Source organism: Microtetraspora glauca, assembly GCF_040656155.1.
In the GTDB taxonomy this organism is placed as follows: Bacteria; Actinomycetota; Actinomycetes; order Streptosporangiales; family Streptosporangiaceae; genus Microtetraspora; species Microtetraspora glauca.
Genome location: NZ_JBFALK010000023.1, coordinates 57,672 through 152,851 on the forward strand (window position 1 = coordinate 57,672; position 95,180 = coordinate 152,851).

Annotated in this window: 88 protein-coding genes (1 of these 88 only partly in view); 23 read left to right on the plus strand and 65 right to left on the minus strand. The window is 70.3% G+C overall.

The features are described 5' to 3' along the window. From AB0I59_RS33845 to pgsA, 11 genes are all read right to left on the minus strand, one after another. Positions 1-541: the 5' portion of a GNAT family N-acetyltransferase gene (locus AB0I59_RS33845; protein WP_061257214.1), read on the minus strand. The gene continues 617 nt to the left of window position 1, outside the view; 541 of the gene's 1,158 nt are visible here — the first part of the coding sequence; the start codon lies at positions 539-541; its stop codon lies off the left edge, out of view. Between the two features lie 125 nt (positions 542-666). Further along, positions 667-1,422: a YebC/PmpR family DNA-binding transcriptional regulator gene (locus tag AB0I59_RS33850; RefSeq protein WP_061257213.1), complete on the minus strand. Its 756-nt coding sequence runs from the start codon at positions 1,420-1,422 to the stop codon at positions 667-669. 3 nt (positions 1,423-1,425) lie between these two features. Then, the gene (gene pdxT / locus AB0I59_RS33855) at positions 1,426-2,016 is read right to left on the minus strand and encodes a pyridoxal 5'-phosphate synthase glutaminase subunit PdxT (RefSeq protein WP_082777025.1); all 591 of its coding nucleotides are present in this window, start codon (positions 2,014-2,016) and stop codon (positions 1,426-1,428) included. Positions 2,017-2,083: 67 nt separating this feature from the next. Then, positions 2,084-3,292, minus strand: a complete 1,209-nt coding sequence (locus AB0I59_RS33860; RefSeq protein WP_061257211.1) for an MFS transporter — start codon at positions 3,290-3,292, stop codon at positions 2,084-2,086. A gap of 11 nt (positions 3,293-3,303) precedes the next feature. After that, positions 3,304-3,729 carry a MarR family winged helix-turn-helix transcriptional regulator gene (locus tag AB0I59_RS33865; protein ID WP_061257210.1) on the minus strand — a complete coding sequence of 142 codons (426 nt, stop codon included), beginning with the start codon at positions 3,727-3,729 and terminating at the stop codon, positions 3,304-3,306. Positions 3,730-3,865: 136 nt separating this feature from the next. Next, on the minus strand, positions 3,866-4,780 hold the full coding sequence (pdxS, locus tag AB0I59_RS33870; RefSeq protein WP_082777009.1) for a pyridoxal 5'-phosphate synthase lyase subunit PdxS: 915 nt from the start codon (positions 4,778-4,780) through the stop codon (positions 3,866-3,868). 150 nt (positions 4,781-4,930) lie between these two features. Next, positions 4,931-5,938, minus strand: a complete 1,008-nt coding sequence (locus AB0I59_RS33875; RefSeq protein ID WP_061257209.1) for a DUF3048 domain-containing protein — start codon at positions 5,936-5,938, stop codon at positions 4,931-4,933. 130 nt (positions 5,939-6,068) lie between these two features. Beyond that, positions 6,069-6,611: a hypothetical protein gene (locus AB0I59_RS33880; RefSeq protein WP_061257208.1), complete on the minus strand. Its 543-nt coding sequence runs from the start codon at positions 6,609-6,611 to the stop codon at positions 6,069-6,071. Continuing rightward, positions 6,608-7,741: a glycosyltransferase family 4 protein gene (locus AB0I59_RS33885; RefSeq protein WP_228645312.1), complete on the minus strand. Its 1,134-nt coding sequence runs from the start codon at positions 7,739-7,741 to the stop codon at positions 6,608-6,610. The genes AB0I59_RS33880 and AB0I59_RS33885 overlap by 4 nt, the downstream gene beginning before the upstream one ends. Before the next feature lie 53 nt (positions 7,742-7,794). Beyond that, positions 7,795-8,739: a phosphatidylinositol mannoside acyltransferase gene (locus AB0I59_RS33890; RefSeq protein ID WP_082777008.1), complete on the minus strand. Its 945-nt coding sequence runs from the start codon at positions 8,737-8,739 to the stop codon at positions 7,795-7,797. Then, a complete protein-coding gene (gene pgsA / locus AB0I59_RS33895) occupies positions 8,736-9,344 on the minus strand; it encodes a phosphatidylinositol phosphate synthase (protein ID WP_061257291.1) in 609 nt (202 codons plus the stop codon). The genes AB0I59_RS33890 and pgsA overlap by 4 nt, the downstream gene beginning before the upstream one ends. Before the next feature lie 237 nt (positions 9,345-9,581). Here pgsA and AB0I59_RS33900 point away from each other — a divergent pair, with 237 nt between their 5' ends. Together AB0I59_RS33900 and AB0I59_RS33905 are read left to right on the plus strand one after the other, a co-directional pair. Further along, positions 9,582-11,714, plus strand: a complete 2,133-nt coding sequence (locus tag AB0I59_RS33900) for an elongation factor G-like protein EF-G2 (protein ID WP_358139388.1) — start codon at positions 9,582-9,584, stop codon at positions 11,712-11,714. Positions 11,715-11,834: 120 nt separating this feature from the next. Next, a complete protein-coding gene (locus AB0I59_RS33905; protein WP_358139391.1) occupies positions 11,835-13,475 on the plus strand; it encodes a glycoside hydrolase family 10-like protein in 1,641 nt (546 codons plus the stop codon). Positions 13,476-13,493: 18 nt separating this feature from the next. Here the strand turns inward: AB0I59_RS33905 and AB0I59_RS33910 are convergent, their stop codons facing one another. After that, positions 13,494-14,042, minus strand: a complete 549-nt coding sequence (locus AB0I59_RS33910) for an HIT family protein (protein ID WP_228645316.1) — start codon at positions 14,040-14,042, stop codon at positions 13,494-13,496. 142 nt (positions 14,043-14,184) lie between these two features. On the opposite strand from AB0I59_RS33910, the gene AB0I59_RS33915 reads away from it, so the two are divergent. Beyond that, the gene (locus tag AB0I59_RS33915) at positions 14,185-14,766 is read left to right on the plus strand and encodes an Asp23/Gls24 family envelope stress response protein (protein ID WP_061257204.1); all 582 of its coding nucleotides are present in this window, start codon (positions 14,185-14,187) and stop codon (positions 14,764-14,766) included. A 122-nt stretch (positions 14,767-14,888) separates the two neighbouring features. On the opposite strand, the gene thrS is transcribed toward AB0I59_RS33915, so the two are convergent. From thrS to AB0I59_RS33935, 4 genes are all read right to left on the minus strand, one after another. Next, positions 14,889-16,868: a threonine--tRNA ligase gene (thrS, locus tag AB0I59_RS33920; RefSeq protein WP_358139395.1), complete on the minus strand. Its 1,980-nt coding sequence runs from the start codon at positions 16,866-16,868 to the stop codon at positions 14,889-14,891. Between the two features lie 136 nt (positions 16,869-17,004). Beyond that, complete coding sequence (locus tag AB0I59_RS33925; RefSeq protein ID WP_061257202.1) at positions 17,005-18,159, minus strand: glycosyltransferase family 4 protein; 1,155 nt, start codon at positions 18,157-18,159, stop codon at positions 17,005-17,007. After that, entirely contained in the window at positions 18,156-18,590 is a 435-nt protein-coding gene (locus AB0I59_RS33930; RefSeq protein WP_061257201.1) for a hypothetical protein, read from the minus strand. Before AB0I59_RS33930 ends, AB0I59_RS33925 begins: the two co-directional genes overlap by 4 nt. Next, positions 18,587-19,477, minus strand: coding sequence for a sulfotransferase family protein (locus tag AB0I59_RS33935; RefSeq protein ID WP_061257199.1), 891 nt, complete (start codon positions 19,475-19,477; stop codon positions 18,587-18,589). Before AB0I59_RS33935 ends, AB0I59_RS33930 begins: the two co-directional genes overlap by 4 nt. Positions 19,478-19,706: 229 nt before the next feature. Here AB0I59_RS33935 and AB0I59_RS33940 point away from each other — a divergent pair, with 229 nt between their 5' ends. Next, positions 19,707-20,318 carry an ATP-binding protein gene (locus tag AB0I59_RS33940; RefSeq protein ID WP_358139399.1) on the plus strand — a complete coding sequence of 204 codons (612 nt, stop codon included), beginning with the start codon at positions 19,707-19,709 and terminating at the stop codon, positions 20,316-20,318. A 9-nt stretch (positions 20,319-20,327) separates the two neighbouring features. On the opposite strand, the gene AB0I59_RS33945 is transcribed toward AB0I59_RS33940, so the two are convergent. The 5 genes from AB0I59_RS33945 to AB0I59_RS33965 all read right to left on the minus strand — a co-directional run bounded on the left by AB0I59_RS33945 (position 20,328) and on the right by AB0I59_RS33965 (position 25,795). After that, positions 20,328-22,679: an ATP-binding protein gene (locus AB0I59_RS33945; RefSeq protein WP_358139402.1), complete on the minus strand. Its 2,352-nt coding sequence runs from the start codon at positions 22,677-22,679 to the stop codon at positions 20,328-20,330. A gap of 128 nt (positions 22,680-22,807) precedes the next feature. Then, positions 22,808-23,782, minus strand: coding sequence for a non-homologous end-joining DNA ligase (ligD, locus tag AB0I59_RS33950; protein ID WP_061257193.1), 975 nt, complete (start codon positions 23,780-23,782; stop codon positions 22,808-22,810). A 33-nt stretch (positions 23,783-23,815) separates the two neighbouring features. Then, on the minus strand, positions 23,816-24,301 hold the full coding sequence (locus tag AB0I59_RS33955; RefSeq protein ID WP_061257288.1) for a flavodoxin domain-containing protein: 486 nt from the start codon (positions 24,299-24,301) through the stop codon (positions 23,816-23,818). Between the two features lie 151 nt (positions 24,302-24,452). After that, positions 24,453-24,929, minus strand: a complete 477-nt coding sequence (locus AB0I59_RS33960) for a CBS domain-containing protein (protein ID WP_061257191.1) — start codon at positions 24,927-24,929, stop codon at positions 24,453-24,455. After that, complete coding sequence (locus AB0I59_RS33965) at positions 24,926-25,795, minus strand: universal stress protein (RefSeq protein ID WP_061257189.1); 870 nt, start codon at positions 25,793-25,795, stop codon at positions 24,926-24,928. Before AB0I59_RS33965 ends, AB0I59_RS33960 begins: the two co-directional genes overlap by 4 nt. A 174-nt stretch (positions 25,796-25,969) precedes the next feature. Here AB0I59_RS33965 and AB0I59_RS33970 point away from each other — a divergent pair, with 174 nt between their 5' ends. Then, on the plus strand, positions 25,970-26,611 hold the full coding sequence (locus AB0I59_RS33970; RefSeq protein WP_061257287.1) for a response regulator: 642 nt from the start codon (positions 25,970-25,972) through the stop codon (positions 26,609-26,611). 101 nt (positions 26,612-26,712) lie between these two features. On the opposite strand, the gene AB0I59_RS33975 is transcribed toward AB0I59_RS33970, so the two are convergent. Further along, the gene (locus tag AB0I59_RS33975; protein ID WP_061257187.1) at positions 26,713-27,372 is read right to left on the minus strand and encodes a CBS domain-containing protein; all 660 of its coding nucleotides are present in this window, start codon (positions 27,370-27,372) and stop codon (positions 26,713-26,715) included. A 229-nt stretch (positions 27,373-27,601) separates the two neighbouring features. Between AB0I59_RS33975 and AB0I59_RS33980 the strand changes: the two genes are divergently transcribed. Both AB0I59_RS33980 and AB0I59_RS33985 read left to right on the plus strand, forming a co-directional pair. Beyond that, a complete protein-coding gene (locus AB0I59_RS33980; RefSeq protein WP_061257286.1) occupies positions 27,602-28,270 on the plus strand; it encodes a helix-turn-helix domain-containing protein in 669 nt (222 codons plus the stop codon). Between the two features lie 110 nt (positions 28,271-28,380). Next, positions 28,381-28,647 (plus strand): DUF1876 domain-containing protein, encoded by a 267-nt coding sequence (locus AB0I59_RS33985; RefSeq protein ID WP_061257285.1) that lies wholly within the window; start codon positions 28,381-28,383, stop codon positions 28,645-28,647. A 194-nt stretch (positions 28,648-28,841) separates the two neighbouring features. Here the strand turns inward: AB0I59_RS33985 and AB0I59_RS33990 are convergent, their stop codons facing one another. Further along, on the minus strand, positions 28,842-29,687 hold the full coding sequence (locus AB0I59_RS33990) for a universal stress protein (protein ID WP_061257185.1): 846 nt from the start codon (positions 29,685-29,687) through the stop codon (positions 28,842-28,844). 127 nt (positions 29,688-29,814) lie between these two features. Between AB0I59_RS33990 and AB0I59_RS33995 the strand changes: the two genes are divergently transcribed. From AB0I59_RS33995 to AB0I59_RS34005, 3 genes are all read left to right on the plus strand, one after another. Beyond that, on the plus strand, positions 29,815-30,165 hold the full coding sequence (locus AB0I59_RS33995) for a spore germination protein GerW family protein (RefSeq protein ID WP_358139409.1): 351 nt from the start codon (positions 29,815-29,817) through the stop codon (positions 30,163-30,165). Positions 30,166-30,169: 4 nt separating this feature from the next. After that, positions 30,170-31,168 (plus strand): zinc-binding alcohol dehydrogenase family protein, encoded by a 999-nt coding sequence (locus AB0I59_RS34000; protein WP_061257183.1) that lies wholly within the window; start codon positions 30,170-30,172, stop codon positions 31,166-31,168. Positions 31,169-31,312: 144 nt separating this feature from the next. Next, positions 31,313-32,014 (plus strand): CBS domain-containing protein, encoded by a 702-nt coding sequence (locus AB0I59_RS34005; protein WP_061257181.1) that lies wholly within the window; start codon positions 31,313-31,315, stop codon positions 32,012-32,014. A 280-nt stretch (positions 32,015-32,294) separates the two neighbouring features. Here the strand turns inward: AB0I59_RS34005 and AB0I59_RS34010 are convergent, their stop codons facing one another. From AB0I59_RS34010 to AB0I59_RS34025, 4 genes are all read right to left on the minus strand, one after another. Next, a complete protein-coding gene (locus AB0I59_RS34010) occupies positions 32,295-32,753 on the minus strand; it encodes an Hsp20/alpha crystallin family protein (protein ID WP_358139413.1) in 459 nt (152 codons plus the stop codon). Positions 32,754-32,794: 41 nt separating this feature from the next. Then, complete coding sequence (locus AB0I59_RS34015; RefSeq protein WP_358139416.1) at positions 32,795-33,490, minus strand: MFS transporter; 696 nt, start codon at positions 33,488-33,490, stop codon at positions 32,795-32,797. Beyond that, on the minus strand, positions 33,445-33,903 hold the full coding sequence (locus tag AB0I59_RS34020) for an MFS transporter (protein WP_358139542.1): 459 nt from the start codon (positions 33,901-33,903) through the stop codon (positions 33,445-33,447). The genes AB0I59_RS34015 and AB0I59_RS34020 overlap by 46 nt, the downstream gene beginning before the upstream one ends. Before the next feature lie 76 nt (positions 33,904-33,979). Next, positions 33,980-37,378: a phosphodiester glycosidase family protein gene (locus tag AB0I59_RS34025; protein WP_358139419.1), complete on the minus strand. Its 3,399-nt coding sequence runs from the start codon at positions 37,376-37,378 to the stop codon at positions 33,980-33,982. A 611-nt stretch (positions 37,379-37,989) separates the two neighbouring features. Here AB0I59_RS34025 and AB0I59_RS34030 point away from each other — a divergent pair. Next, entirely contained in the window at positions 37,990-38,571 is a 582-nt protein-coding gene (locus tag AB0I59_RS34030; RefSeq protein ID WP_061257172.1) for an Rv1733c family protein, read from the plus strand. 66 nt (positions 38,572-38,637) lie between these two features. Here the strand turns inward: AB0I59_RS34030 and AB0I59_RS34035 are convergent, their stop codons facing one another. The 9 genes from AB0I59_RS34035 to AB0I59_RS34075 form a co-directional block, all read right to left on the minus strand. Further along, positions 38,638-39,948 (minus strand): hypothetical protein, encoded by a 1,311-nt coding sequence (locus AB0I59_RS34035; RefSeq protein WP_358139422.1) that lies wholly within the window; start codon positions 39,946-39,948, stop codon positions 38,638-38,640. Positions 39,949-40,231: 283 nt separating this feature from the next. Next, positions 40,232-40,885, minus strand: a complete 654-nt coding sequence (locus AB0I59_RS34040; protein WP_358139425.1) for a TetR/AcrR family transcriptional regulator — start codon at positions 40,883-40,885, stop codon at positions 40,232-40,234. Between the two features lie 79 nt (positions 40,886-40,964). Further along, the gene (locus AB0I59_RS34045; RefSeq protein WP_358139428.1) at positions 40,965-42,812 is read right to left on the minus strand and encodes an MFS transporter; all 1,848 of its coding nucleotides are present in this window, start codon (positions 42,810-42,812) and stop codon (positions 40,965-40,967) included. Further along, positions 42,809-43,255 carry a hypothetical protein gene (locus AB0I59_RS34050; RefSeq protein WP_061257164.1) on the minus strand — a complete coding sequence of 149 codons (447 nt, stop codon included), beginning with the start codon at positions 43,253-43,255 and terminating at the stop codon, positions 42,809-42,811. Before AB0I59_RS34050 ends, AB0I59_RS34045 begins: the two co-directional genes overlap by 4 nt. Positions 43,256-43,476: 221 nt before the next feature. Then, positions 43,477-43,644 carry a DUF3073 family protein gene (locus AB0I59_RS34055; protein WP_082777003.1) on the minus strand — a complete coding sequence of 56 codons (168 nt, stop codon included), beginning with the start codon at positions 43,642-43,644 and terminating at the stop codon, positions 43,477-43,479. A gap of 234 nt (positions 43,645-43,878) precedes the next feature. Next, positions 43,879-44,223 carry an ArsR/SmtB family transcription factor gene (locus tag AB0I59_RS34060; RefSeq protein WP_061257161.1) on the minus strand — a complete coding sequence of 115 codons (345 nt, stop codon included), beginning with the start codon at positions 44,221-44,223 and terminating at the stop codon, positions 43,879-43,881. Positions 44,224-44,910: 687 nt separating this feature from the next. After that, complete coding sequence (locus AB0I59_RS34065) at positions 44,911-46,674, minus strand: acetyl/propionyl/methylcrotonyl-CoA carboxylase subunit alpha (RefSeq protein WP_358139545.1); 1,764 nt, start codon at positions 46,672-46,674, stop codon at positions 44,911-44,913. A gap of 14 nt (positions 46,675-46,688) precedes the next feature. Then, on the minus strand, positions 46,689-46,901 hold the full coding sequence (locus tag AB0I59_RS34070) for an acyl-CoA carboxylase epsilon subunit (RefSeq protein WP_061257159.1): 213 nt from the start codon (positions 46,899-46,901) through the stop codon (positions 46,689-46,691). Further along, positions 46,898-48,466, minus strand: coding sequence for an acyl-CoA carboxylase subunit beta (locus AB0I59_RS34075; RefSeq protein WP_061257157.1), 1,569 nt, complete (start codon positions 48,464-48,466; stop codon positions 46,898-46,900). Before AB0I59_RS34075 ends, AB0I59_RS34070 begins: the two co-directional genes overlap by 4 nt. Before the next feature lie 92 nt (positions 48,467-48,558). Between AB0I59_RS34075 and AB0I59_RS34080 the strand changes: the two genes are divergently transcribed. Continuing rightward, the gene (locus AB0I59_RS34080; protein WP_358139433.1) at positions 48,559-49,245 is read left to right on the plus strand and encodes a TetR family transcriptional regulator; all 687 of its coding nucleotides are present in this window, start codon (positions 48,559-48,561) and stop codon (positions 49,243-49,245) included. 88 nt (positions 49,246-49,333) lie between these two features. Here the strand turns inward: AB0I59_RS34080 and aceE are convergent, their stop codons facing one another. Next, entirely contained in the window at positions 49,334-51,862 is a 2,529-nt protein-coding gene (aceE, locus tag AB0I59_RS34085; RefSeq protein WP_358139436.1) for a pyruvate dehydrogenase (acetyl-transferring), homodimeric type, read from the minus strand. Positions 51,863-52,136: 274 nt separating this feature from the next. Between aceE and AB0I59_RS34090 the strand changes: the two genes are divergently transcribed. From AB0I59_RS34090 to AB0I59_RS34100, 3 genes are read left to right on the plus strand one after another with little or no spacing between them, the layout of a single operon-like run. Beyond that, complete coding sequence (locus AB0I59_RS34090) at positions 52,137-52,601, plus strand: MarR family winged helix-turn-helix transcriptional regulator (RefSeq protein WP_358139439.1); 465 nt, start codon at positions 52,137-52,139, stop codon at positions 52,599-52,601. Then, on the plus strand, positions 52,598-53,641 hold the full coding sequence (locus AB0I59_RS34095) for an ABC transporter ATP-binding protein (protein ID WP_358139442.1): 1,044 nt from the start codon (positions 52,598-52,600) through the stop codon (positions 53,639-53,641). The genes AB0I59_RS34090 and AB0I59_RS34095 overlap by 4 nt, the downstream gene beginning before the upstream one ends. Then, a complete protein-coding gene (locus tag AB0I59_RS34100) occupies positions 53,601-54,458 on the plus strand; it encodes an ABC transporter permease (protein WP_358139445.1) in 858 nt (285 codons plus the stop codon). The genes AB0I59_RS34095 and AB0I59_RS34100 overlap by 41 nt, the downstream gene beginning before the upstream one ends. 46 nt (positions 54,459-54,504) lie before the next feature. Here AB0I59_RS34100 and AB0I59_RS34105 read toward each other — a convergent pair whose 3' ends face one another. Then, a complete protein-coding gene (locus tag AB0I59_RS34105) occupies positions 54,505-55,107 on the minus strand; it encodes a TetR/AcrR family transcriptional regulator (protein WP_061257145.1) in 603 nt (200 codons plus the stop codon). Positions 55,108-55,245: 138 nt separating this feature from the next. Between AB0I59_RS34105 and AB0I59_RS34110 the strand changes: the two genes are divergently transcribed. Then, positions 55,246-55,911, plus strand: coding sequence for a biliverdin-producing heme oxygenase (locus AB0I59_RS34110; protein WP_358139448.1), 666 nt, complete (start codon positions 55,246-55,248; stop codon positions 55,909-55,911). 162 nt (positions 55,912-56,073) lie between these two features. On the opposite strand, the gene AB0I59_RS34115 is transcribed toward AB0I59_RS34110, so the two are convergent. The 8 genes from AB0I59_RS34115 to AB0I59_RS34150 all read right to left on the minus strand — a co-directional run bounded on the left by AB0I59_RS34115 (position 56,074) and on the right by AB0I59_RS34150 (position 64,450). Then, a complete protein-coding gene (locus AB0I59_RS34115) occupies positions 56,074-56,262 on the minus strand; it encodes a ferredoxin (RefSeq protein WP_061257140.1) in 189 nt (62 codons plus the stop codon). Beyond that, entirely contained in the window at positions 56,259-57,506 is a 1,248-nt protein-coding gene (locus AB0I59_RS34120) for an NADH-ubiquinone oxidoreductase-F iron-sulfur binding region domain-containing protein (RefSeq protein ID WP_358139451.1), read from the minus strand. Before AB0I59_RS34120 ends, AB0I59_RS34115 begins: the two co-directional genes overlap by 4 nt. After that, positions 57,503-58,159, minus strand: coding sequence for a biliverdin-producing heme oxygenase (locus AB0I59_RS34125; protein ID WP_061257137.1), 657 nt, complete (start codon positions 58,157-58,159; stop codon positions 57,503-57,505). The genes AB0I59_RS34120 and AB0I59_RS34125 overlap by 4 nt, the downstream gene beginning before the upstream one ends. Positions 58,160-58,564: 405 nt before the next feature. Next, positions 58,565-59,365 carry an IclR family transcriptional regulator gene (locus AB0I59_RS34130; RefSeq protein WP_061257135.1) on the minus strand — a complete coding sequence of 267 codons (801 nt, stop codon included), beginning with the start codon at positions 59,363-59,365 and terminating at the stop codon, positions 58,565-58,567. A 521-nt stretch (positions 59,366-59,886) separates the two neighbouring features. Next, positions 59,887-60,183 carry a hypothetical protein gene (locus AB0I59_RS34135; RefSeq protein WP_061257132.1) on the minus strand — a complete coding sequence of 99 codons (297 nt, stop codon included), beginning with the start codon at positions 60,181-60,183 and terminating at the stop codon, positions 59,887-59,889. A 171-nt stretch (positions 60,184-60,354) separates the two neighbouring features. Then, positions 60,355-61,935 carry a DUF3427 domain-containing protein gene (locus AB0I59_RS34140; protein WP_358139455.1) on the minus strand — a complete coding sequence of 527 codons (1,581 nt, stop codon included), beginning with the start codon at positions 61,933-61,935 and terminating at the stop codon, positions 60,355-60,357. Between the two features lie 98 nt (positions 61,936-62,033). Beyond that, the gene (locus AB0I59_RS34145; protein WP_358139458.1) at positions 62,034-63,062 is read right to left on the minus strand and encodes a phospholipase D-like domain-containing protein; all 1,029 of its coding nucleotides are present in this window, start codon (positions 63,060-63,062) and stop codon (positions 62,034-62,036) included. Positions 63,063-63,226: 164 nt separating this feature from the next. Then, positions 63,227-64,450 carry a saccharopine dehydrogenase family protein gene (locus AB0I59_RS34150; protein ID WP_358139461.1) on the minus strand — a complete coding sequence of 408 codons (1,224 nt, stop codon included), beginning with the start codon at positions 64,448-64,450 and terminating at the stop codon, positions 63,227-63,229. Between the two features lie 194 nt (positions 64,451-64,644). On the opposite strand from AB0I59_RS34150, the gene AB0I59_RS34155 reads away from it, so the two are divergent. Beyond that, positions 64,645-65,298 carry a TetR/AcrR family transcriptional regulator gene (locus AB0I59_RS34155; RefSeq protein ID WP_358139464.1) on the plus strand — a complete coding sequence of 218 codons (654 nt, stop codon included), beginning with the start codon at positions 64,645-64,647 and terminating at the stop codon, positions 65,296-65,298. Between the two features lie 41 nt (positions 65,299-65,339). On the opposite strand, the gene AB0I59_RS34160 is transcribed toward AB0I59_RS34155, so the two are convergent. The 16 genes from AB0I59_RS34160 to AB0I59_RS34235 form a co-directional block, all read right to left on the minus strand. Continuing rightward, positions 65,340-66,164 (minus strand): glutamate ABC transporter substrate-binding protein, encoded by an 825-nt coding sequence (locus AB0I59_RS34160; RefSeq protein ID WP_228644990.1) that lies wholly within the window; start codon positions 66,162-66,164, stop codon positions 65,340-65,342. A 13-nt stretch (positions 66,165-66,177) separates the two neighbouring features. Beyond that, positions 66,178-67,614 (minus strand): GlnX family signal transduction membrane protein, encoded by a 1,437-nt coding sequence (locus AB0I59_RS34165; RefSeq protein ID WP_358139467.1) that lies wholly within the window; start codon positions 67,612-67,614, stop codon positions 66,178-66,180. Position 67,615: 1 nt separating this feature from the next. After that, positions 67,616-68,284, minus strand: a complete 669-nt coding sequence (locus tag AB0I59_RS34170; protein WP_358139470.1) for an FHA domain-containing protein — start codon at positions 68,282-68,284, stop codon at positions 67,616-67,618. Between the two features lie 2 nt (positions 68,285-68,286). Beyond that, positions 68,287-69,579 (minus strand): VWA domain-containing protein, encoded by a 1,293-nt coding sequence (locus AB0I59_RS34175; protein ID WP_082777001.1) that lies wholly within the window; start codon positions 69,577-69,579, stop codon positions 68,287-68,289. Continuing rightward, the gene (locus AB0I59_RS34180) at positions 69,576-70,493 is read right to left on the minus strand and encodes a PP2C family protein-serine/threonine phosphatase (RefSeq protein ID WP_358139473.1); all 918 of its coding nucleotides are present in this window, start codon (positions 70,491-70,493) and stop codon (positions 69,576-69,578) included. Before AB0I59_RS34180 ends, AB0I59_RS34175 begins: the two co-directional genes overlap by 4 nt. Continuing rightward, entirely contained in the window at positions 70,490-72,571 is a 2,082-nt protein-coding gene (locus tag AB0I59_RS34185) for a serine/threonine-protein kinase (protein WP_358139476.1), read from the minus strand. Before AB0I59_RS34185 ends, AB0I59_RS34180 begins: the two co-directional genes overlap by 4 nt. Before the next feature lie 146 nt (positions 72,572-72,717). Then, positions 72,718-73,893: a serine/threonine-protein kinase gene (locus AB0I59_RS34190; protein ID WP_358139479.1), complete on the minus strand. Its 1,176-nt coding sequence runs from the start codon at positions 73,891-73,893 to the stop codon at positions 72,718-72,720. A gap of 259 nt (positions 73,894-74,152) precedes the next feature. Next, complete coding sequence (locus AB0I59_RS34195) at positions 74,153-75,406, minus strand: glycosyltransferase family 4 protein (RefSeq protein WP_358139482.1); 1,254 nt, start codon at positions 75,404-75,406, stop codon at positions 74,153-74,155. Then, positions 75,403-76,710 carry a lipopolysaccharide biosynthesis protein gene (locus tag AB0I59_RS34200; RefSeq protein ID WP_358139485.1) on the minus strand — a complete coding sequence of 436 codons (1,308 nt, stop codon included), beginning with the start codon at positions 76,708-76,710 and terminating at the stop codon, positions 75,403-75,405. Before AB0I59_RS34200 ends, AB0I59_RS34195 begins: the two co-directional genes overlap by 4 nt. Next, on the minus strand, positions 76,707-78,041 hold the full coding sequence (locus AB0I59_RS34205; RefSeq protein WP_358139488.1) for a glycosyltransferase family 4 protein: 1,335 nt from the start codon (positions 78,039-78,041) through the stop codon (positions 76,707-76,709). The genes AB0I59_RS34200 and AB0I59_RS34205 overlap by 4 nt, the downstream gene beginning before the upstream one ends. Continuing rightward, a complete protein-coding gene (locus tag AB0I59_RS34210) occupies positions 78,029-78,823 on the minus strand; it encodes an NTP transferase domain-containing protein (RefSeq protein WP_358139491.1) in 795 nt (264 codons plus the stop codon). Before AB0I59_RS34210 ends, AB0I59_RS34205 begins: the two co-directional genes overlap by 13 nt. Beyond that, a complete protein-coding gene (locus tag AB0I59_RS34215) occupies positions 78,816-79,517 on the minus strand; it encodes an HAD family hydrolase (protein ID WP_358139494.1) in 702 nt (233 codons plus the stop codon). The genes AB0I59_RS34210 and AB0I59_RS34215 overlap by 8 nt, the downstream gene beginning before the upstream one ends. Next, entirely contained in the window at positions 79,514-80,776 is a 1,263-nt protein-coding gene (locus AB0I59_RS34220) for a 2-phospho-L-lactate transferase CofD family protein (RefSeq protein ID WP_358139497.1), read from the minus strand. Before AB0I59_RS34220 ends, AB0I59_RS34215 begins: the two co-directional genes overlap by 4 nt. Then, entirely contained in the window at positions 80,773-81,663 is an 891-nt protein-coding gene (locus AB0I59_RS34225; RefSeq protein WP_358139499.1) for a glycosyltransferase family 2 protein, read from the minus strand. The genes AB0I59_RS34220 and AB0I59_RS34225 overlap by 4 nt, the downstream gene beginning before the upstream one ends. A 68-nt stretch (positions 81,664-81,731) precedes the next feature. Beyond that, positions 81,732-82,469 (minus strand): hypothetical protein, encoded by a 738-nt coding sequence (locus AB0I59_RS34230; protein WP_358139502.1) that lies wholly within the window; start codon positions 82,467-82,469, stop codon positions 81,732-81,734. A gap of 279 nt (positions 82,470-82,748) precedes the next feature. After that, positions 82,749-83,141 (minus strand): hypothetical protein, encoded by a 393-nt coding sequence (locus AB0I59_RS34235; protein ID WP_358139505.1) that lies wholly within the window; start codon positions 83,139-83,141, stop codon positions 82,749-82,751. A 260-nt stretch (positions 83,142-83,401) separates the two neighbouring features. Between AB0I59_RS34235 and AB0I59_RS42240 the strand changes: the two genes are divergently transcribed. After that, positions 83,402-83,593, plus strand: a complete 192-nt coding sequence (locus AB0I59_RS42240) for a ScoMcrA-related endonuclease (RefSeq protein WP_494410555.1) — start codon at positions 83,402-83,404, stop codon at positions 83,591-83,593. A 4-nt stretch (positions 83,594-83,597) separates the two neighbouring features. After that, the gene (locus AB0I59_RS34240) at positions 83,598-84,431 is read left to right on the plus strand and encodes a class I SAM-dependent methyltransferase (RefSeq protein ID WP_358139508.1); all 834 of its coding nucleotides are present in this window, start codon (positions 83,598-83,600) and stop codon (positions 84,429-84,431) included. Positions 84,432-84,613: 182 nt separating this feature from the next. Here the strand turns inward: AB0I59_RS34240 and AB0I59_RS34245 are convergent, their stop codons facing one another. After that, positions 84,614-84,913 (minus strand): hypothetical protein, encoded by a 300-nt coding sequence (locus AB0I59_RS34245; RefSeq protein WP_358139511.1) that lies wholly within the window; start codon positions 84,911-84,913, stop codon positions 84,614-84,616. Positions 84,914-85,346: 433 nt separating this feature from the next. Between AB0I59_RS34245 and AB0I59_RS34250 the strand changes: the two genes are divergently transcribed. After that, positions 85,347-86,591 (plus strand): hypothetical protein, encoded by a 1,245-nt coding sequence (locus tag AB0I59_RS34250; RefSeq protein ID WP_358139514.1) that lies wholly within the window; start codon positions 85,347-85,349, stop codon positions 86,589-86,591. 541 nt (positions 86,592-87,132) lie between these two features. Here the strand turns inward: AB0I59_RS34250 and AB0I59_RS34255 are convergent. Together AB0I59_RS34255 and AB0I59_RS34260 are read right to left on the minus strand one after the other, a co-directional pair. Then, entirely contained in the window at positions 87,133-88,476 is a 1,344-nt protein-coding gene (locus tag AB0I59_RS34255; protein ID WP_358139517.1) for an McrC family protein, read from the minus strand. After that, complete coding sequence (locus tag AB0I59_RS34260) at positions 88,473-90,926, minus strand: McrB family protein (protein ID WP_358139519.1); 2,454 nt, start codon at positions 90,924-90,926, stop codon at positions 88,473-88,475. Before AB0I59_RS34260 ends, AB0I59_RS34255 begins: the two co-directional genes overlap by 4 nt. Before the next feature lie 897 nt (positions 90,927-91,823). On the opposite strand from AB0I59_RS34260, the gene AB0I59_RS34265 reads away from it, so the two are divergent. The 3 genes from AB0I59_RS34265 (at position 91,824) to AB0I59_RS34275 (ending at position 95,089) form a co-directional block, all read left to right on the plus strand. Next, positions 91,824-92,171 (plus strand): site-specific integrase, encoded by a 348-nt coding sequence (locus tag AB0I59_RS34265; RefSeq protein ID WP_358139522.1) that lies wholly within the window; start codon positions 91,824-91,826, stop codon positions 92,169-92,171. Between the two features lie 210 nt (positions 92,172-92,381). After that, entirely contained in the window at positions 92,382-94,745 is a 2,364-nt protein-coding gene (locus AB0I59_RS34270) for an AAA family ATPase (protein WP_358139525.1), read from the plus strand. Then, positions 94,745-95,089: a hypothetical protein gene (locus tag AB0I59_RS34275; protein ID WP_358139528.1), complete on the plus strand. Its 345-nt coding sequence runs from the start codon at positions 94,745-94,747 to the stop codon at positions 95,087-95,089. The genes AB0I59_RS34270 and AB0I59_RS34275 overlap by 1 nt, the downstream gene beginning before the upstream one ends. Positions 95,090-95,180: the final 91 nt, after the last annotated feature.

Below are 95,180 nucleotides of genomic sequence, written 5' to 3' on the forward strand. Positions count from 1 at the left end.
CGGACGCGCGGGTGGAGGCGTAGACCCGCCCCATCGTCGCGATGAGCTCGGGCGCGTCGTCCGGGCCCATCCGGCGCAGCTTGACGTCGGCGCCGCCCGCGCCCAGCGCGCGCAGCGTCTCGGTGGGGAGGGTCGTCCGGCTCAGGCCGCCCGCGTGCTCCCAGCCCATGCCGCGATAGAGCGGCGTGGTGGCCGGATAGAGGGCGGAGACGACGTGACCGAGCTCGGCCGCCCGGTCGATGGTCGCCCGCATGATGAGGCGGCCCACACCGCGGCCCCGGTCCTCCGGAGCGACCGTGACGCCCGCGACGCCGCCCATCGACATCGGCCGGCCGTGCCACCACTGGGTGTAGGCGTTGATCCGCGCGGTGGCGACCAGCCGGGAGCCGTCGAAAGCGCCGATGTAGCGCCCCTCCGGCAGGAACGGCGCCACCATCTTGCGCCAGGTCTCGGCGTCTCCGCCGGAAAGAGGGCCGAAGGCGCGCTTGCGGTTGTCGAGTACCGCGTCGAGATCGTCGGCGGTCAGGTCACGGATGTCCACGATCGGCCAAACTATGCCGGTGGGCGGCCCGCCGCCAACCGGTTTTCCGTGCCGCCCGTGCCGTACCCGTCGTGGTCACGCGATGACCGGGACGACGGCGCGGGCGGCGGACCGGCGGGAGGCGCCTACGCCTCCAGCCTCTCCATGATCTCGTCGGAGACGTCGAAGTTCGCCCAGACGTTCTGCACGTCGTCGCTGTCCTCGAGCGCGTCGATGAGGCGGAAGACCTTGCGCGCGCCCTCCTCGTCGAGCGGGATGTTCATGCTGGGCAGGAAGCTCGCCTCGGCGGACTCGTAGTCGATCCCCGCGTCCTGGAGCGCCGTGCGCACCGGGATCAGGTTCGTCGCCTCGGACACGACCTCGAACGCCTCGCCGAGGTCGTTGACCTCCTCGGCGCCCGCGTCGAGGACGGCCATCAGCACGTCGTCCTCGGAGAGGTCGCCGGCCCTCGGCACCAGGACGACGCCCTTGCGGTTGAACATGTACGACACCGAGCCGGGGTCGGCCAGCGAGCCGCCGTTGCGGGTCAGCGCGACGCGGACCTCGGACGCCGCCCGGTTGCGGTTGTCGGTGAGGCACTCGATCAGCACGGCCACGCCGCCGGGGGCGTAGCCCTCGTACATGATGGTCTGCCAGTCGGCGCCGCCGGCCTCCAGGCCGCCGCCGCGCTTGCGCGCCCGCTCGATGTTGTCGATGGGCACGGAGTTCTTCCGCGCCTTGGTGATCGCGTCGTACAGCGTCGGGTTACCGTCCGGGTCGGGGCCGCCGGTCCGGGCCGCGACCTCGATGTTCTTGATGAGCTTGGCGAACAGCTTTCCGCGCTTGGAGTCGAGCGCGGCCTTCTTGTGCTTCGTCGTCGCCCATTTGGAGTGGCCGGACATCGCCTAGAACTCCCTCACCATTTCGACAAAATACGAGTGCACTCGCGCGTCACCCGTCAGCTCCGGGTGGAAGGACGTCGCGAGCAGAGGTCCCTGTCGGACCGCGACGATCCTACCCCCGGGCTCCGCCCGGCCCAGCACCTCCACGTCGGGTCCGATCGACTCGACCCACGGCGCGCGGATGAAGACGGCCCGGACGCGGCCCTTGGCCGCGAAGTCGAGATCGGCCTCGAAGGAGTCGACCTGGCGGCCGAAGGCGTTGCGGCGCACGACCATGTCGATGCCGCCCAGCGTCTCCTGGCCGTCGACGCCGCCCTCGATCCGGTCGGCCAGCATGATCATCCCCGCGCAGGAGCCGTACGTGGGCAGGCCGTCCTTGATCCGTAGCCGGAGCGGTTCGAGCAGGTCGAACGCGGTCGCGAGCTTCCACATCGTGGTCGACTCGCCGCCGGGGAGCACCAGCGCGTCGACCGCGTCCAGTTCGCTCCTGCGGCGTACGGCCATCGCCCTGGCACCCGCGGCCTCGATGGCGCGGGCGTGCTCGCGCACGTCGCCCTGGAGGGCGAGCACGCCGATCAGCGGCGCAGTCGTCACGATCATCCTTTCGTCAGCGGTGGTCCCAGCGTAGAACCAAGGCGCAGAACGCCCCAAACCGCACGTTTTATGCCTGTGCGGGCGACGCGTCCTGGAAGGTGTGATCGACGTCGACGTGGTCCAGGGTGGCCAGGTGGTGCCGCCGGGCGTACAGGATCGCGATGCCGACGAGGCAGCAGGCCGCGCCCACGTAGTACGGCACGGCGTCCCCGAACTCCTCGCCCAGCTTGGTCACGATGTACGGCGCGAGCGCGCCGCCCATCCAGCGGACGAAGTTGTATCCGGCCGAGGCGACGGGACGCGGCGCGTCGGACACCTCCATCGCGGCCTCGGTGAAGATCGTGTTGTTGAACCCGATGGGAATGCCGCACAGGATGACGAAGACGACCGTCCCGGCCTGCCCGGAGAGCGCGATGCCCACCTGGAGGACGGCCAGCAGCCCGAGGGAGAGGAAGAGCACCCGGACCGACCCGAGGCGGCGCTGCAGCCAGGGAGCCCCGAAGACGGAGGCCAGCGCGACGCACACGCCCCAGCCGAAGAACACCGCGCCGATGCCGTACGCCGACATGCCGAGGATGAACGGCGTGAACGCCAGCACGGTGAAGAACGCGAAGTTGTAGAAGAGCGCGGTGAAGGCGGTGGTGGACAGGCCGCCGTGGGCGAGGGCGCGGATCGGATCGCCCAGCCGGGTCCGTGCGGCGGGCTTCGGCGTCGCCGCGAGCATGGTCACGATCAGGACGAAGCCGACGGCCATCAGCGTCGCGGTGCCGAAGAAGGGCGCCCGCCAGTTCCAGTCGCCCAGGAGCGCCCCGACCAGCGGGCCGAGGGAGATGCCGAGGCCGAGGGCCGCCTCGTACAGGATGATGGCCTTCTCGGCGCCGCCGCTGGCCGCGCCGACGATCACCGCCAGCGCCGTGGCCACGAACAGCGCGTTGCCCAGGCCCCAGCCGGCGCGGAAGCCGACGAGCTGCCCGACCGTTCCGGACGTCCCGGCCAGTGCGGCGAAGACGATGACGAGCGCGAGACCGAGCAACAGGGTCCGCTTGCCGCCGATCCTGCTGGAGACCCAGCCGGTGACCAGCATCGCGACCGCGGTGACCAGGAAGTAGCTGGTGAACAGCAGCGACACCTGGCTCGGCGTGGCGTGCAGGCCCTGCGCGATCGAGGGGAGGATGGGATCGACGAGCCCGATCCCCATGAAGGCCACCACCGCGGCGAACGCCGTGGCCCAGACCGATACGGGCTGACGGAGGATCCCGCCGTTCTGCTGTGACACCGTGGGCTCCTTCAGCTCCGGCCGAGCTTGGCGAGGGCGGGCAGTGCGACGTCGATGGCGGCGCGCTCCTCCGGGGTGAGCGTGCTCAGCTGACGGGTGAGGTAGGCGATCCTGGACTGCCGGACGGCGTACAGGCGGGTGCGCCCCTCGTCGGTGAGTTCGACGGTGCGGACCCGCGCGTCGGCGGGATCGGCCGCGCGCGCCACCAGTCCGGCCTCCTCCAGCCGGTTGATCTGCACCGTCATCGTGGGGAGTTGCACCGCGTGCTCCTCGGCCAGCTCGGTCATCCGCCGGCCGCCGCCCTCCAGGGAGCCGAGCACGGAGTACTGCTGGGTGGTGATCGGCTGGCCCGCCGTCGTGCGGCGCAGTAGGAGCACCAGGTGGCGCAGCTCCCGGGACAGGCTCTCCGCCAGCCCTCGCGTGTCATCCGTCGTCATACTTAGCCATACTAACTTAGTCTGTCTAAGTATTCGCCCGGCGGGGTCCCCGGAAGAGGCGGAAGGACCCCACAGACGCGGAGACGGCGGCCCCGTGGTCGGGACCGCCGTCGCGCTCAGCCGTGTGGTGGCGTGATCACCAGCCGCGCTCGGCCAGCCGGTGCGGGACCGGGATGTCGTCGACGTTGATGCCGACCATCGCCTCGCCGAGACCGCGCGAGACCTTGGCGACCACGTCGGGGTCGTCGTAGAAGGTGGTGGCCTTGACGATGGCGGCGGCGCGCTTGGCCGGGTCACCGGACTTGAAGATGCCGGAGCCGACGAAGACGCCCTCGGCGCCGAGCTGCATCATCATCGCGGCGTCGGCCGGGGTGGCGATGCCGCCCGCGGTGAACAGCACGACCGGCAGCTTTCCGGCCTTCGCGACCTCGGCGACCAGCTCGTACGGTGCCTGCAGTTCCTTGGCGGCGACGTACAGCTCGTCCTCGGGGAGCGAGGTGAGCCGCCGGATCTCGGCGCGGATGGTGCGCATGTGGGTGACGGCGTTGGAGACGTCGCCGGTGCCGGCCTCACCCTTGGAGCGGATCATCGCGGCGCCCTCGGTGATGCGGCGCAGCGCCTCGCCCAGGTTGGTGGCACCGCAGACGTAGGGAACGGTGAAGCGCCACTTGTCGATGTGGTTGGCGTAGTCGGCCGGGGTCAGCACCTCGGACTCGTCGATGTAGTCGACGCCAAGCGCCTGCAGCACCTGGGCCTCGACGAAGTGGCCGATGCGGGCCTTGGCCATGACCGGAATGGAGACGGCGCCGATGATGCCCTCGATCATGTCGGGGTCGCTCATCCGGGAAACCCCGCCCTGGGCGCGGATGTCGGCGGGCACCCGCTCCAGCGCCATGACCGCGACCGCACCCGCGTCCTCGGCGATCTTGGCCTGCTCGGGCGTGACGACGTCCATGATGACGCCGCCCTTGAGCATCTCGGCCATGCCGCGCTTCACACGGGCGGTGCCGACGGCGGCGGTCTCGTTGACTTCGGGCGTGCTGCTGGACACGTTGCTACCTCACGACGGCGGACCAATGGATTCCACTCCATGTTAGGTCCTGACCGAAGCTTGGCCCGACGCGCCATCCTGTAAGGGTTCGGCCCGCTTTTTGTACGCCCCGCCCATCAGGAGCCCCAGGGGCTCCTCCGGTCACTCTGGTCAGGGTGCGACGGGCTTGCGCGAGGCGAGGACGACCCAGACCTGGCCGCGCGCGAACGGCATCGGCGTGCCGTCGGCCATGGTGTAGGTGGTGCCCTCCTCCTCCGAGGGGCGTTCCCACTTGACCTTGTAGGCCATGCCGTCCCGCAGCACGACGCCGGTGCCCTTGCCCACGGTGTGGACCATGGGTGTGTAGCTGCCGGTGAAGTCGTGGAACTCCGACCTGTCGGTCTTGACCCACTGGACCACGATCGTGGGCGCGCCCTGCTGGCCGCCCTCGGCGGCCATGTCCTTCTTGCCGTCCTGGCTGACCAGCCAGCGCTTCTGGGCCTCCGCCCAGGTGAACTCGAAGCGCGCCGCCGGGTAGCGCACGCGCACGCTCTTCTGCGGGACGCCACCGGCCGGGGGCTCGTCGGAGAACACGAATCCGATGTCGTCCGCCTTGGCCGCCTGGGACGCCTTGGCGAGCAGCTTCCTCGGGGTCCCGAAGAGGTTGTACGGCGCGTACCTGCCCGGCGCCCGGAAGTACGCGCCGGGCGCGCTGCTGTCGGACACGTCGAACAGCGACGCCTTCTGCACGTACGGGATCATCTTGGTCTGCACGCCGGAGTACGACAGGGCGGGCTTGCCGAACTGCGGCAGGATGTGCAGGTCGGAGATCCGGGCGCTGCGGACGGGGCCGACCTGGGCGGGCAGTTTGGAGGAGAAGATCGCCATGAGACGGGTGAGCCCGCCCTCGACCTGCTCGACGTAGACGATGTCGGCGCTGCGCACGCCCATCTGCGGCTTGCCCGCCGAGGTGTTCTCGATCTTCACGGCGAGCACCGGCCGGCGCTGGGCGACCGGCCGCCCGGTGAAGGGGTGTTCGGGTGGCGGGGTGGGAGACGGCGAGGCGGCCGCGGCCTGAGGCTGCGCGGCTGGCGCGGCGTCGCCGTCGGAGGAGCACGCCGCCCCGGCGAGAACCGCCCCCAGGCCGAGCGTGACACCGATCAACCGTTGCGCCCGCACTAGTCCTCAGCTCCTCCCTGGAGAGCCGGCCGGAGCGGCGACAGCCACGTCCGAACCGGCTCACGCCGCGAAACGGCAACGAGCTTACCGGCGCTAGATAGCAGATCCCTCTTGGAACGGTCAAAAGCCACTATTCCGCGGCGAGAGCCACCGGTGGAGCATCGTCGATCTCGAAGAACCGAGGATATTCGGTGTGCCCCGCCAGCCTCAGCGTCCGCGCCAGCCAGCGGCGTTGCGCCGTACGGGTGACGCCGACGGCGTTGTTGAAGAAGCGCCGGGAGTAGACGACCTTGGCGACCGCGGTGTCGATCTCCTCCAGCAGCGCGGGCCCCGCCGGATGCTCGGCCAGCTTCTCCCGGAACCGCTCCTGGTCCACGACCGCGCGCAGCGTCCGTGAAAGGTCGCTCTCGGCGTGCTCGCGCTCGTCCGGCCCCGCCGTACGGGCCTCGTGGGCGGAGGCCGCGAGCACGAGCGAGGTCGCGGGATCGAGGATGCGCGAACCGGCGAGTTCCAGGCAGACGGCGGCCCGCCGCAGGAGGGCGGCGTCGAGAGCGGCCTGCGCGGTCTCCAGCCGGATGTGCAGCCGGTCGAGCCGCCCGGCCCGCCAGGAGATGTAGACGGCGGTGAGCACGACGAGCACACCGACGACCAGGATCAGAACGGTGGTGGTCACGGTACGTCGTCCTCCACGACACCCGCGGCCGCGTCCGTCACGGTCTCGTAGACGCGCGACACGTCGCGGGCGACGGTCGACCAGTCGTACTTGCGTACCGCGTGACGCGCCTCGTCCGACAGCTTGGCCCGCCGCTCGGGATCGTCGAGCAGCCGGGCGGCCTCCTTGGCCAGCGCCTCGGGGTCGCCCGTCTCGAACAGCGCGCCGGCCTGCCCCTCCCCGAGCACCCGCCGGAACGCCGGGATGTCGCTGGCCAGGATGGGCGCCCCCGCGGACATGGCCTCGGTGAGCACGATGCCGAAGCTCTCGCCGCCGAGGTTGGGCGCGCAGAAGACGTCGACCGAGTGGTAGGCGCGGACCTTGTCGCCCTCGCTGACCATGCCGAGCAGCCCCACCCGGTCGTGGAACCTCTTCGGCACGCGTTCCAGCACGTCGGCCGCGTCACCGGGTCCGGCGATCAGCAGCCGGAGGTTCGGCCGGTCCTCGGCGAGGATCTCGAAGGCGGACAGCAGGACGGGCAGGCCCTTGCGCGGCTCGTCCATCCGGCCGAGGAAGCCGATGACGTCGCCGTCCGGCCCCCAGCCGGGCAGCGGCTCGGCCTCGGCGTACCGGCTGACGGTGACGCCGTTGGGGATCAGCACGGCGTCGCCGCCGAGGTGCTCGACCAGGGTCTTGCGCGCCGCGTCGGAGACCGCGATCCTCCCGGTGATCTTCTCCAGGGCGCTCTGCAGCATCGGCGCGGCCACCGACATGGCGCGGGACCGCTCGTAGGACGCGTGGAAGGTCGCGACGATCGGGCCGCGCGCGACCCAGCAGGCGAGCAGGCCGAGGGACGGCACCGCGGGCTCGTGCACGTGCAGCACGTCGAACCTGCCCTCGCGGATCCACTTGCGCACCCGCCCCGCCGACAGGAAGCCGAACGCCAGGCGGGCGACCGACCCGTTGTACGGCACGGGCACCGCGCGGCCCGCCGACACGACGTACGGCTCCAGCGGGGCGTCGTCACCCGCGGGAGCGATCACCGAGACGAAGTGGCCGTCGGCGATGAGCGCCTCGGCGAGGTCGCGGACGTGGGCCTGCACGCCTCCGGGGACCTCCCAGGTGTATGGGCAGACGATGCCGATCCTCATGCCCGTCCCCGCCTCCCCCCCGTCCCGTGCCGCGCCGCTCTCACGACGCGCCCTCACGACGCGCTCGCAGGTCGCGGCTCCAGGTCGTCGAGCCACAGCCGCTGGAGCATGTGCCAGTCCTCCGGGTGCTCCGCGATGCCCTTCTCGAAGACGTCCGCCATGCTCTGCGTCATCGCGGCGACCTTCTCCCGGCGGGTGCCCTCCTCCGGGACCGGGATCTCCTCGTGGATCCGCAGCCCCCAGTCGCGCCCCTCGAACCACAGGATGGCGGGCAGCAGCGCCGCGCCCGTCTGGATCGCGAGCAGCGCGGGCCCGGCCACCATGCGGGTCCGGGCGCCGAAGAACTCGACCTCCACCCCGGAGGCGGTCAGGTCGCGGTCGGCGGGCAGGCAGACCGGGCGGCCGGCGCGCAGCCGCTGGGCGAGCGTGCCGAACGCCATGCCGCTGCCGCCGTTCTTGCCGGTCAGCGGCAGGACCTCCATGCCGAGGGCCTCCCGGTAGGCCAGGAAGCGCTCGAACAGCGACTCCGGCTTGAGCCGCTCGGCCACGGTCGTGAACGGGTGTCCCTTGTGCACGAGCCAGGCGCCGGCGACGTCCCAGTTGCCCATGTGCGGCAGGGCGAGCACCACGCCGCGGCCCCTGCCGAGATTGTCGAAGATCACTTGCTCGCCGGTGGAGCGCATGCCGCCGAGGATGCGCTCGCGGCTCATCGCGGGGAGGCGGAACGCCTCGACCCAGTAGCGGAAGTAGGAGCGCAGGCCCGCCCGGCTGACCTCGCGTACGGAGGAGGCCGAGGCGTCGGCTCCGATCACCCTCGCCAGGTTGGACTCCAGCCGGCGTACGGACTTCCCCCGCCTGCGCCACATGACGTCGGCGATGACCTGGAAGATCCACCCGGCCACGCGCTCCGGCAGGTGGCGCGTCACCGCCCAGCCCGCGGAGTATCCCGCGGCGACGATCCGATCAGCAACGGATAGACGCCCTTGGGGGCGCTTCACCTCACCACCGCCTGTCGGTAGACGTGGACCATCCGCTGGACGACCGTGACCGCGCTCGCCGCTGCCAGCAGCCACAGCCCGATCGCCAGGATGTACGGCACGCCCAGGCCGGAGAGCCCCGAAGCCACGAGGATGACGGCGATCCGCTCCCCCCGCTCGGCTATGCCGACGTTCGCGGTCATCCCGAGCCCTTCCGCCCGAGCCTTGGCGTACGACACCAATGCTCCCGCGACAAGGCAGAAGAGCGCTACGCCCGCGAGGACGATCTCCCGCTCGTCCTCAAGGATGAAATGAAGGATGAGCCCGGAGAAGACGGCGGCGTCGCCGAGCCGGTCGAGTGTCGAGTCGAGGAAGGCACCCCACTTGCTGCCCGTGCCGCCGCTCATCCGGGCGAGCACGCCGTCGAGCAGGTCGGCGAGGACGAAGACGGTGATCGCGAGCGCCCCCCAGAAGAGGTGGCCCATGGGAAAGAGGATCAGCGCCGAGGCCACCACTCCCAGCGTGCCGACGGCGGTGACGACGTCGGGGGAGATTCCGTGGCGGGCGAGCAACCGCCCCAGAGGGGTCAGCACTCGGGTGACGGCGGGTCGCAGGACGTTCAGCATCGCGCTCCGATGGTAGGCCATGGAACACCTGGTGAGGCTCGCAAGCCCATTCCGTCGAAAGGTCTTGTGATCTGCGCCACATGGGTAAAAGGTGAAGAACACGCGCCTGGGATCCCCGACGGGGAGGACGGTCGGCCCGGCCTCGCCCGGCGGGTCCGCGAGGGCGAGGGGACGGGGCGCGCGCAGCGACGGCAGAGCGGCCGGCGCCCCCGGCCGCTCGTAGATCCGGGAGGCGAAGTGGCGGAGAAGGCGAACGGCGGCCAAGCAGGGGCCGCGGGCAGGGCACCCTCGGCCGATCGGCCGGACATGGTGCGTAATGTCGTGCTGGTCGGCCATTCCGGAGCCGGCAAGACCACGCTGATCGAGGCGTTGCTGGCGGCGGCGGGCACCATCCCTCGCGCCGGCCGGGTCGAGGAAGGCAGCACGGTCAGCGACTTCGACGAGGTGGAGGTGCGCCAGCAGCGCTCGGTCAACCTCTCCCTCGCCCCACTGGTGCACAACGGCATCAAGATCAATCTGCTGGACACGCCCGGATACGCCGACTTCGTCGGCGACCTGCGGGCCGGGCTGCGCGCGGCCGACGCCGCGCTCTTCGTCGTCTCCGCGGTCGACGGCGTGGACGGGCTCACCCGCATGCTCTGGGAGGAGTGCGGCCTCGTCGGCATGCCCCGCGCGGTGGTCATCACCAAGATCGACCACCACCGGGCCAACTTCGACGAGGTGCTCGCGACCTGCCAGGACGTGTTCGGCGACGGCGTCGCCCCGCTGTACCTGCCCGTCGACGGCAGGGGGCTGCTCGGGCTGCTGACCCAGCGGTTCCTCGACTATTCGGGCGGCCGCCGTACGGAACGGGAACCGGACCAGGAGCAGCTCGCCCTGATCGAGCAGTATCGCGGCGATCTGATCGAGGGGATCATCCAGGAGAGCGAGGACGAGTCCCTGATGGACCGCTACCTCTCCGGGGAGTCCATCGACACCAAGATCCTCATCGACGACCTGGAGAAGGCCGTCGCGCGGGGCAGCTTCCATCCGGTGCTGGCCGCCGCGCCGGGGACGGGCATGCTGGAGCTCCTCGAGATCATCACGCAGGGATTCCCGTCGCCCCTGGAGCACCCGCTGCCGGAGATCACCACGATCGACGGCAGGGCCGTGACGGACATCACCGGCGACCCCGACGGCCCGCTGGTGGCCGAGGTCGTCAAGACCACGAGCGACCCGTACGTCGGGCGGATCAGCCTGGTACGGGTCTTCTCCGGGACGCTGCGCCCGGACATGCTCGTCCACGTGTCCGGGCACGGCCTCGCCGACCGCGGGCACGAGGACCACGACGTGGACGAGCGCATCGGCGGCATCGGCTCGCCCCTGGGGAAGACGCAGCGTCCCGTCGCCAAGTGCGTGGCCGGGGACATCTGCGCGATCGCCAAGCTGTCCAGGGCCGAGACCGGGGACACGCTGTCGGACCGGGAGCGGCCGCTGCTGATGAAGGCGTGGACGATGCCCGACCCACTGCTGCCGGTCGCGATCAGGGCGAGGTCCAAGGCCGACGAGGACAAGCTCAGCCAGGCCCTGGCCCGCCTGGTGGCCGAGGATCCGACCCTCCGCCTGGAGAACAACCCGGAGACCCGTCAGCTCGTGCTCTGGTGCATGGGCGAGGCGCACGCCGACGTCCTGCTGGACCGGATGACCCGGCGGCACGGCGTGGAGGTGGAGCGGGTCCCGCTGCGGGTGCCGCTCCGTGAGACGTTCGGCGGCCGGGCCCAGGGCATGGGCAGGAACGTCAAGCAGACCGGCGGCCACGGGCAGTACGCCATCTGCCACATCGAGGTGGAGCCGCTGCCGTCCGGAGGCGGGCTGGAGTTCGTCGACAAGATCGTCGGGGGCGTGGTGCCCCGCCAGTTCATCCCGTCCGTGGAGAAGGGTGTCCGGGCGCAGATGGAGCGCGGGGTGGTGGCCGGATACCCCATGGTCGACATCCGGGTCACGCTGTACGACGGCAAGGCCCACTCCGTCGACTCCTCCGACATGGCCTTCCAGATCGCCGGGCAACTGGCGCTGAAGGAGGCGGCGGGAAAGGTGCCCACGCTGCTGCTCGAACCCGTGGACGAGGTCTCCGTACTGGTGTCCGACGAGTTCGTGGGCGCCATCATGTCGGACCTGTCCTCGCGCCGCGGCAGGGTGCTCGGCAGCGAGCCGGTCGGCACCGGACGCACGCTGGTCAAGGCCGAGGTGCCCGAACTGGAGATCACGCGGTACGCGGTCGATCTGCGGTCGATGTCCCACGGAACGGGGACGTTCCACCGGGACTTCCTGCGCTACGAACCGCTCCCGGCCCACCTCGCGGAGAAGGTGGCGGCGGCGGCCGAGCACTGATCCACCGGCGGCCGGGCCACCGGGGCCCGGCCGCCGGTATTGGGCGGCCGAGGGCAAAATCTGCTCCGGGTTCCTTCTTCGGGTTAAACCATCCGGTCGTCGATGCCACACTGATGACCCATGGCGAATCGGGCGGGCCGCCGCGAGCGGGCGATCAGTGAGCAACGCGCGGCCGAGCGGGGAGGCTCGGCCCGCGGAGGGTCGGTGCGCGGCCCGCTTCTGGCGAGTCTGGTCGTCGCCGCCGCAAGCGCCGGCGCGGCGTACGCCTACGGCCCGCAGCCCGCCCCGAAGAAGTCCACCACGACGGTCCGGACGGCCGCGGCCGCCGAGACCTGCACCGCGAGCGGCACCTCCCCCAAGCGGCAGCTCCGCGGGGTGTGGATCGCGACCGTGCACAACTCGGACTGGCCGTCCAGGACCGGGCTGACCCCGGCGCGGCAGCGGGCGGAGTACGTCGAGATACTCGACAACGCCGTGAAGCGCCGGCTCAACGCGGTGTTCGTGCAGGTGAGGCCCGCTTCCGACGCGATCTACGCGTCCACGCTCGAACCCTGGTCGCAGTTCCTGACCGGCACCCCGGGCAAGGATCCCGGCTGGGATCCGCTGCCGTTCCTGATCTCCGAGGCGCACAAGCGCGGCCTGGAGTTCCAGGCGTGGTTCAACCCGTACCGCGCCGCGTACACCACGGACGTGTCGGCGCTTCCGGCCGGGCATCCGGCCCGGGTGCACCCCGAGTGGACCGTCAAGCACGAGGGACGCCTCTACTACAACCCCGGCCTGCCCGAGGTACGCGCCTGGGTGGCCAAGGTCGTCACCGACGTGGTGCGCCGCTACGACGTGGACGGCGTCCATTTCGACGACTACTTCTACCCCTATCCCGGCAACGGCACCCGGTTCGCCGACGCCGCGGCGTTCGCGAAGTACGGCAAGGGCGCGAAGCTCGCCGACTGGCGGCGGGACAACGTCAACAAGTTGGTGGCGCAGGTGTCCGGGGCCGTGCACGGGACCAAGCCGTACGTGAAGTTCGGGATCAGCCCGTTCGGCATCTGGCGCAACAAGTCGAACGACCCCAAGGGATCCGACACGAACGGCATGTCGGCCTATGACGCGATCTACGCGGACGCGAAGGCGTGGATCAGGGCGGGGTCCGTCGACTACCTGATCCCGCAGCTGTACTGGCCGCGCGGGTTCTCGGCGGCCGACTACGACGCGCTCGTGCCCTGGTGGGCCGAGGCCGTACGCGGCAGCGACGTCGATCTCTACATCGGCCAGGCGCTCTACCGCGTCGGCACCAAGGACACCCCCGCCTGGACGAAACCGGCCGAGATGCCCTCACATCTCACCGTGAACCGCCGGTATCCCGAGGTGAAGGGCGACGTCTACTTCAGCGCCAGCGGCCTCGCCGCGAACCCCCTGGGCGTCCTGGACCGCATCGCCAAGAACCACTACACGCGGCCCGCCCTGCTCCCGGTGATCAAGGGCCTCCCGGCCGCGGTTCCGGCCGTACCGGCGGGTTTGAAGAACACCGCCGGGAACCTCACCTGGACCGCCGCGCCCCAGGCCCGTGCGTACGGCGTCTACCGGGTCACCGGCGAGAACGGCGACTGCGCGACCGTGGACGCGCGCCACCTGGTGGCGGTCGTCCCCGCGGACGACCGCCCGGCGTACACCGCCAAGGAGAGCGGCGAGTACTACGTCACCGCCCTCGATCGCCTGAACAACGAGAGCGCCCCCGCGCGGGTCACGGTCGCCCTCCCCTGATCACCGCCCGCCGGGCCGTCAGGCCGCGGGCCAGGCGTCGGCGAGCAGGTCCCGCGTCTCACGCAGGAGCTGCGGAAGGACCTTGGTGTGCCCGACGACCGGCATGAAGTTGGTGTCGCCGCCCCACCGCGGCACCACGTGCTGGTGCAGGTGGGCGGCGATGCCCGCGCCCGCGACCTGGCCCAGGTTCATGCCGACGTTGAACCCTTGCGCGCCGCTGGCCTTGCGCAGCGCCTGCAACGACCGCTTGGTGAAGTCGGCCAGCTCCGCGGTCTCCGCGTCCTCCAGGTCGGCGTAGTCGGCGACGTGCCGGTACGGACACACCATCAGGTGACCCGAGTTGTACGGATACAGGTTGAGCACGGCGAACACGGCGGACCCCCTGGCGACGACGAGGCCGTCCTCGTCGCTCATGGCGGGAATCTCACAGAAGGGGCAGCCGTCCCCCGGCCCTGACCCGCTGGGCTTGTTCTCACCCTTGATGTAGGCCATGCGGTGCGGAGTCCAGAGCCTCCCAAACGCGTCAGGCACTCCCGCTCCCGGCTGCAACTCCGGCTCGTTCGTCATGCGGGTCAGCATATTCCGGCCCCCGGCGACGCTCGCGTACGGCTCCGGCGACATCCATAGATACCGGGATAAATCACATCGAATTCCGGCAGAATCACGTCCTGCGAGCCCGCGGATCTTCCGTCTTCCGAGGAGTGTTCCCATGCCCGATGTCGCCACCGTCGAGGAACAGGCCGACGCGCTGATCGAGGAGGCGACCGGAACACCGGCCGAGACCTCGTCCCCGACCACCACCGCCCGGACGGCCGACGACGCGGCCGAGGCACCCGAAGCGGCGTCCGACGCACCCGACGGAACGCCTGCCGGTGACGCCGCGTCCGGCCTGCTCAGCACGTCCGTCGTCAAGGGCCGGATCAAGGTGGCCGACGAGGTCGTCGAGAAGGTCGCCGCGCTGGCCGCCCTGGAGATCCCCGGCGTCGCCGACCTGGGCGGCGACTTCGAGCGCGCCTTCGAGTCGGTGCGGGAGCACATCGGCGTCGGCTCCAAGCGGGCGACCCAGGGCGTGCGGGCGCAGATCGAGAACCAGCAGGTGGCGGTGGACGTGACCATCGTCATCGTGTACGGGCACGTGGTCATGGACGTGGCCGCGGAGGTCAAGGTCAACGTGGCGAGGTCGGTGAGCCGGATGCTCGGCATGCGCGTCGTCGAGGTCAACGTGACCGTGGACGACGTACGCCTGCCGGGCGAGGGCCGTGCCGAGCACGCCGAGGACGACGCGGCCTGACCCCCGACGCGAGAAGCCCCCGCGTCCCGAAGGGAGGCGGGGGCTTCTCCGATGCGACCGCACCGGCCCGGTGCCCGGGGTCCGGACGGCGCTCAGACCGTGCCGGACCCGGACGAGCGGGCTCAGACCTGGATCCTGCGCTCGATCGCGTCGACGATCTCGGCGATGGCGACGTCCACCGGGACGCCGTTCTTCTGCTCTCCGTTGCGGTAGCGGAAGGAGACGGCCCCGCCCGCGATGTCCTCGTCCCCCGCGAGCAGCATGAACGGCACCTTGGCCTTCTGCGCGTTGCGGATCTTCTTCTGCATCCGGTCGTCGGCGGTGTCGACCTCGACCCGGACCCCCCGCTCCCGCAGCCGCTTGGCGACGTCCTGCAGGTAGGGGGCGTGGGCGTCGGCGATCGGGATGCCGACGACCTGGACCGGCGCGAGCCAGGGAGGGAAGGCGCCCGCGTAGTGCTCGGTCAGCACGCCCAGGAAGCGCTCGATCGAGCCGAACAGCGCCCGATGGATCATGACCGGGGTCTGCCTGCTGCCGTCCGCCGCCTGGTACTCCAGCCCGAACCGCTTGGGCTGGTTCAAGTCGAGCTGGATGGTGGACAGCTGCCAGGTGCGGCCGATCGCGTCCTTGGCCTGGACGGAGATCTTCGGCCCGTAGAAGGCCGCGCCACCCGGGTCGTCCACCAGCTCCAGCCCCGACTCGGTGGCGACCTGGTGCAGCGCCTGGGTGGCCTCCTCCCATTCGGCGGGATCGCCGATGAACTTCTCGGAGTCGTCACGGGTGGACAGCTCCAGGTAGAAGTCCGAGAGCCCGAAATCACGCAGCACGCTGAGCACGAACCTCAGGAGCGACTTGATCTCGTCGGCCATCTGCTCCCTGGTGGTGTAGATGTGCGAGTCGTCCTGCGTCATGCCGCGCACCCGGGTCAGCCCGTGCACCACACCCGACTTCTCGTACCGGTAGACCGAGCCGAACTCGCACAGCCGCAGCGGCAGCTCACGGTAGGAACGCCCCCGCGACCGGAAGATCAGGTTGTGCATCGGGCAGTTCATCGGCTTGACGCGGTACTCGGTGCCGTCCAGCTCGAAGGGCGGGAACATGTCGTCGGCGTACCAGGGAAGGTGCCCCGAGGTCTCGAAGAGCGACGACTTGGTGATGTGCGGGGTGTTGACGAACTCGTACCCTGCCTCCGCCTGCCGTCTGCGCATGTAGTCTTCCATCTCCTTGCGGATGATCCCGCCTTTGGGATGGAAGACCGGCAGGCCGCTGCCCAGCTCCGGCGGGAAGCTGAACAGGTCGAGCTCGGCGCCCAGCTTGCGGTGGTCGCGCTTCTCGGCCTCCTCCAGCATGTGGAGGTACTCGTCCTGCTTCTCGCGCGATTCCCAGGCGGTGCCGTAGATGCGCTGGAGCTGCGGGTTCTTCTCACTGCCGCGCCAGTAGGCGCCGCCGGCGCGCATCAGCTTGAACGCCGGGATGCCCCGGGTGGTCGGCAGGTGCGGGCCGCGGCACAGGTCCTTCCAGCACAGCTCGCCCGACCTGGGGTCGAGGTTGTCGTAGATGGTGAGCTGGCCGCCGCCGACCTCGACGTTCGCGCCGTCGGCGGCGTCGGCCGCGCCGCCCTTGAGCCCGATCAGCTCCAGCTTGTACGGCTCGGCGGCGAGCTCCTCGCGGGCGTCCTCGTCGCTGACGGGACGCCGCCGGAAGGTCTGGCCCTGCTTGACGATCTCGCGCATGCGCTTCTCGACGCGCTTGAGGTCCTCGGGGGTGAAGGGCTCCTTGACGTCGAAGTCGTAGTAGAAGCCGTTCTCCACGGGCGGGCCGATGCCGAGCCTGGCCTCCGGGAAGATCTCCTGGACGGCCTGGGCCATGACGTGGGCGGTGGAGTGGCGCAGGATGGCGCGGCCGTCGGCGCTGTCGACGGCGACCGGCTCGACGACGTCGCCCTCGGCGACCTCGGCGGCCAGGTCCCGCAGCTCGCCGTTGATCCTGGCGGCGACGACCGACCTGCCGTCGGCGTCGAGCGCCTCCCCGGCCGTCGTGCCCGCCGCCACCACGCGCTCGGCTCCGGCGAGGGTGATGCGTATTTCGAGGGCGGCAGACACGGTAGCTCCTTGCTCGATCCGAACGGCTGAAGAGTCGGCCCGCGAATCCCGCGCTCGAGTGCGACGCGCTCGCGGCACCTTTTACCTTCCGATGCTACCGGTGCCGTCGGCCCGTTTTCGCGCGCTCGGCTCCGGCTCATTCCGACGTGCCACGGCGCCGCCGGGCGAGCTCCCCGAACAACGCCTCCCACTGGGGCGTGACCGCCTCGCCCGTGTAGGGAGCGGCTCCGGCGAGCGCGGCGGCGCCGAGTCCCTCGCGCAGCCCGCGATCGGCGATGACCCGGTCGAGCGCCTCCGCGAGGGCGCCGACGTCGCCCGGTGGCACGAGCAGGCCGTCCACGCCGTCGGTCAGCACGTCGGCGGGCCCGGTCGGGCAGTCGAAGCTCACGATCGGCGTGCCGTGCGACATGGCCTCGATCATGACCATGGGCAGCCCCTCGAACCGGGAGCTGAGCACGAACGCCGACGCCTTGGCCAGCTCGTCGTCGAGCCGTTCCGTGCGCCCCATGAGGAACACGTGATTGTACAGGTGCAGTTCCTCGATGAGCGCCCGCAGCGCCGGCTCCTCCGGGCCGGTCCCGAAGATCCTCAGCTGCCAGTCCGGGTGCTCGGCCGCCACCCGGGCGAAGGCGGGAATGAGCAGGTCGAAGCCCTTCTGTTCGGTCAGCCGCCCGGCGGCGACCACGACCTTCCCGCGCGGGCCGGGCCGTACCGCGTCGTGCTCGTGGACGGCGTTGGGGATGCGCAGCACCCGGGCGCCAGGGACGGCGCGTTCGTACTCGGCCCGGTCCCCGTGGGTGAGGACGACGACGGCGTCGAACGTCCGGTACGTGCGGATGATCTCGGCGCGCACGTCGGGCCGGTGGCTGGCCATGTTCATGTGCTCCTGGGCGACCCGGATCGCGCTGTCGGGCGCGTACCGCGCGGCGAGCAGGTTGAGCCCGGGACGGGTGGTGACCAGGACGCCGTCCCAGACCCCGGCCAGGTAGTCGGCGACGCCGCGCTCGACGCCCCTGGTGAACCAGTCGGACTTGTACTCCCCCTGCGGCACCGTCCTGCCCCGGCGGCCGGCGAGCCTGGCGCGGTAGCCGGAGGGCTTCTCGCGCTGGTCGGTGAGGGGCACCAGGCGCACCCGGGGGTCGACGGGGAACTGCGGCTCGTCCCTGCGCCGGACCACGCTGGCCAGCTCCACGTCGTGCCCGCGCGCGGCCATGGCGTTGGCCTGGTTGATGACCGTGCGGATGGTGCCGCCCATGCCGTAGGCGTGCAGCAGCATGTACCGGATCCTCATCCCTCGCTCCATTCGTAGTCGACGGAGAGGTTGTTCCTGACCGTGTAGCGCGGTCGTACGAGCACGCGGCGGTCGTCGACCGGCACGGCCTGCGCGGGGAAGACCATGACCTTGTTCTTGTCGGGGATGTCGTCGAGCCGCCGGCCGACGCGCAGCCGGCGCTCCCCGCCTGCCCGCCACACGGCCAGGTAGGCGTCCCAGACGCCGGTGAGCGGGCCGTAGGCGGGCACCAGGTCGCCGATCGGGACGCTCACGTCGAACCCGTGGCCGTCGAGCTCCGCCTCGGCGTGGACCTCCTGCTCCTTGTGCTCCCTGAGGACCAGGATCAGGCGGCAGGCGCCCGGCTCCGGGTCGATCCCGTGGACGCGGCCGACGATCCTGACCCGGCCGTCCCTGGGCCAGACCTGCTCCACCTCGGCGTGCGGGGTCACGTGAGGTATCCCCACGTACGGCACTGCTCCTGCAGGACGGCGGGCACCTCGTCGGCGGCGGGCAGCGGGCGGCCGCTCTGCACCGCGCCCGATTTGATCTTGTCCTTCCAGTCGCCCAGCCCCTTCTGGTACGCCGCCTCGCCCCGCCAGGTGAGCATGCCCTCCTCCCATGGGATCTCCAGGAAGTCGCAGATGAGGCGGGTGGTCGCCACCGGCTCGGCGGTCAGGTCCTCGTAGCGGACGGTGAGACCGGGAAAGGCGCGCCGCGCCCGCTGGACCGCCTTCATGTACCGCAGGGCGTCCCGCGCCGCCTCGTCCATGTCCCGCTTGCCGCCTCCGGCCTCGTGCCAGGAGCGGGCGATGGACAGGGGGTGGCGCAGCAGGAAGACGAATCTGACGTCCGGCCAGCACGCGGCGATCCGCTCGGCGGCGAACGCGTTGGCGGGGGTCTTCTCGACGATGATCCGTTTGCCGCTCCGAACCAGCTCGCGGTGGAGCACCCGGTCCCACAGCAGGTGTTCGAGGTCGCCTCGGCTGTGCCCGAGCGCCTCCATGGCCATGCCGACGAGGGAGTTCCCGTAGCCCACGGTGAGCCGGCGGACGTGCAGCTCATGGGGCGCGTGGACCATGGAATGACTGTTGAGCATCGACCGCAGCAGCGTGGATCCCGATCTCACCGGGGAGATCACGAAGACCGGCGCCCGTACCAGACGGTCGTCCTCTCCCGCCGGGTGGTACGGCGCGGCTGCTGCCGCCCCCTGCTCCTTCGCCGTCGTCCCCTTCCCCTCGGACCGCTCCTTCGACGGGTCCGACGATTTCCCCACGGGGGTGAGGTGGTATCCGGTGATGCCGGCGACAGCGGCGTTGACCTTGCGTTTCCAGCTCATGCAAGCGCAAGCTAACAGCGCTTCCTGAAAGCCTCCTAAGGGTGCGGACGTCTCGTCTCGGCGTCTCCTGTGGTTCTTCCCCCACCTGGGACACTCTGCCCATTAGTGCGATATAGGTACTTATATGGGGATTTATCCCCGTCCCTCTGTGGCCCCCGGGGGGAGACGCTGGCAAGGGGAGCCGCCGGGAGATCCACGCGGCTGTGAGGACCCGGGGGGTAGAGGAAACATGGGCGAGCAGGCGTCACCGTCCACGCCCGCGGACGGTCTCGACCACAACCTTGATCACGATCTCGCGCCATCCTGGGGGCGGCGGGCGCGAATCTGGCTGACGAGCGCCTACGGCCACTTCCAGAGGAGTGGCACCCCTCCCCCCATCCAGGAGAGCGACCAGGACGACGTCACCTGGATCCTCACGCGGCACCCGTCCTGCGTGCGCCAGGCGCGACGGCTGACCCGCGCCCAGCTCGCCGACTGGAAGCTGCGCGGTCAGGAAGCCGTCGCGGAGCAGGTGGTGTGCGAGCTGGTCACCGACGCGCTGCGGCACGCGGGCGGACCGATCCGCCTCAGCCTCTATCTCGTGGACGGCACGCTCCGCTGCGAGGTCGAGGACGGGGACACGGTGCTCCCACCGACGACTCGCCACCCCGGCACCGCCGGTACGGACGCCGAGGACGGCCACGGACGGGAGCCGGAGCGGGAGCTGGGACGGGAGTCGCACCTGATCGAGCGGCTCTCCTGCTGCTGGGGCCGTGTCCGCACCGCCACCGGCAAGGCCGTCTGGGTGGAGTTCCCGGCCACGAGAGCCCTCCATCACTCCTGCGGCAAGGGACGGGAGTGACCGGGTCGCTCAGGATCCGGCGGCGTCCCGCTCCTCCGCGGCGCGGTGCCACTCGCGGGCCCAGACGGCGATCTGGGCGCGCGAGCTGAACCCGAGCTTGCTCAGGATGTGCTCGATGTGCCCCTCGGCGGTGCGCTGCGCGATCACGAGCGTGGCGGCGATCTCCTTGTTGCTCATGCCCTGGGCGACGAGCTGGGCGATCTCCGTCTCCCTGGGAGTCAGCGGTGACGCCTCGGCCGGCCGTTCCGCGCGTTCCTCCTCGGGGGCCGACTCCTCCAGGGCGTAGGCGACCACCTCGTCGCAGGGCATCCTGGCGCCCCGTTTGAGCGCGGCGCGGAAGGAGGGCTCTCCGAGCCCCTTGCGGATCCGGACCTCGCATTCGTCGCGATAGCGCATCAGGTACGCGTAGCTCGACAGGACGCTCCCCAGCGACTCCCAGATGATCTGCAGGGCACCCCGCAACCGGCCGGCCCGTTCGTACTGTCGCTGGACGGCGGCGATCCAGGAAAGCACCTCCAGGTTCAACCCGACGCCGAGCAGGTCGTCCAGGGACCGGTTGAACCGGAGGCTCTCCTTCTCCAGCTCGGCCGCGCGGACGACGTCGTCCTGGCGCCAGGCTTCGATCCCCAGCGCCATCAGGGCGTACGACCGATGCCACCCCTCCCCGTCGGCGTCGCAGACCTCGACGCACCGCTCCCCCGCCTCGACGGCGGCGGCCGATTCGCCGATCAGGGAGTACGCCAGGCAGAGCCGGAGATAGGTGAACGCCTCGCCCATGGGGTCGTCGATGCCTCGGTAACGGCGTACGGCCTCCTTGTAGAGCTCGATCCCCTTGTCGACCTCTCCCTGGTACAGCGCGACCACGCCGGAGAACAGCGCGACCCACGCGAGGACCCGCGCAAGGCCCAGCCGCTCCCCGAGGGCGCGGCTCTCCGCCAACATCGCCTCGGCCGGGGCGATCTCCCCCTGGATGATGGCCAGCCAGGAGTCCGCCCACAGGGCCCTGGCCCGCGCCTCGCCCTGCTCGCTCTCCGCCGCCAGGCCCCTGTCCAGCCAGCCGCGGCCCTCGTGCAGGTAGTAGCTGGTGATCCAGTGGTAGAGGAGGTCGGTCGCCATTTCCAGTCCCGCGAGGGTCTCCCCCTGCGCGAAGCAGTACTCGAGCGAGGTCCGCAGGTTGGCGTGCTCGCGCTTGAGCCGGGTGAACCACGCCACCTGGTCCGGGCCGAACAACAGGCGGTCGGCCTCCGCCGCCAGGCCTTGGTAGTAGTCCCGGTGCCGCCGACGCATCACGGCGTCCTGGCCGGACTCCTCCAGCCTCTCCCTGCCGTAGTGCCGGATCGTGTCGAGGAGCCGGTACCGCATCGCCTGGCCCTGCTCGTCCGGGATCAGGATGGACTTGTCGACCAGCCCGATCACCAGGTCGACCACATCCTCCCTGGCGATCCCGTCGCCGGAGCAGACCTCCTCGGCCGCCTCCAGGTCGAGGCTGCCGGCGAAGACCGAGACGCGGGCCCAAAGGAGGCGCTCCTGCTCCGTGCAGAGGCCGTAGCTCCAGTCGATCAGCGCGCGCAGCGTCCTGTGCCGGGGCAGCACCGCCCGCGATCCGGCGGTGAGCAACCGGAACCGGTCGTCCAGCCGGTCGAGTAACTGGTCCAGGGACAGCGCCCGCAGCCGCACCGCGGCCAGCTCGATCGCGAGCGGTATCCCGTCGAGCCTGCGGCAGATCCGCTCCACCGTCTCGTGGTTGGCCTCGGTGACCGCGAAGCCGGGCAGTACGGCGGAGGCCCGCTCGGTGAAGAGGCGCACCGCGTCGTAGTGCGTCATCGTCTCCAGCGGCAGGGGCACGCCGTCCATGTCGGGAAGCGTCATCGCCGGCACGGCCAGCGTCTGCTCGCCGGCGGCGCCCAGGGGCTGCCGGCTCGTGGCGAGGATCCGCAGGTCCGTCGTCGCGCGCGCGAGCGTCTCCACCAGGACGGCGCAGTCGTGCAGGAGGTGCTCGCAGTTGTCCAGAACCAGCAGCGCCCGCTTGTCCGCGAGGTGGTCGACGAGCACCTCTGTGCACGGCCGCGCCGACTGGTTGCGGATCTCCAGCGCCTCGGCCACCGTCTGGCACAGCATGGCGGGGTCGTCCAGCGCGGCCAGCTCGACCAGCCACACGCCGTCGGGGAAGGCCCGGCGCACGTCGGCGGCGATCCGCAGCGCGAGCCGTGTCTTGCCGACCCCGCCCGGCCCGGTGAACGTCACGACGCGCGACTGGGACAGCAGCCGCTTGGCCTCGGCCACCTCGTGCCGCCGGCCGACGAAACTGGTCACCTCGGTGGGCAGCCTGTTGTGTGATCGCTTCGAGGTCTGGGTTGTCATCGCCGCCATCAAACGCCTCGGCTCGCGGATCGCCGCGCGCGGAACCGGACTCGACAGAATCTAGGTTATGTCTCCGCCGTAACTTCGCGCGCGTGCAGGTGCCGAGGGGATCGCCTCCGCGCGGCCGGTCAGCCGGGTTCCCTGACGACGTCGTCGGCCCGCCGGTCCGGGCGCAGACCCCGCCAGCTCGGGTGGCGCAGCCGGCCGTCCCCGGTCCACTCGGCGTACCGCACCTCGCCGACCAGGACGGGCTCCACCCAGCGCGCGTGCCGGGCGTGCTCGCGCGGCACCTCGTCGTCGAACGGGCTCTTCGCGCGGGCGAGCGGCGCCAGCCGTTCGGCCAGGCCGGCGAGCATCGCCTCGGTGAAGCCGGTGCCGACGTGCCCGGCGAAGACCAGCCGACCGGCTTCGTCGTGCACGCCGAGCAGCAGCGAGCCGATGCCCTCGGCGCGCCTCCCCTCGCCCGGTTTCCAGCCGCCGATGACGACATCCTGGGTGCGGAAGTGCTTGATCTTCAGCCAGTCTCTGCTGCGCCGTCCCGGCCGGTACGGCGAGGAGAGCCGCTTGGCGACTACGCCCTCCAGGAGCAGCTCGCGGCTGGTCTCGAACACCGTCGCGCCTCCTCCGGCTGAGTGGGGCGGCACATCCCAGCGCTCCCCCGCCACGACGGTGCGCTCCAGCAGGTCGCGCCGCTCGGCGTACGGCAGGCGGATCGTGGTGGCGTCCCCGAGATGGAGGATGTCGAAGATCAGGTATGTGACGGGGACGGCCCGGGCCAGCAGCCTGATCCTGGCCGGGTCGCGCTGGTGCATGCGCGGCTGGAGCGCCCCGAAGCTGGGCAGGCCGCGCGCACCGAACGCCACGATCTCCCCGTCGAGCACGACCGCGTCCCCGACCGCGTGCGCGAGCGGGCCGATCTCGGGATAGGCGACGGTGACGTCCAGCCCATTGCGCGAGACCAGGCGCAGCCGCCCGTCCTCGACGTAGCCGAGCGCGCGCACGCCGTCCCACTTCATCTCGTAGCCGTACAGCTCGTCCTGCGCCTCCGGCGGCAACTGCCCGAGCTGGGCCGTCATCGGCGCGTACGCCGGCAGGTGCCCCATGTGGGTGCTCCTACCCGGCGGGCGGCCGCTTCGTCACCCCAGCTCGGCGGCCACCGCCTTCGCCCAGGCCTCGATGTGGGCCCGGTCGCGGAAGTCACCCGCCATGGTCCTGGCCATCGACGACGCGGGGAAACCCGCGGCGTCCTCGGCGAGCCGCCCTCCGAACGTGGCGTGGCCGAGGGCCTCCAGCCTGGCCGACCAGCGGGCGACGTTCGGCGTCGGGGGGATGTCCCGCTCCACCGCGGAATGGTCCAGCGGCCCGCTGCTGAACAGCCAGACCGACACGGCCCGCAGGGTGGTCGCGTGGCGGCGGGCGAACCGCTGGACGTCCCTGTGCCATCGTCTCGCGTACAGCCCGCCGCCCAGGATCACCGCGTCGTAGCCCCGCGCGTCCCTCGCGGCGCCCGCCGCGAGGACGTCGACCTGATGGCCCTCCTCGCGCAACGTCTGACCGATCCACTCGGCGATCTCGGCCGTGGACCCCCTCTTGGAGCCGTACGCGACCAGAACCCGTGCCATGAAGATCACCTCCGGCGCCAGTCTCCGCCCGACCACGCGGGGCGTTTCAGGGTCGAAGGTCGGTCGTGGATCAGCCGATGGTCCCCCGTACGGCCGGCGGCGCGGTCAGAGGCACACGCGAGGCACACGCGTGGCACGGGCGGCGCCGCGGTCAGTCAGGCGGCAGCACGGGATTGAGATGGAACAGCCCGGTCCGCACCTCGCCCCGGCCCTTCTCCTCCCGCACGGTCCGGCCGGCCACGGCGCTCAGGACGTCGCTGACGGTGACCAGCCCCAGCAGCGTGCCCTCCGCCGAGACGACGGGTACGGCGTCGCATCCGACGTCGAGCATCACGCCCGTGATCCGCGACAGCGGGTGTCCCGGGCCGACCTTGGGCAACCGGCGCCGGCCGAGCAAGCTGCCCACCTGGCGGCGCGAGTGCTCGTCCGGGCCGCCACCGCACCAGGTGGCGGCGACGTCCTCACTGGTGAGGATGCCGAGAACGTGGCAGTCGTCGTCGACCACGGGCAGGTGGTGGACGCCGGCGCGGCGCATCAGCTCCCACGCCATCAGTGGGGACTCCTCCACGGTGACCGTGACCAGCACGCGGGTCATGATCTGCTCCGCGGTCAGGGTTTCCACGCTCATCGCTCCTCCTCTCCCCGGCCCACGACGGCGACGGCGCAATGAGCCCGGTGCAGGACCCCGTGGCCGACCGATCCCAGCACGGCCGAGCCGAACCCGCCGAGCCCGCGCGACCCGACCACGAGCAGGTCGGCCTCGCGGGAGAAGTCCGACAGGACGGCGATGGGATGCCCGCAGACGGCCGACTGGGTCACCGGCACGTCCGGGTACTTCTCCCGCCAGGGCGCGAGCTGGCGTCGCGCCATCTCCGCGCTCTGCTCGAAGACCTCGTCGAGCACACGGGTGTAGCCGACCGCGAACGGCGTGAACGCCGGCATCTGCCACGCGTAGACCACGCGCACCCCGGCGCCCCGCAGTTGCGCCTCTTCGAAGGCGTACCGCATGGCGGCCTCGGAGTGCTCCGACCCGTCGAACCCGACGACGATCTCCCGCCGCTCGTCCTTCCGCGGCCCCCGTACGATCACGACCGGGCAGGCGGCGCGACCGGCGATGCCCATGCTGATCGATCCGAGCACCAGGCCGGCGAACCCGCCCATGCCCCTGCTGCCGACGACCAGCGCGCGGGCCTGCCGGGACTCGGCCTTCAGCTTTTCCACGACCGTGCCCGTGGCCAGTTCCGCGGTGACCGCGAGGCCGGGGACGCGTTCCTTGGCCCGCTGCACGGCGCCGCTGATGACGCCCTCGCAGAAGTCGGACAGCGACTGGTCGAACCCCTCGACCCGGTGGAAGGGATACTCGTTCGCCCACGGCTCGCGAACGTGCACGATCTTCAACGGGACGCCCCTGCGGGCGGCGTCGTCCGCCGCCCAGTCCACCGCCGCGGTCGATTGCGGGGAACCGTCGACGCCGACAACGATGGGTCCGGTCATGGCGCGTCTCCTTCTCGGGGGCCTGCTGATCTCATTCCATCATCCGGCCGAACGACCGGGCAGTGGCCCAACGTCCCATGGATTCGGGACCTCCGCCCCGCATCGTGGCCGGTCGGTCCGCCCGCGTCCCCGCTCTCTACCCATCCAGGCGAAACGGACGCTAGCGTGCATGACATGATTCGTGTATTCCTCCTGGACGACCACGAGGTCGTACGGCGCGGCGTGGCGGCTTTGCTCGAGGCCGAGGACGACATCGAGGTCGTCGGCGAGGCCGGGACGGCCGAGTCCGCGATCGCGCGCATCCCGGCGCTCAAACCGGACGTCGCGGTCCTCGACGTACGGCTGCCCGACGGCAACGGCGTGGACGTCTGCCGGGAGGTGCGTTCGCGGATGCCCGAGCTGGCCTGCCTGATGTTGACGTCCTTCGCCGACGACGAGGCGCTGTTCGACGCCGTGATGGCGGGGGCCGCGGGGTACGTGCTCAAGCAGATCCACGGGTCCGATCTCGTGGGGGCCGTCCGGACGGTGGCGTCGGGCCAGTCGCTGCTCGACCCGCAGACGACGGCGACCATGCTCCAGCGCCTGCGCGATCAGGCCGGCAAAAGGGATCCGCTCGCGGCGCTGTCGGAGCAGGAGCGGCACATCCTGGAGCTGATCGGCGAGGGACTGACCAACCGGCAGATCGGTGAGCGTCTCTACCTCGCCGAGAAGACCGTCAAGAACTACGTGTCCAACCTGCTGAGCAAGCTCAACATGCAGCGGCGCACACAGGCGGCGGCCCTCGCCGCGCGCCTGAAGGTCGATCGCGGCGAGTGAGCCGCCCGGCGTGCGGCCGGAATGACAGCGGGGGGGCGACAGCGGGAGCGACGCCGGGGGCGTGGCCGGTACGGCGGCCGGGCACGGTCAGAGCAGCGGCGTCAGAGCAGCGGCGGGACGGCCAGGTCGTTCCTGGCGAACGTGATCTCGGTCGTGACGTCGATCACGCCCTCGACCGCGCGTACGCCCTCGACGAGATGGCAGACCTGGGAGCGCCGCCGCACCCGTCCCCTGAGCGTCACCATGCCGGACTCGATGACGATCTCCAGGCACTCCGGATCGGCCTGCCGCCTGATCACGTCCATGATGTCCGCGCGTACGTCCTCGACGGGACGGTTGAAGATGCGGAGCAGGTCGGACTGGTGCACGGTCCCGGCGATGCGCCCGCTGACCGGGTCGATCACCGGCAGTTGCTTGATCCGCTTCTCGTGCATCAGGCGCGCGGCGACCCGTACGGGCGTCCCGGGGGTCACCGTCACGGGCGGCGTGCTCATGATCTCGGCGGCGGTGACGCCGAGCGCCCTCCGGTGCTCGCGGCGGCGGCCGACGTCGAGGATCCCGCCGATCCCTCCGGGCTCGTCGGTCTCCCGGAGCAGCAGGTCGTCCTCCGAGACCACTCCGACGGGCCGGCGTTCTGCGTCGACGACGGCCACCGCGCCCACCCCGTACCGCTCCATCGCGGCGGCGATGTCGGCGAATCCCGCGTCCTCCTGGACCGCGATCGCCACCCGGCCCATGACGTCTCTGACGGTGACGGACATGGCTTCCTCCCTCGCTGCCGCCTCACTCGCTTCCCCGACCAGCGTCCGCCGGGGCGGAGCCGCCCGGCAGCGTCTTATGTCCTCCGCCCGCAGGGGCTTAGGTCCCTGATGCCCTGACTGTGGCGGTATAAGCGGTCTTGGGTGGGGTATCGCGACGACCGCGACCGGAACGGCGTACCGTCGCTCATGAGGGTGTTCTGACACACCCGGTATGAAGGAAGGGGAGCCGATGTCCCGCCGTACAGTCTCGCCCGGTGATCTGGGCCGCCGCATCGCCTATCACCGCAAGCGTCTGGGGCTCAGCCGCGAGGATCTGGCAGAGCGAGCGGGAATGGCCCCCGGATTCGTGGAGTACGTCGAGGAGTCCGCCGCCTCGATCACCGAGGAGGCGCTGCTGCGGCTGGCGGCGGCGCTGGAGACCACACCGGACGACCTGCTCGGCGCCGGGATGGACCAGCCGCCCGGCCAGGGATCCGCCGCCGCGCACCCGGTCCTGCACGCGCTCGATCCCGAGGAGTGCATGCGGCTCATCGCTCCCGGCGGCGTCGGCAGGGTCGCCTTCAGCGGGCCGTCCGGGCCGACGGTCTTCCCGGTGAACTTCAAGGTCCACAACGGGGCCATCGTCTTCCGCACTCAGTACGGCGGCCCGATGGAGAAGGCCGTGCGCACCGGCATGGTGGGCGTCGAGCTCACGATCGGCTTCGAGGTCGACCACATCGACGACGTCAACCGGGAAGGGTGGAGCGTGCTCGTACAGGGGCCCGCCCACCACGTTTCGGCGAGCGAGGTGGCGGAGGCGGCGAGCACCGAGGTCGAGCCCTGGGCCGGCGGTGAACGCGAGACGTACATCAGCATCGTTCCGCACAACATCACCGGGCGCCGTATCCGCGGCTTCTGACCCCTGGTCCCAAGAAAACGGATTAACGCGGATTTATAGCGACATACCAGGCCAAAAGTCCCTTCCGTCCGATCCGGACGGAGGGGACGCTGGAGTGGGAGGTGTTCGCGATGGAAGCCAAGGAATGGAACGTCGAGATCTTCATCAGCGAGGACGACGAAGATCAGGTGACCACGGCGAGGGCCGTGCTCCACGCGGGTGACGGCACTCGGCACGAGAGCGTCGCCCACGCCCGGCGCAACCCTCATGATCGGCCGGTCCCCCAGATCGGGGACGAGCTCGCGGCGGGGCGCGCCCTGTCCGACCTGGCCGCCAAACTGATCGAGGACGGCGCCGAGGACGTGGCGCAGTTCGCCGCCGCGTCACGGGCCCGCTGATCCTCATCCCGCCGGCCATCTTGCCGATCACCTTGCTGATCCGGTCGGGACGGGACCCCGCGCCACCGGGTCCCTGAGAGGCGCGGGGTCCCCCGGAGGGGCTACCGTGCCCGGCCGGTGCGCATCAGCCCGTGCCGGTCACCGCGTGCCGGTCAGCCTGTGCCGGTCACCGCGTGCCGGTCGGCCCGTGCCGGTCAGCGCGGCGGGACCACGGCCACCGGGCAGTCGGCGTGCTGCAGGAGCGCGTTGCTGACCGATCCGAGCACCAGCCCGGCCAGCCCGCTCCGCCCCCGGGCCCCGACCACGAGCAGTCCCGCCCCGGCCGACGCCTCCTTCAGAACCTCGACCGGATGCCCGTTGACGACGTGCTCGGTGACTTTCACGTCCGGGTGCCGCCGCGCCGCCTCGGCCAGCGACTCCGTGAGCATGCCGCGCAGCCCGTCCTCCTCCTGGACCGACGCGGCCGCCTCGAACCCGCCGCCGGCGACGAGCCCCCTCCAGGCGTGTACGGCGTGCAGCTCCGTGTCGTGGAGGGCCGCCTCGGAGAAGGCGAAGTCGACGGCGGCCGCGTTCGCGGGCGATCCGTCGACACCGACGACGATCCTGCGGCGGACGTTCACCGGAAGCGTGCGCACCACGACGACCTCGCAGGAGGCCCGGCCGGCCACGCCGAGCGCCACGGAGCCCACGAGCAGGCCGCGGAAGCCGCCGAGCCCGTGGTTGCCGACCACGAGCAGCTCCGCCTCCTCCGCCGCCTTGATCAACGCGATCCGGGCGTCACCGGGCAGCAGTGCGGAGTCGACGGCCACGTCCCCCTCCTGCTCGCCGATCCGGGTCAGGGCCTCCTCAAGGACGGATTCGGCCCCTTCCCGCATCCATCTCGCGACGTCCGTGTACGGACCGTGGCCGGGCATCTCGGACGCCCATTTCGGCATCGCGTGGACGACCCGCAGCGAGGTGCCGCGCAGTGCGGCCTCCCGGGCCGCCCACGAGGCGGCCTCCAGCCCGGCGGCCGACCCGTCCACTCCGACAATGATCATTTTCTCTCCTTCATCGCGAACCTCACCTATCCCTGTCTACCCGGCGAATACGGCGGGTACGGCTCCGGGTCTTCACCTCCGCCGTACGCGGGAATGGATAGGGCGACATTCGCCGCGAAAGGGGATCATGATGGACATCATCGAGATGCTCGAACAAGCCCAGGACAAGCCGACCGTCAATCGGGTGTTCGGCGAGCCGATCGTCCGAGACGGGGTCACGGTCATCCCGGTCGCCCGGGTCGCCGGCGGCGGAGGCGGAGGCAGCGGCAGGCAGGAGGGCGACAACCCCGGCGAGGGCGTCGGCGGCGGGTTCGGCCTCGGCGCGACCCCGGCGGGCGTGTTCGTCATCAAGGACGGCGACGTGCGCTGGCAGCCGGTGGTCGACGTCAACAAGCTGATCGTGGGCGGGCAGGTCATCGTCGTGGTCGCGCTGCTGACCCTACGCACCATCGCGCGTCTCCGGGCCAGGAAGCGCTGACGGGATGGACGCCTGGGTGGTCGCCCGTCCCGGTCCGATCTCCACCCACCCCCTCGAACGGGCCCGGCTCCCGATTCCCGTGCCCGGTACGGGCGAGCTGCTCGTACGCGTCGAGGCCTGCGCGGTCTGCCGTACGGACCTCCACCTGGCCGAAGGCGATCTCGCGCCGCGGCGGCCGAGGACGGTGCCCGGCCACGAGGTGGTGGGCAGGGTGGCGGCGCTCGGTCCCGGTACGGCCGGCCCGCCCGCCGGCGCCAGGGTGGGCGTGGCCTGGCTGCGCTCGACCTGCGGGCACTGCCGCTACTGCCTGGGCGGGGCGGAGAACCTGTGCCCGGCGTCCACCTACACCGGGTGGGACGCCGACGGCGGCTACGCCGAGCACGTCACCGTCCCGGCGGACTTCGCGTACCTCCTGCCGGACGAGGGGTCGGCCGAGACGTTCGCGCCGCTGCTGTGCGCCGGGATCATCGGCTATCGCGCCCTGCTCCGCGCCGACCTGCCGCCCGGGGGCCGCCTCGGGATCTACGGCTTCGGCGCGTCCGCCCACCTGACGGCGCAGATCGCCGTCGCCCAGGGTGCCGCCGTACACGTGATGACGCGATCGGAGCAGGCTCGGGAGCTGGCCATGGCGCTGGGCGCGCGCTCGGCCGGCGGCGCCTGGGACACACCGCCCGAGCCTCTGGACGCGGCCATCCTGTTCGCGCCCGTGGGCGAACTCGTCCCTGTCGCCCTCGCGGCTCTCGACCGCGGCGGGACGCTCGCCGTCGCCGGGATCCACCTGACCGACATCCCGGTACTGAACTACGAACGGCACCTGTTCCAGGAGCGCACCCTGCGCAGCGTCACGGCCAACACCCGCGCGGACGGGCGCGCCTTCCTCGATCTCGCCGCGCTCCACCGTCCCAGGGTCGCGACCACGCCCTATCCGTTCGACGCGGCCGACCAGGCCCTGGCCGATCTCGCCGCCGACCGTGTCGAGGGAGCGGCCGTGCTTCTGTTCTAGGCGGAACAGGTGGCAGCGCCGTGCCTTGAGCCGCTCCCTATGTCCGAACGGCCCTCCGTTTCGGGACCTAAGGCCTCTGCCCGGCACCGTCCGGCGCCACTTGGATGAGGGCAGGCATTCTCTGACCGTGTTTGGAGGCACGTGATGCGCGTCAAAGTGAAGGACGTCATGACCACGCATGTGGCGTCGGTCAACGGAAACACTCCCTTCAAAGACGTCGCTGAAGTGCTCATCGCCCACAGCGTCAGCGCCGTACCCGTCGTCGACGGCGAGGGACACGTGATCGGGGTCATCTCCGAGGCCGACCTGCTGCGCAAGGAGCAGTTCAAGGAGCAGTACTACCGCGAGGGGTACCAGCCTCCCCTGCGCTCCCGGCTGCGGCACCGCCTGACGGAGAAGAACCACAGTGTCAGGGACACCGCACACGGTGACACCGCCGCCGAACTGATGACGTCTCCCGCGGTGACGATCCCACCGGGAGCCTCCGTGGTCTCCGCGATCAGGCTGATGGACCAGCACGGGGTGAAGAGGCTGCCGGTGGTGGACGCGGACGGCGTCCTGGTCGGCGTCGTCAGCCGTCAGGACATGCTCAGGGTGTTCGTGCGCTCCGACGCCGACCTCGCCACGGAGGTACGCGAGGACGTCGTCGAGCACTCGCTGTGGGCGGAGAACTCGCAGATCGACGTCGACGTGTGGCAGGGAGTCGTGACGCTGACCGGGTGGATGACCCGGCGCAGCGACGCCGCGATCGTGGTCGCGATGGCACTGCGGGTCCACGGCGTGGTCGACATCGTCGACAAGCTGGAGTGGGAAGAGGACGACACCTCGCGGTGGGGCCGCAAGTGACACGGGCTGTCCACCTGGCCCCTGGGCGGAACCTGGGCGAACCCGGGATTTGACGGGCACGACACGGTTCGGCGGAGTCGATCGGGGCGGCGCCTGACAGCGCGCCGAGCGGCGGGAGAACGGTGGCCGCCGACGCGGAAGGGCGGGAGATCCTCCCGCCCTTAGCCGTTCGATACCCGGGATCCTTCGCCGATGCCCGGGTTCCTCGGCCTGGCGCACTGCGCAGCGCACCGCGCCGGGTCTCCCCCGGCCGGTCACCGCGCCGGAGCCCCGCGCCGGGTCACTGCCCGGTCTCAGTCTCAGACCGCTCCTCCTCCGCCTGGCGCTGGATCGGGATCTTCCGTCCCTCGGCCTTCCGCTCCGTCTCCAGGCCCACGCTCACTTCGAGTACACCGTCCTTGTACATGGCCTGGACGTCGTCCTCCCTGACGCCGGGTGGGAGCGTGAGGGACCGGTAGAGCGCCCCGTAATGGAACTCGGAGCGGTGCCGCTCCCGCGTCTCCTGGGTCTTCTCCGCGCGGATCTCCAGCACCCCGTTGGTGAGGGTGATGTCGACGTCCTTGTCCGGGTCGATGCCGGGCAGTTCGGCCCGTACGACGTACCGGTCCCGGTCCCGGTCCACGTAGTCCTCGATGCGGATGAGCTCGGCCGACGAGCGCAGTCCCATCATCGGCGACTCCAGCAACTCCAGCAGGTCCGGGAAGGGCCAGCCGCTCTCCCTGCGTGCGATGGCACCCATCTCTGACTCCCTTCGCGTGCGCGCCTACTCCCTCCATGACATCACCAGGCGGGCCACCCCGCGTCAGGGTCGCAGGTCCCTGACCTGTGGGGACCAATGGCGACAGCAGCTGACGATGCGGGCCTCTTCAGGGGTCGTTCGCGCGGCCGTGCCGGGACAGCGGGTCTCGGCGGGTCGGAGGTCGTGGACCGAGCGGTGTAGGTCCGCAGCTCCGGCGCCGCCCATGTGATCGCCGCCACGGTCACTGTCGTGAGCAGCCCACCGGCGCAGATCACCACGCGGGGATCGAGGAGTGATGTGGCGGCCCCGTGCAGCAGGTTCGCGATGTGCGGGCCTCCGAAGAGGACGACGGTGAGCGCCCCCTGGACCCGGCCGCGCATGGCGTCGTGAGTGTGTGCCTGTGTGATGGCGTTGCGGAAGGTGCTCAGCACGAAGTTGACCGCGCCGCCGAGGACGAGCGCCGCCAGTGAGACCCACAGCTGTGCGGCCAGTCCGAGGAACACGACGGTGATGCCCCAGGCGGCGGCCGCCCCCACCATGAGCGCACCGTGGCGTCGGGCGCGAGTGAACGTGCCCGACAACAGCCCGGCTGTGACGACCCCGGCCGGATAGGCGGCGTAGAGCAGTCCCAACTCCAGGCCCCCTCCGGCGGGTCCGCCGTAGGTGTGCTGGGCGAGTTCCGGAAACAGGGCTATCGGCATGCCGAAGACCATCGCCGCGAGGTCCACCGCGAGCACCGCCAGAGGCTGTTCGCCGCCGGTAGCAGCTCGACAGGGACGAGGCGGGGCACCACGGCGCCCATCGTGGTCATGATCGCCGCGAAGGACAGGCCCTGGCAGGCGGCCAGTACCATCACGACCGGGACGGAGCGCCCGCCGAGCAGGGCTTGGGCCCACAAGGCCGCGTACGTGAACGCGAGCCCGCAGTTGGCCGCCAGTAACACTCTTCGCCGGTCCATGACGTCGGCGAGCGCGCCGATCCACAACGCCGCCACGACCAGCGCGGCGAACGACACCGCCGCCGCGCCCACGACGGCCGAGGAGCCGGTCACCGTGTACAGCTGCGTCGGCACGGCGACCACACTGAACGAACCGCCCACCGCGCAGACCGCCGACGCGACCCACAGTCGCCGGTAGGCCGGGACGGCCAGCGGGCGGCGGTCGACCGCGTAGGCGCCGGGCCCTCTCGCGGCGCGGCGGCGCCGTACCGCGAGAGGGCCCGGCGGGTCAGGCGGCCGCGCGGGCGGCCAGCGCGACCGTGGCCTGGCGGGTGACGCCGTTGACGGTGACGGCGACCACGACCTGCCCCGGGCGCAGCGCCGTGATGGTCCCGGTCTCCGGGTCCAGCACCGCGACGTGCCACGGCTTGGCGCCAGCGCGATCGCCGACGTGCAGGTTCGGGGAGCCGGACCAGTCGGCCGAGGCGGGGTAGGCGACGGGCACCGTACGGCCGTCCTGCGTCAGGGTCGCCGACACCCGGCCGGACTCGCCGACCTGCACGGAAGCGGGCGCGGTGAGGGTCAGCTCGTCCACGTGCGGTCGGACCTGCGTGCCGATCCAGGTCGGCGCGTCCACGAACCAGTTGCGCCGGACGTGCTCGGCCTCCTTCGCCGTCACCGGGTCGACACCCCACAGCGACCAGCCGGTGAACCCTCCGTCGTCGGCCGCCGTGGCCGGGTTCTTCCCGGAGTTGCCGTTGATGAAGTACGGCACGGCGTCGACGTGCGAGGCGTGGAACGTCCCGACGTGACCGCCGATGTAGGCCGCTCCCTTGCCGGTGGTGCGCTGGAAGTCGGCCAGCCAGCCCTCGACCAACGCGGCCTCCTTGCGGTCACCGAGCTGGCTGCCCTTGCCGGGCGTGGGGTCGCGCGGGGGCACGTGGAACAGCACGGCCACCGAACCGATCGCGGGGTCCTTCGCGGCCGCGTCGAGCTGCTTCCTGAGCATGGCCACCTGCTCGAACCCTCCGCCGAGCAGGTTCAGCCGCGAGGTGTCGAGGGTGATGAAGCGGGTGCCCTTGTGGTCGAACGTGCCGTAGGTGTCGCCGAAGACCGCCTTGAAGTTGTCGATCTTTCCGCCCATCACCTCATGGTTGCCGGGCACGTAGTGGAACGGCAGCTCGCCGCCGAGTTCCTCGTCCAGGATGCGCTTGGCCAGCGCGAAGTCCTCGGGGGACGCCTCGTCGACGAGGTCGCCGTCGATGATCAGGAAGTCGGGCTTGGCCGCCTTGATCTCCCGCAGGGTGCGGCGGACGTTGGCGACGATGTCGCTGCCGGGGTCGCGCGCCACGAACTGCCCGTCGGACATGACCGCGAACCGCCACGGCATGTCGGCCACCGCGGCGCCGGTACGGACGACCGGGTCGGCCACCTTGGCGGCGGGCGGGGCGCTGACCGGCGGCGGCACCTTGGCGACCAGCCCGTCAATGGCGATCTCACCGTTGTACAGCTGGTCGGCCCTGGTCTCCGCGACGTAGAAGCGCCGGAGCTTCAGCGGGTAGTTCACCCCGGGCGGGACGGCGAACTCGACGTACTTCCAGCCGGTCCAGGTGAGGTAGGGGCCGCGCAGGATCTGCGACTGTCCCTGGGCGTCGTAGAACTCCAAGCTCGGCCACTCCCCGTTCCCGGACGAGCGGATCCACATCCCGAACGCCTGCGGCTGCCCCTCCACCGTGATCTGCTGGGGCGGGCTGGCGTAGGCCGCCCGCGTGGCCGTCGACTGGGTGAAGTCGTACGCGAGCCGCAGCCCGCCGCCGCTCTGCCCCGGCGTCGGCGACAACGATCCGGTGGCACGCGCCGCGGCGAACGTCCAGGACGCGGCGTTCTCGAAGTCGGCGACCGAGACGTCCTGGAAGCCGACCGTCACCGGCACCGCGGTGGTCACCTTGCCGACGGAGACGGTGATCGTGCCCGAGCCGGTCGCCTTCTTCGACGTCACCGCGAACAGGCCGTGCTCGGCGGGGGCGACGTCGAACAGGGTCGTGTCATAGTCGAGGCGCACGTCGCCGGGCTCGATGGGGGCGGAGTTGCCGTTGCGGTCGTAGCCCACCACGCCGAAGACGCCCGAGTCGTCCGCGCCGGCGAGGCCGACCCGGTCGGCCGTGGCGCCGAGCCGTACGAGGGGCTGCAGGACGGTGAGCTCGATCTCGCCCTTGGCGCCGCCGCGCGAGGCGGTGACGGTCGTCTGGCCGGGCACGAGGGCGTGGAAGACACCGTCGCGGCCGACCTGCCCGTGCACGGCCGGCGTGGCCCGCCACGAGGGCGCGCCCTCCACCGGGCCGTACGTCTCGTCGTAGCCGTCGGCGGTGAGTCTGCGGGTGAGCCCGGGGAAGACGCGGTCGGTGCGCCCGCCCGTGGTCGGGCCGGTGCCCGGCGCCTTCACCGGATCCGCGGCCGTCTCCACCCAGAAGCCCTTGAGCTTGCCGCTGCCCGCGGGGGCGTAGAGGGCCAGGCCATTGGGGACGTGCCGCTCCTCGCCGTCGGAGGGGCTGTTCTCCACCCGGGCGTCGGCGGAGCCGGGCTCGCGGGCGAGCATCGTGGAGGAGCCGCCGCCGTCGAGGTTGATCGCGTTGTGCGCGCCCAGCTCGGCCATCATGGCCCCGAGCTCGGTGAGGGTGATGCCCCGGCTGTCGGTCTGGCGGCCGTCGACGGTCAGCATGTACATCTTGCGGCCGTCGGTGGAGAAACCGACGGCGGTGCGCGGGTGGGCGGCGTTGTCGGAGAAGACCTGCGCGACGCCATCCTTGACGACGATGTCACCGCCGCCGATCGCGGTCTTGACGGCGCCGCCGTCGGACGCCTTCGGCTGGTACGCCACCTCGACGCGGTCGCCGGGCTTCAGCCGGGCCAGGGCCGCCGATCCGGCTTCGCGGCCGAGGAGGATCGTCGTACCCGCCGGGATCGGACCGCTACCGGCGGCGGAGCGTACCTCGGCGACGGCGCCGTCGCGGAGCACGACCTCGGTGACCGCGGCGGCGCCCGCGACCGCGCGGCCGCGATCGTAGGAACCCCACAACGGGGTGAACACGCCGACGCCATTGGCCTGGATGAGCTGGTTGAACTGGGTCAGGGTGATCGGGTCGCCGCCCGCCGGGGTGGCGGTGCCGTCGAAGCGCATCTGCAGGACGCGCCCGACGCCGTCGGGCGTGAGCGCGACCGCGTTGCCGTGGCCGGAGGTCGAGGACTGGACGAGCTCTCCGTCGCGGACGCCGACGCCCTGGGCCGCCCCCGAGTTGTTGATGTCGAAGAAGTCGCCGTTGACGGCGGCGACGGCGCGGCTGCGCTTCACCGGCCCGGACAGCGGCTCGGTCTTCGACACCTCTCCGGAGAAGACGTAGCCGGCGCTGGCGCCGCCGGTGAGGTCGGCGGTGATCGCGTCGGCGCGTAACCAGCCGGCCGCGTCGTAGCGGTCGAACGAGGTGAGCGTGACGCCCGGCGCGACGGGCCGGGTCTGCTTCGCCGTCTCCAGCCTCTGCGCCCCCGGGGTGACGAGCAGCGTGGATAACGGCTGGTAGGACGACGCGGGGGGCGCGTCCTCGACGAGGGGCTGCGGCGGTTGTGGATCTGCCTGGGCCGGCCCGGCCACGCTGAACGCGAGCAGCGGAGCGAGAAGGGCCACGGCCAACATGCGGGGGTGGTGACGTTGTGACACGAGTGAACCCAATCGTGTCCTGGTTACAATTTTCAAGACCTCGAGGTGTCTTAAAAGAAAACTTCATCACCTCCGGCGGCACCCAGAGCCCCGTCTGGAGCGCGGGTCGCGGCGCGCCGAACGGGGCCCGGCTGTCAGGGAACGCGGGATCGGGGAACGGCGATCGCCATGCGGCCACCTCCGTGCCGTCGCGGATGTTGTGGGGCCTGGTCCGGCCGCCGGTGAGGTGCGGGAAGACCTCTTCCAGGGTCGCGGCGTACGGCGACGTCCTCGGGGGTGACGGCGGCTTGGTCCAGGGCGCGTACCGCCTCGGTCAGGGCGATGATCTGTCGAGGACCGGTGCGCTGATCCGGCGGGCGTCGGGATCGACGTCCGGTTCCGCGGTGGACACGTTGCGGCGAGGGAGTCGGCCTGGGCCTTGGCGAGCTGGCTGCGGACCAAGCGTGACAGACCGTGACGACTACATCCCACCGCGTACGCGTCCGAGCCCGGACGAAAGCCGACGAAGGTCCTTTCCTACCCGGGTCGATCAGCACTGTGCCGGGTGACGGAGATTCCCTAGCGTCGAGCACGTGTGGAGGTGTGTGATGAATACGCACGTACCGGCGAGAGCCGCCAGATTCCTGGGTCTGGACCGCAATCCGCTGCGCCGTCCGGCGGATCGCGTGGAGTCGGCGATCCTGATCACGCTGCTCCTCCTGTTCTGCGTGATCATGCCTCTGGGGACGTATCTCGCGACCCGCTCCGCGTACGTCACCGCGCAGCGGGAGAACGCCGGCAAGCACCAGGTGACCGCGACGGTGTACGAGCAGCCCACGTCCATGCGGGGAGCACGGCTGGGCGCGGCCACCGACCTGCGGGCCGGCGCGCGCTGGCACACCCCGGACGGCGCGATCCACCAGGCGAAGGTGCCCGTGGCGACCACGGCCACGCCGGGCACGCGGGTACGCGTCTGGGTCAACGCGGACGACCAGCCGTCCCTCGAGCCCGCGAGCACGGTGGAGATCCTCATGGCGACCGCGATCGTCGCGCTCGCGTCGCTGTCCGGGATCGCCGCCGTGCTGGCGATGCTCGTCGGCCTCCTCCGGTGGGTCATGCGGCGCCGCAACCAGCGGCGCTGGGAGGAGGCGTGGGCGAACGTCGAGCCGCGCTGGGCACGGCGCGACTGACCCTCCCGTCCACGGGGACGGTCAGTGCCGGTCGGCCCAATCTGACCGTCCCTTTCCACCGGGTTGTCAGTGCTGGGCGGCGGAGCCGTTCACCGTCAGGACGCTCTCGGGCGTGGTGATCGCCGGGAACGTCCCGGTGTCGATGATCCCGTGCTCGTTGTAGGCGGCCTCCAGGAGAGCGTGGGCCTTGGGCTCCAGCTTCCAGAGAGCGCGGTACTCCCGGGCGGTGGTCAGCGGAATGCCGATCTCGTGGGCGATGTCGGCGGCCCGGGGGACGAAGCGGCGCTCGATCTCCCTGTCCCAGTACTGCCGGGCGGCGCGCATCAGGGCGGCGCGCTGCGCCGTGTCGACGGGAGGCGCCGGTTCCGCCGTCTCCGCCCCTTCCTCGTCGTCGTCGTCGACGAGGACCGGGGCTGCCGGGGTCGCGGGCATGCCCGGTACGGCGCCGCCCGCGGCGGCGGGCAGGGCGGGGTGCACGAGTTGCGGGGGACGCGGGGCCCGCGCGGCCTGCTTCTCCTCCTCCTCGGGCGCCCACGGGACTGGTGGCTTCAGGTCGATCAGGGCGGACGTGTTGTAGAGCGCGCCGATCTGGGACAGCAGCGCCTCCTGCCGGGACGAGTCGACCGCCAGGCCGGTGTACTCCACCGCCTGGTCCATCGCCCGGTCGAGCTTGGTGAGCGCGGCGCGCATCTTCCGGTCGGACGCACCGGCCGCGCGCAGCGCGCGGGCCCGCTTGGCGGCCAGCGCGACGCGGGTGAGCCTGCGGTGGGCGTCCACCTCACTCGCGGTGCGGTCGCTGGCCTCGGCCAGCCCGATCCGGACCATGACCCGCTCGGGGGTGATCCGCCAGTTGATCCGGGCACGCCCGGTGATCCGGTGCCGTTCGATCGCCATGCCGCGCTCCCACAGCCACGCCGCGACGAGCGGGGCGGCGAGCCGGAAGAGGGCCTCGGCCAGGCTGCGGGCGTCCATGCTGGACAGCACGGCCGACAGGCAGGTGAACACCCACACGGCGATGCCGTCGATGCCCGCGGAGTAGTTCTCCCGCATGTTCCGGCGGGCCCGTACGGCACTGGTGATCACGGCGACTTCGATGAACGCGAAGAGCAGGAGGCGGAGCGGGCCGTCGAAGCCCAGGACGTCACCCGAGAAGCGCCACATGCCCTGCGCCGACACGCCGGTGGCGATGGTCGCGGCGACGATGGTGAGAATGTCCTCCGCCGGACGCGGGGCGGCGAAACGCCGGAAGAGGTCGGCCAGCGCCCGATACGTGGCGCGCAGCACGAAGAATCCGAGAACCAGGAGGACCAGGGCGACGACGCAGATGAGGGCGGTACCGACCGGATGGTCCGACGTGAAGGCGGCGATTTGATCCATGGGGGGCATCAGTCACTGTCCGTCAGTCTCGAAGCACACGAGGGAATATCCCGCGATCATTCCAGAATGTCGGCACCTTGTTTGCGAAACGGAGGTTCACCATCGGGACTGGTGGGACTTCGTGACCGTTCCGGCACCCCGGCCACCACACCGATCGACCACCCCGGCCGGACCGGTCAGTCGGGCCGATCAGCCGAACGGGGTGAGCCGGACCGGCAAGTCGGGCCGATCAGCCGAACGAGGTCAGGCGCACCGGTCAGCCGAACGGGGTGAGCCGGACCGGTCACCTGAGGGCGCGGCAGAGGGTGTCGAGGGTGATCCTGACGATCTCGCCGGGATCACCCTCCTCATCCGCCAGGCGGCGTGAGCCCGCCCCGAGGATGCCCCACGCGAGATGGGCCCGCAGGCCCGCGTGGTCATATCCGGCCTCGTCCAGCGCCTCACTGAGCGGCTCGATCATGGACTCGTGGATCTCGTCCACCCGCTTCTGGCACTCGCCGGGCAGCCCCACCGCCTGCGACGCGGGGATGAGCGCGTGGTCGGGGCTGCTGACGAAATCCAGCGCCGCGGTGCCGTACGCGCGGATTCTGTCGTCGAGGGTCACCCCGTCGCCCGCGTCGCGCAGGGAGTCCCGCAGGCGCACCAGCCACCGGGGGAAGGCGTCCTCGACGAGTTGGGCGAGGATGTCCGCGGTCGAGGCGAAGTACCGGTAGACACTCGAACGGGCCAGCCCGACCCTCGCTCCCACGGCCGCGGGTGTGAGCGCGTGCACGCCCTGCTCCGCCAGGACCGCGCGCGCCGCGTCGAGCAGGGCGGCGTGCTGGTTGGCCCGATGGTCGGCTACGGTCGCCGCGCTGATCCTTGGCATCTCCACCTCCAGGTGCCGGCCTCCAGTATCCGCGCCGGGCGAGACCGCCTTGACCGCCGCGACCGCCATGACCGGCGTGATCTCGATGACCGGTCATGACTGACGCCACACCCGCGACCACCGGCCGTGACGCCTTCGGCGTCGTATCTCAGACTCGGCCCTCCCGAGAGACGACCTCCACACCCGCGGCCTCGTCGGCGTCGCGCTCAGCCCTTCCCCGCACGACGTCCACGGACTCACCGGCCGTTGCCGCACCGTCGGCCGGTGCGGGGTCCTCCCCGTGGCCGGACGCGGAGGCACGCGGCAGCAGGAGCGTGGCGCCCATCCCCGCCAGCAGTACCAGCGCCGTGAGCAGTGTGACCCTGCGGGTCGCCTCGGCGGACGCCGCCACGGCCGCCGCGTGAACCGCCGGCTCTCGCAGCGACGCGATGGCCACACCACCGCTCTCCTGTACGGCACGCGCCACCTCGGTCCGCGTGTGTGCGGGAAACGCGTCCATATGCCGCTCGACCGACGAGCCGAGCCCCGTGACCAGCACCGCCCCGAGCACCGCGACCCCGAACGCCGCTCCGACCTGGCGCACCGTGCTCTGCAGCCCGGAGGCCTGACCCGACTGCCAGGGCGGTACGTCGGCCATCAGCACGCTGGTGAGCTGCGCCGAGGCGAAGCCGATCCCCATCCCGTAGACCACCAGCCAGGGAACCGGCCGCCACGGGTTCATCCCCAGTTCGAGTGACAGGGCGATGCCGAGCGCGCCCACGACCTCCAGGCCGATCCCGATCTGCACGACCAGGCGCGAGCTCGCCTTCCTGGCCAGCCCGGGAACCATGCCGCCGGCCAGGAACGTGCCCAGGGCCAGCGTGGCGATGACCAGTCCGGCCTGGAACGCGCTGTAGCCGAGCGCCGACTGCAGGAACAGCGGCAGCACGAGGATCATCCCGAACTCCCCCAGCGCCACGACCATCGCGGCCATCGCGCCGTACCGGAAGCTGGGCAGCGCGAACAGCGTCAGGTCGATCAGTACGGGGCGTCCCGCCCGTCCCCGGGCCCGTTCGACCAGCACCAGCGCGACCAGTGCCACGATTCCGACGCCGAAGGCGAAAGGAACGGGCGAGACGCCCTCGAAACGCACACCGAGGAGCGAGGCGGGCCGCAAGGGGGTGAGCCAGCCGTACTTCTGGCCTTCGATGAGCGCGAAGACGACCGAGGTCGTGCCGATCACCGCGAGTACGATGCCCAGCGGGTCGTGCCCCGAGGAGTGCTCGTCGCGCGAGTCGGGCACACGGAGCGTGCCGAGGAGGATCAACGCTCCGATCGGCAGGTTGACCCAGAACGCCGAGCGCCAGCCGTACTCGGTGACGAGCCAGCCGCCGAGCAGCGGACCGACGCCCGCCATGCCGCCGATGACCGAGCCCCAGACGGCGAACCCGATCACCCGCCGCCTGCCGGTGTAGGTGGAGTTGATGATCGCGAGAGCCATCGGGACGACCATCGCCGCCCCCACTCCCTGGATCACCCTGGCGCCGATCAGCGCCGGGCCGCTGCCCGCGGCGGCCGCCAGCATGCTGGCCAGGAGGAAGACGCCGACCCCCGACGCGAAGAGGCGGCGTCTGCCGCGCAGGTCACCCGTACGGCCGAGCGGGATGAGCAGCGCCGCGAACATCAGCGAATAGATGGAGTTGACCCACTCCACGTCGGTCGCGGTCAGGTGCAGATCCTCGATGATCGCCGGAACGGCGACGTTCACGATCGTCGCGTCCACGATGATCATCGAAGTTCCGAGTGCGAGCACGACGAGAGGCAGCCAACCCTGACGAGAATTTAGCGACATCATGTCGCCAACCATAGCAACGGCATGTCGCCATCTGTCACCCAGCCTGCTACCGCGCCGTGCCGTTCGCCCGTCCGTGCCGCTCGCCCGTCCGTGCCGCTCGTCCTCACCCCGGCCGCTCCCCCGGCGGGAAGCGCCACCGCGCCCGTCACCCCACGGCGTCATCCACGGCGACGGCGGGCCAGATCGCGGGCGAGATGCGACCGCCGCGGCCCCGTGGCCATCAGGCGGCGCAGATCCGCCACAGTGTCATGCATGAGCTGGACGTGGAAGTAGTTGACGTACTCGAGCACCGCGACGAGGGCGAACACCAGGCCGGGCCAGGAGTCGCGCCCGGGATCGGCGGCGACGGCGCTTCCCGTGACCGTCAGTCCGGCCACCAGGAGCGGGACATCGGTCGCGCGCGCGATCAGGAAGGCCCGGGTTCCCGGCAGGAGAGCCGATTCGCGCAGCTGGCGCAGCTTGGCCATCCAGTAGAGGGCCCCCTGCGCCAGCAGGATCGCGAACAGGGCGAATCCGAGGGAGTTCACCACCGTCACCGGCAACCCGGCGATCCCGAACCAGATCCACGCCTGGAACGGGATGTTGCCCAGTTCGAGCAGCGCCATGGTCCGAAGCCGCGCACGTGTCTTCGAAGGAGCGCCCGGAGACGCCGCGGGGATTCGTGAGCCGACCATAGGACCATTCTGACGACACACTGCCGCCTGAAGCCCGCCCGCCCGGCTCCGCTCCCTGACGGAACCCGGGAGAACGTCAGAGGAGGAGCCCCGGAAGGAGTCCGGACAAGCGGAAAGGCCGGGCCCGCGAGGGGACCGGCCTTTCTCCGCGCCTACGCCTGACCCGCGCCGTCGCCGGGAACATCGGTCTCGTCGTCGCGCACGGGATCATCGCCGACGGCGAGATCCTGGCGCAGCCGCTCGAGATCCATGTTGTGGTTGGCGTACTTGAGCTGGCGAGCCACCTTCGTCTGCTTCGCCTTGGCCCGACCCCGCCCCATTGATCGTCCTCCCTAACACAGGCCGTGCTTCGCCCTATTCTCTATCATTTGAAGAATTATGCAATTTCCCACACCGTGTGCCGTGGGACATAGATCGTTTGTCCGTCGTGTACGGCATGCGCCGGCGGGCCCCGCCTCCCCGAGTGCCCTGGCGAACCGGATCAACCGGTGTCACCGGCGGCCTCTCGCGAGGCGCGTCCCGCCGCGCGTTCCGTACCGCACGCCCGGTAGAGATCATCCGGGCCGCGTATGCTCAGCCTCCCGCAACTCCGCCAGCAGCTCCCCCTGGCCCGCGATCATGTCGGTCAGGATACGACGTGCCGCCCGCAGCAGGTCGGCGACATCGTTGCTGCTCAGCGCGTACACGACCGTGGATCCCTCGCGCGTCGAGGTCACGATACCCGCTCGGCGCAGAACGGCGAGCTGCTGCGACAGGTTGGACGCCTCCACTTCGATCCCGGCGAGCAGATCGCGCACCGGGAGCGGACCGTCCTGGAGCAGTTCCAGGACCCGGATTCGTACGGGATGACCGAGCGTGCGGAAGAAATCCGCCTTCGCCTGGTAGAGGGGAATCGGCATCAGCACCTCCCCCGATGGCCGTCCACGTCCGGTGGCGTGGCCACCCGGCGTGGCGCGCGCGGTCCAGCGACATCACGCGCACACGTCTCCGTTCCATGGTGCGGATCCAGCTGACAACGAGAATTCGTCACACACCATGGTAGCCAATTGAAAACTTCTTCAAGTCCTATGACAGCCGCGCCGCCGCCCCGGGGTCCGCACTGACGTACGTCGACAGCACCCGACGGAGCGGGCCGGACACCGGAACACCGGAACACCGCCCGCGGCGCACCCGGCCCGCCCGGAATCACCACCGGATCAGCACGGGATCAGCACATTTCATCGTTTCCGCCCGCACATTCGCGTGCTTGGGTGCGGAGAGGACAGGAAGAGAACCGCGAGCGGCACGAGGAGGACCTCATGGCGGGGTGCGGGCCCGGTCCGATGCTCGGCGTTCCTGCTCCTTGTCCTCCAGACGTGGCTGGTCTCGCGCATCGCCCACCGCATGGAGAAGCGCGAACCCGGTGGCCCCCACGACACGGTGGACAGGACGGGGACGCCGGCCACTGGCACCACCGCAGGCGAGACCTGAAGCCGTCGAACCGGCCCACCCCGTCGCTTCGGTCCAGGCCGGCCCGCTGTGCGGCGGCCGACCTGGACGCACGTCCTCGCCGGCGAACCCCGCCGGCACGCCGCGTCAGTCCCGCGTCAGTCCTTGATCTCGCAGATCGTGGATCCGGCGGTGACGCCCGCTCCGACCTGGGCGGACAGGCCGGTGACGGTGCCCGCCTTGTGGGCGGTGAGCGGCTGCTCCATCTTCATCGCCTCGAGTACCACGATGACGTCGCCCTCGGCGACGACCGCGCCGTCCTCGACGGCCACCTTGACGATCGTCCCCTGCATGGGCGAGGTCAGCGCGTCACCGCTCGCCGCGGAGCCGCCCGGCTTCCTGGCGCCGCCGGCGCGCTTCGGCCTCCCGCCGTTCGGGCGTGCCGCCGCGACCGATCCGGTCGCGCCGAACCCGGCGGGAAGGACGACCTCCAGGCGCTTGCCGCCGACCTCGACGGTGACCCGGTCGACGGCGGTGGGCTCGGCGTTCTCGGTGCCCCCGGCGTACGGAGGGATCGTGTTGTCGAACTCGGTCTCGATCCAGCGGGTGTGGACGTCGAACGCCTTTCCGTTGCCGATGAACGCGGGCTCGTCGACCACGACCCGGTGGAAGGGCAGCACGGTCGGCATCCCCTCGACGACGAACTCCGCCAGCGCCCGGCGCGAGCGCTCAAGCGCCTGCGCGCGGTCGCGCCCGGTGACGATGAGCTTCGCGACCAGGGAGTCGAACGAGCCCGGCACCGTCTCGCCCTGGTCGTAGCCGGCGTCGAGCCGTACGCCGGGGCCCGAGGGCGAGTGCCAGCGGGTGATCGTGCCCGGCGCGGGGAGGAAGCCGCGGCCCGGGTCCTCGGCGTTGATCCGGAACTCGATCGAGTGGCCCCGCACCTTGGGGTCCTTGTAGCCGAGCTCCTCGCCGCAGGCGATCCGGAACATCTCCCGGACCAGGTCGATGCCGGTGACCTCCTCGCTGACCGGATGCTCGACCTGCAGCCGCGTGTTGACCTCGAGGAAGGAGATCGTGCCGTCCTGGCCCACGAGGAACTCGCAGGTCCCCGCGCCGACGTAACCCGCCTCGCGCAGGATCGCCTTGGAGGAGTCGTACAGGGTCGCCAGCTGCTTGCGGGACAGGAAGGGGGCCGGGGCCTCCTCGACGAGCTTCTGGTGGCGGCGCTGCAACGAGCAGTCGCGGGTGCTGACCACGACGACGTTGCCGTGCCGGTCGGCCAGGCACTGGGTCTCCACGTGGCGGGGACGGTCGAGGTAGCGCTCGACGAAGCACTCGCCGCGCCCGAAGGAGGTGACGGCCTCGCGGACGGCGGAGTCGTAGAGCTCGGGGATCTCCTCCAGGGTGCGGGCGACCTTCAGGCCGCGACCGCCGCCGCCGTAGGCGGCCTTGATGGCGATGGGCAGGCCGTGCTCGCGGGCGAAGGCGACCACCTCGTCGGCGCCGGACACCGGGTCACTGGTCCCGGCGACCAGCGGCGCCCCCACCTTCTGGGCGATGTGCCGGGCCTGCACCTTGTCGCCGAGGGCGTCGATGGCGGCGGGCGGCGGGCCGATCCAGATCAGGCCGGCGTCGATGACCGCCTGCGCGAAGGCCGCGTTCTCGGCGAGGAAGCCGTACCCGGGGTGCACACCGTCCGCGCCGGTACGGCGGGCGACGTCGAGGATCTTCTCGATGTCGAGGTAGGTCTCCGCCGGGGAGGCCCCGCCGAGCGCGTACGCCTCGTCGGCCATCCGGACGAAAAGGGCGTCGCGGTCCTGGTCCGCGTAGACCGCCACGCTGCCGATGGCGGCGTCCTTGCACGCGCGGACGACGCGTACGGCGATCTCACCGCGGTTGGCGACGAGCACCTTACGCAGGACGGGAGAGTTGCTCACTGAAGTCCTCCAAGCTTCCAGCTCGAGTCGCGCCAGCCCCCGGGACCGGCGACGACGGGCCGGCGGAGCATGTGGTGGCGGGCGGCCCAGCGACGTTGCGGGGTGGGCACGGGGGCCGGGGCGGCCGCCGCGCGGGCGGCGACCACCATGACCAGCGCGGCGAGTTCCTCCGGGGACGGCTCGCCCTTGATGACGCGCAGCTCGCTCACAGCGGGATGTTCCCGTGCTTCTTGGGCGGCAGCCCCTCCCGCTTGCCGCGCAGCAGCCGCAGCGATCGGACGATCTCCCGCCGGGTCTCACGGGGGGCGATCACCGCGTCGACGTAGCCGCGCTCGGCCGCCTGGTAGGGGTTGGCCAGCGTGTCCTCGTACTCCGTGACCAGTTTGGCACGCAGCGCCTCGGGGTCGTCGGCCGCCGCCAGCTCCTTGCGGTAGAGGATGTTGACCGCGCCCTGGGCGCCCATCACCGCGATCTGCGCGGTCGGCCACGCGATGTTGAGGTCCGCGCCCAGATGCTTGGACCCCATGACGTCGTAGGCGCCGCCGTACGCCTTGCGGGTGATCACGGTGATCAGCGGGACGGTGGCCTCGGCGTAGGCGTACAGGAGCTTGGCGCCGCGCCGGATGATGCCGTTCCACTCCTGTTCGGTGCCGGGCAGGAAGCCGGGGACGTCGACCAGCGTGAGCACGGGGATGTTGAACGCGTCGCAGGTGCGCACGAAGCGCGCGGCCTTCTCCGACGCGTTGATGTCGAGGGTCCCGGCGAACTGCATGGGCTGGTTGGCGACCACGCCGACCGGCCGGCCGTCCACCCGCCCGAAGCCGATGATGATGTTGGGCGCGAACAGCGCCTGCACTTCGAGGAAGTCGCCCTCGTCGAGGAGGGACTCGATGACGACGCGCATGTCGTACGGCTGGTTCGCCGAGTCGGGGATGAGCGTGTCGAGCGCCAGATCGGTCTCGCCGATCTCGAGGTCGGCCTCCTCGCCGGTGACCGGCGGGTCGTCGAGGTTGTTCTGCGGGAGGTAGGACAGCAGCGCCTTGACGTACTCCAGGGCGTCGTCCTCGTCCTGGGCCAGGTAGTGGGCGTTGCCGCTCCTGGCGTTGTGGGTGTGGGCGCCGCCGAGCTCCTCGAACGTGACGTCCTCGCCGGTGACGGTCTTGATGACCTCGGGACCGGTGACGAACATGTGCGACGTCTGGTCGACCATGACGGTGAAGTCGGTGAGCGCGGGCGAGTACACGTGGCCGCCCGCGCAGGCGCCCATGATCAGGGAGATCTGGGGGATCACGCCGGAGGCGTGCACGTTCCGCCGGAAGATCTCTCCGTACAGGCCGAGCGAGACGACGCCCTCCTGGATACGCGCCCCGGCGCCCTCGTTGATCCCGATGATCGGGGAGCCGGTCTTCACGGCGAGGTCCATGACCTTGCAGATCTTCTCGCCGTACACCTCTCCGAGGCTACCGCCGAGGAAGGTGAAGTCCTGCGCGAAGACGCACACGTTCCTGCCGTCGATCGTGCCGTAGCCGGTGATGACTCCGTCTCCGGGGACGCGGTTCCGCTCCAGCCCGAAGGCGGTGCTGCGGTGCTTGGCGAGCGCGTCCAGTTCGACGAACGATCCCTCGTCGAGCAGCCGCTCGATCCGCTCCCTGGCGCTGATCCTGCCCTCGGCACGCCGTTTCTCGGCCGCGCGTCCGGTGGTTCCGACCCGTACGGCCTCGTCGCGGCGGTCTTCGAGATCGGCGAGCTTGCCCGCCGTACTGTGCAGATCCATTGACCACCACACCTCTTGAGACTCAGTTTCAAGCGTACGATACTGAGTCTCACAGCGTTCGACAAGGTCGGGGAATCCGGGAGAATGGGCCGATGGCAAGATCGCCAACCAGCCAGCGCCTCGCCGACGCGGCCATTCGGCTCTTCAACGAGCGCGGCTACGACGAGACGACCGTGGATGACATCGCGGCCCGCGCGGGCGTGAGCCGCAGTACCTTCTTCCGGTACTACCGGTCCAAGGACGATGTGATCTTTCCCGACCACGACGCGCTGCTCGCGAAGGTGGAGGCCCGCCTGAGGGCGTCGACCGCCGACACCGCCATCGTGGCGGTGTGCGACGCCGTCCGGATCGTCCTCGCCCACTACGTCGAGGACGCCGAGGTGTCGCTGCGGCGCTACCGATTGGTCGGACGAGTGCCCGCGCTGCGCGACCGCGAGATCGTCAGCGTCGCGCGCTACCAGCGGCTGTTCCGGGAGTACGTCGGCGACTGGCTGGCCGGATCGCCCGACGCCGCGCTGCGCGCCGAGCTCATGGCCTCCTCCGTCGTGGCGGCCCACAACCAGGTGCTGCGCGGCTGGCTGCGGGCGGGAGGATCGTACGACCCGTTCGAGCCGCTCGACCACGCGCTGCAGTACGTCATCAGGACCTTCCGGCACCTGGAGAACCTGGAGGGCCCGCGTGACGGCGGCGACCAGGTGGTCGTGGCGGCCTTCCCGCGCTCGGCCTCCCCGGACGACGTCATGGACGCCATCCGGGCACACCTCGGCTCGCGGTCGTAGCGTCCACCGCGAGCCGAGGTGCCCGTGAACCCGGAGCTCTTTCCAGTGCTGCTCGGGCCAGTGCTCGGGCCAGTGCTCGGGCCGGTGCTCAGGCGTACCGCTGAGCGGCCTGCTCGGCGAGTTCCGGCTTCAACGCCCGGAGGGTGGCGACCGTGATCGCACGCGCGTCCACGCCGAAGTGCCTGCGCGCCGCCTCCCTCGTGTCCGACAGGCCGAAGCCGTCGGTGCCGAGCGAGACCCAGTCCTGTGCGACCCAGGGCCTGATCTGGTCGGGCACGGCCCGCATCCAGTCGCTCACCGCGACGACCGGTCCGTCCGCCCCGGACAGGGCGGCGGTGATGTACGGGACGCCTTCCCGCTCGGTGGCCATCGCCTCGCGGCGCAGCTCGCTCCACGACGTGACCGACCAGACGTCGACGCCCACGCCCCAGTCGTCCGCGAGCAGCCGCTGCGCCTCCAGCGCCCAGTGCATCGCGGTGCCGCTGGCGAGGATCTGGGCCTGGCCTCCGCCCGCCGAATAGCGGTAGACGCCGCGCACGATGCCCTCCTCGACGCCCTCGGGCATCTGCGGCTGGGGCATCGGCTCGTTGTAGACGGTGAGGTAGTAGAAGACGTCCTCCCCCGCCTCGCCGTACATCCTGCGCAGCCCCTCGCGGACAATCACGCCGATCTCGTACGCGAAGGCCGGGTCGTAGCTGAGGCACGCCGGGTTGACCGAGGCGAGCAGTTGCGAGTGACCGTCGGCGTGCTGCAGCCCCTCCCCCGTCATGGTGGTGCGGCCGGCGGTGGCGCCGATCAGGAACCCGCGCCCCATCTGGTCGGCGAACGCCCACATCTGGTCGGCCGTGCGCTGCCAGCCGAACATGGAGTAGAAGATGTAGAACGGGATCATCGGCTCGCCGTGCGTGGCGTAGCTCGTGGCGGCCGCGGTGAAGCTGGCCATGCAGCCCGCCTCGGTGATGCCCTCGTTCAGGATCTGCCCGCTGGCGGACTCCTTGTAGGACAGCAGCAGTTCCCTGTCGACCGCGTCGTACCTCTGCCCGAGAGACGAGTAGATCTTCGCCGTGGGGAAGAGCGACTCCATACCGAACGTCCTGGCCTCGTCGGGGACGATCGGCACCCAGCGGTGCCCGCTCTCGGGCACGCGCATGAGGTCTTTGACCAGGCGGACGAAGGCCATCGTGGTGGCGATGGTGCCGCCGCCCTTGGTGAGCGCGGAGAACGGCCGTTCCGGGGCCGGCGGCAGCGGCGCGTACGCCGTGACGCGCCGGGGCACGGGGCCGCCGAGCGCGTTCCGCCGTTCGGCGAGGTACTCGCGCTCCTCCGGGCCGGGCCGCAGGTAGGGCGGCAGTTCACCGGCGAGCGCCGAGTCGGGCACGGGCAGGTCGAGGCGGTCGCGCATGGCGCGGAACTCGTCCTGCGTGAGCTTCTTCATCTGGTGGTTCGCGTTGCGCGACTCGAAGCCCGAGCCGAGCGTCCACCCCTTGACGGTCTGCGCCAGGATCACCGTGGGTCCGTCGCGATGGTCCAGGGCCGCGCGGTAGGCGGCGTGGACCTTGCGGGGCTCGTGTCCCGCGCGCGAGCCACCGACGATGCGTTCGAGATCCGCGTCGCTGTACGGCGCCGCCAGGTTCTCCAGGCCCCGGAACAGGCGTTCCCTGATGTAGGCGCCGTCGGATGCGGCGTAGGTCTGGAACTGCCCGTCGGGCACCTCCCCCAGCCGGGCGGCGAGCCGGCCGCCGAGGTCGCGGGCGAGCAATCCGTCCCACTCCTCGCCCCAGAGCGCCTTGACGACGTTCCAGCCCGCACCCCGGAAGACGTTCTCCAGCTCCTGTACTACGCGGGTGTTGCCGCGTACGGGACCGTCGAGCCGCTGCAGGTTGCAGTTGATCACGAAGGTGAGGTTGTCGAGCCCTTCCCTGGCGGCCAGGGGAAGTGCGGCCGTCGCCTCGGGCTCGTCCATCTCGCCGTCACCGAGGAAGGCCCACACGTGACCGCGCGAGGTGTCCTTGATCCCTCTGGCCGCGAGGTAGCGGTTGAACCTGGCCTGGTAGATCGCGTTCAGCGGGCCGAGGCCCATGGACACGGTCGGGAACTGCCAGAAGTCGGGCATGGCCCGCGGGTGGGGATACGACGGCAGGCCGCCGCCGCCCACCTCCCTGCGGAAGCGGTCGAGTCGCGCCTCGGTCAGCCGGCCTTCGAGGAAGGCTCTGGCGTAGATGCCCGGCGAGGCGTGGCCCTGGAAGTAGACCTGGTCCTCGGTGCCGTGGAAGAAGTGGTTGAACCCCACCTCGTACAGCCACGCGGCCGAGGCGTAGGTGGATATGTGTCCGCCGAGGCCGTATTTGCTGGCCCTGGTGACCATGGCGGCGGCGTTCCACCGGTCGTAGGCCGCGATCCGCTCCTCGATCGCGAGGTCACCCGGATACGGCGGCTCCTCGCCGGTGGGCACGGTGTTGAGATAGGGCACAGGCGGCCGGCCGATCGTGTCGAGCAGCCGCCCCATCAGATACCGGGCCCGGTCCGGACCCGCCTCCCGCACGAGCGCCTCCAGAGACTCGCGCCATTCGGCCGTCTCCTCTGGATCCACGTCGGGGATCTGGTCCCACAGTGACATAGCTGACCGCCTCTGCTTCCTGTGAAGTCCAATCATCCGATCACTCCATGAGATGATAGTCCCCGATCCCGCGTCCTCCCATGCCCGGATCAGGACGTGTGAGAACGCCGGTGCTCATGTGGCGGCGGCGGCAGGAACCGCCAAAGGTAGACGACCGGATGCCGTTGAGGCCGAAGGCCGCAGGCGTGTCGCAGGCCGCGCCAGGCACAGTGGTGGCGATGCGCTCCGGCGCCCACCCCTTCCATTACCTCGTACGCAGAGCTAACGTTCTAATATGGGCACAACGGGTATAACGGATCTTCCTGGCGCCCTCGCCGACGTCCTGTCGGGAATCCAACGGCTCATCCGGCGCAGGTTGCGGCGCGGCCTGACCGGGCCACCACTGCGCGGCGCCCAGGTCGAGTTGCTCCGACTGGCCCTGGCCAATCCCGGCATCGGCGTCTCGGCGGCGGCCAGGGAGCTCTATCTCGCCGGAAACTCGGTGTCCACGCTGGTCAACCAGCTCACGACGGCCGGTCTGCTGCTCCGCGAGACCGATCCGGGCGATCGGCGATCCGCGCGGCTGCTGGCCACGCCCGAGGCCGAGTCACGGCTACGGGCGTGGCAGGAGAGGCGCGCCGCGCTCGTCCGCGCGCACGTGGAGCGGCTCGGCGACGACGACCAAGCGGCCCTGGCCGCCGCGCTGCCCGCGCTGCGCAGGCTCGCCGAAGGCCTGCGGGAGGAGATGGAGGGTCCATGACCGAGCGAGCGCGGAGTCCGCACAACCCTCAGGACACACACGGGGCACCTCAGCAGAGCCCGCAGGACGCGCCGTCCGTCCAGAACGCCCCGATGGCGCCACCGCTCCGGAACGCCGGGACGTCCGGCCGCGCCCAGCCGGACACCGGGCGCGCCGCCCCTGACGCCGTGAGCTGCACCGGGCTGAGCTATTCCTTCGGGCGGACGAAGGCCGTGGACGGCATCGATCTGTCCGTCGCCTCCGGCGAGGTCTTCGGCCTGCTCGGCCCGAACGGCGCGGGCAAGTCCACGGCCATACGCTGCCTCACCACGCTGCTGCCGGTGCCGTACGGCATGGTGCGGATCTTCGGCCACGACGCGGCGAGGGAGCGGATGTCGGTGCGCCGCCTGCTCGGCTACGTTCCCCAGCAGCTGTCCGCGGACGCGAGCCTGACCGGCCGGGAGAACGTCGCGCTGTTCGCCCGCCTGTTCGACGTCCGCCGCCGTGAGCGACGGGCGCGGGTCACCCTGGCGCTGGAGGCGGTGGGGCTCGCCGACGCCGCCGACCGGATGGCAGGGACATACTCCGGCGGCATGGTGCGCCGGCTCGAACTCGCCCAGGCGCTGGTCAGCGCGCCGCGCCTGCTGATGCTCGACGAGCCGACGATCGGACTCGACCCCATCGCGCGTACCAGCGTGTGGAAGCACATCACCGCGATACGGGCCGCCACCGGGATGACGGTGCTGGTCACCACGCACTACATGGACGAGGCGGACCAGTACTGCGACCGGGTAGCGCTGATGCACAGGGGACGCATCCGGGCACTCGGCACGCCGGAGCAGCTCAAGGCCGCGCTGCGCGACCGCGACGACACCGGCCACGACGGCGGCGACGGCCGCGCCGCGCCCACGCTTGAGGACGTCTTCCGGGACGTCGTCGGTGGCGATCTCGGCGGTGCTCTCGGCGGCGCTGGAAGCACAGGAGAGAACGGAGCAGGAGAGGAAGGGGGCGACTTCCGTGATGTCCTCCGCACCCGCCGCACGGCCTCTCGCGTCGGCTGACACCGCCGCCCGAGGGCTCGACCTGCTGCTGACCGCGCCGCGCGCCCGCACCGGCTGGCGCGTGCTCCCCGCCCGGGTCGCCGCGATGTGCCTCGTCGAACTGCAGAAGCTGCGCCACGACCGCACCGAGCTGTACACGCGGGCGATCCAACCGGCCCTGTGGCTGCTGATCTTCGGGCAGACCTTCACCCGCATCAGGGTGATCCCCACCGGCGGCATCCCGTACCTGGACTATCTCGCTCCCGGGATCATCGCCCAGTCCGCGATGTTCATCGCGATCTTCTACGGCATCATGATCATCTGGGAGCGTGACGCGGGAGTCCTGACCAAGCTCCTGGTCACGCCGACCCCGCGCGCCGCGCTGGTGACGGGCAAGGCGTTCGCGGCCGGGGTGAAGGCGTTGATCCAGGCGGTGGTCGTGCTCCTCATCGCCACCCTGCTCGGCGTCACCCTGACCTGGAACCCGCTGCGCCTGCTCGGCGTGGCCGCCGCCGTACTGCTCGCCTCGGCGTTCTTCTCCTGCCTGTCCATGACCATCGCCGGGATCGTGCTCACCCGCGACCGCCTGATGGGGATCGGGCAGGCCATCACGATGCCGCTGTTCTTCGGCTCGAACGCGCTCTATCCGGTCGACGTCATGCCGGGCTGGCTCCGGGCCGTCAGCGCGGTCAACCCCCTCAGCTATCAGGTCGACGCGCTGCGCGGCCTGCTCCTGGGCACGCCGTCCCACCTGCCGCTGGACTTCCTGGTCCTCCTCGTCGCCGCGTTGACCGGGATCACGGCGGCGTCGTGCCTGCTGGGCAGGCTGGCCCGCTGAGCCCCGGCTCGCAGCCCGACCGTCCCGCCTCCGGCGGGAATGGTGATCACGCCGGAAGCGGCCGGATGGCTCCCTGGACGAAGGCGATGACGGCGGTCTCCGCGCCCTCCAGCGTCACCTCCCCGCTGACCAGGGGGATGCGCTCGGCGCCGATGACCGCCAGAACGCTCCGGGCGGTCGCCTCGACATCGAGGTCACGGAACTCCCCCGACCGGATCCCGCCGGCGAGGATCTCGCACAGGATCTTGTGCATCGGCGCCACGTGCCCCGCGAGCGCCTGGTACGCGTCGGGCCCGAGCGCGGCGGTGATCTCGGCGGCACCCGGATGAGGGTGGGCGAGGAGCCCCTTGAGCTGCAGCCGGACGAAGGACTCCAGCCGCGCGGAGGCGGTGACGTCCTCGCGCAGGTCCTGTTCAAGGCTGTCGACGAAGTAGTCCGTCACGCGCTGGCTGAACGCGAGCAGCAGCGCGGCCTTGTCCGGGAAATAGTTGTAGAGGACCGTACGGGCGACGCCGGCCTCCGCCGCGACGTCGGTCATGGAGATCGCGTCGATGCCTCGGTTCCTGGAGAGCCGGGCCACCGCGTCGATGATGCGATTCACAGTCTGCGCGCGGTGCTCCCGGAGGTTCGGGGCGGAGATCCTAGGCATATCCGCATTTTCGCACGCAACGGGCGCGCCGTCAGGGACGCCGTCCTGCTGGAGCCCCGATACGCCGTTTCAGCACGGTTGTTTTTGCGACAGTTTGTCGTTATCTTTATGGCGACTCGTCGTAAAACGGAGGAAGCCGTGGACACCAACACCGCTCAGGAACGTGAGCCACTTTCCAAGCTGCTCTATCACGGGACGTCGGAGGCGCATCGTGCGGCCGAGAACACTCCGTACATGCTCGCCCTCTTCCAGGGCAAGCTGACCAGGGACGCCTACAGCGCGTGGCTGGTCCGGTTCCACGCGGTGTACTCCGCCCTGGAGCAGACGACGGAGGCTCTGCGCGATGATCCGTCCGTCGGCGCCCTTCACCTACCGCGGCTCAACCGCACGGAGGCCCTCGAACGGGACCTCGCCTACTTCTACGGTCGCGACTGGCGGGACGCGCTGACGACTTCTCCGGCCACCGACGCGTACGTGGCCCGGCTGCACCGTGTCCGCGACGAGTGGCCGCTCGGCCTGGTGCCCCACCACTGGATCCGCTACGCCGGCTACCTGCACGGCGGTGCGACACTCGCCAAGCTGCTCACCACGACGTACGGCCTGAACGACGGCGCGGGCGTGGCGTTCTACGACTTCACGGAGATCGAGGACAACCGCGCCTTCATCGCCGACTATCACGCCCGGATGAACGCGGTGCCCGTCACCGCCGACGACATCGAGCCGCTGGTCGAGGAGGGCAGTCACGCCTTCCGCGGCAACGCGGCGATCACCGTCGAACTGGGCGAGGAGTTCGGCGTGTCCTGACACGAGACGATCACGCGGACATGCGGAGGCCACCCTCACGATGAGGGTGGCCTCTTCACTGGTCCGGCCACTGCGGGACCGTGCCGGCTTGGCGCCGCCCCGCCCCGACAGCGCTCGGCCCGGGGGCGGCCGCGCCCCGACTGCCGCCCGCCCGGCCCCCCGTCACACCGCCTTGATGGCCTGCAGCGGACACGCTTCGAGGGCCGCCCGCGCGTTGGCCTCGTACTCCGGCGGGACCTCGTCCACCAGGACCTCGCCGTAGCCCCATTCGTCCAGCGCGAACACCTCGGGGGCGAACCGCTTGCAGTACCCCTTGCCGTCGCACACGGCTGCGTCGATGACGACCTTCATGATCCCTCCCAAGAGACGCGGAACCTTGTGTCCGCGGTGACATCGGTGGCGGCGCACCGCTCGCACTCCGTACCGACATGAGCGTCGACGAGATCGCGGTGATGCCGGAAGAGCGAGCCGACCAGGGCCGTCACGGCGTCGGGCGTCGCGCAGTTGCCCCGTCCGGCCAGCGCCGCGCCCCACCGCTCCAGCCGTGCCACGTCCTCCACCGTCGCGGAGCGTACGGTCAGCCTGGCGAGGACCCCCGCCACTCCGGACGTGCCCGTGACGCACGGCCCGCACTGCCGGGCGTTCTCCCGATCGAAGAAGGCCGCCACCTCGGCGGCCACACCGACCGGGCAGTCCCCGGCGAGCAGGACGAACGCGCCGCAGCCCAGCGTGCTGCCCGCCCGCGCCAAGGCGGCGTGGGTGAGCGGGAGGTCGAGGGCCGAGGCGGGCAGCAGTCCTCCCGCGAAGCCCCCGGCCAGCAGTCCGGTCACCCCGGCGGCCGTCCCCATGTGGGCGGTCACCAGTTCGCGCAGCGGGATGCCGTACGGGACCTCGTACAGACCGGGTGCCCGGCCCGCGCCCGACAGCGTCGCGAGGAACGTGCCGGTGGACTCCGGGGTGCCCATCCCGCGGTACGCCTCCGGACCGAGCCGGACGGCGAGGGCGAGCTGGGCGAGCGTTTCGACGTTGCTCACCAGGGTGGGCGCTCCGCGCACCCCCTCCTGCCAGGGACGGGGAGGTTTCACGGTCGGGAGGGCGGGTCCGCCGTCGACCGCCCTGACGACCGCGGTCTCCTCACCCGCCACATATCCGGGCGCCACCGCCACGACGCCGATGGGGATGTCCACGGGGATGTCGGCGGGGGTATCGCCGCGCTTCGCCGCGAGGCGGCGGGCGGCGGACGGATCGCTGACGTACACGTAGGCACGATCGGCGCTCACGGCCCGGGCGGCCAGCTCCAGCCCGCGGAGCACGAGATCCGGGCGTTCACGGAGCAGGAAGCGGTCCTTGACGGAGGCGGGCTCGCCCTCCTCCCCGTTGGCGATCACGTAGCGGACGGGACCCGGGGCCGAGGCGACCGAGCGGAGCTTGACCGCCAGGGGGAAACCCGCCCCGCCACGCCCCCGGATCCCCGCCGCCTCGGCGATCTCGATGATCTCCGGCCCGGAGAGGTCCGCCGGGCCCGGTGTCCCGTCCGGCTCCGCATCGAGCAGCCGCGCGTTCCGGAGCGGGCCGACCCGCAGAGGAGAACTCATGCCACCAGGTAGTCGGGCAGCCGCTTGCCGATCTCGACGAGGACCTCGGTGTTGAGCTGGTAGGCGAGCACGGTCTCGGCGATGACCCTCCTGGCCTGCACCTCGTCCAGGTCCAGCGCGTTGAGCCGGTCCCGGTAGCTTTCCTTGAACGCCTTGAGATCGGGGATGCCGGTGAAGTCGTAGAACCTGGCTCCCGCGGAGCCGTCGAACCCGTACGTGCGCTCCGCGACCTTGCGAATCACCTGACCGCCGGACAGGTCGCCGAGATAGCGGGTGTAGTGGTGGGCGATGAAGCCACCGGGCCAGTCGGCGATCTGGTTGATCCGGGCGACGTAGGTCGACGTCGACTTGGACGGGGTGATCCTGTCACGCCAGTCCTTCCCGTAGAGCTCCTCAAGGTCGGCCTCCAGGGAGGGGACGCGCTCCAGTTCCGGGCTGACGAACGGCCCGGCGACCGGGTCGCCGGTGAGGGCTCGTCCCGCTTCCTCCAGCGCCACGTACGCGAAATAGTGCTGGGCCACCATCTCGCCGTAGCCCTCCCGGGACACGCGGCCGCTCATGAGCGCGTCGAGATACGCGGTGTTCTCCGCTTCCTCGTGGTCGCTCCAGGTCGCCTTCTTGAGCCGCTCGGCGAAGGTCTCGCTCTCTGTCATACCCGGACTCCCATTGCGTCGCGATGCCGTTTCACGACAGAGTGTCAGAAAGATGACCGAGAGGTCAAGAGTTTAACGACACCTCGTCGTCAACTGCTCAGCGGGGATCTCGCGCGGTACGCGGCGGGAGCCGTGGTCGGGGCGGCGGCGGGAGATCCGGCCGACGACGAGCCGTCGGAGAAGGCACGGGTCGTTCCGTGCGCTCGCCCGCGGCCCGCGGTGTCCGGAAGCGAACACCGCGGCTCCGCCTGCCCGCCCGGCGACTGCCATGTGAACAAGGTGATCCGTGCTCAGCAGGGACACGGGAACAACCCCGTTCGATCGGCGCCCGTTGAATTCCGCGGGTGCGCCGGGAACTCCTTTCTCATGAGGCGGTCGCATCACGTCATGACACGACCGACCGATTCACAGGTGGCCCATCTGGGCCGAGATCCGGTTCGTCGATTCGAGCAGGGCCTCGGCGCACTGTTCCGCCTCGTCCCGGAATCGTTCCAGCGGCCCGCAGACGCTGATGACACCGGCCGGCCTGCCGTGATGGTCGAAGATCGGCGCGGCGACCGAGGCCGAGCCCGGCTGACGCTCGGCGCTCGATTTGGCGTATCCGCGCCGGCGAATCGCCGCGATCTCCTTGCGCAGCACATCCTCGTGGACCAGAGTGCGTTCGGTCAGCCGGACCAGCGGGACGGTTCTGACGTACGTGTCGATTTCCTCATCAGAAAGAAAGGCGAGGAACGCCTTGGAAGAGGCGCCGGCATGCAAGGGATAGGGGATGCCGAGAGAGATCGACATGATCACTTCCCGGCTTGGCGTCACCTGGTCCACATAGACCCGCGTCGTTCCCGTACGAATAGACAATGTGGCGGTCTCGGACAACGTCCGGGAAAGTGTGACCAGTTCCGGCGCCGCCAGCCTGCGCACGTCCAGCCTTCCGAGGTAGGCCAGGCCCAGCCGCATGGCCGCCAGCCCGAGCGAGTAACGCCGGGTCTTCTCATCCAGCTCGATCAGCCCGTGCAGCCGGAACGAGGCCAGTACGCGGTGAACCGCGGCTTTGGACATGCCGAGTTTGTCCGCGATCTCGGTGACACCGAGCGTGACGGACCCGGGATCGGCGAAGAGCACGAGCACGTCCGCCGCGCGTTCCACGGTCGCGACCGTCTGACTGGAGGATTCCGCCGCACGGCGGCGTAACGGCTTGACAGTGTCCATCGGCTTCTCAGCCCCTTAACAACGGCGGCACACCCTATTCCCGGGAGAATCCCACGGGCGCGGGTGTGTCGGTGACGATCCTTGTGTCGAGGAAATCCCACCACGATTCCTGGGACACCCGCTCCTTCTCCCGTGAAGGATCGGTCTTCAGATCGGCCGGCGCGGACAGGGTCTCGCGGGAATCGCGTCCAGGCCGTCTCCCCGAACACGCCATCCAGGATGGAACATTTTTCCACAAATTGGAACACCCTATTCGGGGTCGCGCTCATCGTCTCCCTCGGCCTTTTTGGCCGTCTCGACTCCGCTCGCCGTTCTCGTCACATCCCGATGACGGCCGCGACCCCCGAAAAGGTGATCGGTTCCCATAAAAGGGCAGATCACAGACCCGCCGCACGCGTGTGAAGGCGGCGCGGCCACCGCCCCGGCCGGAAACGCGGCGCCTATGTGACCACGCGGAAGAGTGCCGCCGGTCAGCACCGCGCCGCTCGGACCCGCGACGAGGACGCCCCTCGTCGAACTCGCTACGGGACGGGCTTCCAGCGCCAGGTGGAGCTCGTGTAGCGAACGCACTTGTATCGCCTGCTGTGGGCCTCGTGCCGGGCCGAATATCCGTACGCGCCGTGCTGGGAGCTCGCGCAGTACGCGCCGGGGAACACGCAGTCCCAGTGCTTGCCGTGCTTGTAGTAGTACTTGCCGTTGCTCTGCTTCTTCGCGCACCAGGCCGCAGTCGCGACTGTCGAGGACGTAGCCGACGCGGCGGGAGCCGTCACGAAGAGGAGGGATGCGGCGGTGAGCGCTGCGATGAGGGGTTTGCGCATGGATCGCGAAGATATCGGCGTGACATAACGATCAGGAATCACGAGAACGAAACGGATCGTCATCCCCGGTTCAGGCCGGCGACCGCCGCGCCCACCCACGATGAGCTGGGGACGGCTACCGAGGATCCCGCCGCCGAGCGGACACCGACGAATCCCGTAGCTCTGATCGCGTCAGCCCGCGGTCACCTTGGCGAAGTGGAAGACATCCGGCGGAAGCGGGTGTTCCAGGCGCCACCGGAACCGGACCGGCCGGTCGCCTACGCAGTGTTCGTAGATCATGGGTCCGGCGTACAGGTAGGGCGGTGCGCCCAGACCTTCCTCGCGCTTGTGCTCCCTGACGAACAGGTGGACGCTTGATCGCCCGGATCGGTAGCGCTGGGCCGTGGGGTTGCCGCGGCGCAAGGTGGACTGGGACTCCCACTGGAACAACGACGGGGTGATGGCCCGGTCGTGGTACATGGTCGTGGGCAAGTAGTGGTCCGCGGACTTGTCGATGGTGACGAAGAACAGGTCCGCGCCCGCATCGGGCACCCACTTGACGCCTTCACGCATATGGGCGGGTTTGTCCACGCCGAAGGCGGCCAGAGCCTCGTTCTTGCTGTACGTGGCGTGGACGTGCAGCGGAATGTCTCCGGACAGCGGGTGCGTCACACGACGTCTGCGCTCGGCCAGCAGGCCGGCGAGGTCCAGCAACTCACTCACCCGGTCGGGGTGGGCCAGCAGGTCACTCAGGCGTGCTTCGGCGGTGGAGGCGGGCTGGGTGCCGCCCCAGAGCGCGACGTCGAGCATGGCGAACAGCCGCCGCTCGCGTACGGTGCCACCACTGCGCGGGCGGCGGAGGACGGAGAGCCGGTCGGGGTCGTCGATGTGGAGCATGCGACCGAACGCGCTGCCGATCTTCACGTCGAGGGGACCGGCCGCGGAGCCTCGGCCGGCGGCTCTGCGGAGCCCGGCCCAGCCGGGGCGGCGGCGGTAGAGATCCTCCAGCTCCAACCCGGTCTCCTCGATGAACCCGGCCAGGGTGGTCCGCTCGGGCAGCGCCGCGAGTTCGGCGATCAGATCGGGCCAGCGCAGGTTCAGCGTCTGGCGGATGTTGTTCAGCACCAGCCGGGAGACCTCGCGATCGAGATCGATATGGCAGCCGGGCGGCAGTGTGGGGAAGCCCGCCTCGACCTCGCGGGCGACCGCCGTACGGCCGGCGCCGGTCAGCGCGCGGTAGCGGCGGTCGAAGCGGAACTGACGGTGCTGGTTGCCGATGAAGTCCAGAACGGTCAGGCAGGCCTTGCCGGTGTCCAGTCGCAGCCCTCGGCCAAGTTGCTGCAGGAAGACGGTGGCGCTGTCGGTGGGACGCAGGAACAGCACGGTGTCGATGCCGGGGATGTCGACGCCCTCGTTGAACAGATCGACGGCGAACACCACGTTGACCTGACGGGACCGCAGCGCGGCGAGCCCGGCCTCCCGGTCGGCGCGCGGGGTCCGGGAGGTGATGGCCAGAGAGGGGATGCCCGCCTCGGTGAAGCGGGAGGCCATGTACTCGGCGTGTTCGACGCTGACGCAGAAGCCCAGCGCCCGCATCCGGCCGACGTCACCGATCTTTCGGTGCAGGGTCCGCAGCACCAGCCGGACGCGGGCGTCGTTGCCGGTGAAGACGTTGCTGAGGCGGGCCAGGTCGTACCCCTGTCCGCGCTTCCACGGTACGGCCGACAGATCCACGCCGTCGTGCACGCCGAAATACTGGAACGGCGCCAGCAACTGCCGTTCGATGGCCTCCCACAGCCGTAGCTCGACCGCGACCCTGCCGCCGAACCAGTGTTTGACGTCCTGGCCGTCGGCCCGTTCCGGGGTGGCGGTCAGGCCGAGCAGGACGCGTGGTTCGAGGTGGCCGAGCAGGCCAGCCCGGCCAGAACCTCGCCCTGGTAACCGTAGGGCCGCACGTCCAGCGACGCGATCGCCAGAGGGAGCTCGCGGGGCCCGGCGCTCTCCAGCTCCAGCGCCTGGTCCAGGCGGCGGCGGTCCGCCTCCGCGCCGGGGTCGTAGTCCTCGAAGGCCGGATCGCCCCAGTACTCCTCGAAGGTGGCCGAGAAGGTGTCCAGCAGGTGTGGCTGCTCCAGGGCGGACAGACGGACGTTCCACTCCAGCCCGTCGATCAATGCGGATTTGGACAGGTTGGAGGAACCGACGTAGGCGGTGGAGAAGCCGCTGTCCCTGCGGAACAACCACGCCTTGGCGTGCAGCCGGGTCGTCCTGGTCTCGTAGGAGATCTTGATGGTGGCGCCCAGTTCGGCCAGCCGGTCCAGGGCGCGGCGTTCGGTGGCACCCCGGTAGGTGGTGGTGATGACCCTGAGCCGCCCACCCCGCCGGACGAACTCGGCCAGATCCTCCTCGAGAATCCGCACGCCGTGCCAGCGCACGAACGCGCACAGCAGGTCGACCCGGTCCGCGGAGGCCAACTCCCGTCTCAGCTCATGGCCGACGCTGGGCTGGCCATGCCCGTTGACCAGGAGCGCGCTGGCCGCCAGCGGAGTCTCCGGACGCCGCGGGAAGACCGGTTCACCCGTGGGAGTACGGCTGCGCGTCACGGCCAGCAGCAGTTCCCGGGAGGTCGCCACCAGGTCATCGGATGTGTCGGGGATGACCTCGCCGAGGACCGCCGTGAGCCGGTTGACCAGCTCGACCTGCCCGGCCAGCCGTTCGGCGTCGTCGCCCCGCAGCGAGCGCAGCGCCCTGCGGGTGAGTGCGGCCAGGTGGGCGGTCAGCACGTCAGCGGCCTCGACCTGGTCCAGCGGGCGCAGCTGGGCCAAATCTCCGTGACTGGCCAGGTCACGCGCCAGCCCTTCGGTGACGAGCCGTTCGTAGAGCCCCGGCGCGAGATCACCCATGGCCGGCACCGTACCGGATGACTGTCCGGCCGCGCCGCCATTGCGGATGAATAGCGCCTTTGGTGGTGGTATGCCCTACCAGCGTGGAGACCGCCGTCGTACCTGTCCACACGTACACCGGGGCCATCGTGCGGCCACCTTCGCCGCCGCACCGACGCTCACGGTCACTGTTCGCGCATGCCCCACGGGGCGCCGTACGCGGTCAGCAGGTCGAGGAAGGGCCGGGGCGGAAGGGCTTCCGGGCCAAGGACGCCGACGCCGGACCAGACGCCCGCGGCTATCAGCTCAAGGGCCACCACCGGGTTGACGGCGGTCTGCCACACCACGGCCTGGGAGCCGTACTCCCGCATGGACCACTCGTTGTCGACCACGTGGTAGAGGTAGACCTCGCGCGGGCCGCCGTTCCTGGTGCCCTTGACCCAGGTGCCCGCGCACGTCCTGCCGCGCATGCGCTCCCCGAGGGTCGCCGGGTCGGGCAGGCATGCCGCGACCACGTCGCGCGGGGAGACCATGACGGGAGTGCCGTCCGCACCGAGGACCTGGACCGGCTCGGTGCGGTCGAGGCCGAGCAGACGCAGGGTTCGCAGCGTCTGGATGAACTCCCCGCCCAGCCCGTACTTGAAGGTCACCCGCTCGGCGTCGACCCAGCGGGGGACGAGCAGCACCTCCTCGTGCTCGACGTTGACGCACTCGACCGGGCCGATGCCGTCGGGAAAGTCGAACACCTCCGGCTCGCTGAAGGGCGGGGTGGTGAACCAGCCCCGGCCGGCCTCGTAGACGACCGGCGGGTTGAGGCACTCCTCGATGGTGGTCCAGATGTTGAACGAGGGCGCGAAGTCGTATCCCTCAACGGTGAGGTCGGCGCCGTCGCGGATACCGATCTCCTCGATGTGATCGAAGAGCTCGTCGGCCGCGTAACGGGCGAAGACATCCGACAACCCCGGCTCCACACCGATGCCGACCACCGCGAGCTTGCCCGCCTTCTCCCACTCGGCGGCCAGTTCGAACTGGGCGTCGCCGAGCTTGACCCCGCACACCTCATGGGGACGCTCCGGGTGCGGCCGGGACAGCGACATCGCCATGTCCAGGTAGTGCGCGCCGACGCTCAGCGCCGCCCGGAACAGCGGCATCACGAAGCGCGGGTCGGTGGCGTTGAGCAGGACGTCGCAGCGGTACTCCTCCAGCAGTGCCGCCACCGCCGCCTCGTCGCTCGCGTCGACCCGCCCGGCGCTGAAGCGGGTGCCCGCCTCCCCGAGCGCGGCGACCGCCGCCTCGGCGCGGGACAGGTCGTAGTCGGCGACGACCATGTGGTCGAAGAACGATCGGCGGGCCGCGATCCGGGTGATCGCCGTGCCCACACCACCGGCACCGACAAGCAGAACACGCATGACAGAACATCCCCTTTCCGAGGCACACGCCTTGGTGCGCCCGATCCAACGTCACCACCCCTTCATACGTCAATGGCGTTGGCATAAGATAGGCTCTCCGGCGACGGAACAGGCGACAGGAGGAGGGGAGCACCGTGCCCAAGCCGGTGGTCTCAGAATCGGCGCGACAACGCCGCCGCCCGACAAAGAGCGGGATGGTTCTCTCGGAGGAACTGATCGTGCGGACCGCGCTGCGTATGCTGCGCGAGCATGGCTCCGCGGGTCTGACCGTGCGACGGCTCGGCATCGCCCTGGGAGCCGACCCCAGCACGCTCTACCGCTACTTCACCGGCATGGACGACCTGACCCTGGCCATCGGCGACATGCTCATCGGCCAGGCGATGGCCGACTGGCACGGCACCGGCGACTGGCGCGCCGATCTTCGCGAGCTGGGCCTGCGCATCCACGCCGCCTACCTCGAACACCCACAGGCCGCGGTGCTGACCGCCAACCGCATATCCGGCAAGTCTCACGAAGTCGCGGCCGACGAGGCGATCCTCGGGCTGCTGCGGGGCGCGGGGTTCCCGGACCGAGACGTGGTCCGCATCTACCACGCCTTCATCGACATGACTCTGGCCTTCGCCGCGCTGGACGCGGCGTCCCTGGCGCTGCCCGAGGAAGCACGCACGGCGGACGAGGAGATCTGGCAGGCGACCTACGCGCGCCTGCCGGCGGCCACTCATCCCAACATCGCGGCGGTCGCCCCCCTGCTGGTCGCCGGCATGAACGACAGCGCCTACCCCGCCGCCCTGGAGATGTTGCTCGGCAACGCCGAGTCACGCCTCACCGCCGGTCCGGGCGCGGCCTGACCGTCGGGCCCCGGGCCACGGCCTCGCGTCGGCGGCGGAGGTCAGCCGCAGCCTTCGAACTGGGGGACGGTGAAAGTGAGCGCCAGGCCGGACTTCCCGAACCACTTCCGCAGCAGCTTCTTGGCGGTTCCGTCCAGGTACATCTCGGTGATGGCCTTGTTGACCGCCTCGCAGCCGTCCAGGTCCCCGGCCTTGATGCCCACGCCGTACCGCTCGTCGGTGAACGGCGCGTTGACGATCTTCAGGTCCGAGGTGGCGAAGCCGGCCAGGATGAGGTCGTCGGTGGATACCGCGTCCACCTTCCCCGCCTTCAGATCGGACATGCACTCGCTGTAGGAGGCGGCCTCGACCAGCTCCACGGCGACCTTCCGTTCCTCCTTCACCCGACGCCAGGAGTTCGAGCCGGTCACCTGGCACAGCTTGCGCCCCTTCAGGTCCCGCACGCCGGTGACCGCGCTCTCCCGGGCCCGTACGAGAGTGTCCTGGTGTGCGACGTAGTACGGCCCGCCGAAGGTCACCTTCGTCTTGCGTTCCGGAGTGATCGAATAGGTGGCGACGACCAGATCGATCGAGCCGTCCATGAGCACCTTCTCCCGCTCGGACGAGGGCACCGCGACGAACCTGGCGTCCTTCCCCAGCTTTCGGGCGATGTAGGCGGCCACATCGACGTCGAAACCGGCGAACTCCCCCTCCGCCTTCTTCATCCCCAACCCGGGCTGGTCCGGCTTCACCCCGATGACCAGGGCGTCCTTGTCGAGGATCGACGAGCCGGCGCCGCAGGCCGACGCCGACAACAGCGCTACGGCCCCGAGCAGCACCAAGGCGGCGATACGCCGCGAACGGCCCCTGCTGGTCAGCGCGACCATGAACATCTTCCCTTCACCGGTACTCGGCGAGCCGGGGCCGGACTCCGACCAGGATCAGCAGGGCGGCGGCGAGCGCCGTCCCCGGCAGCAGAAAGTTCCAGCCACCGAGGGCGCGGTCGCCCTCCGCCACGGCGTCGTCGAACGCCAGGCGGTGCAGCTTCGTCAACTCGACCAGGGCGCCGTCGTAGGCCCCGAACGAGGCACCCGTGGCCTGTCGTACGGCGTCCCCGCTCTTGCCCGCTGTGGCGAACTGCCGCATCTGCCGGTCATCGTGCTGGAACTTCTGGTAAAGCGTGAGCACCCTGGCCAGTGCCTCACGCTGGCCGGGCAGGGTGATACGACCGGCCTCCGATCCGTAGAAGCCGAGGAAGTCCGCCCTACCGGGGAAGGCGGCGACGCTGACGTCCACCGCGGCGTAGTACTTGTCCAGGTTCCCGCCGGGGACATAGAGCACCGACTGTGACTTGTCGAGGTATACCTGCTCGTAGGTGTCCGCCCGCTGTGGGTCGAGCAGATACCTGCTCTCGTCACCGTGCAGACTGTTTCCGATCGCGCGGGCCCGAGACAGCACGAGAACCGAGTCGAAGCCGTCCTCCTTGGCCGTCCGCAGATCGTCGGACACCCGCTGCAGGACCAGCACTCCCGCGATGGTCAGCACGCCGACGACGACGGTGGCGGCCAGCAGCGCCGGGTTGATCGCACGGCGGAACCTGCGGGACAGGAAGACCTGCAACGCGACCAGGACGGCCAGCGCGAGCGCCCCACCGAGCGCCACCCAGAACCGGCCCGCCAGCACGGCGGACGACTCGGCCGCGTAGGCGTGCCTGACGACGGTCCCGCTCTCGAGCGTGAGGTTGTACGCCTTGGGCAGCAGGTCCAACCGCATCAGGTCGGTGGCCTGGCGGTAGACGTCGAGAGCCTGCTGCGAGGGGGGTCCGGCGGCATGCCGGGACTGCTCGTCCAGAAGCAGGGCGCGCGACGCGAGCCGCTCGTAGCGGCCGAGCCCGTCGAGTACGGCACGCACGGTCATCTGCTCCGTCGGGTCGCCGCGAGCCAGGTCGGCGGCCTGCAGCACGGCGCTGTCGGCCTGCGCGCGGCGCTGGTCGTAGCGGTCCAGCGCGGCCTGGCGACCGGGCCCGCCCTCCACGCCGGCCAGCAGCACGGTGGCCACCTGAGCGTCCATGTCGCTCAGCGCGAAGTACAGGTCGGCGGTGGCCACCACCTGCGGGCCCGCTGTGTGCCCGATCGCCCGCAGCCCGTCCCCGGCGTGCCCCAGGGCCACGCCCATCAGCGCGAACAGCAGGCCGACGGCGAGGACGGCGGCACCGGCCCCGGCGCGGATCCGCCCGGGAACCGTTCGCAGCCGCGGGGCGCGCGGCGGCGAAGAGGCGGGCGTGGGCGCGGCCACAGGCGCGGGGCCGGTGGTGGGGGTGGGGGTGACAACGGCCATCTCAGCCCTTCCGCACCGTGATGCTGGTCCATGCGCCGACGTGGACGCGATCCCCGTCACCGAGCGGGACCAGCGCGTTGTGCTCCACCGTCGTGCCGTTGAGCAGGGTTCCGTTGGCGGATCCCGGGTCGACGAGCTGCCACGTCCCGTCGGCCTGTGCGAGCAGCACCGCGTGCAGGTGGGAGACGCCGGGATCCTCGGGCGGCCCGGCCAGGTCGATCTCGGGGGCCAGCCCCCGCGACTGGCTGCGCCGCCCGATCCTGACCTCGGTGCCGACCAGAGGTACCCGCCGCTCCGGGCAGTACGGCGGGAACGTGACGCGGGCCGCGTCGGGGCCGCCCTGCGCGATCATCGCCTCATAGTGGTCACGGTCCGCCGCGATCACCGCGACCCAGCCGGTGACCGGCGTGGACGGCGTGGACGACGTGGAGTGCGGTGTCTCCCGGTTCCCGCCGCCGAGCACGAAGTCGTAGCCGCAGCTCTCGCAGAATCGGCCGCCACGTGGTGCCCCGCAGTCGGGACAGTCGTCCATCTGGTGGGCGTCGGGCGGGACGGCCGGAGCCGAAGCGGCCGGGGCGGCCGCGGCGGCCGGGGTGCCCGCCAGCAACGCGCCGCAGACGTCGCAGTACTCCTCGTCCGCGGAGTCGTGCCCTACCGGACAGATCGCCATGCTCAGGCCTCCGGGTCCTTACGCATCCGGACGGTGCGGACCGACCGGGTGTCCAGCGCGATCTCGTCTGCCTTGTCGACGTCCCGCCGGAGGCGGGCGGTTCCCGTGGCCGGGTCGATCTCGATCACCTTGTCGAGCAGCGTGGCGGTCTCCTCGTTGCCGGCCTTCTCGGCGATGCCGCGCGCCTTGCCGAGCCGGGCGGTCGCGGTGTCCAGGTCACCGTCGTTGCGGGCCTGCAGGCCCTCCTGGATGAGCGAGGCGAGTTCCTGCTGGCCGGTGTAATGGGCCACCCGGGGGTTGATGCGGGTCGACTGGACGGGGTCGTCGCTCCACTGCGCCAGGATGTTCCCCTTGGCCAGCACCTCCCCGGACCCGGGCAGGACCAGCCGCACCAGGCCGGCGCGCATCTCCTGGCCGACGTTCCCGGCCGGCACCCGCACGCTGATGTGGTACTCGCGGGACTCACCACCCCAGGCTCCGGTGGGGTAGTCGCCGGTCAGCGCGTCCACCTCGGTGCGTCGGCCGGTCAGGTCCTCCAGCGCCGGCGAGACCTGCTTGACGAAGTTCAGCTTCGCCGCCCGCGGCGTCCACAGGCGCAGCGCCACGTCCGCGACCGTCTTGCCCATCGCCGCCTGGGTCATCGCCCGGAAGTCGGCCTCCAGGTCCTCGGGCCGGCGGATGTCCATCACGCTGCCGAGCAGGGTGGAGGCGATCTGGCGAAGCTCGGCGACCGCCCAGTCGACGCCCACGCCGCGGCAGTCGCAGACGAACTTCCCCGTGCAGTACGCCAGGTTCGCGGCGAACTCCGGAGCGCGCTCGTGCTCGTTCTTGCCGTCGGTCAGCAGGATGGCATGCTTGATCGCGCCGGGGTACGCCTGATGGAAATCGCCGAACAGGTCGGCGGCGCGACGCAGCCACCGGCCCATGGCCGTCCCCCCTTCGGCCACCAGCCGGGAGACGGCCTCCCTCGCGGCGTTTCTGCTCTCCGGCGTCGCCGGCACCAGCACCACCGCCCGGTCGGGGAAGACGAGCTGGGCCTCGTGATTGCCGGCGATGACCGCGAAGTACACGCCGTCGCGGAGGGTGTCGATGGCGGCCCGCGCGGCCTTCCTCGCCTCAGCGATCTTGTCGTACGACATCGAGCCGGAGGTGTCGACGATGATGATCTCGGCGGCCTCGGCCATGGGGGCACGCTCGATCGGGCCGCTCGCCTCGACCGTGACGATGGCGTGCACCTCCTCGCTTCCCGCGGGAAGGTATTTGTTCTGATCTACGCGCATGGTGAAGTCGGTCACTGCTGCTCCTTCGGGAAGACCACGGTGGCCTCGGCCTGATCCCCGGGTCCGAAAGGGATCACCACGACGGTGATGTTGTCGTGTCCTCCGGCCTCCAGCGCGAGCCGCACGAGCCGCTGTGCCGCCGCGCGGGGGGTGGCGTTCAGGGCGACGGCCGCGAGCGCCGACGGCTCGGGATAGTAATTCCACAGGCCGTCGCTGCACAGCAGGACCACGCCCGGCCCGTCCGGGGTGAACGTGCGGACGTGCGGCACGACCTCGCCCGCGTCCGCGCCCAGCCAGGCGGTCAGCATGTGCGTCCCCGGCGTGGCGTCGTCACCGGTCAGCACCTCGGATCCGGATCCGGATCCGAGCCAGTAGGCCCGGCTGTCGCCCACCCAGCCGACCGTGACCTGCCGCCCGCCGGCCACCGCCGACACGTAGGTGCAGGCGGGCGCGTCCTCGCCCTGCTCGGCCAGGGCGACGACGGCTTCGGCGGCGAGCCGTACCGCCTCCCGGGTCGCGGTCTCGGGGTCGGTCCCCTCCCCCAGCTGCTTGGCGAGGGCGGCCACGGCGGTGTCGGCGGCGGTCTGGGACGCCTCCTCCGGGCGCGGCGAGGTCGACACCCCGTCACAGACCACTCCTACGGCCATCGTGCCCGCCGCCGTGCCCGCCGCCGTCAGCGCCATGGCGTCCTCGTTGCGGCTGTGCCGCAGGCCACGGTCACTCACCCCGGCCGCGACCTCCAGCTCGATCTCGACGTGGTCGCGCTCAGAGGGCTGGAGCATGCCGCAGTTCTCGCAGTAACCGTCGGCCCCGACCGCCGGAGCACCGCACGCGGTGCAGCCGGCGACTCCCAGCGCGTGGCCGCACTGCTCGCAGAATGCCTCGCCCACCAGGACGAGCGTCCCGCAGGCGGGACAGGCGCCGCTCACCACAGCGTCCTCGGGCGTACGGTGTTGGCCAGATCGACGAAGTCGTGCCGCTCCTCCGTGGATCGCGCCGACCTGGCCAGCGCCCGGTAGACGCGCTCCAACTCGGCGCGCACACCCCGCTCGTGCAGCGGAGTGCCCAGTAGCGTCACCTGCCCGGACGAGGTCGCCTTACCGGTGGCGACCCGGCCGAGGGCGCTCCGCAGCACCTCCGAGAGCAGCCCGTCGCGGTCCCGGGCGTCGAGCTTCAGGCTCCGCAGCCGTTCGCCCGCGGCGACGAGCTCGCCTTCGGCGGGGTCATGTCCTCGTACGGTCGCCGCCACCGCTGCCGCCTGCGCGGCGGTGCGGTGGATGGAGGTCGCGGGCACCTCGTCCAGGGCGGCGGTCGCCCCGGCGCGGTCACCCTCCACCAGCCGGAGCCTGGCCAGGCCGAAGCCGGCGCTCACGTATGACCGGTCTGTCTGCCAGATGGCCGCGTGGTGGCGAGCCGCCTCCTGGCCCGCTCCGCCGGCTTCGAGGGCGAACGCGAGGGCCAGCCTGGGCGCGGCTTCGCCGGGGAACCACGAGTAGAGCCCGTCGAAGATGCGCGCCGCTTCGTCCGGGTTCCCCGAGGCCAGCTGCCCGACCCCCCGGTACCACCAGATCCGCCAGTCTCCCGGCAGCTGCCCGGCGGCGGACGCGAACAGCTTGTCCGGAACCGGGCGGCCGAGTTCAGAGAGCACTCTGATCAGCGCGAGCGTGGTCTCCGGGGTGGACGGGGCCGATTCGAGCACCGTGACCAGCTCGGCGGGGTTTCCCGAAGTGAGGCCCGCGAGCAGGCCGGCCGCGGGGTCGAGCGGGTCCACCAGGGGGACGGGCAGCGCGGACGCGGCGGCGAGGCGGTCGAGCGGGCCGAAGACCCGCCCCGTCGCAGCCGCGGCGAGCTCGGTTCCGACGGCCCGGCGCTCCGGGCCGAACAGTCCGGACTGCGCGGGGTGGGGGATGCCCTCCTCGGCGGCGCGCACCTCCCTGAGCACACCGACGAGCTGGTCGGACATCTCCGCCGTACCCTGGAACCGCCGGGCGGGCTCGGAGTCGGTCGCCCGTTCCAGGAACCGGCGGTAGGACTCGTACCTCTGGTCGATCACCGGCAGCGGAGCGGCGGACCCGCCGCTGACGGGGCTGAACGGGAAGCTCAGCACGGCGAGCGTGCGACCCACCGTGTAGAGGTCGGAAGAGACTGACGGCCCGGCGGAGGCGATCTCCGGCGCCTGGTATCCGACCGTCCCGTAGATCGCGCTGTCGGCGTCGTCGATCCGCCGCACGGCGCCGAGGTCGATGAGCTTGAGCTGCTCCTCCACCTGGATGACGTTGCCCGGCTTCAGATCGCAGTACAGCAGGCCCTGGTCGTGCAGGTAGCCGAAGGCCTTGAGGATCTCCAGCCCGTAGGCGATGGCCTGGGCGATCGGAAGCGCCTCACGGTTGTCGCTCTCCCGTAGCCGCGCGCGCAGCATCTCCTGGAGCGGCACGCCGCCGATGTACTCCATCACGATGTAGCCCACCATCGTCCCGGTGCCGGGGTCGGGGTGGGTGACGAAGTTGAAGATCTTGACGATGTTCGGGTGGTCCATCGCGGTGAGGAAACGCCGCTCGGCCTCCGCCGCGGCCAGCGCCTCCACGTCCCCGGTGTCGAGCAGCCCCTTCAGGACCACCCACCGGCCTTCCAGGTGCCGGTCGGCCGCCAGGTAGATCCAGCCGAGACCACCGTGCGCCAGACAACCCTTGACCTCGTACTGCCCGCCGACGAGGTCGCCGTCGGCGAGCTTGGGTGTGAACGAGAACCGCCAGCCGCAGTGCGGGCAGAACCCCTCCGGCCGCCCCGGCTGGTCACCTCTGCGGCGGCCCACCGGCTTGCCGCAGTCGGGATTGCCGCAGAAGCGCCGGTCCTCCGGCACCTGGGCGTCGGCCAGCACCACACCGGCCGGGTCCCGGTACGGCACGGCCGGCACCTCGACCAGGCCCATCCCGAGGTGGCCCCGGCTTGACCGGCGGCTCGACCGGCTGCTCGCCCGGCCCGTACCGGTGCGGGCCGTACCCGACATGTCCAGCGGGATGGACGGTCTGGTCGGCGGTGCCGGCTCCGACTGTGGTTGTGGCGCCGGCTGTGGCTGTGGCTGTGGGGCCAGGCCGCAGGCGTCGCAGTAACCGTCCTCCACCGTGCCGCCGCATCCCGGCTGGGCGCATCTGATCATCCGGCCACTCCGATCCGGCTGATCGCCCGCTGGTAGGCGGCGATCGCGACCGTGGCCTGCCGCAGATCGCACGGTGCCGTCCAGAGCAGGGCGCGGGCCTCGCCGTACATCTCACCGAGCGCGGCGTCCTCGGCATGCCCGAGCCGGACCACCTTGGCGTGGTAGGCCTCCAGTCGGCCACGCAGCTCGTCACGACGGCCGATGAGGCCCGCCATCGATTCGGTCGCGGTTCGCGCTCGCGCCAGCGCCTCGTCCACGGCCCGTTCCAACCCGGTCAGCCGCTCGACCAGCTCCAGCCAGCGGTCGCCGACCGTATCCAGAGCACCCAGCCGGTCCCGCAACGCGGCGGCCTGGTCCGGCAGCGCCGGCAGCGCGGGTGAGGCGATCTTGACGAGCACCGTGTCCCGGACCGATCGGGCCTCGTTCTCGGCGTCGGCGACCTGCGCGATGCGGTCGCCGAGGCGGTGGGCCCGGTCGCCGTACTCCGCCCGGATCCGCGCGGCCTGCTCCAGCAGCCCGCGACGGGCGGCGAGGTCGGCGAGCAGTCCGTCGAGCTCGCCACCGATCGTGCCATCGGGGGCGGCGGAGCCGAGCGGGTCGGCGGTGACCGCCGCGCGAATCCGGTCGATCCCGGCGCCGATGCGCTCCAGATCCGGATCAGCGCCGTCCAGGTCGCGCAGCAGGTCCGCAGCTGAGCGGCGGACGGCATCGGCCTCGTCGAGGCGCGGGAGCAGCGCACTCCAGGCGGCGTCCACGGCCGCGACCGTCTCGGCGACGTCGCGGTAGGCGGCGTCCATCCGTGCCACCACCGTGTCCAGCGTGATCCACTCGCCCGCGGCCCGCAGCAACGAACGCTTCTCGACGGGCACGTTCTCCGGCTTCAGCTCCACCGACGGGCCGGCGAGCAGCCCGGTCAGCGCGGCCAGGTCGGGCTTGCCTTCCCTGAGCTCCCGCGCGCGGTCGAGGACCCCCCGGTAGGCGTCGAACAGCCACCACAGGGTCACCTCTCTGGCCTGTGCCCCGTCCCAGCGGCGCCGGGTCTCCCCGGTCAGCCGCGCACCCTTGAGCAACTGGTAACCCGGGTGGGAGTCGAGGTCCAGGAGGTCGTCCGAGATCCTGTCACGTTCCTCGGTACGGCGACGCAGCGCGAAGTCGACTCCTTCGATGCTCATCAGCGGGCCACCGGCCCTTGGCATGGCCAACGTTGCTTGCGCCCCCAGCGTGGATCGACAAGATTCTTAATACCCCCATTCTTTATACAATTTTGGGATTCGCGCGCTACATCCGTCAGCTCCGTCGGTCGAACCGGTCGATGCCCGGAGGCATGGGCAAGCTCCGCCGGGCGGCCACGCTCACGCTCTGGTCCGCCTCCGCGACGGCCTGGGCAGACTGGACCGGCCGGGCCGGATCAGGGGTGAGCTCAGCGCGCGCTCACCGGTCGTCGCGTCCGGCCAGCGCGACCCGGTAGACCGCGATCGTCTCCCCCGCGGCCCTGGCCCAGCTCAGCCGCTTCCGGACGAACCGCTCCCCGTTCTCCGCGAGCGCGCGGCATGCCACCGGATCGCTCACAAGGTCGATCACGGCATCGGCGATGGAGCCGGGGTCGGCGCTCCGCGCGTACCGCACGGCGGGGTGGGCCGGGTCGCCGAGGAAGATCCGGGAGAACCCGTCGCCGAGGATCGTCGGCCTGGCCAGGGCCATGGCCTCGGTCGCCACCAGGCCGAACGGCTCGAAGAGTGAGGGGAAGACGCAGATGTCGGCCATCTCGTAGTACTCCAGCAGCGCCCGGCCGTCGACGAACCCGCCGGAAGTGAGGACACGCCCGTCCAGTCCGGCGTCCGCGACGATCCGCGCGACTCCGGCCTCGTCGCCCTCGCCGACCATCACCAGCCGCAGCCCGGGGAGCGAGACGGCGATCTTCTGCATCGCCTCCAGCAGCTGGTAGATCCCCTTCTGCCGTTCGAGGCGGCCGACGAAGAGCAGGACCGGGTCATCGTCCGCGATGCCGAGCCTGGCGCGTAGCGCGGCTGCGCCGGAGCGGAGCCCGGCCCGGTCGAAACCGGGGTCGGCGAGCATCCGTTCGAACGTGCCGCCCAGGCAGACCACATCGATCGTGTCCCGGTTCCATCCGGCGGCGGCCAACTGCTCGCGTACCTCCGGTGTGGCGACCACGACCCGCCTGGCGATCCGTCCCAGCCACCGCTCGACGGCGGCGAACACACCGAGCGGGTCGGCGATGCTGCGCTGCGGCGCGACGCCGTACTCGGTGGTGTGCACATGGAAGACGACCGGCAGCCGTAGCACGTAGTGGCACAGCAGGGCGGCCAGGAAGTTCGTCGAGTCGTGCACGGCGACCAGGGCGGGCCGCTCGCCCGGGTCCAGCCGCCGCAGCCGCAGGAAGTACCGCCAGTTGCTCACCACGACGTTCACCGCGAGCAGGACGAACTCGGCCCTGCGCGTACGGTTGAGCCTGCGGCGGCGGCTGACCGCGCCGAGCACGCGGCCAAGCGGCCGGTAGACGGTGACACCCTCGCGCCGCTCGTGCACCGGCTGGTGCCCGTCGTTCAGCGTGAAGACGGCCAGCCGGAGGTCGCCGGCCAGGTGCGGCGTGATCTCCTCGACGTAGCGGCCGAGCCCCGCGGTGATGATGGGCGGGAACTGGTTGATGACGTAGGCGACCCTCACCGTTCTACCTCCAGAGTGTCTGCCCCGGCCGCCGCCGGGGTCTCCGGCCGGTACACCCGGGCCGCGGCGGCGGCCACGACGGCGACCAGGATGAGATTGGTCAGTGCGAACGCCACCAGGCCGCCGGTCAGGCCCCACCAGGAGATGAACGCCGCCTGGCAGGCGAGCGCGGCGGGCGACCCGATGGCGAGGCAGGCGATGAACACCCTCGCGCCGCGTACCCCGTCCATCGACAGGGCGAAGAAGTAGAGGTTGAACACCGTGTGGGCGCCGATCCCCACCGCGGACAACGCCATCAGGCCGGGCGAGTACGGATACTCCGCGCGCAGCAGCAGGAAGAACACCACGCTCGCGGCGAAGGAGAAGGCCGCGGTGGCCGCCGCGATCGCGGGTGCGACGCGGCCGATCCGCCGCAGCGCGGCGACCTTGTCGGTCGTCGCCAGCACCGGCAGCAGCACGAGGCCGATCCCCTCGGTGAACACCACACCGAGCAGCCGCTTCGGGAATCCGTTGTACACCGAGTACACGCCGACGTCGCTCCCGGAGGCCCAGTGGTTGAGAAAGATCACGTCCACCCCGAACAGCACGGCGGTGCCGGCGGCGATGACGCTCATGTAGGCGCCGTGCCGGAGCAGCGAGCGTGCCAGGGACGCCGACCAGGAACGCGGGACGACGTCGAGACCGGCCACGGCCACGACGGCGAAGACGACGTTCGTGACGATGAGCGCGACCAGGTAGATCTCGGCGTCCCGGATGCCGGCGACGAGCAGGCAGTAGGCGGCCGTGACCAGGTAGGCGACGGCCACGGCGAGCTTGAGCCCCGCCACGAACGCGAACCTCTTCATGCCGCGCAGGAAGCTCTCGGTCAGCTGGTTCACCGTCATCGACAGCGCGAGCGCCAGCGCGGAGCACAGCGTACGGACGTCGACGCCGAGCAGGACGGTCAGCAGCGGGGAGGCCAGCAGACCGGCGGCGACCAGACCGCCTCCGAGCGCCAGCGTGGTGAACAGCGCCGTCGTCACCAGGGCCGGCCGGCTCGACGGCTCGGCTCTCGGCAGCTCCTGGTACATGACGTAGTTGAGGTTCAGCAGCATGCCGACGGTGACGATCAGCGCGATCGACAGCACCAGGGTGAACCGGCCGAAGGCCGCGGCGCCGATCCCCCGGGCGATCACGAGCGTGGTCGCCGCGGCCGTGCCGCTGGCGGCGATGCTCACCAGCGTGGGCCAGACGGCCCAGCCTCGGCCGCCGAGCAGCCGCGCCACCCGGTCGTGTACCGAGCCGGACCGCGGATGCGACGTCACCGGGTCACCTCCGCGTACGCCGCGAGAGTGGTCTCGGCCGTCCGCGCCCAGGAGTATCGCGCGCGGACGTGCGCGGCGCCACGCCGGGTGAGCCCGGCCGCGACCTCCGGGTCGTCCAGGCAGCGCGACAGAGCCGCGGCCAGTTCCTCCGGCGAGTCAGTCCGGCAGCGGATCGCCCCGTCCCCGACCACTTCCGGGGAGTAGCCCGGCCCGACCACGACCGGCCGTCCCAGCGCCATCGCCTCGACCGCGACCAGCCCGAACGGCTCGTACGCGGACGGGAAGGCGCACACGTCGGCGGCCAGGAAGTGCGCGAACAGCTCGGGCGGGTCCAGAAATCGGTAGCCGGCGACCACGTGTCCGCCGACGCCCTCCTCCTCGATCAGCCGGGCCACCTCCGCGTCGTCGCCGGTGCCAGGGGTCCGGCCGCCGATGAGCACGATCCGCAGGTCATCGCGTTCGCGGAGCATCGCCGGCACGGCCCGGATCAGCGTGTGCACGCCCTTGTGCGGCGACAGGCGCCCGGCGAAGACGACGAGCCGCCCGGCGCCGCCGGGCAGGTAGCGGCGGCGCACCGCCGAGCGGAGCCGGTCGCGGTCGGCTCCGGGCAGCCCGGCCAGCCGTACCAGCTCGGGATCCTCGAAGCCGTGCGGCACGACACGCAGGCGGCCGACCGGCCAGCCGCGCGCCGTGAGCTCGTCGCGCATGCCCGCGCTGGGCACCACGATCAGGCCTGCCAGCCGGGCCTGCGCGGTCTCCAGCGCGGCGATGCCGACGGCCACGGCGGAGCGGCGCGCACGCGGGACGGCGTTGTGCTCGCAGGTGTGCACGTGGAATACCACCGGCATACGGCCGAGCAGCCGGCACAGGATCCCGGCGAGACAGCCCATCCAGTCGTGCACCGCGACGACCGCGCCGGAGCGGGCACCACCGCGCAGGATGCGGGCGGCGACCCGCACGTTGAAGGCGAGCAGCCCGGCGATCCTGACCAGCGGCCCGGCGATCCTGACCAGCGGCCCGGCGATCCTGACCAGCGGCCCGGCGATCCTGACCGGCGGCCCGGCGGCCTCCGGCGTACGCGGCCGCCCGGTGCCATGGACTTCGGCGGTCTGGCCCGCGGTGCGCAGCCGATGCAGTGTGACGCCTCCGATCCGCTCCGTCCCGGCCGGCCGGTGCCGTCCGACCGCGCCGAACACCTCGACCGGGACGCCGAGGTCGCGCAGGGCGGACATCATCCGCTCGGCGTAACGCCCCAGACCGCCGACGACGTCCGGCGGGACCTCGGTGCAGACGACGTAGCAGCGGCCTGGCCGGGCCGTCAGTCCGGGCACCGCTGGAACGCCCGCCGGGCGAAGTCGAGGTCGTCCCCGGTGTTGATGCCGCGGGCCTCGCCGGGGTCGCTGACCGGCACCACGGTGACCGGCCAGCCGCGGACCTGCGACAGGTACGGCAGGAACGGCAGGAAGTTGACCTCACCGGTCGCCGCGCCGGGGACGGCGCCGGCCAGGTAGCCCGCCCACGCCTCCGGCAGCCCGTCCGTCCCGAGGCAGAACACGCCGACGTCACTGAGCCCGCCGGGGCGGCAGCCGTCCCCCTCCCGGGACATCCGCACCCTGACCAGGCCGGGCGCGGCGGTGTCCGGATCCGCCCCGGTCAGCTCGTACTCGACGTACGGGTCGGGCATCGGCACCAGAGGGAGGGTGAGGCCGGGGCGGCCCGCTGCGGCGTCGCCGTGGCGGGCGTGCACCACCTCGCGCACGGTCACCGGGGACAGGTTCACCTGGTCGCCCCACACGACGAGGATCCGGTCGTAGGACTCCCAGTGCGCGACGGCTCCGAAGACGGCGTCGCCCATACCGGTCGGTCGGTCCTGGACGCTCACTGAGACGGCTCCGCGCTCGATCTCACCGGCGGCCAGGCGCCGGAACGGCCGCTCCCCCGCCGGGGAGACGACGACGTGGACGTGCTCCACCCAGGGACTCAGCCGCCGATGCAGCAGGTGCCACACGGTGACGCCGTCGGCGATCTCAAGCATGATCTTCGGGATGCCGAGGCCGAGCCTGGTCCCGCTCCCGGCCGCCGGGATCACCGCGCAGACGCGCTGGTCACTCACTGCCGCTCACTCCCACGTCGAGGAAGGACACGATCTCGTCCAGATGCCGCACCTGGACCGCCCCCGCGGCGGGTTCCACCGCGTTGACCTGCAACGTCACCAGTCCGGCACCGACGGCGGAGGCGACGCCGTGGGCGGAGTCCTCCACGGCCACGGCGTCGTCCGGGTCGACCGACCAGCTGTCGCAGGCGTGCCGGTAGAACCTCGGGTCCGGCTTGCCTGACGGGACGTCGTCCCCGGTGAGCACGCCGCTGAAGTAGCCGGCCAGCGAACAGTCAGCCAGGATCCGCTCGACCGACCCCCTGCTGCCGCCGGTGACGAGGTAGGCCGCGCGGCCGTCGGTGTTCAGGCGGTCGAGAAGCCGGCGGGCGCCGGGGAACACCGGCACCCTGCCCGCCTTCACGTACTCCCGGTACAGCCGCTGCTTGTGCCGGACCAGCCGTTCGGCCACGTCGGCGTCGGCGCCCAGGCCGGCCACCACCTCGCGGGTGGTCGCCCCCACGTGCACGTCGTACCGGAAGGAGCCGAGCAGGGAGGGCGCGATCTCCGCGATCGCGGCACGGAACGCCGCCTCGTGGACCGGGGCGGAGTCGACGAGCGTGCCGTCCAGGTCACAGAGCCAGACCCGCCGGCCGGCGATGATCCTGGCGATCCGCCCGGTCGGGGCGGCCTCCGGAGGCCGGGCCGGGCTCATCGGACTCCCGCCAGGGCTGCCTCGCCGGCGATCTCGGTCAGCGCGCGGACGGTGCGCGGGCCGCAGTGCACGCCGGGACGCTCGGGATCCTCCAGATCGGCGGTGATCCACCGGGCCCCCGCCCAGACGCCGCCGTCGACGACGCCTGACGGCAACCGCGGAGCCTTCGGGGCGGCTGTCGCCCGCGCCGCCGCCCGGTGGCAGAGCACGTGGGTGACGGTGCTGCGCTCGTTACGCGGGTCACCGAGGTAGGACAGGGTGCGGCCCACCAGTTCGGGCGCGCTCAGTCCCTGGACGTCGTGGTCGTCCCGGGTGTTGACGACGAACACCTTGGCCGTGGCACGGCTCTCCGCGATCGCGTCCGCGATACCCGGGGTCAGATAGCTGGGAAGCAGTGACGAGTGGGGCGTGCCCGGGCCGTACACGAGGAGGTCGGCGTTCCGGATCGCCTCCCGGGCCTCCGGGTTCGGCGAGACCATGGCACGGTGTCTCGCCAGGATCCGCCGCGCCTCCTCGACGGGATGCGCCTCCAGTTCGGCCCGGCGTGCCGGGGTGACCGGCTCGCGAAGCAGGAACAGGTCGATGATCGCGGCGGCGTCCTGCGGCGCGACGATGTCGGCCTCGTCGGCCAGGAGACGGCCGTCCTGTTTGAGCGCGACCAGGAAGGCGTTCTCCCCGTTGGTCACGTTCAGCAGGCGGGCCGGCGACTCGAACGTCCGGGCGCATGCGCGGACCGCGGCGTTGAAGTCACCGCCCACCCGCAGGTACGCCCCGGCGAACACGAGGTTGCCGAGCGCGCAGTCGGTCAGGTCGAGTCCGTCGGGGTGGCTGTCGAGCCTGCACAGGAGCGCGGCCAGGTCCCGCAGGATCGCGGTGCGCGCCCGCGGTGGCAGGGCGGGGAACGCCGGGGGGCCGGCCCGCCCCTCGGACGCCGTCGAGCCGATCGCCTCGACCAGCTCGCCGAGCGCCTCCCGCGTGGTCCCGGCCGGGAGACGATGTTCCAGGACCGAGATGAGCGCGGCCTGCCGCGGGTCCCGGTCGTCGAGATGGAGCAGGAGGTTCTTGCGGAAGTCCGACGGGCCGAGCATCCCGGGGAGGTAACGCCGGAGCGCGCCGGTGGACCGCCCGTTGTCGTATCCGTTGATCACCAGGGACACGTCGATCCCCGGCGTGCGCAGCAGGCCGCGCGCGATGCTGGCCCCGCCGCGTCCGCCGCTGAAGAGGGTGACCGCGGTGCGGCCGGACCGCCGCGCGCTCATCGGGCCCGCTCCGTCATCCTGTGCGCCGGTTCCGCGGCCACGGCCGCCTCCGATCGCGTCCCGGGCGCCTCCGATCGCGTCCCGGGCGCCTCCGATCGCGTCCCGGGCGCCTCCGATCGCGTCCCGGGCGCCTCCGGAACGCGGAGCACGCCGCGGCGCAGCAGCCACTGGCGGTAGCCGAGATAGCCCACGAACAGGGCGCGGTCACGCGCGCCGCGCCAGAACCGCCACCCTCTGGCCCCGCCGCCGCGTTCCCGATGCTCGATCGGGATCTCCACCCAGGTACGGCCGAGCTCCGCGACCCTGGCGGTGATCTCGGTCGAGCAGTTCATCCCGCCGGATTCCAGGTGAAGAGCGCGCAGCAGCGGGCCGCGCACCACCTTGAAGATCGAGTTGAAGTCGCGGTACCGGGTGCGGTGCGTGAGGTTGCTGACCGCGCCGCTGGCCGCCGAGCCCCACCGGTACGCCAGGCCGTCGGCCTTCCTGATCCGGGCACCGGAGAAGGCGTCCGCCTCGTCGGCCAGGATGCGGTCCACGAAGGCGTCCAGGTTGGAGATCGGGAACTGCCCGTCGGAGTCGAGCAGCACGACCCACTCCATCCGGGTGTGCGCGATGGCCGCGGCGACGGCGGCCCCGGCCCCCCGATTCCTGGCGAACTCGACGACGACCAGCTCTGGGCAGCCTTCCCGCAGGCCCGCGAGGATCGCGCCGGTCGCGTCGGTGCTCCCGTCGTTGCAGATGACGATCTCCCATGCTCCGATCGCCGGGTGCCCGGCCAGGTACTCCCCCCATTCGGTCACCGCCGCCGCGATGTTCGCCGCCTCGTTGTAGGCGGGCGCCGCCACCGAGATCTCGACGGTCCGGGGTACGTCGTAGGTGTCCGGCAAGCTTCGCCTCCTCGTGGTGGCTTCGGTCGCGTCGGTGACGGCCCACGGGCGGGGGCCGCCGGCATCGGTCACCGCGCCGGCGTGGGCGCCCCGCTTCCCAGCAGGCGGGAGATCCAGCGGTCCAGCGGGAGCAGGTTGATCCCGGCGACGATCGGCACGTGTGCCAGCGTGAACAGGACCGCCGCGCCGAACGGGATCGGCCCACCGGTGAGCACATTGATGTGCGGCGCGTCGATGACGTCGGGAATGCCGACCGGATTGACGAGCTGCCACATGATGTCGAGAAAGCCGGAGAACACGATGACGATGCCGCTGATCGCGATCTTCAGACACCGCCCCGGGCTTCCACCGCCGATGCGGTAGGCGGCGGCGACGGTGAGCACGATCCCGGGATAGAACAGCAGGTAAAGATGGGTGTAGAAGCTGTCGCCCTGGGCGCGCTCGACGTCACCGTAGTAGAAGTAACTGACCCGCGGAATCACGTACCCGGTGAAGAAGACAAACGGGACGTACAGCAGCCAGTGCAGGCGCGGCGACACCCAGGGAAAGAACGCGATCGCGCAGCACAGGAAGGCGAAAGCGAGCAGCTTGACGCCGAGTTCCCAGGCCGCGCCGATCTCCCTGCCGTGTGGCGTAGCCAGCCACACGAACGCGAAACCGGCTGCCCCGGCGACGAGGGCGATCCACCACAGGTGCGCGGCCCATCCGCGTGGGGCGGCGGCGCCAGCCTGGCCGGGGGGCTCCGTGGCCGCATCCCCGTCAGCGAGGCGCGGCGGGGAGTGCGGAGTGTCGCCACGGGCCGTCATGAAGCTCGTACCTTCCTTCCGACGTCGCCGCCGTGAACGCTGTGAGACCTGGTGGAATGCATCGGATCGCGGCGCCGCATCCGGACTACGCCGAAATCGCGACGCACGGCGTTACGGCATCCGAATACAACTCAATGTCCGACCAACATTCCGGAACCGGACCTTATCCGTTCTTCTGCATTGATGGGGTGATTTTTGCGCATCTCTCGCTGTGAATCGCGGAGATTTCGGTCCTACGCTCGCTGACGTTGCGGAACGCGAAAACAGCAAATGAAAGTTTCACGAGAGCGCGCGGCACTGCTGGTCGCACTGCGCGTCGTTCAGGGCTTCGCGGCCGGCGGCGAGTGGGGCGGCGCCGCCCGGTACGGCATGGAGTCGGCGCCGCGCCGGGCGGCAGCCTGGCGGCCGGTCGACCCGCGCGCGCAGAGCCGGAAGGAATCGCGGCTTCGGTTCGTGGACGTGGTGGCGGTCGACCCGCGCGCAGAGCCGGAAGGGGACGGCGCGCGGCGTCGTCTCCATGGCCCTGCCCGGCAGGGGGCAGAGCAGCCTGATGAGCTGCTCTGCGGCGTGCCCGGCCAGGTCCAGCGGCGGGCGGTGGCCCCAGAGGGCGGAGACCTGCCGGCGTTTTCCCGGCCGCCACGCCTCATGGGGAGACCGCCGCCTTTCGGCCACGAGCCCGTTTTAGCCTTACCCATATCGGCTCATCGAACGCGATCGGGGTGAGGCCTAACTGTTCCTGGTCGCATGGTCCGATCGAAGCGCCGCGAGCATGGCCAGCGATACGACCCGGCTGCTTGGCGGAGGGACCGGTCGCGAAAGTGGCCACATGCCAACTCACAGCCATTCCTCACCGAAGCGGCGCCGAACAACCGCGACACGTTCTCGGAATTTGCGGCGTCGTTTCGAGTGAGATCCCTACATATCATGTCGGCGTGGGCTTACCTGATCTTCGCCGTGAGATGGTGCTGGCAGCGATCGAGGAGTATGACGAGGTGAGCCGCGATGCGTTCCTCGATCAGTACGGCTACCGCCCGGCCCGGGATTACTTCCTGATCCACGAAGGAAGGCGATACGCAGGGCCCGGATCACGACTGCCTCCCAGGCATCAGATCAGAGCAGGATAATGCGGTGACAGCAGCGTTGCCGCGCTATCAGGATTGGATCATGTCACACGATATTCGGCTGCGAACCACCTTCGACAGCGCGGCCGGCTCCTATCAGAACGCACGCCCCGACTACCCGGCCGAGCTGTATTCGGACCTGCTCGCGATCACGGCGATCACGCCACCCGCGCACCTGCTCGAAGTCGGATGCGGTCCGGGGAAAGCCACGCTGCCATTGGCGCGGATGGGCTTCGAAATCACCGCGGTCGAACTCGGCGATGCTCTGGCGGCGGAGGCACGGCACCGCCTCGCCGAGTTCGCCGACGTTTCCGTTGTCACGTCGTCATTCGAAGGCTGGGAGCCGCCGGCAGGGATCCGCTTCGATCTCGCCTACGCGGCCACGGCGTGGAAGTGGGTGGACCCGGAGGTCAAGTACGCGAAAGCAGCCAAGCTGCTCAGCAAGGGCGGCCACTTGGCCGTGTGGAACGCCGACCACGCGATGCCGGCAGGCTTCGACCCGTTCTTCACCGAGATCCAGAAGGTCTACGAGGAAATCGGCGAAGGCCATGACGGCCCGTGGCCACCGCCACCGCCCGAGGCCCTTCCCAACCCCATCGCCACCGAACTCGATGCCTCCGGGCATTTCACGGTGGTGGGGACGAGACTCTACGTATGGGCTTTGCGCTACACGGCAGACGAATACATCGCTCTGCTTGACACGTTCTCCGGCCACATCGCCATGGAGCCGGCCAAGCGGGAACACCTCTACCAGGAGATACGCCGCCGCCTCGCCGCACGCCCGGACGGACAATTCACCCGCCACTGGTCGGTCGTCCTCACAATCGGCCGACGCCTGTGACGGGAGGTAAGGGGACCCAAAGGAGAAGCTCGCACTGAAAATGCGGAGTTACTCCGCAGATGTGGCCCCCATCATTCGGAGCTGCCTGAAATCGTGCGATCAGAAACTAGACAGTACGACGACTGCGCCCGGACGCGACACGTGTCCGCGGCGCTGTCTTTCAGGCCCGAAGGAACACTGATTCATTGGCGAGAAAGAGCTCCGCTGACGCCGGTGGCGATGGTGGCGATGGTGGTCGCGAGCACCCAACCCGTCCGGGCGCCCTTGATCCGTATGGCGGGAATCCGGTGGGACTGAGGCGCTTCTTCCCTCATCAGCAGCGCGGCGATCACCCTGGCACAGACGGTTCGCTCCGTCCCCCAGGCCACCCCCGTCGCCGGATCGTCCTCCTCCGGCTTGCCGGTGGTGAAGTCGACCTCCTCCCCGAACGGAAACGCCTCCCACACCCGACGCTCCGCCTGGGACAGCTCCTCGACCCGCAATGTCGCCCCCTCGCATGAACACAGGACCCCCTCTTTGGATCGTTCACCTGCCGAAGAGGGTTACCTGCCTCGCGAAGGCTCCTGCGACCTCCCCGATACCGGTCACCAGCGAGAGGTCCACGGCCGCCGGCCGATAGACAGCAGAGGTCGGGGAACGAACCGCTCTCGGCATTCTGGCCAAGACGACTCCTTGCGATCCGCCGCGAGCGCCACTCTCCTGGTTCAGTCTTCTGGGCGCGAGGGAATGCCCAGCCGGTGTTAGGGCCTGTTCTGTGTTCTGATCTTTGAGATCCAAGGTTCGCCTGCCAGTCGGAGGCTTGGCTTGATAGAAGGCCGGGATAGCGCATTTCTCCTGTGCCCTTGTCGCGTTATCCCGCCGTGACAGCCCTCCTTTACGGTGACCTCCGGGACCGACGAGACGTTGCGAGGGGAAATGGGCACCGCGGTGGAAGGACGGGAGGCTTCCACGGATCAATCCGGTCGCGCTTCGGGAGCGGGAGGGTCGATTCGGGTGCGCGTGCTTCTCATGTGGCTTCCGTATATGGTCCTCGGCACCCTGCTGGTGGTCGGCCTGAGTTCGGTCCTTTCGCCCAAGCCTCGGGTGACCGTCGAATGGAGGCCCGACCCTTTCGATCCGCCCATCCAGTACGCGTACGTGGGCGAGGACGCGTCATGCGAGCCGTTCCCGCGCGCGGACGACGAGGACGCCGAACCGGTGATGTGCGCCGAATGGCGCCTGCGTTCCGTGTTCAAGGAGGGCGAGTACCGGCATGATTCAGGGCTGCACGGTGGCGGCGGGTGCGGCGACGACGGGACCTGCTGGGAGGACGTCGAGTTCTTCGACGCGGTGAGCACGGCGCAGGTGGACGACGGCAGCGCGCGCTCGATGCCGCTCCTGGTCAGCCCGGACGGACACCACCTGGCCTATTTCAGCAAGACGCGCCGGCGGTTCGTGGGATGGGACCTGCCGGCCGCGAGGCTGCTCGACCTTTCCCCGAAACTGGACGCGTGGGCACTCGACGATTTCCGGAGCCTGCATGTGTCTCCGGATGGCGGCTATTTCGCCGTCGCCTTCGGCGGGCCGGATTCCCGTGTCCTGCTGACGGAAACGTCCTTGGGGCGTACGACCACCATCCGGGGATTCTGTGGCGTCATCGGGGTGAGCGGGCAGGCGATGGGCGTTCTCGGATGTTCGCAAGTCGAGCAGGACGATCCGGATGAGGAGGTCGTGACCCTGATCGACACACAGGGCAAAGTCCTTGGGAAATGGACGGGGAGTTACGCCACCGACGGCCTTTCTCCGAACGGCCGGGTAATCGTCGAGATCCGAAACGAGGATACGAGCGGAAAGGACGTCCTCGTCATCCACGACGCCCGCACCGGGCGAGTCGTGAAGAGACATCCGCTGCGCCTGCTGCCGGAAGAGAACGACGCCTACGGATACGGCTGGCTCGACGACTACGAATACGTCGTCGAGGCCGAGACCCCGGAGGGAGCTGGGTCCTTCGGTTTCTACGCGGTCGACGTGCGCACCGGGAAATCGCATCGCATCCGCGATCTCCCGCTCAACGCTCAGGGCGAGGGTCCCGGAGCGAGATTTCCATCGGAAGGGCCGAAGGCCAGGGCTGACCATAGCCGTTGCCCCGGTGCGCGGGCAGCAGGCCGACGTAGGCGATGATTGGGTTGTAGCTGTTACCAGCCGGGATGACGTCATGAAGCTGGAGATCGGGGCGAAGATCCAGCGCGAGAGGGGTACGAGCTCGCGCCGTGTGCCGGCGGTCAGACCTGGCAGCGGATCCTGGACTTCACCCGGCGCCACGGCGCCCGGCCTGAGAGTCGCGCTCACACAACCGCTCCGGTCACGCCGTCGGTCGAGCACGCGGACATTCTCCGCGAGCAGACGGCGGGCCGTCTCCTCGATCATGTGGACGTAGATCCAACGCAGCGAGACCGTTCCGAGCTCCTCGGTCGGCACGTCGTCGTCGGGGGCGAACCGGTGGCGATCCGGCGTGAGTCGGCACTGGCCTCGCCGTACGCGGCGATCAGAGTGGCGATGGTGTCCCGCTCGCCGAGGACGAAACTCCGGTTCACGTCCTCGGCGTCCGGCGGCGAGCCCATAGCAGGATCCCGGGCCAGCACTCGGCGAAACCATGACCAGGCGCCCACAGTGGTGAGGGACGGCACGTGCCAACGGCGCACGTCCTGATTGCCCTTATTGTTCATGATGTTGCAGGACGGAGTGGCATCTCCCCTTGGCGGCTCGCGTCGTCCTGCAGCGGATAGATGCCGCCGAATTGATCGCGCAGTGTCCGCAGCATCGGCGATAACCCGGGGCCGCCCAGAGCCCCGAGAATGCCCGGCAGGTTGAGTCCGACTGCCGTGATGCGGGCAACGGGAGAACCGTCGAATCGGCGCAGCACAACGTGGTCAGGAGGCACCTCTCGATCGCTGGCGAAGACAATGTAGGCAGTCGGCGTAGTAGCCACATGAGAGGCGCTCAGTGCGTGGGCGTACGAGAAACTCTGATAGAGATCCTCCGGCTTGATTTTCCGGTCGGTGTAGAGCTTGTACTTGGCATCGACCGATCGTCGCCAGGCTCCGGGTCCGTGGCCTTGGACAAGCTGAATGTCCGGTGTGATCGTGGTGTAGCTTCGGCCGTCCCCGTGACGGACGGCCCCGCGAAGAGGCTGCTGGGCACGTACGGCGACGCCTGTGCCGTGGAAAGCCTCACTGAGCAGCCGGGTGGCGAACGCCTCGAAGAGCGCGTTCATATCCAGGAGGAATGTCCGGGCCGTTGACCCACCCGCGGAATACAGATTGTCCAGCCCTCCGCTCTGGAGGAGCAGAAGCGCCCATCGATGCGCCTGCCGGTAATGCTCGTTGTGCCGGTGATAGGTGAGCCGCTGCTCCGCCCACCTGGCGTCGAATCCGTGCGCTGTGCACATTTCGGTGAAGTCGGCCGCCGCACGCCATGCGCGTCCCCTTATCGCATCGTCTCCGACTGTCCGCGCAGCCAGCTGGAGAGCCGCCGCGCACAGTTGGTTGTCGAGGATGTCCGCCTCGAACTCGTCGAAGCGGCATTCCAATCTGTCTAGACGGCCGAAGCGACGAAGCATTTGCCGGTCGGCGAGGAGGCGGCCTCGTACGGCCGGCAGTGGCTCTTCCCGATGGACGTAGTCACGACGGAGGCCGCCGCGGAGCAGCGCTTCGCACTCGATTATGAGGAGGAGGCAGATGAGATCCCGCAGGTTGTGGCCGGCATCGGGAAGGTGCCGCAGCCGGTCGACGTACCGGAGGGCCGAGAGCCCGCTGGCGTAGTCGAGCATGCGTAGCACGGAGAGTTCCCGCCCGACCAGCTTGGGCCGGATATGAATGGTTACGCAATCGAGAGCCACCACTCCGACATGCGAGGTCGCGGTGACCTCAAGAGCGCCGTCGGCCAGCCACCGCAGCTTGATCCGCTTACTGAGCTCCTCAGACTCGGACAGCTCGCGGTCGGAAGCGCTCGGATTCAGTCCGCTGACCTTAACCGTTTGATACTCGTCCACAACGACGGGGGTCACTCGGCCACGTCCACCTGCAACTCGGCGTAGAGCGCGTCAACCAACTCCTCGTCATTCAGGTCATGGAGCCGATGCCCGACATCGTCGACGATGTCGGGGCCGAGGAAGCGGGCGAGCATGGAGTAGTCGTCGTAGGCGTACTCCTGCAGCAACGGCAGCACCTCGTTGCGGATAACTGCAGCCAGAGCGGATTCGTCGGTTACCGGTCCGCCCGCGGTGAGGAAGAAGGAATGGCCGATCTGGCGCTCACGTCCCAGTTCCTTGAGGACCCGAAGATTGAGCTCACGAAGGAGGTCGGCGAGATGGAGCTTCCCTACAGTGAAGCCTTCCAGGACAGCCGGGTCGGGGAGGAGTTCCACGAACGCGAAACGCCGGCGTAGTGCCGAGTCGAGAAGCCGGATGCTGCGATCGGCGGTGTTCATGGTCCCGAGCACGTAGACGTTCGGTGGCACGCTGAAGTCCTGCCCGCTCTGCGGCAGGACCACAGTGACCCCCCTCTTGTCCAGTTCGAGTAACGTAATGAGCTCACCGAAGATCTTCGGCATGTCCCCACGGTTGATTTCGTCGATCAGCAGCAGGTACGGGCGGCTCGAATCGTTCTCGGCGGCGCGGCAAATCCGCTTGAAGACCCCGTCCACCAGGGAGAGGCGCAGGCCCGCGCCGCCGTCCTCTACCGGACGAAAGCCTTCGATGAAGTCCTCGTACCCATAAGCGGGATGGAAGGTCACCTGCGTGAGATGTCCAGCCGGTCGTTGATCTCTGGCGGCGAGACGTGCGAGTTCCTGCCTGAAGGCCGGACTGCCGTAGTCGAATTCGGCGCCGAGTCTCATGCCCAGCTGCTGAGAAAGCCACCAGACCGCGAATCGGAGGCTGGTGAAGGTCTTGCCCGTTCCCGGCGGACCGAACAGCACAGCCTGTCCCTTGCGCTGAAGGGCTCCTGCGAGTGCGCTGAGCTGCGGGTCTTCGAGAGTCACGGCTTCGGGTTCTACTGTGTCCTCACGGTCGACGGTAGCGGTCTTGCTGGACCGGATGGTCCGCCACAGCCGGGCCGGAACGTCCGCCACGGTGACGACACCCCAGCGCTTCTCCGGCTCCGCCAGAGCCTGCGCGTACGACAGGTCCCAGTCCACGGAGACGGTATGCCGCTGCTCTTCGCGCTCTTCGCGCCATGCGTACCCCGTCTCCGTGACCGCTCCCACCGCGAGGATCTGTCGTGTCCCCTTGTTCGCCACCACGCGGTCACCAGGCTGGAGCTGTGTGAGCCGCCAAAGCTCACGCGCCTTCACCGTCATCTTGCTCTGGTTGCCGTTGTACTCATCGGAGTAGTGAGCGCGGAACGCCTCCTGGAATTCGTCTTCGGACGTGAAGGCGGTCAGGTCTCCCACGTCATCCCAGCCGACGCAGATGTAGCCGCCCTCTTGGCACTCATCCCAGAACTTCGCCTCCGCGCCAGGAGCGATCTTGACAATTGCTGAGCCCTGACGTGGATTGGCCCACCAGTACAGGAACCGCGCGATCTCGTCGGTGTGCCAGCCGGTGAAGTGTCCCGTGCCGTCAATCAGACTTTTCAGCCTTTCGAGCGCTTCGAAGCGCTCCAGCTTCGACGGGTCCTCCTCGGACAGGAGGGAGATGAAGTGATGGACGTGATCGCGCCCGTACACAGGCAGCAGGCGATCCGGAAAGTATGCGTAGAGAGCCTTGGCCGTCAGAGACGGTCCGGAACGCAGAGCTGTGATCTCGTCGACGAATGGGACAATGCCCTCCTCCACTGCCGTGAACGCGTCGAGGAACCCCTGGCGCACGTCGATCCAGGCTTCCTGCTCGTTGGCGAATTTGGCATCGTGGTACCAGCTCTGGTCCTTCTTCTGAAGGAAGATCATGTGCTTACGGGCGCTGCCCCCGCCGATGCCTCCCAGCTCGGGCGTGCCGAACTCCATCCGGTAGCAGAACGTGTTCTTGTAGTCGGCCACTCCCAGGGCGTACCGCTCCAGAGGCATCGTCGGCCATGCCTCGCGTGGGAAGTCACGCTGGACTTGTCCGATCTCCGCCCGGGCTTTCGCCACGCCGTCTTCGACTGATGCGCGGTCGAAGACGGCGACGGCCTCGGCGAGCGGGAGAGAACCATCGGTCGAGAGCGGCTTGAGCAGACAGCTGTCACAGACATGGGTGACCGGCGACCCGAGTCCGTTGAGCAGTCCCGCTTTCTGCGCGTATTCTCGGCGGCCCTGTTTGTCCGTCGAGGGCGCGGAGTCGAGCAGTCGGCGCCAGGTGAGACGGTCGGGGTCGGGATAGGTTCGCCACGTGGACTGGTCGCCGCCACGGAGATGCTGGCAGTCCTCCAGATGGTGCAGCGCATAGCCACCTTTGGAGCAGATGACCTCGCCGGTGGAAGGCACCAGTTCGTAGTGCCTGCCCTCAAAGCTGACGATCTTGGGCGTAGCGCTAGTCATGCCGATGCTCCCAGTCAGGCGTGAACGCGGTGGTTGGACAGGTGGGCGAGGACGGCGTGGTTGGCTTTCCAGCCGTCGGGGGACTTGATGGGACATTGAGCTGGACGCGCCCCGTGGATGGATGGTTGTCGAGCAACTCGGCGATCCCCGCGTGGAACGCGGTCGTGTCGCGCCGCTCGGAGCTGGAGCCTGTTGGCGGTGTCGACGGTGATCCCGGCGGGTACGCTCGCGGCACGGATGGCGGCGACCTGGTCGTTGTGAGCGCAGCCGATGGCAATCCGGTCTGGGCCCACGGAGTGGAAGCCGTTCTCGTCGCGCGCAACGGCTCCCGTTGCAGGAGACGTGCGGCCAGACCAGCGCAGGCCTGCACGGCTTTGGCGTCCGTGCGGATCGTGTGCCGATTGGGGAGCTCGTGCAGTGCCCACCCGGACGCTACGAGGGGAAACCCCAGCCCCTACATCCTGCAGGTGCGGATAGGGGTTAGCGAGACCGAGGTCGGCCGGACACTGGCAGCTTCGCCGCCAACCTCGGCGCTCTGCGGCATGCTCTTCGGTCCCGGTCTGCGAGACCCAGATCACGACCTCTGCCTGGGTGCCAGCGCAGCCCGATAGCCTGGCCCAGGACATGGAGATGTCGGCGAGTGAGGGCGTGAAGGATTCAAGTCTGCCGAGGTCCACCATGTTCTCCCGTCTATCACCTCCTGCTGTGCTGTGGCAGGTGAACCAGTAACCCCGCGACCCGATGGATCGCGTCAACAACCTGTGCCAGATGGGCTTGTCACTCCGGAGGCGGCGGGAGGACAGGATGGCTACCACCCCCACATCCTTACAATGTAGATCAGAAGCGTCTAAAGAGCTTGGCTTTCGTATTCATTTGAACCTGCGCCCATGCAAGGGCGTGAAGACGCCAACGGTCCCGAAGAAGCCGCTGCGCATCGTCTCCCCGGAAGAGTTCGACCAGCTCTACTCCACTCTCCCCACCGAGGAGACCCGCCTGCTGGCCGAGACCGCCATCGAGAGCGGAATGCGCTGGGGCGAGCTCACCGAGCTCCGCGTCAAGGACCTCGACCTCATCAACTGCCTCGTGACCGTGAGCCGCACAGTCGTCGAGATCAACCGCCCCGAAGAGCCGGCGCCGCAGCCAGAAACGCAGCCGGTCGAGCACCTGGGCCTCACCGAACCGAACGCCGCCGGACGCCGGTACCGGCACGGCACGCTCAGCGCGTACCCACGACGGCGTGCATGACGACCACGCCCGGCCCGGCAACGGGACAGCGACGCCACATCCCGCGCCGCTGGTTCCGCGGCCACACCGCACGCCTGAGAGCCTCCAAGAGAGCGAAATCAAGCCCTCTAGCAAAGAATGCCGTGAATGCGGTACACATCTGCTTTACTTGGATCTGCAGTTGCGCTCGATATCGCTCCCCATGACCTACCCCCACACCAGGAGACCGCTGTGTCCTCTTCCCCGGCACATGTCACATTTCACGATGAGATCCGCGCACGTCTCGAGGAGTCGGAACTACCTCCCGACGCCAAGGAACTGGTTCTCGCCACCTTGGGTCCGGTCCAGCCTCGACTCGCCCCTACTCCCTCCGGTATATACCTCGGAGCGATCACCGTTCGTGGGTTCCGTGGGATCGGCCGGGCGATTCGCCTGCCGCTGTCTCCGGCAAATGGCCTCACCGTCGTAACGGGCCGGAACGGCTCAGGGAAGTCCAGCTTCGCCGAGGCGGTGGAGATGGCCCTCACTGGCGAGAACTCTCGATGGAAGGACCGGTCACAGGTCTGGACAGGGAGCTATACCAATCTTCATGAGCAAGTCTCGCCGGAGATCGAAGTCGAGCTGACGATCTCAGGAGAGATCGAGCCCAGTGTGGTCAACCTGACCTGGATTGGCGACAAACACAACGAGACCCTCGCGACCGTCACTCGGCCGGGCCGGTCGGCGGCTCCACTCAGCTCGCTCGGCCTGGCCGACGCCTTGACCGATTTCCGGCCGTTCCTGCCCTATGCCGAACTCGGCGCCGCGCTGGACAAGCCGACCGAGATCCACGACAAGATCTCCGCGATTCTGGGACTGGGGCAGCTGGCAGAGATCTGTAAAGCCCTCCACGAACAAACCCTGACACTGACGAAGACGGCCAGAAATGCCCGGCAGAGCCTTCCCACGCTGCTGTCCCGACTTTCCGCGATCGACGACCCACGGGCCAGGACCGCCCATATCGAGCTGAGCAAGGCCAACCCCGACCTGACCGCCGTGGAAGCACTTCTCACCGGCGGCCGGAGCGAAGAGCAGCAGAAGCTCCACGCGCTCGCCGGACTCATCGGGCCCGATATGCAGTCGGTACGGCAGGCGGCCAATCGCGTGCACTTCGCCCGCCGTGCGCTGGAGCAGGTCAAGAACACCGCAGCCGAAGACGCGCAGGCTCGGGCGGACCTTCTCGAACTCGCCCTGGCTCATCGACGACGGCACGCGGACGATCCCTCCTGCCCGGTCTGCGAGACGCCGGACAAGCTCGATGATTCATGGGCAACTCGGGCAGTCGAGGCGGTCATCCGGCTCCGAGAGGAAGCGGCCGCCGCCGCAGCAGCCGTGGATGAACTGCAGCACGCCGTCGAGGCCGCCGCACGGCTCATCGTCGATCCTCCCGCGGGCCTCCCCACCGACCTCGCTCTCGTATGGCATGAGTGGACGGCCTGCCGTTCCTTCACCGATCCGGCCGCATTCGTGGCTGCGGGAGAGCGCCTGGCAGGCGAGTGCTCCGCCGTTCGCGACACAGCCCGCCAGCGGCTTTCCGATCAGGACGGCCACTGGCAGCGGGTCGCACCAGAGGTAGCGGCGTGGTGCCACGAGGCCCGTACGGCACAGACGGCCAAGAGCAGACTGGCCATCGTCAAGAAGGCCGACAACTGGGCTCGCGAGCTACACGACGCGCTTCGCGCTGAACGCATGGCGGCCCAGGGCCAGGAGGCGCGGGTCTACTGGCAGATCATGCGCGGGCAGAGCAACGTAGCGCTCGGCGAGATCCGTCTTGCCGGACGGGGATACCAGCGCCGGGCCGAGCTGGAAGTGAGCGTCGACGACATCCCCGACGCGGCGCTCGGGGTGATGAGCCAGGGGGAGCTTCACGCGCTGGCGCTGTCTCTGTTTCTTCCCCGCGCTCTCGTGGACCGCAGCCCCTTCCGCTTTCTGGTCGTCGATGATCCCGTCCAGTCGATGGATCCCGAGAAGGTAGACGGCCTCGCGGAGTTGCTGGAGGAGGTCGCCAAGCGCCGCCAGGTCGTGGTCTTCACCCACGACAGCCGACTGCCCGAGGCGATTCACCGCCTTGGAATCCAGGCCACGATCATGGAGGTGCGCCGCGGAGAACGCTCCAGGATCGACATCTCGGTCGACTACGACCCGGTGGAGCGCGCGCTGAAGGAGGCGCGCACCATCGCCTTGAACCGACGCCTGCCGGAGGGCGTCGGCCCCGTGGTCCTGCCGGGTATGTGTCGGGTCGCCCTGGAAACCGCGTTCGTCGAAGTCGCCCGGCGTCGGCTACTCGCACAGGGCATCGAACACGCGGACACGGAACGCCGCATCGCCGATGCCCGGTCGACCGGAGAGATCGCGGCGTTGGCCCTGGATATCGCCCCTGATCAGGTGCCTTTCCATCTGGATCAGCGCTTTGGCGGCACGTGGGCCGGCGCCGTCTACCGTGCCTGCAATCAGGGCAGCCATAACCCTCAACGGTTCTATGCGATCCTGCGCGGACACGGCGACGACCCCATAGGCAACGTGACCAGCCTCGCCCGCAAGCTCCGGGAGGTCTGATGTCTCGCTACCTGAAGTACCTCGACGACGCGGACGCCCTGCTGAGTGGCAAGGGTGACGTGGCCTCGCCCCGTGCTGCCGCATTCCTCATCCGCATGGCGCTTGAGGCGTGCCTGGCCGACTACTGGTCGAGGGTCGCGCCCGGTGTCGAACGCTGCGCCATGCAGGCACAGATCACCTGCCTCAACGGCTATCGCGATCGTGGCACCGTCCGGCTGGCCGCCCGTTCGTGGGCCGCGCTCAGCCGGACCTGCCACTACCACGGATATGAACTGAGCCCTACGGCATCTGAGCTGCGCGGCCTCCACAGCGAGGTCACGGCCTTGGCCGCGCGGCTGAACTAGTGCCGTGTCAGGCCACGTTTGCCCTCTTCACGATCCGGCGTAGGCGGGGGTTATCGACGTTGCGGTTACGCCAGGCGATGTAGCGGCGGAT

Coding starts and splice junctions, on each gene's coding strand:
- AB0I59_RS33850 (WP_061257213.1), bottom strand. CDS start 1,422: ATGTCCGGCCACTCCAAATGGGCGACGACGAAGCACAAGAAGGCCGCG.
- AB0I59_RS33865 (WP_061257210.1), bottom strand. CDS start 3,729: ATGACGACGGATGACACGCGAGGGCTGGCGGAGAGCCTGTCCCGGGAG.
- AB0I59_RS33885 (WP_228645312.1), bottom strand. CDS start 7,741: ATGAGGATCGGCATCGTCTGCCCATACACCTGGGAGGTCCCCGGAGGC.
- pgsA (WP_061257291.1), bottom strand. CDS start 9,344: ATGCTGAACGTCCTGCGACCCGCCGTCACCCGAGTGCTGACCCCTCTG.
- AB0I59_RS33905 (WP_358139391.1), top strand. CDS start 11,835: ATGGCGAATCGGGCGGGCCGCCGCGAGCGGGCGATCAGTGAGCAACGC.
- AB0I59_RS33910 (WP_228645316.1), bottom strand. CDS start 14,042: ATGACGAACGAGCCGGAGTTGCAGCCGGGAGCGGGAGTGCCTGACGCG.
- AB0I59_RS33915 (WP_061257204.1), top strand. CDS start 14,185: ATGCCCGATGTCGCCACCGTCGAGGAACAGGCCGACGCGCTGATCGAG.
- AB0I59_RS33925 (WP_061257202.1), bottom strand. CDS start 18,159: ATGAGGATCCGGTACATGCTGCTGCACGCCTACGGCATGGGCGGCACC.
- AB0I59_RS33935 (WP_061257199.1), bottom strand. CDS start 19,477: ATGAGCTGGAAACGCAAGGTCAACGCCGCTGTCGCCGGCATCACCGGA.
- AB0I59_RS33940 (WP_358139399.1), top strand. CDS start 19,707: ATGGGCGAGCAGGCGTCACCGTCCACGCCCGCGGACGGTCTCGACCAC.
- AB0I59_RS33945 (WP_358139402.1), bottom strand. CDS start 22,679: ATGACAACCCAGACCTCGAAGCGATCACACAACAGGCTGCCCACCGAG.
- ligD (WP_061257193.1), bottom strand. CDS start 23,782: ATGGGGCACCTGCCGGCGTACGCGCCGATGACGGCCCAGCTCGGGCAG.
- AB0I59_RS33955 (WP_061257288.1), bottom strand. CDS start 24,301: ATGGCACGGGTTCTGGTCGCGTACGGCTCCAAGAGGGGGTCCACGGCC.
- AB0I59_RS33960 (WP_061257191.1), bottom strand. CDS start 24,929: ATGAGCGTGGAAACCCTGACCGCGGAGCAGATCATGACCCGCGTGCTG.
- AB0I59_RS33965 (WP_061257189.1), bottom strand. CDS start 25,795: ATGACCGGACCCATCGTTGTCGGCGTCGACGGTTCCCCGCAATCGACC.
- AB0I59_RS33970 (WP_061257287.1), top strand. CDS start 25,970: ATGATTCGTGTATTCCTCCTGGACGACCACGAGGTCGTACGGCGCGGC.
- AB0I59_RS33975 (WP_061257187.1), bottom strand. CDS start 27,372: ATGTCCGTCACCGTCAGAGACGTCATGGGCCGGGTGGCGATCGCGGTC.
- AB0I59_RS33980 (WP_061257286.1), top strand. CDS start 27,602: ATGTCCCGCCGTACAGTCTCGCCCGGTGATCTGGGCCGCCGCATCGCC.
- AB0I59_RS33985 (WP_061257285.1), top strand. CDS start 28,381: ATGGAAGCCAAGGAATGGAACGTCGAGATCTTCATCAGCGAGGACGAC.
- AB0I59_RS33990 (WP_061257185.1), bottom strand. CDS start 29,687: ATGATCATTGTCGGAGTGGACGGGTCGGCCGCCGGGCTGGAGGCCGCC.
- AB0I59_RS33995 (WP_358139409.1), top strand. CDS start 29,815: ATGATGGACATCATCGAGATGCTCGAACAAGCCCAGGACAAGCCGACC.
- AB0I59_RS34000 (WP_061257183.1), top strand. CDS start 30,170: ATGGACGCCTGGGTGGTCGCCCGTCCCGGTCCGATCTCCACCCACCCC.
- AB0I59_RS34005 (WP_061257181.1), top strand. CDS start 31,313: ATGCGCGTCAAAGTGAAGGACGTCATGACCACGCATGTGGCGTCGGTC.
- AB0I59_RS34010 (WP_358139413.1), bottom strand. CDS start 32,753: ATGGGTGCCATCGCACGCAGGGAGAGCGGCTGGCCCTTCCCGGACCTG.
- AB0I59_RS34025 (WP_358139419.1), bottom strand. CDS start 37,378: ATGTTGGCCGTGGCCCTTCTCGCTCCGCTGCTCGCGTTCAGCGTGGCC.
- AB0I59_RS34030 (WP_061257172.1), top strand. CDS start 37,990: ATGAATACGCACGTACCGGCGAGAGCCGCCAGATTCCTGGGTCTGGAC.
- AB0I59_RS34035 (WP_358139422.1), bottom strand. CDS start 39,948: ATGGATCAAATCGCCGCCTTCACGTCGGACCATCCGGTCGGTACCGCC.
- AB0I59_RS34040 (WP_358139425.1), bottom strand. CDS start 40,885: ATGGCGGTCGCGGCGGTCAAGGCGGTCTCGCCCGGCGCGGATACTGGA.
- AB0I59_RS34045 (WP_358139428.1), bottom strand. CDS start 42,812: ATGACGCCGTGGGGTGACGGGCGCGGTGGCGCTTCCCGCCGGGGGAGC.
- AB0I59_RS34050 (WP_061257164.1), bottom strand. CDS start 43,255: ATGGCGCTGCTCGAACTGGGCAACATCCCGTTCCAGGCGTGGATCTGG.
- AB0I59_RS34055 (WP_082777003.1), bottom strand. CDS start 43,644: ATGGGGCGGGGTCGGGCCAAGGCGAAGCAGACGAAGGTGGCTCGCCAG.
- AB0I59_RS34060 (WP_061257161.1), bottom strand. CDS start 44,223: ATGCCGATTCCCCTCTACCAGGCGAAGGCGGATTTCTTCCGCACGCTC.
- AB0I59_RS34075 (WP_061257157.1), bottom strand. CDS start 48,466: ATGGATCTGCACAGTACGGCGGGCAAGCTCGCCGATCTCGAAGACCGC.
- AB0I59_RS34080 (WP_358139433.1), top strand. CDS start 48,559: ATGGCAAGATCGCCAACCAGCCAGCGCCTCGCCGACGCGGCCATTCGG.
- aceE (WP_358139436.1), bottom strand. CDS start 51,862: ATGTCACTGTGGGACCAGATCCCCGACGTGGATCCAGAGGAGACGGCC.
- AB0I59_RS34090 (WP_358139439.1), top strand. CDS start 52,137: ATGGGCACAACGGGTATAACGGATCTTCCTGGCGCCCTCGCCGACGTC.
- AB0I59_RS34095 (WP_358139442.1), top strand. CDS start 52,598: ATGACCGAGCGAGCGCGGAGTCCGCACAACCCTCAGGACACACACGGG.
- AB0I59_RS34100 (WP_358139445.1), top strand. CDS start 53,601: ATGTCCTCCGCACCCGCCGCACGGCCTCTCGCGTCGGCTGACACCGCC.
- AB0I59_RS34105 (WP_061257145.1), bottom strand. CDS start 55,107: ATGCCTAGGATCTCCGCCCCGAACCTCCGGGAGCACCGCGCGCAGACT.
- AB0I59_RS34115 (WP_061257140.1), bottom strand. CDS start 56,262: ATGAAGGTCGTCATCGACGCAGCCGTGTGCGACGGCAAGGGGTACTGC.
- AB0I59_RS34120 (WP_358139451.1), bottom strand. CDS start 57,506: ATGAGTTCTCCTCTGCGGGTCGGCCCGCTCCGGAACGCGCGGCTGCTC.
- AB0I59_RS34125 (WP_061257137.1), bottom strand. CDS start 58,159: ATGACAGAGAGCGAGACCTTCGCCGAGCGGCTCAAGAAGGCGACCTGG.
- AB0I59_RS34130 (WP_061257135.1), bottom strand. CDS start 59,365: ATGGACACTGTCAAGCCGTTACGCCGCCGTGCGGCGGAATCCTCCAGT.
- AB0I59_RS34135 (WP_061257132.1), bottom strand. CDS start 60,183: ATGCGCAAACCCCTCATCGCAGCGCTCACCGCCGCATCCCTCCTCTTC.
- AB0I59_RS34145 (WP_358139458.1), bottom strand. CDS start 63,062: ATGGGTGATCTCGCGCCGGGGCTCTACGAACGGCTCGTCACCGAAGGG.
- AB0I59_RS34150 (WP_358139461.1), bottom strand. CDS start 64,450: ATGCGTGTTCTGCTTGTCGGTGCCGGTGGTGTGGGCACGGCGATCACC.
- AB0I59_RS34155 (WP_358139464.1), top strand. CDS start 64,645: ATGGTTCTCTCGGAGGAACTGATCGTGCGGACCGCGCTGCGTATGCTG.
- AB0I59_RS34160 (WP_228644990.1), bottom strand. CDS start 66,164: ATGGTCGCGCTGACCAGCAGGGGCCGTTCGCGGCGTATCGCCGCCTTG.
- AB0I59_RS34165 (WP_358139467.1), bottom strand. CDS start 67,614: ATGGCCGTTGTCACCCCCACCCCCACCACCGGCCCCGCGCCTGTGGCC.
- AB0I59_RS34170 (WP_358139470.1), bottom strand. CDS start 68,284: ATGGCGATCTGTCCGGTAGGGCACGACTCCGCGGACGAGGAGTACTGC.
- AB0I59_RS34185 (WP_358139476.1), bottom strand. CDS start 72,571: ATGTCGGGTACGGCCCGCACCGGTACGGGCCGGGCGAGCAGCCGGTCG.
- AB0I59_RS34190 (WP_358139479.1), bottom strand. CDS start 73,893: ATGAGCATCGAAGGAGTCGACTTCGCGCTGCGTCGCCGTACCGAGGAA.
- AB0I59_RS34215 (WP_358139494.1), bottom strand. CDS start 79,517: ATGAGCCCGGCCCGGCCTCCGGAGGCCGCCCCGACCGGGCGGATCGCC.
- AB0I59_RS34220 (WP_358139497.1), bottom strand. CDS start 80,776: ATGAGCGCGCGGCGGTCCGGCCGCACCGCGGTCACCCTCTTCAGCGGC.
- AB0I59_RS34230 (WP_358139502.1), bottom strand. CDS start 82,469: ATGACGGCCCGTGGCGACACTCCGCACTCCCCGCCGCGCCTCGCTGAC.
- AB0I59_RS34250 (WP_358139514.1), top strand. CDS start 85,347: ATGGGCACCGCGGTGGAAGGACGGGAGGCTTCCACGGATCAATCCGGT.
- AB0I59_RS34260 (WP_358139519.1), bottom strand. CDS start 90,926: ATGACTAGCGCTACGCCCAAGATCGTCAGCTTTGAGGGCAGGCACTAC.
- AB0I59_RS34275 (WP_358139528.1), top strand. CDS start 94,745: ATGTCTCGCTACCTGAAGTACCTCGACGACGCGGACGCCCTGCTGAGT.